We start from the raw sequence: 115,343 nt of genomic DNA on the forward strand, positions 1-115,343 counted from the left end.
GGCAGGAATATGCGGTCATGCGCTCGCTTGGCGTGCCCGCGGGAGGCTGTCTTGCTTCTTATCTGATAGAGCACGGCACGATCGAGCTAACCTGCGGCTTTGTGGGAAGTGCGGCGGCTATGTGGCTTGTCGGACTTGACTTTCGCTGGGCATTGGCCTGCTTTGCGGCATTTTTCCTATGCTTTTTTGCCGGGACCGTTGCAGCAGTCGTCATGTTCGGGAAAATGAGCGTTGTGGAAGTGCTGGCAAAATCAGAATAGGAGGGTGAGAAGATGGGTGTATTAGAGGCAGAGCATGTATGCTATTCCTATAAAACAAAGTATCAGAAGATAGAGGCAGTAAGGGACATTTCTTTTGTGTTTGAGGAGGGGAGGATGTACGCGGTCACCGGGGAGTCCGGCAGTGGAAAGAGCACTTTTTTGTCCTTGCTGGCGGGGCTGGACCTTCCAACTCAGGGGCGGATTTATGTGGATGGAAAGGACATGGCACAGCTTGACCGTGACAGATACCGTCGTGAGCAGGTGTCCGTGGTCTATCAGGCATTCCATCTGTTTCCGCTCCTTACTGCGCTGGAAAATGTCATGTTCCCGATGGAGCTTCGCGGCACGAAAAAGGAAGAGGCGAGGAAAACGGCGCAAATGCTGATTGGGAAGGTGGGGCTTGGAGAGAAAAGCTTCCGGCAATTCCCCCAGATGATGAGCGGTGGTGAGCAGCAGAGGGTGGCGATCGCAAGGGCGATGGCATCCGGGGGCAGAGTGATCCTGGCGGACGAACCGACGGGAAATCTGGACACGGAAAATGAGAAAAATATTGTGGAAATCCTTAAGGAACTGGCGCATGGCGGTGGATATACCGTGATCGTAATTACGCACAACCCGGAGGTGGCAAGAGATGCAGATGTGGTGCTGACCCTGCGCGATGGAAAGCTGGTATCCGCCATGGACCGGGCGGCCCTCAAAAACCGGACTAAGACCGGGGAGGTGGATTCTTCATGCTAAGAAACAGTGTAAAACAGATGTGCCGTACTCCTGTGAAAATGATCCTGTTCCTGCTGCTCATGATGATGGCAAGCCTTCTGGTCACTCTGGGCGTGAATCTCTTTTATATCAGCGAAAGGACGCAGGAGGAGGCCAAAGACGCATTTTGGACCGTCGGAAGGGTCCAGCAGAAGCCTTCCGCAGTGGCGCGGGAGAAATACTGGGATTATTTGATGCAGGATTATCAGTATGAGGACGTGAAAAGGTATGACAGCCGGATTCCGGAGACAGTGCTTGATTTGGAAGGGATTTCCTATATTCACAAGCCAAAGCAATACCCTTATTATATTGCGCATAGAGAGGAATATGTGGTGCGGAATACAAAAAATGAGGTGGATGAGGCCTGGATGGGAGCTGCGGGAAGCGAGGTCATTGCAGAGGTTTCCCCCTATGAGGACTGCGTGCCGGATCATCCGGTGAAACTCCATTTCAAAAAGGCACTGTTTGGAAAAGTGACAGAGCGTATGTTTCATTTTATCTGGTACTGGGATTATACGACTCCCACACCGGAACCCCTTTATGCGGATAAAACGTATGTAATTTCCTTATATAGGAATGACGGACTGCAATATCTGGGAGTGATAGACAAAGAAAAATACCCTGATGTATCGATGGTATGGACGCCGCTTGAGACGATCGAGGGGCTGCAGTACCGAAAGGACGGCAGCAGAATACCGGATGAAAAATATCCGAACTGCTACTTGAGTGAGATGACGGAAAATTTTTACGAGACAGAGGAAGGGAAACGCTGGCTGAACCTGATTGAGGGTATCAGGATCACCGATTACAGTATTCCGGTAATCCCGACGGATGCTACGAAGCTGCTTCCTTATTTTTACAAGGGGGATACCGGGATTACAGAAGGCCGGGATATTTCTGAAAAAGAATACGAGGAAGGAAAACGAGTCTGCCTGATTACAACGGAGTTTGCAGCGAACAACAAGCTGAAGGTGGGAGACCAGTTGCCTCTTTCACTGTACTGCTCTGATTATCAGTTGTCTGCAGGGCAATCTTATCCTGTCAGGTCTTATACACAAGGAAGAAAAATCATCAATGCCGACGGAGAACTGTATCAGCCATTTTTTGAGGAAGAGTACGAAGTTGTCGGAATTTACAAGATTAATCTTGCTTTGGATACCTATACCGGATTTGAGCCGGCGAACAACGGGGTGATCATTCCCGCGGCCTCCGTGACGGAAAGTGATGAAAATCATATTCTGCTCCACGGCCCAATGCGGGAGTATAACACGGTCTTCCAGCTTGAAAATGGGACGGCCGATGAGTTCTGGGAAATCTATAGCCGAAACAAGATCGAGGGACTGGATATCAGGATCGATGACGGAGGGTATACCCAGGTAGAGCAGAGTTTCCAAAATACGAGGAAAATGTCGGTGGTTCTGCTGGTGGCCGGGTGCATTACCGCCATTTTCATTCTGCTGTTCTTCTGCCATATGTTCGTGACCAAACAGAAGCAGCGAACGGCGATGGAACGTTCCCTTGGAATGACGAAGGGGCAGTGTCGCATTTCCCTTATGGGAGCACTGTTTGCCATTATTTTGCTGGGGTGTATCCTGGGCTGCGCTGCGGGAGGAAAAGCTACGGAAATCATCGCCGGGAGGCTGGAAAAGAAAGCAGTATTTTCCACCTTATTCAGCAGCAATCAGTCTGTAGCGCGGGAACTGCCCTCCTCGGCAGAGTATTTGAAGGAGGGACATAGGAACTTTATCTTGCCGGTTTTGTCAGGTACGGTTATACTGATAGCGGCAGGAGTGATTTCCGGCGTTATGGTGGAGAAGAATTTAAAAGAAGAGCCGCTGGGGCTGCTTACAAGTATGAAGCAGGAAAAATAGTAAAGCAGTAAGAGTTACATGAAAAACAAGGAGTGACAGGTAACGGCCGAAAGCTTGTTATTTGCAGAAGACAGCATAGGAAGGAGGGAGAAGGGATTGCGAATCACAAAGGATAATTTCTTAAGTCAGCTCAGAAAACGAAATGAAAAAGCGCTGGAGTTCGTATTGGAAGAGTATGGCGGACTTTTGATGTCGATTATCCGGAAGCATCTTTTCTGCCTGCCTGGTCTGCAGGAGGAATGCATGAACGATGTGCTTTTGAAGATATGGAAGCATATCAGTCAGTTCGATGAGTCAAAAAGCAGTTTTCGAAACTGGGCGGCGGGGGTTGCCAGATATCAGGCGATAGATTACCTCCGCAAATATATCAAAGAGATGGAAAGGTGCAGTTTGGAAGAGGTGGAGGAGGGCCGGGAAGATGTGGCCCTTATGAATCTCCTGGAGCAGGAGATCTCGGAGGAGGTCGAACAGATGCTCTCCTGCCTGTGCGAGGAGGATCAGAAGCTGTTCCTGAAGCTGTTCTACGAGGAAAAGAATGTTGAGGAGATCAGCAGGGAGACGGGCCTTAGAAGGGAAACAATCTACAACCGAATCTCCCGGGGAAAGCGAAAAATCAGAAATTATCAGGAAAGCAGGGAGGGACATTGATATGAAGAAAAATATCTATATGCTATTAAATGACGTATCAACGGATACTTCCGGTTATTCTGATACGGAGCTTGACGAGGCGCAGCTTAGAAAATACAGGGGCAATTTAAGAAAACAGCTGGGAAGGAAGAAAAGAAAGCGTATTTATGCGGCGCTTATGGCCGCGGCGTGTGTGATGCTGGTAGCCGGGCTCATGGTATTGCGTCCTCTGAAGCAGAGAATGCGGGCTTCTGCTGCGAGAGGAAAATTTTCAATCAGTTCTCTGGTGGGGACTTCCGCCAGGCTGAATCAGATGGCGCTGCACATTGACAAGACCTTAAGGATTGAGGATGGTTATGTTACCTTGAATGCGGCTGCGATTGATGACGGGCATATTTTGATTTATTCCACTTATGTTTTTGACGACGCTGAGGCGGTACCGCGTCTTTCGAACGGTGACTGGGGAAGAGATTATGATTCTCCGTTTAGGTGTATGTCGGGAATCCTCAGTGTACCGGTTACAGATTCTATGAATATGAACCCTTACCATTTGGATTGGGACTATAAAGATGAGCCGGTCTATGTGCAGAGAATGTTCATTAATGGGGAGGAGATTTGCTGTGACATTACGGCGGAGACCTATGCGGATGAAAAGGGGGTAGTGCAGGACTGCGCCCAGTATAATTTTCATACGGATACGCTGGACTATCCTGCGCAGGTCAGAATCGAGGTGTATCGCTATTCGCAGCAGTTGTTCACGAGTGATGCAAAGAAGGCGGAGACGCTGGCAGAGATAGAACCATCGGCCGCGTTTGAATTTACATTTACTAAGGACATGATCGTGGAAAATGAAAAAGATATTCCGCTGAATGAAACGATTATTCTGCCGGACGGACAGGAGCTTTATATTACCCGTTTTGTATATAATGCGATGGGAATGCGGCTGTATGGAAGATTCCCGAAAAAATTTGACGAGGAGCATCTGTCGGGAAGAATCTGCCTTGAAAGTGTCGAGCAGATGGCAAAGAGTGATATTTTTTATATGATTCAAATCTCGGATACAGAAGTCTTCTTCACTCCGGTAGCGTCAAACTTCATGTATTCGGTGGTTCCGAAACTAAAACAGTGGGAATTCAAGGTTGTCGTGTATCAGTGGAATGGTGACAGGACTGAGCGGGACAGGATCGTATTGCCTGATCGGTTTACGATCCCGCTTAAGTAGTCGTGGTTTGCCAGGCGGGAAAGAATTGCTGATACATTCTTTCCTGCCTGGCGCTTTGCTGCTAAGATATTTGTAAGGTGAACGCATATTCCAAAGGTAAATATTTTTCAATGTTCAGCCTAATATCAAAAAATTTTCATATAACAAATATCAATATTTTACATTTTTATTATTGACAAAACACTGCTTTTTGTGATATTATCTAGAAGTCGCGATGAGCGGTTACACTATGTAGGGGATTGGTCAAATGGTATGACAAGGGTCTCCAAAACCTTTAGCGGGAGTTCGATTCTCTCATCCCCTGTTTTAAAATATGTGCTAGAAGCTTTGTGTTTACTGAGCTTCTGGCATTTTTATATTTTGGTGCAATGGAAAATGCAGCCCCTAAAGATTCGACGTTTGGGGCCTTTTTGGGTGCCGAACATACCTAATTGAAAGTCCGGTGGATTTTCATCTCGGCTGCCAAGCATATCTGAAGGGATATGCGGATAGAAAGTGAGTTGATAAATGGGATGAAGCATGAGAAATTTATGAAAAATATCATAGATCAGATCAAGGAATCGCAGATCAAGCTGGGATATGCAAGGGAGACGGTGCGTTTATATTATCCCTACGCCTCGATTCGGGCGATTTTGGGAAGTACCGTTTCTGATGAGACGGAGCTTTTAGAGCTGCTTGGATCGGAACCGGAATTTCAAAATGGCGTACTTGGCCATTTGTCCTTCCGTTCCCACAAGGGGAGAGTAGAAGTCAGGATTCCGCCGGAAGGGGCGGAATATGTCTGGAAGGAGGTCCCGACACCGCAGTTTCTCGTGGATCTGATCGAATTATTTGGGAAACACCATCATTGTTCTTTGGAGGAAGTCCGTGCAATATTCGCCAAATATAGCGGGGATTATGTGTGTGAACAGATGCCGGAAGATGCGGATTTTGATTACGTGCTGTATTTCCGGGATCCGGGGATTGATGCATATTATTATTGTGTGAAAGAAGAGATGGGTCATATGATTTACCATCGGTTTTCTAAGGAAGATTACCGGGAATTGTTTCATTCAGAAAATTAGGAGAATGTTTATACCGGTTGAAAGGTACGAGAAGAAAGGTACGGGAAGGAAGCGGTGTGATGATCAGACGGGCGTTATTTGCAGATTTGCCACAGCTACTTAAGATTTATAATTATGAGGTGCTTCATGGTACGGCGACCTTCGATGAGGAGGCGAGGACCCAGGAGCAGCAGGAGGAGTGGTTCTCACATTATACGGGAAAGTATCCGCTTTTGGTGGAAGAGCATTTTGGGAAAATAGCAGGCTATGCGGGGGCGTGTCGTTTGTTTCCGAAGCCGGCGTATGATATTTCGGCGGAGGTGAGCGTATATGTCGCTTGGGATATGCGCGGACAGGGGATTGGAGAGAGGCTTCTTATTGCTTTGCTTGAAGAGACAAAAAAGGAGCCGGAACTAGAGTCCTTGTTTTCTCTGATTACGGCGACGAATGAGGCAAGTATCCATTTGCATGAAAAGCTGGGGTTTCTTTATGAGGGCATACTTAGAAATTCAGGAAAAAAGTTTGGGGAAAACCTGGACGTAATGATATACAGATATGATTTAAGAAGGGAGAGGTTCTAATGATTTTATTTAACAGTGACTATACGGAGGGAGCGCATCCGCGGATTCTGGAGAAACTGATGGAGACTAATCTGGAGCAGACGGTCGGTTACGGTGAAGATGCGTATTGTGAAATGGCGAGGGAGGCAATCCGAAAGGTCTGCGAGGCTCCTGAGGCAGATGTGCATTTTCTGGTGGGAGGCACGCAGGCGAATTTTACAGTTATTTCCTCTATACTGCGTCCTTATCAGGGGGTACTGTGCGCTGAGAGCGGACATATCAATGTCCATGAGACAGGTGCAGTGGAGGCGTGCGGCCATAAGGTGCTGGGGCTTCCCGCCTGCGAGGGGAAGATAACGGCAGAGCAGATCGAAAGGGAGTATGAGCTGCATTGGAGTGATGAATCTCATGAGCATATCGTACAGCCGAAGATGGTCTATATCTCCCACCCTACCGAGCTGGGAACCTTATATACCAAGTCAGAGCTTGAGGCGATTCATGCGGTTTGCCGAAAATGCGGTATGTTCCTCTTCCTTGACGGAGCGAGAATGGGGTATGGTCTTGCTGCTCCGGGAACGGATGTGACACTGCCGGATCTGGCAAAGCTTTGTGATGTGTTCTATATCGGTGGCACGAAGGTCGGCGCACTCTTTGGCGAGGCGGTTGTGATCACGAATCCGGCGCTCGGGGAGGATTTCCGCTATTGCATCAAGCAGAAGGGTGGAATGCTCGCAAAGGGAAGACTTCTGGGAGTGCAGTTCCTGGAGCTTTTCAAGGATGGCCTGTATTTTGAAATATCAAAGCATGCGATCGATATGGCGATGCTCCTCAAGGAAGGACTGATGGCGAAGGGATATGAATTCTTCATGGATAGTGTGACGAATCAGCAATTCGTGATCGTGTCAGATGAAAAGTTAGCGCAGATTCGGGAAAAATACGGAGTCACCTATCAGCAGCGGTATGACAAGAAGCACATCGTGATCCGGCTGTGCACAAGCTGGGCTACAAAAGAGGAAAATGTCAGGGCATTCCTGGCAGATATGTAGGTCCTGGGGGGAGTGTGAAATTTAACGTGAGATGGTGGTTCGTAGGGTGGACCATCGAACCGCATTGTGTGTGGAGAACGTAATATAGCGTAAGCGTAGTTGAATTATAAGAAGTAGAAGTGAAAAGCAGTCGTAAGCAGAAAATAATTTTTGCGTGCGACTGTTTTTGTGTTGCCAAGCATACCGGAGTGAATGTTCAGTGGACGTAATACCAACTAATTATGATTAGATATCTAACTAAAATTTTGGTTAAATTTCTTATAAAAGTATAAAATATATGTGCATAGAATTGACATTCATCGGTAATAATTATAGAATAGCCGTTAGACATCTAACTATTGGAGGTGATCATATGATGAAGAGGTTTGACCCGGAGAGCATACCCAAGGGCATCCCGTATGGCCATTCGGCTGTTTCACAAGGGATAAGTCCGGAGCAATTGCCGATTCAGATGTTGTTTCATCAGGTCATGCATTTGCAAATGCAGTATACTTGTAAAAATATGGAGCAGTTCAAGATTTCGCCGGGGCAGGCGGGGATTCTTTTTTTCTTAAATCTGAACGGTCCTCTTTCTCAACGGGAATTGGCGGATTGGATGCACTTAAAGCCCCCCTCAGTAACGGTGGCACTTAAGAAGATGGAAAATGGCGGTCTGATTACGAGGCAGCCGGACGAAAAGGACCAGCGTATTACACGAATCCGGATTACGGATAGCGGTCGGGATCTTGTTCGGTCTATGTTTGAGCAGCAACAGAACATTGAGGGAAGACTATTCCGCAATATGAGCGCGGAGGAGAAGATGCTGCTGCGCCGCCTGGTGTTACAGATGCGGGAAAATATTCTGTCAGACATGAAGGATATGAAAATGACAGCAGATTCCTGTTTTGGGAAAAAGATGATGGAAGAGCAGCTATTTTAAAAGAGGATAGAGAATCAATTATTTTATAAGATATATGGAAGAATAGCTACTTTATATGATAATGGAAAAGCATTTACTTGAAATAACAGACAGGAAAGGAAATCGGTGTTTCTATGAGAAAACTTTTAAAGTATTTAAGGCCCTATGCAGCTACGGTCGTGGTGATCATCGGAATTTTGATCGTGCAGGCGTATTGCGATCTTTCTCTGCCGTCCTACACATCGGATATTGTGAATGTGGGAATTCAACAGGGAGGAATCGATGACAAGGTACCAAAGGCCATTGCTGCCGGGGAGATGGAAAAATTACTGCTGTTTGCTGAAGAGGGAGACGCAGAGCAGATCAAAGAAGCCTATACACTGAAAGAAACTGATACCGGATATACGTATGAGGGCAGTGTGTATGTGCTGAAAGATGAGATTTTACATGATGAGGAGAGGCTTGCCTCTCTGGCTGAGATGATGGGAAAACCGATGTTTTTGACATTAGGGTTAGAGTCGGGAAATGATATGACAAAGCAGATGGAAGAGTCCATGAAAGAGGGTATGAAAATCGATGACGCGGATTTATTTGAGTTACTCCGGATGATGCCGGAGCAGCAGCGCAGTGAAGTCGTCTCAAAGATGGCGGAGCAGCTTAAGAAAATGCCGGAAAGTATCGTGGAGCAGGCGGCCACCTCCTATATCCGCAGTGTTTATGAAGAATTGGGCATGGACGCTGAGAAGATGCAGAACGGCTATATTCTGAGGACGGGCGGAAAGATGCTGGCCCTGGCTTTTCTGGGAATGCTGTCAAGCGTACTCGTCGGTCTTCTGGCGTCCCGCGTGGCGGCGAGAACAGGGCGGGACCTGCGCGGTAAGGTATTCAAAAAGGTGGTGGGATTTTCCAACGCGGAATTTGATAAATTCTCCACGGCGTCTCTGATTACCAGAAGCACCAATGACATTCAGCATATTCAGATGCTTGTGGTCATGCTCCTTAGAATGGTCATGTACGCACCGATCATGGCAGTAGGCGGAATTGTGAAAGTATTTCATACAAATGTGGATATGTCCTGGATCATCGCGCTGGGAGTGGTGCTGATCTTCCTGATTGTCATGGTGCTTTTTACGGTCGCTATGCCGAAATTTAAGGTACTTCAGAATCTGGTGGACCGCCTGAACCTGGTGACGCGGGAGATTCTGACCGGACTTTCGGTGATTCGTGCGTTCAGTACGGAAAAATATGAGGAACAAAGATTTGATAAGGCAAACCGGAATCTGACGAAGACGAATCTGTTCGTCAACCGGGCCATGACCTTCATGATGCCGACGATGATGCTGGTTATGAATGGAATAACGGTTCTGATCGTGTGGGTGGGGGCCTACGGAGTGAACGACGGGAAAATGCAGGTCGGAGATATGATGGCGTTCATTCAGTATACCATGCAGATCATCATGGCATTTCTGATGATTTGTATGATATCGATCATGCTTCCCCGTGCCGCGGTGGCTGCCGGACGAGTGGACGAGGTGCTTACCAGCGAGACGGTGATAAATGATCCCGAAAAGCCGGAAGGAACAGGCGCCGCAGGTAGAGGAGAGGTCGTATTTGACCATGTTTCATTCTGGTATCCGGGCGCCGAGGAGCCTGTCCTTCGGGATATCAGTTTTACCGCCAGACCGGGGCAGACTACGGCGATCATCGGAAGTACGGGAAGTGGAAAATCAACGCTATTAAATCTGATTCCGCGTTTTTACGATGTGACGGAGGGGCGGATTCTGCTGGACGGCCAGGATATTCGAAGTATCACGCAGCATGATCTGCGGGAACGCCTGGGGTATGTGCCGCAGAAAGGGGTACTGTTCTCCGGAACCATAGAAAGTAACATTTTATATGGAAATCCAAATGGAAGTGAGGAGGAGATGAAGGAAGCCGCAGCGATCGCCCAGGCGGAAGAATTTATTGCCGAGAAGCGAAAGGGTTATCAAAGCCCGATCGCCCAGGGAGGGGTCAATGTGTCAGGAGGCCAGAAACAGCGGCTTTCCATTGCCCGGGCCATCGCAAAAAGGCCTAATGTCTTTCTGTTTGACGACAGCTTTTCCGCTCTGGATTTTAAGACAGATGTGGCGCTGCGCAGTGCCCTCAGAAAGAAAACGAAGGACAGCACGGTGATCATTGTGGCGCAGAGGATCAGTACCATTTTAAATGCAGAACAGATCCTGGTGTTGGACGAGGGAAGAATTGCGGGTATGGGAACGCATAAGGAATTACTGAAGACTTGTGACGCATACTATCAGATCGCGGCCTCTCAGCTTGCGGAAGCGGAGCTGGCGCGCGATATGGAAGAGGCAGGAAGGGAGGCGGCAGATCATGAGTGAGAATCAGACGGCAGGACGCAGGAGAGGCCACATGGGAAGAGGTCCTATGGGAGCAGGAGAAAAAGCGAAAGATTTTAAGGGAACCATGAAAAAGCTGCTTAGCTATGTAAGTGTGTATAAGGTCAGCATTATTCTGGTCATGGTATTTGCGGTGGGAAGTACCGTATTTACCATCGTTGGACCGAAGATTCTGGGTAAAGCGACCACGGAGATCTTTAATGGCCTGGTAGGGAAGGTCTCCGGCGGGGACGGAATTGATTTCGCAAGGCTTGGCACGATTTTGGCCCTCCTTCTGGGACTGTATGCGGCCAGCGCATTATTTTCCTTTATTCAGGGCTATATTATGACCGGGGTCTCGCAGAAACTGACGTATCAGATGCGTAAGGAGATTTCTGAGAAGATCAACCGCATGCCGATGAATTATTTTGATACGACGACGCATGGGGAAGTTCTCTCAAGAGTGACCAACGACGTGGACACCTTAAGCCAGAGTCTGAACCAGAGTGCGACCCAGCTTATCACGTCGGTGACGACTCTGATCGGCGTGCTGGTCATGATGCTGAGCATCAGCCCGCTCATGACGTTGATCGCACTGCTCATTCTGCCGATCTCCATGATCCTGATTTCGATGATCGTGAAGCGGTCGCAGAGGTTCTTCAAGAGTCAGCAGGAATATCTGGGACATATCAATGGGCAGGTAGAAGAAGTGTATGGGGGTCAGGTGATCGTGAAAGCATTTAATAAGGAAGAAGATGTGATCAGGACCTTCGATGAGACCAATGAAATCTTGTACCAGTCGGCGTGGAAATCCCAGTTCCTGTCGGGCATGATGATGCCGATCATGCAGTTTGTCGGAAATCTGGGATATGTGGGAGTCTCCATTTTAGGAGGTTATCTCGCCATTCGTGGTACGATCGAGGTGGGGGATATCCAGTCCTTTATCCAGTATGTGCGCAGCTTCACCCAGCCGATCCAGCAGGTAGCCCAGGTGGCGAATATGCTGCAGTCTACGGCAGCGGCATCGGAGAGAGTTTTTGAATTCCTGCAGGAAGCGGAGGAGGATCAGACGGTACCAAACCCGGTTTCTGTGGACTCTCTGGAAGGAAATGTGGAGTTCGATCATGTGCATTTCGGATATCATGCGGATCACATTATCATCAATGATTTCTCCGCAAAGGTCAGACAGGGACAGAAAATCGCCATCGTAGGTCCGACGGGAGCCGGAAAGACGACGATGATCAAGCTGCTGATGCGTTTTTATGATGTAAATGACGGAGCCATTCTGGTAGACGGCCACAATATCAAGGATTTTAACCGCAGCGAACTGCGCCAGATGTTCGGTATGGTGCTGCAGGATACCTGGCTGTTTAATGGAACGATCGAGGAGAATATCCGATATGGGAAACTGGACGCTTCTCACGAGGAAGTGGTGGAAGCGGCGAAGGCGGCGCATGTGCACCGGTTCGTGCAGACTCTTCCGGGCGGCTATGACATGGTGCTGAATGAGGAAGCCAGCAACGTATCTCAGGGGCAGAAGCAGCTTCTGACGATCGCCAGGGCGATCCTTGCCGATCCGAAGATCCTGATTCTGGACGAGGCCACCAGCTCCGTGGATACCAGGACGGAGGTGCGGATTCAGAAGGCGATGGATAATCTGATGAAGGGCAGGACCAGCTTCGTGATCGCGCATCGTTTGTCGACCATACGGGACGCCGATCTGATCCTCGTTATGAAGGACGGGGATATCATTGAGCAGGGACGGCATGAGGAGCTTTTGGAGCAAGGCGGATTCTATGCGGAGCTTTATAATTCCCAGTGGGCGCAGACGGAAAGCTGCGCGTAGAAGATACCAGAGGACGCTCTTTTTCAGCTTGCCGTTTTTGGGAAAATCGAGTATGATGAGTGTGGTATTTTTTCAAATATCTAAAAATTGGGTATATGAGGTCAGGATATGGAAATCAGAAATGCAACAATGGAAGATTTAGAGAGTATTACGGCAGTGGAGGCAGAATGCTTCCCTGCCTTGGAGGCAGCGAAGGAAGAGGATTTCAGAGGCCGTCTGGAGGTCTATCCGGATCATTTCTGGCTTTTGCTGGACGGAGAAAAGCTGGTGGGATTTGTGAATGGAATGGTGACGGATCTGCCGGATCTTACCGACGAGATGTATGAGAATGCAGCGATGCATGACGAGAACGGGAAATGGCAGATGATTTTTGGGGTGGATACCATACCGGAATATCGGAACCAGGGGTGCGCAAGGCGCCTTCTTTCGCGGGCGATTGAAGACGCCAGAGTTCAGGGGCGGGAAGGGCTGGTCCTGACCTGCAAGGAGAAACTGATTCATTATTATGCAAAATTTGGATTTGTAAACGAGGGGATTTCTGAATCGGTTCACGGGAATGTGACCTGGTATCAGATGAGATTGAAGTTTTAAAACAGGAGAGAGCTGCAAACAATTACTTGACAGTAACAAAACGGGAACAGGTGTTTTGCATGCTTGCCTGTCGCGTGGATTCATGGTAAGATAATATAAGATAAATGATCTCTCATGGTAGTGCATTTATTTAAGTTGAAAGAGAGAGTAAATATATTTTGATTCATTAGATATCATATATTATATTGAAGGGAAATATGAGTTGGAATCGCGGAAAGGAGCAAGGACAATGACGAAGTTAAGACAGGATGCATTATCACTTTTAGAGGAAATTCCAGAAGATAAATTAGTATTTATCATACAGATTATGGAAGGCGTTACTGGTTTATATGGACAGCAGGAGGATAAGCGGGAAAAAGCTTTCCATACATTGGAACGACTTAGAAAATCAGTTCCGGTTTCATTGGATTATGAGAAGGAATTAGCATCTTATCGTGAGGAGAAATATGGGAATGCGAGTGTTGATTGATACGAATATCATACTGGATTACATTTTAAACCGTGAGCCGTATGGAGAACAGGCAAGAAGAGTCGTGAAAGCATGTGAGGAAAGTAAATTATCCGGATGCATTGCGGCACATACTGTTTCAAATATGTTTTATATTTTGCGTAAAGAGTATACAGTAGAAGAACGGCGGGAATTATTGCTTGCCATATGTGAGCTATTTGACATTGAAGGTGTTGATGCAAACAAAATTCAGAATGCGCTGAAAAATGACAAATTCAGTGATTTTGAGGATTGTCTGCAGATGGAGTGCGCGAAAACATATCATGCAGATTACATTATTACCAGAAACGCTGCGGATTTTGCTGCGAGTGCTATCCCTTGTATAGAGCCTGGTCAAATGTGTATATTATTGGAAAATAATGTTTAGTTTTAGGAGTTACAATGCTGTGGGAATGGCGTAGTAGCCAAGGCAATATAAATATTAGGAAAAACGCAAATATTAAAAGGAATGTCTTACCTATAAAATAACAGGTATGTACTGTTGCGTTACCTGATAAAAGAATGGAGGAGAAATTTATAAGTTGCGCCAAATTCGGTATAATTTTTATAGTATTTTATTTTAATGGTCATAATTTAGTATGCCATGAACTGCGGACTCTTCGGAGTCCGTTTTCTGTTTTGGCACAGAGAAGGAGCCATTGCTCCATAGAGCATATCACTCTTTGCAACGACTCCTTTTTCTATATTTTCGGAAAAATAAAAATATAAGATAAAAAATACAAAATTAAGGGCATATAAATCGAAAATAGTGGAGTTTTTTTGAGAATATGATATAATATTTCTAACAATATGCAAAAAAGGGGGGCGAATTGAGTTGAAGAAGAATCTTTATATAAAGTCTTCGTTGCGTAGTTATGTTATGTCGCTATTCTTTTTAGTTGTTATGTCCCTTGCGTCGTTTCTATTTACGCTTCATAGTGCGGAGTACCTGTTAACCCGTCGTCAGATCAACGAAGTCAGCAATTATTACCGGCCAATAGGATCACTTGTGCCGATGACATCAGGTAGCAAAGATGTCGCTTTGGGGGCAGAACTTGTTAAGGAATATCCCAAGGTATTTTTGCATGATGAGCGGCGCAAATTCCCGGCAGTGTTGGACGGGGTTTATAATGCAGATCTTGATGGGGTACTTTCCTGCCCGGTGATGGAACCAGGCATGAACAATGTCCATACAAATGATGTGCTATTTTACGGGACATTGGTGGATATTACTGAGGAAAACAGGCAGGGGTTCATTGATGGCTATACGAATGAAAATAATTACAGAAGCAGCAGTCGGAAACTGAGATCTTACCATATGGTATTCGCTGTAGATGCCGTTGAGGCCGGCTATCCTGATTATATTGTAGCCGGCGAGCAGGCAAATGTTTATTTGTATCGGCGGCAGGAGGGGGCGGACAGTTTTTTACCGGAGCAGCTTCAAGCAGGGACCCGCTATCTTATCAAGGCATGTTATGATATAAATCTTGCAGAAATAGATGCTCCTTATCGAGATAATCTGACTCTTAAAATGATTGATGACAGTGGAAACTGGTATTTGCCGGTTGCGAAGGGAGAAGAGCCGGATTTTGGCCTGCCGGAATTTGCAGGATTAAAACAGGAGTTAGAGGCACAGGAAGAAAACAGGCATACGCTGTTTCTTACGGCCACTAAGGATATGACCTATCTTCCGGGATTCCAGGAAGTGAATCAAATGTATTATTTAGATGCCGGGCGGTTACTTGACAGGAAGGATCATGAAAAGAGGAATCCGGTGTGTGTGGTGCGGAAAGAGTTTGCAAAATTGCGAGGACTTTCTTTGGGGGATACGCTTTCCCTGACCATCCGGGATCTGGGGGGACAAGACTTATATGGATATATTAATGACAATACTGGAAGCTGGGCAGATGCACCTGTGTTCACAGCCGATTTTGAAATCGTCGGTACATGCGGCGGCTATCCGGGCGAGTTTGGATTAGACAGTTTTAGTGCGTATTTCAATGATATTTATATTCCGTCCTCCTGTGTACCGGAAGAATTCGGAGGAAGCAGAAGTGAAGTCCTGGACATGGAGGATTTTAGTTTTGTACTGAATACTCCTGAAGATCAGAAAGAATTTATCTCACAGATGGGGGATCAACTTTCGAAGTACGGACTGGAGGCTTCTTTTGTGGAAAAGGATACGGTAAAGTCCCAGGAAGCAATCAACTCGATTAAGCAATCAACATTAATCAAGTTGTGCCTGTTTGGCGGGCTCTATCTTCTAATGATGGCAGTGCTGATTTTCCTTTATTTGAAGAACAATCTCGTGAATTTTGCTATCCAGAGAGTTCTCGGAATCCCTGCGCGAACTGCGGCGCGACAGCTTATGCTTCCTGTGGAGCTGACAGCGCTGGTGGCTTTGGCGGCAGGTGGATTGTTGGGATGGCGTCATGCAATGAATCAGACAGATCAGCTCATGCAGCCGATTCTGGAAACCGCGAAAGTGACAGTGGCAGATGCATTGCCTGGTTATTGTTTTTTGGCTTTATACGGAGTGATGCTGTTTGTGGTTTCAGCGCTTTTGTTAGGAGGTGTCAAAGTGGTATGTCAAAGAAGGATCCTGGAGTTATTCCAAAAGATATCAAACCGAAGAAAGCAGCGGTAAATACAGAAGGAAGTAGGAAGTACATATATTTTCATATGGTGCGTCATGTGTTTCTGAGGATTTGGCGGCAAAAATTGAAAACACTGCTCACGATAGCAGTCACACTTGCTTTTATAATGACACTGTCCTATATGGAAGGGAGCATTGAGGAAAATCTGCATTTAGTTGATAATCTGTACCGGACTACTACAGTAGAGGCAAGAATCGTCAAAAAGAATCCAACAATTGACAGGGAAGAGGGAAACATCATTTCACCAGATATAGTAAGTGCGTTTCGGAACAATGAATTTGTAAAGGAAATCCGCCGGGAGTCTGCAGGCTGTCAGATGTCCGCATTCTTTCCCTCAAATGATGAGAGAAAGTTGGAGGAATATTTGCGTATAAATACAGATGAAAAAGGGTTTGGCTTCTATGGAATTGACGATCCAGAATGGTTTCTAAAGCGTACAGGAGATGGAAGTCAGATCACATATGGGGAGGGGTGGACCGCCAAATTGTTTGCTGAAGAATGGAAGGGCAATTTGGCTGTTGAGGAGACCTCTGTAGATCTGAATTCCAGCCCGGCTTTTGAAAATTCCGATCAAAAGACAAAAAGGAATGTGAAGCTCATTAAGCAGCCTGTTTCGGTCATCATAAGCGATACACTGGCGGAGCATCAGTCACTTTTAATAAATGATAAATTTTATACTTTAGATACCAGAGGAAGCGGTCTGATGACAGAATGTGTCGTGGCAGGTTATTACAAAGGAATTTCGGTAGAAGATATTTCTGAACCTATCCTGATACCTGTATCTGCATTGGAAGAGATGAACCAGTTACTTGGGTATGGCACTTCATATTCATCAGTCAAATTTGCAATTGATCCCTCGAAAAACCGGGAGATAGAGCAGTTTGAAGAAGAAGCCTCACGCATTCTCTTAAGAGCTGAGGCAGGAAGTGTGGATTTGACTATTTTTGTCTATGACGAAGAACTGAGAAAAGTAGTCCAGCCTCTGGATGAAAGTATTCGGTTAATGGAGAGACTTATTCCACTGACGTTTGTCATATCCCTGGTGACAGCAGCCGGACTTAGCATAGTATTCCTGCTCCAGAATAAAAAGGAAGCGGCGATCATGAGGTGCTTTGCGATGAACAAAAGAAAGACGATATTCTTTTTTGGCGCAGAACAGATGTTTACTGTTTTGTTAGGACTTGCTATCGGTAGTGTTCTGCTGGCTGTCCGGATGGGGGATGTTTTATCCGCATCAAAGGGGCTGGTCTTTGCTGCAGCATATTTTGTAAGTTCGATTGCCGGGGCAGTTTTAGGCGGAATGATATGTACCAGTTATGATATAGGAAATCTGCTTCGGACAGTAGATTAAAGGGAGGTAGCCATGTGCAAATTGAGGTTGGAAAATATTAGTTATTCTTATAAAAAAACAAACGCTTTTGTTTTGGAGCATGTTTCGTATTCCTTCGAGGAGGGAAAACTGTATGCACTGATTGGTCCTTCCGGCTGTGGGAAGACGACATTACTTTCCATAATCGCAGGATTAGAGCGGCCCTCCGGCGGAGAGGTGTATCTGGATGGTGTGCCGATTTCCAGTCTTGATCTGGACGAATATCGTCGGAAGAAAGTAACGATGATTTTTCAGATGTTTCACCTTTTCCCGCTTTTGACGGCACTGGAAAATGTCTCTTATCCAATGGAAATGAGTGGTATTCCGCTTAAGGAGGCGTACAGGCGGGCGAAAGAGCTGCTGCGCACAGTCAATCTGTCTGATGATAAAGAGAATCGGTTTCCGGGACAGCTTTCAGGAGGAGAACAGCAGAGAGTTGCTATTGCACGCGCACTGTCAACGTCAGCAACAGTGCTGCTTGCGGATGAACCCACCGGAAATTTAGATGGAGATAACAGTGCGATGATTATAGATCTTCTTTCCAGACTTGCACATGAGCAAGGCTATTGCGTTATCGTTGTTACCCATGATCCCGTAATTGCAAAGAAAGCAGACGAAGTATTTGAAATAGAAAAATTGTAATATAAATATGTTAGGAAAGGTGATAATTATTTTTATAAATAAAGGTAAAAATGCAATAGATTTTTTAAAAAATATATGCTGGTGTTTAAAACTCCTTTGGGATACCTCAAAATGGTATTTTCTTATTATAGTTGGTAGCAATATAAGTCTTCCTGTACTCTCGATATTGGCGGTTTATATTGGAATGTGCAAGGATTATATTAAAATATGCTCCTGAAGCTCAGTTTTGTAGTTTGCGTATTTTTGAGGATACTACTCTTAAAGCGAATTGTATTCAATTAGTTTCAGCATTAGAATGGTGTTTGGTTAACAATATTCCAATAGTGAATATGAGTTTAGGAAGCCATAAAATGTGTGATTATAGCAAAATACAGAGGATAATTGCAAAAATGATTGCTAGACGTCAAATAATTGTTGCTGCCCATAATATAAGAGCTTTCTATTCGGTTCCTGCATGTGTGGGGGGAGTTTTGGGCGTATATGCGGATGAGAGAATGCAGGATTGTCAATATAAATATTGTGGCTGTTTACCAGAATTTCATTATATTGCGGCTTCAGCAAAACATTCCTTTTTACCTCAATATCCAGAAATTTTTACTCCGATTACAAATAGCTATGCTGCACCAACAATTACGGCAATTGTACATAATTTTCTAAAAAAATATAACTTATTTCAGGTGCCTGTTTTTGAAATTCATAATTATTTATTGCAAAAAGGGAATTCGATTCCGTTACAAAAGCCAGATTTTTTAGCATCTGCAAATATACTTAATCTTAGTAAATACTCCATATTAGCCGAGGTGCGATAACGAAGGAAATATGTAAGGTGGCGGTGCAGCCGAAAGGCTGTGCCGCCGCTTTGCGTCTTTAGGCTGATTTCTTTTTTGTGTTCTGCATACCAAGTCTGCCGTCAAGGGCAACGCAGTCCTCGTCAGCAATATTGATAATACCCGCAGCCTTGTAGTAAATCTCAATCTTTTGTTTTCTGTGTCCGCTACTCTTATCGGGAGCGTGTACCACGATTTTGTCAACCAAATCATTCAGGATTTCAGCGGTTAGTTCTTCGGGATCGGTGTACTTGCGTACATTCTTTAAAAATTGCTGAAGGTCGTGCTGTTCCTGTTCGCCGCTTTCAATCAGTTCCTGCAAATCAAGAATTGCCGCTTTGACATTTTTCTGCTCTGTTTCGTACTCAGAAGAAAGCTTGTCAAACCGTTCCGCCGAGAGTCTGCCCGACACCATATCCTCGTAGATTCGCTTGAAAAGCGTATCCAAGTCCTCGTCTCTGCGTTTGAGCGTTACGATGTCCACCTTTGCTTTTTCCACCGACATTAGGCGTTCAGCGTTGGCTTTTTCCATTTCCTTTTTGACAAAGACTGCTTCAAACTGCTGAATATAGGACAGCACGCCCTGAATGTGCCGAAACACAAGCCGATTTAGAGTAACTGCCCGAATATAATGCCCTGTACAGGTTCCCGTATTACTGCGGTAATGGAACAAACGAAAAAGTCCTGATTTTCCTTGAAAGCATTTGCCGTACAGTAATGCAGTTTCGCCCCGCAGTCTGCACAGAACACCTTGCCTGAAAAGATACTAATTTTCCCCGTTGCAGTCGGTCGGCGTTTATGTTTGCGGATTTCCTGTACCGTTTCAAAGATATGCTTGTCTACGATAGCAGGGTGAGTATCTTCAAATACTCGGCGGTTTTTCTTGTCATTCCATACACGCTTTTTGCTTCGGTAATTTTTAGAGGTAGTCTTGAAGTTTTCGGTATGACCGATATACTCCAGCTTCTCTAAAATTCCCGCAACGGTTTTCTGCGCCCATTTATACGGCTCGGCGGGAAGTAATTTTCCCTCTTTCTGCGCCTTGTACGCCGTGGGAGTCAGCACCTTTTCCGCTTTCAGCCTCTTTGCAATCTGCGTAGGTCCAAACCCGTCATAGCACAGTTTGAAGATATACCGCACCGTTTCTGCCGCGTCTTTGTCTATCAGCCACTTGTCTTTATCTTCGCTATCCTTGACAAACCCGAAAGGGGGATTAGTGGCAAGATGTTTTCCGCTTTCGCCTTTCATTCTGAAAGTGGACTTGATTTTCTTGGCGGTATCTCTGGCATAGAGTTCGTTGCAGAAATTGCGGATCGGCATCATATCAAATTCCGTCTGCACAGCGGAATCCACATTGTCGTTGACAGCGATAAACCGCACATCATTTTCAGGGAATACAATATCGGTATACATTCCCACTTGCAGATAATTTCGCCCTAACCGAGACATATCCTTGACGATAACCGTACCAACTCCGCCGCTTTCAATCAACTGTTCCATTTCACGGAAAGACGGACGGTCAAAACTTGTTCCTGAATATCCGTCATCCACAAAGAATTGCAGATGTTTGAAGCCGTGCTTTCTTGCATATTCTTTTAATAGTGCCTTTTGGTTGACGATTGAATTGCTTTCGCCCTCACGCCCGTCATCTTGGCTTAACCGGCAGTAAAGGGCTGTAATTTTGTTCTGTTCTGATTGTCTGTTGTTCAAAGTAACTCCTTTCCGACAATCGGATACAGTATATTACGTACCCGTATTATACCATATCCGAAGTCTTGATTCAACGCTTTAAAGTGATAACTTTTAATCCTGCCCGTAATTGTATCCGAGCTTTCGGATAATCGTATTTAACAGAAATTCGTCTGTGCGAGAGCAGAAATGCCCTGTAACTTCATATTTCGTGTTCCCGTCCTTTACCGTAAAATCTGCGTCGGCTGGGATACGGCATAAGGCTTTCGGTTTCCTGCCCGTATCAATAATGGCGGGGCGGTTTAAGATACGGTCTATTTCAGGGCGGTCTTTCTCTAACTTCGCAAGAATTTCCGCCAAGTCCTTTTCTTTTTCTGTCATCGTTCCAAATCCTCCTTCTTTTTTGGTTTTTGTGTTCGTTTGGGAATTGTCAAATCCCACGGGGACGGCTTCATTTCTTTTTCGGGCGGTTTATGGAAAATGCTCTTTTCTTGTTCGGGTGCGGTTTTGCGGAGAGATTTCAGAATACCGTCAATAAATGCTTTGACCTTCTGCGGTGCTGCCTTTAACGCCTCCAGATATGGTCTGCATTTTTCTTTTAAGGCTGTCAGCTCCGCTTGCAGACGCTTGACTTTATCCGATAACGCTCGGTTGCTGCTTTCGTAGATTTGCACCGTCCGCCTGTTTACAAGACATTCCTTCGCCAAGTTTGAAAGATAGCCGTAATCCTCGGCGGACATCTGAATTTTGCCCGTCAGAGTTTTCTTTCCCATACTGTCAATAATTTCTGTGCTTGCCTGTACGGGCAGTACAGAGGACAGTTTTTCATCAGCCGCCGCAATCTTTTCCTCAATTCCCGCAAGGCGTTCCTTGTCTTTCTCAATTTGGTATTGCAGACTGCTTTTGTATTCGGCGGTACTGCCACGCTCTCCACGGAGAAAATCGTTAAAGCCTGCATTCTGCATATGCTCATAAAATTCATCCTGTAAAATACTGTACGAGGGAACAAGCACAGGCTTGCCGTTTTTATCGAATACAGGCTGATCGTTCTCATCCACCGCCTGCGGAGATTTCCATTTCTTTGAATGGCTGACCTGTTGAACAACCTCCTTGACCGTTCCTACCAGCGATTTAGCTTTGCACCTTTTTGACCACAGCACTTGCTTTTCCACTATGGGAAGCGCTACAATGTGCATATGGTAGTGATAGACGGGTTTTCCGTAATCGTCGGATAAAGCAAGGTTGATTTCATCGGCGTGCAGTACGGCGGACAGAATATTGTATTCGCCATATAGCCTGACTGCAAAGCGGTATGCTTCTTCATAAAACCGCTTTGCGTACTCATAACCGCCGTGTGTTTCAAAGTAATCGGTGTTGACATCGAAAATAACTTCATCGTACACTTTTGCGTCCTGCTTTAAGCCTCGGAGAGATACCTTCCCGTCAGCGACCAGCTTATCAAGGGTTTCGTTGTAGGTTAGACTGCCGCAGTCCTTGAAATGCACATTCAAGGGTGTGCGGGACAGGTCTACATTCATATTGCCGTAGTGTTCGTTTTTTCGTTCGTTATGGCGTTCATATTTGCCGATGGTACTTTTCGTGTGCGTGACCACTCTTGCCACGCTGAAATTCTGTCTTGACATTTTTCTCACTTCCTTTCTTTTTCGGATTGTATTTCATCTCCCAAAGGGGAGGATATGTTAAAATCGGAGCGACCTTTGTTACGCACCTTTTCAAAGTGCGTAACCCACTATGACACTTTCAGCCTTATGGCTGCAAAGTGCCGTGGGCTCTGCGAGGCGGTAGGGGCGCTGCCCCGACAACTCGGTTGTCTCCCCAGCAGGGCAGTCCTTTGAAAAGGACTCCCTGCACCTCGTCTAAACTTTACGATTGTAAATACGGGCGTTCTGTTTCCTTGTAAACTTGCTTGCTGTTGTTCGCCGTTTTACCCGAATGTCGTTCCTGCCCCCATTTTTTCAGCGGCGTTGTTTTGCTCCTATCATCGCAAAATCATATCCCATTCAGACGGTCATTCAGTTGTCAATCGGCAAAACAAAAAGCCGATACACAGAGACATCAAAAATCAGCGGGAGCGTTGCTCTCGCTTCAAAATGATGTTCTATGTATCGGCTTTGAAATTCAAAGACGGGACTGTTTGTTCATCCGTTCACTCGCTGACAGTACCAAAAAGCATAGAGTGCAGACGGCGGTATTTTCGTATAGCTACCGCAGGTGTTAGGTGTTTTTTACTTTTCTATCAAAACATCTTGTATTCAGTTGTAGTCCTCATTGAAGAAGAATTATATTATATCAAAAAACCCGCCGGAAATCAAGATTTTTTCGGCGGGTTTTAAATATTCCTTTCAATTTTCCAACCCCTTTGGTAAAAGAAACTTCCACCCAAATGTCCAAGGGTGGAAGTTAATCCTGCAAAGTGGAAGTTACTTTTTCAATTCACCGTTTTAAATATTTTTCTGAAACAGGGGAATACTATTCTGTTATCCTGTATGTACCTCAAAGCAATAACCTATATCCCGAATACTCTCAACTTGATAGGCGGGTTCTTGATCGGTATCAAAAAGTTTTTTACGGAGATTGCGGACATGGAAACCGATTGTTTCTCGTTCGCCGCCCGAAGAAAAGTCACCCCATACCTTTTCATAGATTTGATCGTATGTCAGCACACGGTTTCTATTTGCCACCAGCAAACAGAAAATATCGTATTCCTTTGCTGTCAATGAAATCTCCCGTCCGTCGCTTGTGATTTTTCTACGAGCAAGGTTTATTTCAAGTCCGGGGAACGATAACACCGTTTCATCATTTAAGCGAAGATGTTCCATATTCGGAGATCGTTTCAATGCCGCCATAATTTCTGCAAACACATCGACATCCTGATCCTTAAGTTCTATTACTAATATTCGTCCGATATTATCACCCCCATTCTTGAACTTGGCAGTTGTTTTTATGTGTAATCGCTATTATGCAAATTGGCTGTTATACAGAGCGGCGTATTTTCCGTTCTTATCCATCAATTCGTCGTGATTTCCGACTTCCTTTATATCTCCGTCCTCCATATACAAAATTATATCAGCGTCACGGATAGTAGAAAGGCGGTGAGCAATCACAAAGCTGGTGCGGCCTTTCATAAGTTGCGCCATAGCACGCTGAATTAAAACCTCCGTATGGGTATCTACATTACTCGTTGCTTCATCCAAAATCATAATTTCTGGATCAGAAGCGATGGCACGGGCAATAGTGAGAAGCTGACGCTCGCCCTGTGAAATATTCTCCGCCCCTTTTGAAAGCTCCATATCATATCCGCCGGGCAGTGTTTTGATAAAATTATGGGCGCAGGCGGACTTTGCCGAAGAAATGATTTTGTTTCTATCCATATTTTCTTCTGCATATCCCAAGTTATCAGCAATCGTTCCCTCGAAAAGCCATGTGTCCTGTAAGACCATACCAAAGCGATCCCTCAGTTCTTCTCTCGGCATATCACATATATTTACGCCGTCAACCGTAATAGCCCCACTGTTGATCTCATAGAAACGCATTAACAGGTTGATAAGAGTAGTCTTGCCTGCGCCAGTAGGGCCGACGACAGCAACCTTTTGACCGGGCTTTACTGTTAAATTCACACCGTTCATCAGCATACGCTCAGGCGTATATCCGAACTGAACATTTTGAAAAGTTACGCTGCCGGAACGGTCTTGCGGAATGATACCGTGTTCTGCGTCCGGCAATTCTTCCTCTGCATCCAGCAGGGCAAAAATCCGATCTCCTGCGGCTTTTGCTGCGCCAAAGCTTCCTGCCATACCGGCCAAAGAAGAAAATGGCTCATCAAACCGACGAGTATACTCCAACATAGCCTGCACATTTCCCACGGTAATAAAGCCGCCTATGGCACGCAGGCAACCGATTGCTGCACAAACCACATACCCCATATCATTTACGAAAGTAGTAATCGGGCTGACTGCCCCTGCGGTTGTTTCCGCCTTATAGGAACTATTCTTCAACTCCTCATTCAGTGCAGAAAAGCGCTGTTTTGCCCTGTCCTGATAACTAAAAGACTGCACTACTTGTTGACCGTTATACATTTCTTCAATATATCCATTAAGTTGTCCCAAAAGCTCCTGCTGTTTCCCGTAATGCTTACTGCCGGACTTCATAACACCTGCTGCGCTTAGGAGTGACAATGGCACCATAATAATCGGAATCAGCGTCAGTTTCGGGCTGATTGCCAACATCATAATAAGAATTCCGATTGCGGTAATCACCTGTGTGACAATGGAGGTAAGATTTTGGCTGACTGTATTATTGATTGTATCTACATCATTGGTAATCACGCTGAGAATATCGCCGTGGGTATGCGTATCATAGTAATTCAGCTTCAACCGGTGCATTTTTTCATCTATGTCGCTGCGGATTTCACGCATTGCGTTTGCCGTAATTTTTGCCATATGAAAGCCTTGCAAAAAGGAAAAGAACTGCGATACCAGATACAGACACACCAGTGCCGCAAGCAGCCAAAGAATGGTTTCCCAATAAAACACGCCGTCCCTGATACTGTCAAAGAGGGTCGTTGTGACTTTACCGATCACAAACGGAGCCATAACGGTAAAAATCGTGCTGACAGAAGCAAATAACAAAACGAAGAACAGACGCAGACGATGAGCTTTCAAATATCCAAAAAGCCGTTTGAAGGTATGATTTTTCATGTCAGACAGCCTCCTTTCCCAACTGTATTTCTGCAATCTCACGATAGAGAGGGCAGGTATGGAGCAGTTCTTTATGTGTTCCCTGACCAACAATCATTCCATCATCAACCACTAAAATACGGTCAGCGTCTAAAATCGTGCTGACTCTTTGAGCTACCATAATAATTGTTGCGTTTCCCATTGTCGCCTTCAAGTTTTTGCGGAGGGTTTGGTCGGTTTTCATATCCAAAGCCGAAAAGCTGTCGTCAAAAACATAGATTTCCGGCTTTTTCATAATCGCTCTTGCAATCGCCATGCGTTGACGCTGACCGCCGGAAAGATTCGTTCCGCCTTGTGCGATTCTGTCATGATACCCGTTTTCCTTTTTCATAATAAATTCCTCGGCACACGCAATTTCGGCTGCCGCCTGCCAATCTCGTTCGGTTCCATCATTTTTTCCAAAGTTTAGATTAGAAGCAATATCGCCCGAAAACAAAACATTTTTCTGCGGGACATAGCCAATCAGGGCACGAAGATCGTCTACTGCATATTCCTTAGCATTTACGCCGTCAATCAAAACTTCTCCGAATAAAGGATCATACAAGCGTGGAATCAGCTTCAATATGCTGGATTTACCTCGTCCCGTTCCGCCGATAATGGCAGTAATTTCTCCGGGGTGCGTTTCAAAACTAATATCTTTCAAAATCGGTTCAGGCGCTCCGGGGTACGCAAAAGTCACATGACGAAATTCTACCGTAGAACGCAAGGGACGCTCCTGAAAAGAGAATGAGCCATCCTGAATGCTGGTTTCGGTTTCCAACACCTCTGCAATACGCCCTGCACAGGCATATGCCGTAGGGAACATCATAATAACAAGGGCAAGCATCATAACCGACATCAGTACCATACTGATATACTGGCTGTTCGCCACCAACGATCCGACCTCCATAGCGCCATTTTCTACATAATGTGCGCCAAGCCCTAAAACCGCTGCTGTAGTTACGCCGAAGATTACATTGATGACTGGCAACAAAAGGCTTGTAATTCGCCCCGATGTCATTGATGTTGCAGCATAATCGGTATTTGCTTCGTCAAAGCGGCGGCTCTCGGCTTTTTGTTTATTGAAAGCACGAATGACACGAACACCTTCCAGAGATTCTAAAAACAACTGATTGATCCGATCAAGCTTCTGTCTGAGCTTTATCGAATAGCGGGACGCAAACAGGATAACAATGCCACACCCAACTAATAACACCGGGATTGCAACGGTGAGAACGGAACAGACCTGCCCGCCAGTAGCAGCGGAAAAAATCAAGCCTGCTATCGCCATCATAGGTGCAAGAATGCCAATACGCAAAAGCATAGTAAGGAAATTCTGAACATTTGTAATATCTGAGGTGCTTCGTGTAACTAAGCTGGCTGTACCAAACTTATCAAGTTCGGCAGCAGAAAAGCTCTGTACTTTTTCAAAAACCTGTCCTCGAAGTGTTGCCGAAAAATCCGTGGAAATCCGGGAAGCAATTCGTACAGACAAGAAGTTGACAATACAGGCAAGCGCTGTAACGCCCGCCATCACAGCGGCGAGTATGAAAATTGTACTTTGTGAGGAATCAGTTACCCCGCTGTTAATCATTTGGGCAAGTAGCGATGGCAACATCATTTCTGCAACCGCTGCAAACAAAACCAGTACGGAAAGCAGCATAACCTGTCGTCCTTTCAATTTAACCTTTGAAAAAATAGTTTTCATTTTTATATCCATTCCTTTCGCGCTGCTCAAGGCACAAAACGTGATGAAAAAACGTTGGACTCTCGCAGCTTTCTTTTTATAATAGTTTCCATAGGGATACTCAGTACACTACAAATCACGGGGAGGTGAGTGGGCTGTCCGAACTATTGGGTGACCGTATTTTTATATGTGTAGAATGCTTTTTCAAGTACAAATAAGTGTGCCTCGAGCACGTAACCTTATCTTTGTTAAAACAACTCTCGTTTTAATCCTAAGCATTCAGTCAATGCTGTTTACTCCCTATAATTCTATCGAACCTATGGTTCTGAAAGGTGGCCCTATGGCTTTAAAAATTGTGTATCAAATTTGTTGTGGTATCGATGTTCACAAGACTTTTGTTGTTGCCTGTATCGCTTCCACTAACAAACAAGGTGTTACCACCTACAAGCGCCATCGTTTCTCAACCTTCACACAAGGGTTGAAGGAATTGTTACAGTGGCTGCTTGACAATCATTGTAAGGATGTCTGCATGGAATCTACTGGCAAATACTGGATTCCAGTTTACAATGTGCTCGAAAAAAGCTGTACAATTGTACTTGCTCATCCCAAATATGTTAAGGCTATCCGTGGTAAAAAAACTGACAAGAAAGACGCAAAATGGATTGCTGACCTCTTCAAGCATGATCTTGTTGCCGGTAGCTTCATTCCCTCTGTTGATATCAGACAACTTCGTGACCTGATGCGCTATCGTTTCAAACTGACCTGCTTTATGTCCAGTGAGAAGAACCGTTTTCAAAACTGTCTCACGGTCTCCAACATTCAGTTGGCTTCCGTTGTCTCGGACACTTTTGGTAAAAGTTCACAACGAATTCTGGATAAGATTCTTGAAAATCCTGAAGATACTTCTTTTGATATTGGACCTTTAATTCATGGCTCCATGAAGAAAAAGCTTCCTGAACTGGAGCTCGCCATTGATGGTTTTATCACACCGGAACAGGCTGGTAAATTAAAGATCATCAAAAAGCATTTTGAAGATTTGGAATCCCGGAAAGCAGAGCTAGAAGAACTGATTCTTGCGCTCGCCAGTCCCTATCAGCAAGAACTCGACCTAATCCTAACCGCTCCATCATTCAAAAATAAATTTACCGCTATCGGAATCATTTCTGAAATCGGCGTGAATATGGAGGCTTTTCCTTCGGCGAAACACTTATGCTCATGGGCTGGACTTACGCCGACCAACAATGAAAGTGCAGGGAAGAAAAAATCTGTCCGGGTTTCCAAAGCCGGATGCTATATCAAACCACTTTTGGTTCAATGTGCCAACTCTGTGGTTAAAAGTGAAAAGCACCCTGAAATCCGCAACCGCTATCTTCGTTTAAGAAAGCGCCGCGGCCACAAGAAAGCAATCATTGCAATAGCAAGAATGCTTCTAACAGCATTATACAACATGCTGAAAAATAAGGAACCCTATAATGCACAACTTTACCGAAAAAGTGATGTTCTTCCTGTCAATCGTGAAATTACAATTGAACAGGCAATTTTAATGGCTCAGTTTCATGGTTATAAAATCAAGTCAGTTGCTGAATAAACCTTAACTTTGCTACATATTCAATTTTTAAATAACCACCGCAAGATGGTCTGTTTGTGATGCCTAAAAAAATGGATATCCTCTACTATTCTTTTTCAACCTTATGCCTCCTATTGTTAATCCAAAAATCTCCATTCACAAAATCGTTCTGCCATAAAATTATCATCATAATTCTGATCAAGAAATTCTTCCAGCCGATTTTGCGGCAATACATTATAATGACGGTCTTTCCATCGCCAAACAGCGGCAGCAGTTACAACCAAATTTACAAGCATAAATATTGTAATTATGTAGGAAAGAATTTTTAAACCGTCGCTATTAAGTTTATTAAGGGCTTTATCAATGTATGGGGTAATTTGCGAAAAAGCAATGCCGACAATGCCCCATACAATAGTCATCTTCAAACTAACATGTCCCCGTATATTCATAAAATGTGACGAGTAATCCCATGCCCGCATATGTAATCCAAATTCCAAAAGGCAGCCACATATCAACTCAATGCCAAATCCGATAGTACAATAAATAAGGAATTGTATCCACCACTTTTTGTAATGCAATCGAGCATGACATAGATAGAAACCAACTGCACCAAATCCGTACAGAATGCAAAATGGACCCCATACAGACACAACATGTGTTTCCCAACGCCCATAGCGAATCCAGCAAAAAATGCCTTCTAAAACAACACCCAATATGCTTCCAAATATAAAAAGCCAAAACATTTTTGCATAGGAGATATTAAATTGTGTTTCTTTCGATATGTTTCTGTTCATAATTTCTCCATCATTGTGTGTCTAAATGGATTCCAGACATGTGAAACATCAGTTTTCCCAAAGCGTACCTCTGTAAATCCATATATTCCTGTGGAGATACTGTACCGCCAAATTTAAGAATTTCCATATTGCCGCTATACCCGGTGATAAAAATATCCGAGGATGTGAAACCGTTTTTGTGATAAAATTTTCGTCGTGCAATCCGCTGTTCTTTGTTTTCGGCGTTATCGTCGAGTTTTTCGATCAAAAGAACAATTCTTTTATCGGAAAAACATTTGCATACCTCTTGCATAATTTTACTGCCGGTTCCGTGGCTTCGGATTTTTCCGGAAACTGCCAGATAATCCACCATAACCATATCTCTGTATGGAATCACCATAACGAAGCCTTGTAAAATTCCGTTATCTATAGCCGTCAGCAACTGCGCTTTACCCTTTTTTACAGAACGCCGAACCGTGAAAAAGGGTTTTCGTTCGGACTTGGGGAAAGCTTCTAAGTAAATCTCTTTGATTTCTTTCCACGGTTTTTGATTCGTATTCAAAATATCCATATTTCTGCTCCCATCTGCTTGCAATTTTCTTCGTCATGTGGTATTATAAACTGTACAGTAACTGTAAAGTCAAGAGGTTTTACAATGAAAAATAAAAAATTTTTATATACCACGGGACAATTTGCAAAACTCAATGGAATTAACAAGCGTACTTTGCACTATTATGATGAAATCGGATTGTTTTCTCCCGAATTCAAAGAAGAAAACGGATACCGCTATTATACTTGCTTTCAAACGGTACAGTTGGAATTGATTATAACGCTGCGAAAAATCGGATTGTCCATTGAAGAAATTATCCACTACCAGAAAAGCCCTTCGAATGTTTCCTTTTCCAGTCTGATTTCCGAAAAGAAAGCAATCATAGATAAATCAATTCAGGAACTCTTAAATACAAAAACATTTTTAGAACAAAAATCAAACAAACTATCCTTGAGCCTTACAGCAAAAGATGGGGAGATGAAAATAATCACGCTCCCAGAACAGCGTATTTTACTTAGCAATCCGATTACGGGTGCTTATGATGATGACGACTTTGCAGTTGCAGGAGATTTTTCGTTACGGCTGAAATCTATATTCGGTCTTTATGATAATTTCGGGAGCCGAATTACGGCAAATCAAATCATAAACGGAAACTACCATGACTATGACTGCTTTTTTGCTTATGGCAGAGAGGATATTGAAGTTTACGATACCGTGCGTCCTGCCGGAACTTATCTGCGTGCCTTTTGTATAGGCGGCTGGGACAAACTTGAAACGATTTACCGAAATATCATCAAGTTCGCAGATAAAAATCAAATGGATTTATTTGGATATGCCTATGAAGAAGGCTTAAACGAAATGTCCTTACAAGACCGTGACGACTACATTACAATGATCACGGTCGGCTGTAAAACGAAAAAATAGATATATATGTATCAAGCCGATTGCATTTCTGCAAGCGGCTTGTGTGTTTTAATAGGCAGGTGCGCCATATCCAAGTATCTCGTAATAACCAATAGAATACTCATTGACTCGGCAGCTATCGCCGGAATTGCCCTCAACGGTGTAAACGATACCGTTTTCGACTTTATAAAAAATAACTACATACAACAAAATCGGCAGGGTGATAAAATATCATCCCTGCCAATTTTAACCTATCTGTAAATCAAGTCAACATTCACAATTTCTGTTGCTCTGTTCCGAATATTATTCATAGCACCTACCCACGCCATCATATCCGCCGCTTTCAGGCTCTCCGTGATCCCTTCCTTCGCCGCCCTCTGCTTAATTAACCGAGAAAATATTTCCTCTGCCTGCTTGTCAATGTCGGCAAGGTAAGTGTTCAATTTTCCGCTTGTGAGCAAGGTAGTGTATGTTGCTCTTTTATGCTCTTGAAAATAGCGTTTGTGCCGTTGTCCCCATACGCCGATAGGGTTTGTTTCTTCTTCGGGCAGTTTTAAATCAGGAAGAAAGTAATCTCCAACCTGTGTATAAGTGCCGCCCATTTCTTCAAATAATGATTTCATTGCAATTCCCTCTAAATATGAGTTTTAGATTTTTTGCAATATACCGTACCGATTGTCTTTACCACTTGTTTTCAAAACCTTCGTTACGGCACCTCATCATTAAAGTCCTACCTTTTTTTTCAATGTATTGAAGAATATACGGATATAGATGTTTTCAAAAAAAAGCTAATAATGAGTATGATTTAGTAATACTTCCACCGAGAAAAGTTTGTGAAAACGAAGATTTTATTACAATGGCAATTAATTATTGTAAGAATGGATTAGTATATGCAGGTCAGTATAATAAAAATGTTAAAAGTACAAAATTTTTTTGGTGCGAGAATAACAAGTACAAGTATGTTGCAAAAACAAAGTTTGAAGGGATAATAAATTGCCCGTTAATTGTTATTTTGAGTGATCAATATGAGGCGATAGCGATACAATGTAAACTAAATAAATTGTTTATAGAAGAAGGGTATCAGAGTATAGGAATATCAGATTATCCTTTCGCGTATCTTTATGGTTTAGAATATATTGATACACAAGATGTATCAGTATCTATTTTAGCACATTTGTATGAAATATATTGTCCTGATATAATGATTTTGAATTTGCAAAAAGGTAGTCTGCAACATATGGCGAATGAAAGCGATTTTTTTATCTTTTTACAAAAGAGTAGGGAAATGAAGTCAAAAACTAGTATGCCTATAAATAATTTAAATTATGTTGAATTAATTGGTAATGTAGAAGAAATGGATATCCACTTTTTATATGATAAAATTATTCATTATTTTGGTGTGCAATAAATATATGGAAGTCATAATGGCATGAATATATGCAATCGATAAGCGGAATGCTTTTGGTAAGGTTCTTTTAGTGAGAGGCTTCCGGTAATTGGTATAATTTTGCGATTAATGATGAATATTCCGGTCTTCGTTTCCCTACAGTTTAGTCAATAGGAAAACGATAAGAGGTAAGCTTGGACGTTTTCTATATAAGAAATTTCATCATTGTAAAGCCTACTAACGCAACAGGAACTGTAATTTGACTGTTGGCAGAGAGTTTTGTTAAGTTCATAAAATCAGTTCTTTTTATTCTTGAAATTTAAAGAAAACTTGAGGTCGCTTTTATTATATCTAAATCAGGAGGAAAAGTAAACCGAACACAGAAAAATCAGTAGAAAAATTGTAAAAAAGGACTATTCTTTTTTGAAAAAAAGTGTATACTTTTAAAGTATTTTTAAAAATAATATAGCAGAACCCTGTTTGAAGATTAGGACAGGATTCGATTCGGACGAGGAAGCCCCAGAAGTCAGAGGCCGTCTGGAGGCCTACCCGGATCATTTCCGGCTTTTGCTGGACGGAGAAAAGCTGGTGGGATTTGTGAATGGAATGGTGACGGATCTGCCGGATCTTACCGACGAGATGTATGAGAATGCAGCGATGCATGACGAGAACGGGAAATGGCAGATGATTTTTGGGGTGGATACCATACCGGAATATCGGAACCAGGGGTGCGCGGGACGCCTTCTGGCGCGGGCAATCGAGGACGCCAGAGGGCAGAACCGGGAGGGATTGGTTCTTACCTGCAAGGAGAAGCTGCTCCATTATTATGCAAAATTTGGATTTGTAAATGAAGGGATTTCTGAATCGGTTCACGGGAATGTGACCTGGTATCAGATGAGACTGAAGTTTTAAAGCAGGGAACGGAAGTGTTGCTTGCTTACCTGGTGTGTGGATTCACAGCTCTCATTTTTGTCCTGCAGGAGTATGCTGCTCTATTCTACGACACCCTCACTTTCAAAGAACTGTGCGACTGTCATGCATTTTGGGTGTTCCATATCAAGGCAGAGAAAATCTTTGTCCCCTGTCAGGATAATGTCAACATCCGATACAATTGCCGCATTTAAGATGGGCTGGTCTTTCGCGTCCCTTATCAGCTTTTCCGCATGGTCTACCGCCGGAATCAGCTCATAGGACATTTCAGCAAGCAGGACTTCCGCATCCGGCAGATACTTCGGTGCTTTCCGTCTCAAAATATCGCGCAATTCTGCGATGTTCCGGTCACATAAGACAATTTCGTGATGATCTGCAACATACAAAAGAGCCTGCGCTGGTTTCGACCGTGGAAATGCCAATGCAGAAAATAGGATATTTGTATCAATCAGGATCCGCATTTTACCTGTCCTTTCCGTACCGTACTTCGTCTACAAGTGCCTGAATGTCATCCTCGCTGGTAATTCCCATAGTTTCAGCAGCGCCGGAAAAAGCCGCCTGCGCTTTGCGGATGGCCTGTGTGGATGCGTTACTCATAACAATTTCTCCGTCCTGTTTTTGGAAAAATAAGATTTTATCGCCGGACTTTAAGCCAAGCAGACGGCGAATTTCAACAGGAACTGTAATTTGACCGTTGGCAGAGAGTTTTGCTAAGTTCATAAAATCAGTCCTTTCTATTCTTGAGATTTAAAGAAAACTTGAGGTCACTTTTATTATATCCAAATCAGAAGGAAAAGTAAACCGAACACAGAAAAAACAGTATAAAAATTGTAAAAAAGGACTATTCTTTTTTAAAAAAAAGGTGTATACTTTTAAAGTATTTTTAAATATAATATAGCAGAATCCTGTTTGAAGATTAGGATAGGATTCGATTCGGACGAGGAAGCCCCAGAAGCATTTCTGGAGGCTTTTTCTGCTTTTTTATCCCGTAAGAAAGTGTGGAGGGTATGGTAAAAAGTGAGTAGTATCTAAGTGGAGGAGGCAGCAGTATGGCAGTAAAATATGTGTTTGTGACAGGCGGCGTGGTATCCGGGCTCGGCAAGGGAATCACGGCGGCCTCGCTGGGGAGGCTCTTAAAAGCCAGAGGTTACACGGTAACGATGCAGAAGTTCGATCCCTACATCAATATTGATCCGGGCACCATGAATCCGGTGCAGCACGGGGAAGTGTTCGTGACCGATGACGGGGCGGAGACAGACCTGGATCTGGGACACTATGAACGTTTTATTGATGAAAGTCTGACGAAAAATTCTAATGTGACGACTGGGAAGATCTACTGGTCCGTCCTGCAGAAAGAGCGCCGGGGGGACTTCGGCGGGGGAACGGTGCAGGTGATCCCGCATATTACGAACGAGATCAAGAGCCGTTTTTACAGGAATCCGTCTGCCAAAGATACGGAGATCGCGATCATTGAAGTGGGCGGAACTGTGGGCGATATCGAAAGCCAGCCCTTCCTGGAATCCATCCGTCAGTTTCAGCATGATATCGGGCATGAGAATGCGATCCTGATCCACGTCACGCTGATTCCTTACCTGCGCGCATCGCAGGAAATGAAGACGAAGCCCACCCAGGCAAGCGTAAAGGAATTGCAGGGAATGGGAATCTGGCCGGACGTGATCGTCTGCCGGTCGGAACATGCGCTTGACGACCAGATCAAGGACAAGATTGCGCTGTTCTGCAACGTTCCTGCCAGCCATGTGCTGCAGAATCTGGACGTGGAATACCTGTATGAAGCGCCGCTTGCCATGGAGAAGGAGCATCTGGCGTCGGTCGTATGTGAATGTCTGCATCTTAACTGTCCCGAGCCGGACCTCAAGGACTGGACGGAGATGGTGGACTGTCTGCGCAATCCGACGCAGGAGGTGACCGTTGCCCTGGTGGGAAAATACATCCAGCTCCATGACGCCTACATCAGCGTGGTGGAGGCGCTGAAGCACGGCGGAATCTACAGTCATACCACCGTGAATATCAAATGGGTGGACTCGGAGAAGGTGACCTCGGAAAATGCAGAGGAGTTTCTCGGCGACGTGTGCGGCATTCTGGTGCCCGGCGGCTTTGGGGACCGGGGAATCGAAGGAAAAATCGAAGCAATCCGGTATGCGAGAACACATGGCGTTCCATTTCTGGGGCTCTGCCTTGGAATGCAGCTTGCCATCGTGGAATTTGCGCGGAATGTCGTTGGGTATCACGACGCACATAGTGTGGAGCTAAGGCCTGATACCACACATCCGGTCATCCATATTATGCCGGATCAGGTCGGTATCGAAGACATAGGAGGAACCCTGCGCCTGGGAGCGTATCCCTGTGTGCTCAGTGAGGAATCAAAGGCCTATGCCCTGTATGGGGAGAAGGAGATCAGGGAGAGGCACCGGCACCGCTATGAGGTCAATAATGACTACCGCGAAGTGCTCGTAAAGCACGGCATGAGGCTTTCCGGCCTCTCGCCGGACGGAAGGATCGTGGAGATGATCGAGATACCGGAGCACCCATGGTTCATCGGAACACAGGCGCATCCGGAACTGAAATCAAGGCCGAATAAACCCCATCCGTTGTTCCGGGGATTCGTGGAAGCATCAATGCAGTTCCGAAATGAAAGAGAAGGATAAGAGAACCTGAAAGAGTGCGTGTGACAAGAAGTGCAGGCACTCTTTTTCTGACAATTTTTATGTGCAGCTGTTATTCCGGAAGAGTTGGTTGTCAAAACTTTTGAAAAACAGCTAAATATGCAAAATTAACGTAATTTAAAACAAAATTAACCTGTCTGGGCAGAGGAAAAAGTGTTATAATATAGTAAGCTATGTATATTAGGGGAAATCCTGCCTTTGGGATATATGGGAATTCATGGGAGGAAGCGGTCAAACGCTCCATTTTTGCAGGAATTGAGGGGATTTTTCGGAAACCTCATTTCGGAAAAATATTTTGTGAAAATACATAAATATGCTATACTAAAATTAAGTGGGATAATAGGATATGTATATATATATTTAATAAATGAGGGTAAGTAAACAGATGAAAATCAGGAATCATAAAAAGGGATTTACGTTACCGGAACTGGTCGTGACACTCATCGTTCTGGCGGTTATTTTGGCGATCGGAATTCCGACAGCCATTTATTTTATTAAACGCGCCGAATTCCGGAAAAATGAAGAGAATGCAAAAACAATTTATATGGCGGCAGAGTCTGCCCTTACATGGTATCGTTCCTCCGGACAGTGGGAGGAGTTCCGGGAGGAGGTTCTCGCCAAGGGGATAAAGAACACCTCCTTTACCGATGAGAAGAGGAAGGACCGGATTTATGCAATCACGCTGGCTCCGGGCGCTTATGATACGGACGAAGGGAAGCAGAGCCCTGTGACAGAGCTCATGGATGATTTGACTTATTCGAAGGATTTGCTCTCCTCCGGTGCAGTTGCTATTGAGATCGATGTGGAATCCGGGCATGTGTATTCAGCATTCTATGGTACCAGATGCAAGGGACTTGGCTATGGCACCAACGATGAGGGTAAGATTCTGGATATGGATGACAGAGGGTATGACAGCCGGAGGGAGAGGCTTCTCGGCTATTATTCTGCGGATGATACCACCGATGTGGTCGATCTGGATCCAGTAAGGCTTAAGGTGACTAGTATCAGTCTGGTGAACAGTGAGACCCTGTACCTGAACTGGTCAAGTAATTCCCGACATGACAATCTGGACCTGGAGTTCTATGTTGTATTTTATGAGAAGAACAGCCGCAAGGAGTTGTTCCGGCTTACTGTGAACAGGGCGAAGGCCAGAGGGAATGGCTGGAGCGAGTCTGCCTCGGACGCGGCATCCATTACACAGCTCCAAATGGTTGTAAATAACAAAGAGATAGAAGGCTGGAATTTCCCGCTCACCTACAAGGACGGGGCGTTCTCCCTTGTGCTTGACGGTATGATGTCGGCAGACGTGCTTGCCGCGCTTAAGCAGACGGGGATTTCTGAAGATACAATGACTGGCCTACATAAGAGCTCGGATATGAGCATCACCCGCCTTGCCCGAATCGGCGGGATTAAGACGACAAGTGGGGTTGATCTGAGCAATCCGCAGAATATCTATGCGACTGTACAGGCAGTATCTACCTACCAGAACACAGAAGGGGATACCAGCGAGTACCGGCAGAGTGCGGTGGTCACCTCCAATACGGCGAATACCATGTATGCAGATGACACGAAGAGGGAGAGCGGCACACTTAAGGCGGGAATCGCAGCGTTCCGCCATCTTTCCAATATCCGGTATTGCAGTGCGGATCAAGCGGCAGAATTTACGTTGGAAGGCGAGGAGATGGACTGGAATTCGGAAGGAACCGGTCTGTATGGCTATACGGTAAGCAATAGTGGGGCGCAAAAGCTCCAGTGGAAGGCGAATGACGGTCAGATGGGCTTTCCTGCGATTCCGGAGCTTGCTGCAAACCACTCGTTAGATGGCGGCCTCGACAGCAGCAAGATTAGTAATCTGCGCCTGGGAACCGACTCCGTAGCAGATGATGCTGCGACCACGAAGTTTGGTATTGATAAGACAAAGTACAGTGGATTATTCTGCAAGGCGGAAGGCAGCATCTCGAATATCACATTTAGGAATCCTTCTGTTGTGATGGCAGATATATCTGGAGACTCCCTGGCGGAGACGTCAGATTTTCGGTATATACATGGTGTCGGGATTGTAGCAGGTCTGAGTACAGGAGACCTTACAAATATAAAGATTACGACAGATTCACCGGATAAAGCGGTGATGAATGTCCTGTTACCCGATGACAGGGCTGGTTTGAACCCGACTACAAGAACCGCCGGTGTCGGTGGAATCGCCGGAATCATTCAGGGTAAAAAGGATGCGAAGATTAGCGGGCTGTCGGTATCCGGCGTGATTACGGCAAAACTTCCGGATCCGGGAACTGCCACGGCCGGACATACAGAAGAAATGGCGAAGAATTACCAGTATGGTGTCGGCGGACTCTTCGGCTATGCGGATTTGAAGACAGGCGCCAGAATCACGCGGTGTGAGAATCATGCAGATGTCTCAGCCAACCTTTTTGCGGGCGGAATCGCAGGGCACGTCGACGGTTCCTTTAAGGCTGACGAATATAACTACAATGACCCAGGGGCGATGTCGAATCTCACAGAGTGTGAAAATGATGGGCTCATTCTGTGTACTACAGGACATGAGGACAGAGAATACAAGATAGAGGGAAGGTATTTTGGAGGCGTTGTTGGGTATGCGCATCAGGTGCTGGTTTATGATGCCTCCAGTGCGTCCGGACGCGCATCCGGATTTACCTACTCAAAAGAGAAGCAGGAATTGTTAAAAGGACAGTATGTAGGCGGAATTATGGGCTTCGGGACGGACTGCCTGCTGCTTAAATGCAATACGGAGAATAAGGGGTACATTCTCGGCTCTGACTATGTGGGCGGTATTGTCGGTGGACTGACACAGCACAGTAACAGCTTTAGCAGAATCGGCGGCGGTATCGGCGTGACAACCAATGCCGGTTATGTTATCGGCAGGAATTATGTGGGCGGTATTATCGGGAAAAATGACGGCCAGAACAAGATAGAGGACTGCGTTAATAACGGTGTGGCGGCAGGCTATAACGCGTATATCGGAGGCATCGTGGGGTATAATGGCGAGAAGGCAATCATAAGTAACTGTGCAAGCTATATCTCCGACCACAGCGGCGTGATCTTCAACCAGATCGTTAACACGTGGCAGGCAACCGGAAGCTATGCAGGTGGTATCGCCGGATATAATAATGGAACGATTAATTTTAAAAATGGTGCTAATGGTAAAATAACAGTCAAGTCCGTGGCTGGCATCGTAGTTGGTCAGGATTATGTGGGCGGCGTGGTTGGTTTTAATGATACGAAAGCGAATCTGGATGTGGATTATGTCCTGATCGGCGGCCGCATCTATGCCTATGGAGACTGTGCGGGCGGATATATCGGACTGAATGCGTCGACGCAGATTCTGGATGACGACATAGAGATCAGACCTACCAGTGTGCGCGGCACCTACTGTGTGGGCGGTTGTATCGGTGCAAATGTGGTGGATTTGGAAAGTGATACCACAATGGACGGTTTTCGCACAAATAATACGCTGGGCAGTCTTACGGCAAAAGCATTTGCCGGAGGAGTGATCGGTTATCAGAGAACTTATACGGCGAGCCAGTTAGGCCTGTCCCGGGGAGAGAGTATTCTCTCCTATGTACAGCAGAATAAGGGAAGCCTCCTCCCGCAGCTTGATGGGGAGAATCTTCCGACGGAGGTGGCCAGGTCAGGGAATATGCGTCAACTGATTCTGACGGATAAGAGAAATTCGAATACGACCTCTTTAAGTGCTGCCATTAATAATCTGCCTGTTCGCGCGCAAATGTATGTGGGCGGTGTGCTGGGCTACTGTGAGGACGAAAGTAGACTGGTGATAAAGAACTGTAAGAATGCAGGACATATCTCAAGACCTGCTCATTCAGAGTTTGCGACCAGCGCAGACGGCGTCAGTGTGGTCCGGTATCTGGCACACAGCGGCGTTGCATCAGCGAACGTCGACCCGGATATCAAGGCGGATATGGCGGGCGGCGTGATAGGAGCGAACCTTACGAATCAGGTGATCGATCACTGTGCAAATACAGGAAACATTACCGGATTCACCTGTCTGGGCGGCGTGGTCGGCTTCAATGGCGGAGGAATCTTCAACTGTGAGCTGGCCGGAAACTTCGGGAATGCCAGTCAGGATTATGTGGGCGGAATCGCGGGACTTAACATTAAGACTTCAGAAAATCCGCTTACCTATAAAGATTACAGGAATGATGAGAAGAGTTATATCCCCGGCATCATAGCGGCCTGCAGGGTCAATGGCCGTGTGACGGTCACCGGACGGGACACGGTGGGCGGAATCGCAGCATATAATCTTCCGGGTGGTGTGATACAGGATAGTGTATGTGTCGGTAACATCACGGCATATGCAAATTGCGCCGGAGGTATTAGCGGACGTAATGGAGGAACGGTGCTGGCAGCGGAGGATCAGGAATCAGGGAAACGTACCATTTCCGGACGGAATGGTCAGAGAATCGGCGGCCTTGTTGGATATAATGAAGCAACCGGCAGTATCCAGATATCCGGCAGCACTCAGGTATCCGGGAATAAAGAAGTAACAGCAGTAGGTAAAGGGGTTACTGTGATCGGCGGGCAGAATGTCGGCGGCCTGATCGGTGAGAATCAGGGTACCTTTGGAACAGATCAAGGCGTACTGGTGTGCGAAGCGGCAAATGTGCGTGCGCTTAGAGGCTATGCAGGCGGCATTGCGGGCATTTCGTCAAGTAACATCAAAAATGCAAAGAATGCTTCTGCACAAGTGACGGCGGATACCGGCCTGGCCGGAGGAATCGTATCCCATAATCTTGCAGGGGGTGAGATTGCTTCCTGTACGAATGTGGGAAATGTAAATAGTAACTATGGCTATGCCGGTGGTATTGTGGCGGAGAACTATGGAACAATCAGCGACTGTAGTGTGTTAAAGGTGGACGGAGGAATCACTATCCGAAGCCGTCATGCAGCGCAGACTGGTGCGATATGTGCCGTGAATTACGCCGGTGCAGTGATAGAAGAAAGCGCGCCGGGTACGGGCGTGATGCTGGATGGCGATGGAGCAGTCTATGGAGCTGTGACCGGACTCAACCAGGGAACAGTGAAAAATGCGGAACTTAAGGAAATGCCGGACATCCGAAGCAGTGCGATCGGATTGTCTGTGGGCGGAGCGGCAGGAGTCAACCAGGCTCGGATTGAGAGTATTACGGCTAAGGAGAACTTCGAGAATTTCAGCAATTATCGTTATCTTGGCGGTATTGCAGGTGAGAACACGGCCAAAGCCGTGGTCACTGGAAGCAGCTACGCAGGGAAGATGACGGAAAACGGTGGAAGTACCGTGGGCAATTGCTACGGCGGAATCGTGGGAGTCAACTCCGGTAATGTTACGGAATGTAAGGTAGAAGCGCTTATTATGAACATCAAGGGAGCGTACACTGCCACAGGAACGAGCACTGCCCAGCAGAAGGAAGCGATGGCGTCCCACACGGGCGGTATCGTGGGTAAGAATGAAGAGGCCGGAGTAATCAGCGACAGTTATCTGGATGCGGCAAAAGGAAGAATAGCTGTGGACAGCGGCATGGCAGGAGGCGTAGCCGGTTACAATAAGGGCATGATCAGCCGCTGCGGCGATCAGTCTACCGTTGGGAAGATGAGTGGCTATACAGGAAGCGAGAGTATCGACAAGCTGTGTGCGAACATGAAAATAACAGCAAATACCAGCTATGTGAATTGGGAAGCAAATCAGTCGGTAGAAAACCTTACATATAATAATTCCGGTTCTGTTTCAGACGGTAAGACACAGATGATTCTTTCAACGAAGGGCAGTCTGGGAGGTATAACGGCCTACAATTCTCCGACCGGAGCGCTGGAGTATTGCGCGACCGGCGACTGGTTCCTGAATAACAAATCGGAGGATATCAGTGTAGGTACCGGTGGCGTCATTGGTATGAATGAGTCCGAGAAGGATATGAAGTATCTGGTCAATCGGGCGTTTGTGGGAAGGCAGCTTCGCACGGGCACCACAAACCGTTTTGCCGGTGGCATTATCGGAAATCAGAGCAATTCCACTACGGAAGGCTGGACATTGTCTCATTGTGTGAATTACGGAACTATTTACGGCTATAACTCCCACTATTCCGGTGGAATCATCGGACAGTGGACCGGAAGTGGCGGCAATATCGAGGAATGTCGGAATTATGGTAGCCTGCAGACTACCTATAAAGCAGACTGGGTTGGTGCATCTGCAGGAATTGTAGCACAGCTTTATCACGCTTATGAGGGAAACACCTATAATATTATTAGCTGTGGAAACTTTGGAAGCATTTACGGGCAGGCAGGAAAATCTACGGATGTTGCGGCAAATGATAGTGCGGGAATTCTGGGAAATGTTACAACCTATCTGAAGAGTGCCTCACAGGCGCAGAACTTTACGATTCAGGTATTAGACTGTGTCAACGGGCCGGGAGTAGAGATTTATTCCGGTTCTATGGCGTCGGGAATCGTGGGATTCTTTTCTTCGGATGCACCGAACGGTCCCAATGTAAGGAATTCTACTGGAAATATTAAGATTCGTATCGAACGTTGCCGGAACTTTGCGGCTGGTTTGTATGGCGTACAGTATATGGCAGGCATATTCGGTGACCGCTATGGAGAAACAGGTGCAAAGAATACCATATTACAGGATTGTTATTCTGTGAATATTAATAGTGGAGGAAGACAGGATTTCCCTGTTGTATCGTTTACGGCAAATATAAATAATGAAAAGTATAGTAAGCCGGAATTTATTCAAGGAGATCATAATTATTTCTTTGATCACCTGAATAACGCAAGTAGTTACCAGACGGGATTGTCATTGGCAGAAGGAAAGGAGAATGCAGGAAAAAGTAACGGCACGATTGTCAAGAGTGCATACGCAATCGGGGATAGTCTGAGGCGTGCAAATAGCGACCGTGTATATATCATGCATAATCTGACAAAGAACAAGGATTTTGTAGCGTATTTGACAGATGAGGCGAAAAAACGTAATAGTATACTCGGAGCAAACTGTTATATCGATTCTTCCGATGGATGCGTTTACGATCATGAAGATAAGAAAATTGCCAAAATCTTATTTGAAATCCCGAATGAGATTCCGGCTAAAGATTATAGCAACACCGGTCGGGTTACTTCTTCTGACAGCGACTTCTACATATGTGTCCGCGAAGGATGGCGTGTGCAGGAAGGCGTGATGCCTGGAACAAAGAAGCTGAAAGCACCCAGTGGGGTCACAGCGAACCTGAGTAACGGCAAGATACAGCTTACGGTCACCCCGGCAGATAATCCCGACCCTTGGGCTGAAAAGGGAAGCAAATGCGACCCGTTCAAATATGAGGTGGTAATATCAGTAGGAGGAACGGTTGTTGCCACGGAATATATTTATTCAGAAAGCGGAAGCGTTTCCATACCGGCAAGTGCGGGGGGAGCGATAGAAGTTAAGGTTCGGGCAGTCAGCATGTATGATGACGTAGAGCCTTCAGATTATAAGGCCGCAGATGATATCACTGGAAAGACTTTATTACCGGCGCCCGATCTACGTGCGGAAGTGGTGTGGAATGGCAGTTGGTATCGTTATGAGATATCGCTTAATAACCTGGAAGACTATAAGGCATTAGCAGGAAATAGCTGGAAGGTAGAAGCAGAAGTATTGGGTGGAAATATTACTCTGACTCCAGATGCTCCGACAGCGCAGGTGGAGGGTAATGAGAATACGCAACAGATTCTCGTACAGGCAAAACCAAATGGGAATTCAGACTATATTGAGTCCGCGGAAGTTTCCGTACCAGCATTCATGCCGAAATCATATCGTCCGGATACCCCGCTGGTGAGTTGGAATCCATCAGACTCAACAGAGCCGAAGGCTACTCCCGAGATTGCGGTGAGCGGTACTACCCTTGAAAACTTAAATATCACTGTATCTCTGACTCACTCAGGAAGGGAACTAAAGACGCCTCCAATCTATCGGGTAGATTTGATTGGAACCTGGAAAGAGGGAACACCTGAGGCGAAGGAGAATGTTGTCTTTGCCAGCAAGGACATCCTGATAGCGGCGCAGAGTACGGCATCAGCAAGCTTTACGGATCTGCCGGAATATTTAAGCCATGCGTCTGATTTGCGTGTACGTATCTGGCCCGCCGAGATGGGTCTGGGTCCGGTTTATACTTATCATGAACTGGATACAGAAGAGGGTGCAAATTATGTGCAGATGACAGGAATCGGTGATGATGGAAAGCCGGTTTATAAATATTTGTACGCTGACTGTCTGGTGAAAAGAAAAGGCGGGGATGCACAGGATCATGGCGACTACTACTACAGATACCGCTACCTCTCCGAGAATCCTGTTTTCACCTGGCTTTCGGCGCCCATACTTGTCGGCGTGACGGATGGGGACGGCGGAGAGCTTACTCCGCAGTTTGACAGTGACGGAAATCTGCAGTACACCTTCTACTGGGATGCGGATGAAGTATTTGATGAGAATAACAAATATGAGATCAGCCTCATGGGAATTGATGAAAATGATAATTCCGTGCTGATCGATACCACAGATCATGAACCGGAAGTGGGAACATATGAGGATAAGGCTGTCTGGATGCTCACCGTTCCGGCGGAGGATTGGAACTTCAAGAATGTGAAGCTCAGTGTCACCCGAATCGGAAATGAGGAAAACCATGAGATTGGTCTCACTTCCGAAGCCTCCTACAAGGTGCGTCAGCGCCTGCCAAGACCGGAACAGCCGAGTATCAGCATCGACAGCGTGGACGAATTATACTATACGGTAACGTGGCCGGCAATCGCGTCGGAGGCGGGCTGTGCCGCTTACCAGTTATACGCACAGGTCTATGACGAAGGGTCGGGCGACTATGGAATTCCATTTGCGTTCGGAAATGCGGTAAATGCAGAGGGCAAAGAAGAATACAGCCAGACAATCAATCTGGAGGATTACGCGGGAGAGCAGATGCGTTTCTACCTGGTGGCTCAGGCAGATGCGGATTCGACGGATTATATCGACAGCGCGGCAGGTATCACCTACGACCTTACCGTGCCGGAGCGTATCGCTGCGCCGAAGGTTACCTGGGGTTCATCTTGGACTTATGACCGCACGAAGCCTTTGAGCATAGAGGGCTTCGAGACCGGAAACGCCAAGGACACCCTTACAGTAGATTTGAAGGCGGAGAATGATAGTATCCCGCCTGGCGGAAGTGCATATCTGATGCGGGCATATGTCTATGAGACGAAGGACGCGGCACAGGCGGCGATCCAAAGTGCAAGTGCAGCAGCAGGCAGCAGTGCAGGACTTACCGATTACCTTACCGGATATCTGGCAGTAGAAGAGGGAATCAGGCCGGTGGAGATGGAGAAATTCGGTTCGGATACACAGTACCGGCATACGGTGAGGGGGCTGGCGGCGGCCTATGCGGGCAAATGGATCGTATTCCAGGCAAGGATTTCCTCCGGAAGCGGAAGCGTCAGCTCACGCTGGGTAACTGCAGGGGCGCCTACACAGCTTCCGTATGTGAAGCTGGATCGGCCCAGTGTACAGTCTGAGCGAATCTGGAACCAGCTTATGGCGGAGGTCAGTGAGAACCCAGATCTTCCGGCAGAACATGTAAAGTGGAGTGCAGAGCAGACGAGTTTTCACTGGGATAGCGGCAAATACGCTGATGTATGCTATGTAGATATAATAGAAAAGGCGGCAGACGGTACGAAGATTCCTCATCAATACCGGATACATGAGGAGACCCTGGCAGGCGGCAGCCGTGCCGTGACGGTAGCTGAGTGGGGATTGGACGGAAACGGAACTGCTAAATGGAATAAAGTGTCAAGGTTTATTCCTGAGCAGGGAACGATGACGAATGCCGAATATGAAGCGCTGAAAAAGCAACAGTTCACATACCCGCTTACCGGATATAAGCGGCAGATCAAGCAGGACGAAAAGACAATAACGGAGATTGCCGGAGGCTATCAGAAACGGGTGGAAGGAAGCTACACCAAAAATGACGTTAACACGTATTATGCATTTTCCACCGAGGCGTGTCTTATGGCAGAGCTTCAGGCTGACGGAACCTTCCGCTATACGCTGTTCCTGCCGGATACTACAGCCGTGAAGGATGCGGATGGATATACGCTTCCGGACAGCAAACAGAAGTACAGCAGCCAGATCACCTTCCGGATGGATGTGATTGCAAATGAAGATGCGGCAAATAAGAGTCCTTCCTATGTGGGCTCAGAGGAGAACAAAGTAGAATTAAACTAAGCGAAGGGAAAAGAAAGGAGGAGAGCCATTGCCGGGACAGGGATTAGAAGCATTAAAGAAGAATAAGCGGCAGGGAGGCTCCCTCCCTTTCGTGACATGTGCCTGCGCATTTCTGGTGGCATTTGCCCTGGCGATTGTCTATACGTCGGGCGTAATGCTGGCGAACGCCAACAACAAGCTGGAGGAGGAACGCTGCTACCAGCTTGCGAAGAGCTTCGCGGGAGTCGTGGGAAAAGAATTACAGAAGACGGAGGCGGAAAGCAGCTTCCGGAGGTTTGCAGATAAATTTTTGGATGATCCGGCGTACAATGCGTACAATCCGGATCACCCGGAGACCGTTTATCACTATATTCTGAAGACGGGTGAAGATGAAAAATACGGCAAGGTCACGCTCCGTCTCCGCAAGGAATTCAATGAGGATGACCTGGGAGGAATGGAAGGAACCATTAAACCACCGATAGCGAGTGACACCAACTACACCGAGCAGATCAGAAATCTGCAGGAAAAGCAATTCCAGCGTCATCTGCTTACCGTGGAAGTGGTTGTAAAGAAAGGAAATTTAACGTATAATTATCCTACAGAATATTATAGGGAGGATCGGTATCCGGTGAGGTTCCAATATGACGGCAAGGATATCGTATGGTTCGATGACGGTACGGTAAAGGAATGGAGATATGGTACTACAGCGGGTGCAAAATGTGAATTTAACGACGGTTCAGATCAACAGATCACATATACATATGATACGGAAAAACCGATAGATTCCAGATTTGTTCCGGTGCATGAGGAAGGGGGTGCTTCCTGATGAAGATGCACAAGTTACGGGGACGCGCGGGTGAGTCGATCGTGGAGGTCATGGTCAGTATCGTAATTTTTTTGCTGCTCGTGGCGGTTCTGAACGGGGCAATCATGTTCAGTAATTCTGCGCAGAGGAAGAGCCAGCAGATTCGTAAGGATACGGTTAAAATATGTGAAGGACTTCAGTCGGCTTCGGCTGAGGGAGATGGCACGGCAGATTATGCATTTTATGCGTCATCAGCGGACGGAACCGTCGTCGGGAATCAGGTATTTACCATCTTCGCGCCGAAGCAGAAAAAGAAGGTCGTTTATGTGGGAGCTGGCGGGGATGAGTCAACGGTGACCTTCTACCTGTTTGGTACAGACGGGGGGAGTACGCCATGAGAAGAGGAAGACGCAGAAGAGAAGGCATGACGCTGGTGGAGCTGATTGTAGCCATGGCTCTTATGAGTATCCTGACGGTGATGGTCGTGGGCATATTGAGCCCGGCGGCTAAGACCTTTGTACGATTGCAGCGTGTGCAGTTCGCACAGATGATCGTAGATAATGTGGAGGATGAGATCCGGTCGCAGCTTCTTGATGCAGTGGACAGCATCAAGATCTATGATATATCTGACGGTGGGGATTTATCCGATGCAGGAGGAAGCGCAAGCGGGCCGGTGCTTGAATATCTGAACACGGACAGCTATGTGACGCTGATGTCCGCGGATGGCTGTGCGGAGACGACGCTCGTGAGGAGTGAGCAGGAAACAGGGACTGAATCTGCAAAGTCAGGACGCCTGTTGATGCGGTATTACTGGCAGAAGAAGGTGGCTACCGAAACCAGTGCTTATCAGTACAATTATAAAGATGAAAATAATAAGTATGTTGCCCGGGCAGTGCAGCAGGTCTTTGCCGACAAATACTATATGGGAGGGTACCTGAAGCTTAGGTTTTCCTTTCCTGACGGTGTGGGCGTTGGGGACGCTGTAAACTGTATCAGGGTACATGTGGAGCTATACCGGGACGAGGCGTGCACAGACCTCCTGGTAGAGGAGGATTTTATCGCGGAACTGAGATATCAGGCAAAGCGAGTGGATGAGGCGACGGCTTCGTCGGGAATATAGTAGGTGCTTAAGGCGCCCGAAAAGGGGAATATAGATGTGGTAACGCACTGCCGCATTTATAGATATATATTTTAATCCAAAGAAGGAAGGAGAAGAAGATATGTTAAAGAAATTGAGAGACAAAAGAAAAGACAAGAAAGGATTTACGCTTGTAGAGCTGATCGTTGTGCTGATCATTCTGGCAATTCTGGCAGCGCTTTTGATTCCGGCATTGACGGGGTATATTGATAAGGCGAAAAATAAGCAGGTTGTGGCAGAAACACGTCAGGCAGTTATGGCAACACAGACGTTGGCAGATGAGGATTATGCGGTGGATGTAACGCCCCAATTTGGTAAAGGAAGAGTAATAAGTAAAAACATTAAAAGCTTGGCCGAAGTTGATGGAAAAATTAGTGGAGTCACATTTGATTCGTCACATGCAGTAGCAACTCTCACATATGAAAGTAAAAGCGGAAAAACTTGTACGTATACCGCAGGGGGTACGAAGGGAACAGATGGCGCATATGATGTTAAATAATTATTTTTAATAATGCATTAAAAGGAGAGCAAACAAATGCCAGACATCCAGCCCGACCGGGCTATACATAAGAAAACTAAATACAGTATCATCGGCCGCGCGCTGGAGGTTCTGGCCATTGTGCTGCTCGCCGTAATCGCAGTCATACCTGGAGTGCTACACATTATGTACCGAGCAGATGCTCAGGTCGCTCTGGGAAATGCGAAGCTGGTGCGTACAGCGCTCGAGATGACTGCGTTAGAAGCCTATGCGGATAACAGGCCGCTTCATGACCCCACTTCTGAGAGTGGGGTCACTAAGGAGGCTTACCGGAACATACTCATGGCGGGTAAGATTCCGGGAGATTTCCAGGTGGTGCAGGTGGATGAGAGCGGATATAAAGTACGCTGCTTCTACTACCGGGAGGGCGATTACATCGTCATTTGCCGGACGGACCCGATTTCCTATGAGGTCCTGCACGCCGAGAGGTTTATCGATACACAGTCAGATGAGGAATAGCAAATGATCGTATGTCTGGAAATAGTTTTAGGGGTGTTCCGTTTCCTGATGGGCGCCTGTATCTTTAGTTTTGTAAATGTAGTAATCTGCCGTCTGCCCCGCGGCGAGAGTGTAGCAACGGGGCGCAGCCACTGTATGGAATGTGGGCATGAGTTGGCTGCAAGGGAACTCATCCCACTAGTCAGTTATCTTGTTTTACGGGGAAAATGCAGCCAGTGCGGGGTGCAGATTCCGATTCGTGATTTTATGGTAGAATGTACAGGAGGCGCGGCGTTTGCGCTTAGCGCTTCCTTTTATGGAATAGGTAAGACGGGAGTGATCTCGCTAAGAGGGCTTCTGGTCTTTGCATTTTTGGCGGTTCTGATGATCGTGGCGGCGATCGATTGGGATACCCGGATCATCTATGACCGATTTCATATTATAATAGGAATTCTTGGGCTGGCGGCTGTATGGCTGTTTCCGGAAATCACACTAAAGAGCAGGCTGATCGGCCTTCTGGTGATTTCTGTGCCGATGCTTCTGCTGGCTCTTCTGATTCCCGACGCGTTTGGCGGCGGGGATATCAAGCTGATGGCTGCATGCGGGTGGTATCTAGGCTGGAAGGCTAATGTATTTGCCATGTTCGTGGGGCTTCTGACAGCAGGGATTTATTGCGGCGTCATGCTGGCGGCGGGAAAGCTTGGGCGGAAGGAGCATTTTGCCTTCGGTCCGTTTCTGGCGGCAGGGCTGGCGGTCGCGGCATTTTGTGGAGAATGGGCAGGGAACTGGTATTTATCTCTGCTGTAGGGAAGGAGTGTGGACAAAAGATGGCGCGGTTTCGATATACTGCGAAGAATATGGAGGGCAAGATGCGCCGGGGCGTGCTGGAGGCCGTAAGTGAGAAGGTCCTGCAGCAGCAGCTTAAGGAGCAGGGGTTCTATCTGATCTCTGCGAAGAAGGCGGGGCATCTGGGAGTGAAGCGCAAATTCACCTCCAGGCAGCTGGCGGAGTTCAACCGTGAGATGTCCAGCCTTCTGACGGCAGGCGTCAGTCTGGTGCGCGCGCTGGATATCATTTCCAGGGAGGAAGGAATCTCGCCCTTTGCGCAGGAGGTCTATTTGGGGCTGCTTACGGATCTTAAGAAAGGCATCAGTCTCTCGGATGCGATGGAAAACCAGAACTGTTTTCCGGCGCTGATGAAGGGCATGATCCGCTCCGGTGAGGGCAGCGGGAATCTGGATGAGGTCACGGCGCGGCTTGCCGTTCATTATGAAAAGGAAGCGACCCTGAACCAGCAGGTGAAATCGGCGATGACGTATCCGCTGATTCTGTTGGTGATGTGTGTGGTGATCGTGCTGATCATCGTGACCTTCGTGCTTCCACAGTTTGACGAGTTATTTTCTCAGATGGAGAGTCTTCCGGTCCCCACAGAAATCGTGATGGCGCTTTCTGATCTGCTGGTGCAGCGGTGGTACGCGGTGCTCGTGGCGGTGCTTCTGATTATTGCGGTGAGCCGGATTATCCTGGGATTTCCGAGGATGAGAAGGGGAATGGATTATCTGAAGGTCCATGCCCCGGTGTTCGGGAAGCTGAACAAGGTAATCTATACGGCCCGGTTTGCCAGAACGCTCAGCAGTTTGTATTCCAGCGGTATGTCAGTGGTGAATTCGCTGAAGCTGGCGGCGGAGACGATCGGAAACCGTTATGTGGAGGAGCAGTTCGAGCAGGTGTCCGTCAAGGTGAGAAGCGGCGTGGCGCTTTCGGAGGCGCTTAAGGATGTGGATGGTCTTCTCGGAAAACTGTCTTCGACGATCCTTGTGGGTGAGGAAAGCGGACGGCTTGACACCATGCTGGATTCCATCGCCCAGTCCATGGAGATGGAGGCACAGGAGGCGACGAAGAGGATGGTCACCCTTCTGGAGCCGATTATGATCTGTGTGATGGCGGTCCTGGTAGGTTTCGTGATGGTGGCGGTCATGCTGCCGATCTACCAGTCCTACAGCGCGATCGAGAATGCCAGATAGGGAGAAAAATCCAATGCCGGTAAAGAGAGATAGAGATAGAAATAGAGAAAGCAGGAGAAAGGAGGATGGGGTCCTATGAGCCAGACAGTAATCGTATTTCAGGATGAGGCGATCCTGGCGGCAGGCGGCAGGGAAGGCGTAAAGCCCCAGATCCAGGAGATATATAAGATAGAGCTTAGCGGGTACGGGGATCCATTTGCAAGGTGGAGAAGCGGACTTGCGCTGCTAAGGGAAAGAGCCGGGGAATTAAATAAGGTTCGGCTGGTGCTTCCGTCCAGTATGTGCCAGGTGAAGTCTGTGCAGCTTCCCTTTGCGAAGGGGAAGGAACTGGATGCCATGGCAAAGCGGGAGCTGCAGGAGAGTCTGAAAAGTGAGATCATGGATTATGCGGTGATTCAAAGCGATCCCAAAAAGGGTGTGTCGCTGGTCGGCGCGAGCGTGGAAAGGGATATCCTAAAGCAGTTCCTTACGATGTGCCGGGAGCTGGAAATCGAAGTGAGCGGCGTGACGTCGCCGATGGAGGGAATCCAGCGCGTGATCGGGGAGCAGAAGGAAAGCCGGGGACGCACCGCGATTTTCCTGTTTTTTGAGGAGGAAGGGTTGACCAGTATCCTGATGGAAAACGGCCAGTATAAATATTCCGGCAGAAATCGGCTTTTTGCGGAGCCGGGGACGCTTGATTTTGGTACGGAGATTTTGCGGAATGTGTCGGGAATCCTCCAGTTCCAGACGGCGTCAAAGAGTGATGCGGTGATCACGGATCTGTATTATGCCGGGTGCAAGAGTGAGGATTTTGAAGTCAGCCTGGAGGAATTGGGCGCTCTGAACCTGTCGGTGCATTACTTCGGGGAGCTGCCGGACGTGCGTATGCCGCAGGGGGAGAGGACCTCAGACTGGCTTTTGTGCATCGGAGCTATGATGTGCGGTATCCGCGGCAGGCGGAGTATGAATCTGGCGGCATTTTATGCGGGAGAAGAGAGCGAAGCGGCGGATAGCAGGAAAGGAATCATAAAGCAGATTCTTCCGGTAGCAGGGGTATTTGCTGTGTGTGCGGTAATACTTGCCATTGTGATGATCAGGCATCTGTCACTGGAGCAGAAGATACATAAGAAAGAAGAGTGGATCAGGGAGACGGCAGACTCCGGGCAGTATCAGGAGGCGGTGACCGCCGAACAGAAGGCGCAGGAGATCGAGCAGACGATCCGGGAGATTGAGCAGCTCAAGAAGAATCTGGCGACCTATCCGGAATTTAATAATGAGACGCTTGCCGATATCGAGAGAGCCGGGGGAGGAATCTCCCTTAAGATCCGGAGCTATGATGCGGACAGCGGGGTGCTGACCTTTGACGCCAGCAGCCGGGACGTCATCGACATTCCGGGATATATTATGAATCTGGAAGGAACGAAGCTTTTTCATAAGGTAGAATACACGGGCTATACTTATCAGGACGGTGTTTATACGCTGTCACTTGTCTGTATCATGGACGGTCCGCAGACGGGAGGCGCAGAATGAAATTTGAGATAAGACCAAAAGACAGAATATTGCTTGTTGTCGCATGCTCTGCCCTGATCGTGGTACTTATGTTTCGTTTAGGCATCCTGCCGACGATTGAGGCCTGTAAGGCAGGGAAAATCGAGTATGAGGAGAAGTGCGCCCAGGCGGAAAGGATGCAGGAGCTTCTTGACGATGCGCCTGTAAATGAGGCGCGGATTACAGAGGGTCTGGCTGCGCTTGACAAAATGTCTGATTCCTGCTATGAGCTCATGGAGAACCGGCAGGTGGATGAGCTGGTGACGGGCGTGGCGCTTGCACATGGCCTGTTTCCTTCCCATCTGGAGATTTCAGAGCGGACTGCAGCAGTGCCCGGCGCTTATCTTTACAGCGGGGACAAGGCAGCCGGGGACTCTGGAATGGAGGAGGATGTAGAGGCGATGGCGCCTGGTACGGCAGATAATCTGGGCGAGGACAATGATGCGTCAGAGGTTCAGGAAGAGAGAGGTGCGATCCGCAAGGTGGAGGCATCCATTGCCATGAACGGAAGCGAGAGCAACATGAAGGCGTTTTTGAATGATATAGAGGAGAATTATCCGGCGGTTCATGTGAAGTCGTTTGAAATGTCAGAGAACCTGTATATGAGTACAGAACTGCAGCCGATGACAGAGACACAGATGCGTGTGGTGCTGGAGATTTATATGTACAACAGACCGGAGGAACAATAGGGGGCAGAGGGATTGAAGAAGAATCTGAGAATCGGAGAAATATTAACGGAGCTGGGTTATGTAACCGGGGAACAGATGGAACAGGCGCTACTTTATCAGAAGGAGCACAGAGACAGGCGTCTCGGACAGATTCTGGTCGAGCTTGGATTTGTCTCGGAGCCCCAGGTGCTGGAGGCGCTGGCTTCCAGGCTGGAGCTGGAGATTGTGGATGTGTCGGCGCTGGAGGTCGATTTAAGTGCGGTCGCCATGATAGACAAGGATTTGGCAGAGAAGAATCTGCTTCTTCCGATCCAGGTGAAGAGCGGTGTCATGCAGCTTGTGACCAACGATCCTATCAATTATTTTGCGCTTGAAGAAGTGCGTCAGCAGACGGGATGCTATTTGAAGATCATGCTGAGTGAGGAGAAGCCTCTTCGGCAGGCGGTCTCCTATTATTTTGCAGAGGCGGGCGCTAAGGAGGCGGCAAAGCAGGCCAATGCGGGATTTGGCGCAGAGGAGCTGGAGGATCTGGATCTTACGGAGCTGGGAGACGGGGACGAGGAGGTGCCGATTATTCACCTTCTGAACAGTCTGGTGGAGCGCGCAATCAAGAGTAACGCCAGTGACGTCCACATCGAGCCCTTTGAGAGGGAGACGAAGGTTCGCATGAGGATAGACGGGGTGATCCTGGAATATGTGACCTTACAGCGAAATGTGCATCAGTCGCTGATTGCCCGGATCAAGATCATGGCGAACCTGGATATCGCAGAGAAGAGAATTCCACAGGACGGACATTTCCGCGTGCGGACGGAGGATGGATATGTGAATATCCGTGTATCCCTGATGCCCACGGTGTACGGGGAGAAGGCGGTGCTGCGTGTGCTGGCGTCCTCTGTGCAGCTCGATCATGCAGGCCAGTTCGGAATGGATGACTATAGCTACCAGCAGTTCCTTCCGGCGCTGAGAAGCTCAAACGGGATTATTTATATCACAGGCCCGACGGGAAGCGGCAAATCTACGACACTCTACATGATTCTGGAGTATTTGTCTTCCCGGCAGGTCAATATATCGACCATAGAAGATCCGGTGGAGAAGAATATGGCTGGCGTGAATCAGACGCAGGTAAATAACGTGGCGGGGCTTACCTTTGATGTGGGGCTTCGTGCACTGCTCCGTCAGGATCCGGATATCATCATGGTAGGAGAGACCAGGGACGGTGAGACGGCCGGTACCTCTGTGCGTGCGGCCATCACCGGCCACATGGTGTTATCTACCCTTCATACGAATGATGCGGTGTCCAGTATCGTGCGTCTGGCGGATATGGGCGTGGAAACGTATCTGATCGCCAATTCGCTGGCTGCCCTGGTGGCGCAGCGTCTGGTGCGCAAGGTCTGCCCGAATTGTGCAAGGGAGATGGAGACAACGGCGGAGGAACGCAGATTCTTAGGTGAGGATGTCCGGACGGTATGGCGGGGCATGGGATGCCATCAGTGTAATCATACTGGATATAAGGGCAGGATCGCGGTTCATGAAGTCCTTACAATCGATACAAATATCCGGCGGATGATCAGCAATCATGCAACGGTGGAGGAAATCACCAGGTATGCGGTGGAGCAGCAGGGGATGCGGACACTGCGGCTGAGTACGCTGGAGCTGGTGAAGAAGGGCGTGACGACGCCGGAGGAGATGCTTAAGATTGCCTATGAGTGGTAGAAAAAGGAGATAATAGAGTATGCATACAATAGAAGAGATTATATTTCTTGCCAGAAAAATGCAGGCTTCGGACATTCATATGTCGGAAGGAATGCCGCTTTTGTTCCGGATTCACGGTGTGCTTACCCCGGCGGCGATTCAGCCGGAGGCGAGGGAGACGGCAGAACTCCTTTATGGTCTGTTAAACGAGGAACAGAAATGCTCGCTTCTTGCGGGATGTGATAAGGATTTTGCCCTTCAGACTTCGGACGGGGGACGCCAGAGGGTGAATCTCTTCCGTCAGCAGGGCAAGGTGGCGGGGACGATTCGGCTTCTGAACGAGAGAATCCCTACCCTGGAGGAACTGAAACTCCCGGATAAGCTGTATGATCTGGCGGCACAGCCGAGAGGACTGGTCCTGGTGACGGGACCGACGGGAAGCGGAAAATCTACGACGCTTGCTGCCATGGTAGAGTATATTAACCGGACGCGCAGCGCCCATATCATCACCATCGAGGATCCAATCGAGTATGTGTACGAAGGAAAGAAGGCGCTGATCCACCAGCGCGAGACGGGACGCGATGTGACGAGCTTTGCGGCGGCCCTGCGAAGTGCGCTGAGAGAGGACCCGGATATTATTCTGGTGGGGGAGATGCGGGATTATGAGACCATTTCTGCGGCGCTTACGGCAGCTGAGACGGGGCATCTGGTCCTGTCGACGCTTCACACGACCGGAGCGGCCCAGACCATAGACCGTATCATCGACGCCTGTCCGGCAGAGGTGCAAAGTCAGGTACGAATCCAGCTTGCAGGTGTATTGAAAGGGATTGTGACCCAGTGCCTCCTCCCGCGCGCAGACGGCTGTTCGCGTATTGTAGCTACAGAACTTCTTTTGGGGACGGACGCGGCGCTTAATCTGATGCGGGAAGGAAAAACACACCAGCTCGGCAATGTGATGCATAGCGGCGGTGTGATGCATACGCTCAATATGGATTTGTCACGGCTGATACAGCAGGGATATATTACGAGGCAGAGTGCAGAGGAATATACGAATGATAAGAGGGAGCTTATGCAGTATTAGAAAAGAATATTGTGGTCTTTGCTATAAGATTTTCAAGGGAAAAAGCAAATGGCCGCCATTACTGCAATAATGACGGCCTAGTATAAAAATTCTAAATTCCATTTCTAATAAATCGGTTTCTTCTCATACTTCGGTTCAGAGGTTGCCTGGATCGACAGTTTTTTGAACAGGCGCACATCCACATTTGCCAGCATGACGGAGGTATGCACCTGACATCCTTTCAGCTTCGGAATCTGGTTTAGTGCGAGTTGGGCTGCCGGATCGGAAGCGGCGCTGATGGAAAGTGCGATCAGGACTTCATCGGTGTGAAGCCGCGGGTTCTTGCTTCCCAGATAGGAAATCTTCAGCTTCTGGATTGGTTCAATGGCTTGAGGCGAAATCAGGTGTGCTTCATGATCGATTCCTGCCAGTTCCTTTAACGCATTCAGGATCAGGGCAGCGGAAGCGCCCAGAAGATTGGAAGTCTTACCGGTTATGATCTTGCCGTCTGGAAGTTCCATGGCTGCGGCTGGTCCACCGGTCTCCTCCTCACGTTTTAAAGCGGCGTCTACGACTTTGCGGTCATGAACGGTCACGCCGACCTGATTCATGAGAAGTTCCAGTTTGTAGGCCTCATCCTTAGGGCAGAGCCCGGAAAGAAAACGATCCATGGTGTAATAGTAGCGGCGGATGATCTCCTGTCTGGATGCTTCACGGCAGACTTCGTCGTCGCAGATGCAGTTTCCTGCCATATTTACGCCCATATCTGTCGGGGATTTGTAAGGGCTGTCCCCGTAAATGCGCTGGAACATGGCGGAGAGGACAGGGAAGATCTCCACGTCACGGTTATAATTGACTGTGGTCACCCCATAAGCCTCCAGATGGAAGGGATCGATCATATTTACATCGTTCAAATCTGCGGTAGCCGCCTCATAGGCCAGGTTGACCGGATGCTTGAGCGGAATATTCCAGATTGGGAAGGTCTCGAACTTGGCATATCCGGCGCGGACTCCGCGCTTATGTTCATGGTAGAGCTGGGAAAGGCATGTCGCCATCTTCCCGCTTCCCGGTCCCGGAGCCGTGATGACTACCAGCGGGCGGGAGGTCTCGATATAATCATTCTTACCGTAGCCCTCGTCGCTGACGATCAGCGGAACGTTGGACGGATAGCCCTCAATCACATAATGCATATATACTTTGATGCCGAGCTTTTCCAGTCTGCCCTTAAAAAGAAGGGCGCTGTTCTGGCCGGAATACTGCGTAATAACTACGCTTCCCACGAAAAGTCCGGCGGATTCGAACTCATCTTTCAGACGAAGCACATCGGAATCATAGGTGATACCGAGATCGCCGCGCACCTTGTTCGCCTCAATATCGGCGGCGCTGATGACGATCACGATCTCTGCTTCCTCAGAGAGCTCCTTAAGCAGCTTTAGCTTGCTGTCCGGACAAAATCCCGGAAGAACGCGGGAAGCGTGGTAATCGTCGAATAATTTTCCCCCAAATTCGAGATAGAGTTTGTTGTCAAATCTGTCAATTCGTTCCCGGATATGAGAAGACTGCATTTTTAAGTATTTTTCGTTGTCAAATCCAATTTTCATAAATCCTATTCCTCTCTTATCGTAATTTTATCCTAGCCCGCATATTTCCCATACGGTTTTCGGAACTATCCTGGCAGATAATGCCCGGATAGGAACAGTCCAGATTTAGTATACTATAAAATAGTAGTTTTTTACAATCTTTTCATAATCTTTTTATTGATTTATGTTTTTCGCCTACTTATAATAGAAGAGATGAAACCTAGGAGGATACGTATGGATAACCAGAATAACAGAAATAATAGAAATAATAACAATAATCCAAACAATAAGCAAGGCTGGGGAATGTTTATTTTCGCGGCAGTGCTGGTGTTGGTTATGATGTTTGCTTATTCTCAGCTCAGGCAGGACAGCGACGCCGAGGAGATCAGTTATGATGAATTCCTGGATATGGTGGATGCGGGAAAGGTGAAGGAGGTTAAGATTGAATCTGACCGTATTGTCATCATCCCGAAGACGGAGGCGGAACTGGAGAAGGAAAAGGGCGGAGATTCCGAGAGCGACGTAGTAGAAAGTACGGTAAAGGATGGGGAGAATTCCAATAAGCCTGCCACCGAAGAGAAAGGCACGGAGGGAACACAGCAGAATTCCCTGTTTTCTCTGTTTGGCGAGCAGATCAGTCCGAAAAAGCAGTATTATACCGGACTTGTGGAGGACCCCACAAGGTCGGAGAGACTTTATAAGGCGGGCGTAAAATACACACAGGATATTCCGGATTCCACATCTTATATCATTTGGAATCTTCTGAGTTTTCTTCCGATCATTCTCCTTGCCGGCATGGGCATCTTCATGATGGTGCGTATGTCAAAAGGCGGCGGAGTGATGGGCATCGGCAAGAGCAACGCCAAGATGTACGTGGAGAAGAAGACAGGAGTCACTTTCAAGGACGTGGCGGGACAGGATGAAGCCAAGGAGTCCCTGCAGGAGGTCGTGGATTTCCTGCACAATCCGGGCAAATACACCGGAATCGGAGCGAAGCTTCCAAAGGGAGCGCTTCTTGTAGGGCCTCCCGGAACCGGTAAGACGCTTCTTGCCAAGGCTGTGGCAGGAGAGGCGAATGTGCCGTTCTTCTCCCTGTCAGGTTCCGCATTCGTGGAGATGTATGTCGGCGTGGGAGCTTCCCGTGTGCGTGACCTGTTCAAGCAGGCACAGCAGATGGCGCCCTGTATTATATTTATCGATGAGATCGATGCGATTGGTAAGAGCCGTGACACGCAGCTCGGGGGCAACGATGAGCGTGAGCAGACGCTCAATCAGCTTCTGGCGGAGATGGACGGTTTTGATACGAACAAGGGATTACTTCTTCTGGCGGCTACTAACCGGCCGGAGATCCTTGATCCGGCACTCCTTCGGCCGGGACGTTTTGACAGACGGATCATCGTGGATAAGCCGGATCTGAAGGGCCGTATCGATGTGCTGAAGGTGCATTCCAAGGATGTGCGCATGGACGAGACGGTGAATCTGGAAGAGATCGCACTTGCGACCTCCGGAGCGGTGGGATCGGACCTTGCCAATATGATCAACGAGGCGGCCATCAATGCCGTGAAGAATGGCAGGGAGGTAGTCTCTCAGTCCGACCTGTTTGAAGCCGTTGAGGTGGTTCTTGTAGGAAAAGAGAAGAAAGACCGGATCATGAATCAGAAGGAGCGGGAGATCGTATCTTATCATGAGGTGGGCCATGCCCTGGTCAGCGCGCTCCAGAAGGATGCGGAGCCGGTGCAGAAGATCACGATCGTTCCCAGAACGATGGGAGCTTTGGGATATGTCATGCAGACGCCGGAGGAGGAGAAATTCCTCAATACGAAGGCGGAGCTTGAGGCGATGCTGGTCGGAATGCTGGCAGGTCGTGCGGCGGAGGAGATCGTATTTGACACCGTGACGACCGGAGCTTCCAACGATATTGAGAAGGCGACCCGAATCGCAAGAGCCATGGTGACGCAGTATGGTATGTCGGAGCGTTTTGGACTTATGGGACTGGAATCCATCCAGAATCGTTATCTGGACGGCAGACCGGTACAGAACTGCGGCGAGGCAACTGCGGCAGAGATTGACCAGGAAGTCATGGATATGCTGAAGAAGGCGTATGCCGAGGCGAAGCGCCTGCTGTCCGAGCACCGCGCGACGATGGACCAGATCGCAAAATTCCTGATTGAGAAAGAGACAATCACCGGAAAAGAGTTCATGAAGATCTTCCGCAAGTGCGAAGGACTTCCGGAGCCGGAAGAGGAGAAGGCAAAGATCGGGGAGAAGAAGGGGGCTGCACTTTCCAAGGAGGAGAGTGAGCAGAAAGAGTCCGAACAGAAAGAGACAGAAGATTCCCCGGGACAAGAAGGGGAAGATAAGCAAGGGACCTTAGCGCTGCAGGTCGATGCTGACGGCTATATTCTTCCGCAGGACAGACCGTAAGTCAGATACCTTACAGTTTGCTGTAGGAGTATTTAATCATCGTGGAAACCGTCAGATATCTATGCAGGCATGGCTGTTTGGCTCGTTGTCCGCAAAGATAAATAAAAGACATTTAAAGGAACGCCATAATTTCCAGACTGGGCACAGAGACATCTTTATTTTGATGTTCGTGTGCCGAGAAGGAGATTATGGCGGTTTTTATATTTTGACGATTCGGGTATTTTCCCATTCCCAAAAACATGCTATACTATCCCTATGGAAAATCAGACATTTATTATCGAGGACGAATTGAAAAAGTTGCCGGGAAAACCCGGCGTTTATCTCATGCATGATGAGAAGGATGAGATCATTTATGTGGGGAAGGCCATCAGCCTGAAGAACAGGGTGCGGCAGTATTTTCAGAGCAGTAGGAATAAAGGGGTCAAGATTGAACAGATGGTAACGCATATCCGGCGTTTTGAGTATATTGTGACGGATTCCGAGCTGGAGGCGCTGGTTCTGGAATGCAATCTGATCAAGGAGCACCGGCCAAAATACAATACCATGCTGATGGACGACAAGAGTTACCCATTTATTAAGGTCACGGTGGGGGAAGCGTATCCGCGGATTCTGCTCGCGCGTCAGATGAAGAAGGACAAGTCCAAATATTTCGGCCCCTACACCAGCGTGACCGCGGTGAAGGACACGATCGAGATGATCCGGAAGCTATATCATATCCGAAGCTGTCAGCGGACGCTGCCGCGGGATACAGGGAAGGAGCGGCCTTGCCTGTATTATCACATCAAGCAGTGCGATGCGCCCTGCCAGGGTTATGTTTCGCAGGAGGCGTACCGGGCGAAGGTGGAGGAGGTTTTACGGTTCCTGAACGGGAATTATGATATTTTATTAAAGGATCTGGAGAAAAAGATGCAGGAGGCGTCTGAGAATCTGGAATTTGAGAAGGCCATCGAGTACCGTGAGCTGATCAGCAGCGTGAGGCAGATTGCGCAGAAGCAGAAGATCACGCATACCGGAGGAGAGGACCGGGATATTCTTGCCATCGCAAAGGAGAGGGAGGACGCGGTGGTACAGGTGTTCTTTATCCGGGGAGGGCGCCTGATCGGGCGGGATCATTTTTATCTGAGGGTGGCCGAAGGCGATGAGGAGAGTGAGATACTGACCAGCTTTATCAAGCAGTTCTACGCCGGAACGCCCTACATTCCGGCAGAACTCATGCTGCCGGTGGAATTGGAAGAGCAGGAGATTCTTTCCCAGTGGCTGGGAAGTAAGAGAGGGCATAAGGTCCATCTGCGGATTCCCAAAAAAGGGGAGAAGGAGAAGCTGGTGGAGCTGGCGGCGAAGAACGCCCGCATGGTACTGGAAAAGGACAAGGAACGCCTGAAGCGGGAAGAAGGCAGGACCATCGGTGCGGTAAAAGAGATTGAGTCCCTTTTGGGGCTTTGCGGCATCGTCCGCATGGAGGCCTACGATATCTCCAATACCAGCGGTTTTGCGTCGGTGGGGTCCATGATTGTATATGAGCGGGGCAAACCGAAGAAAAATGATTACCGGAAGTTTCGGATCAAGAGTGTGCAGGGGCCGGACGACTACGCGAGTATGCGGGAAGTTCTGACCCGCCGTTTCCGTCATGGCATGGAAGAACAAAAGGCGGGAAAGGAACTGGGAGGTTTTCAGGTGTTTCCGGACCTGATCATGATGGACGGCGGAAAAGGCCAGGTCAATATCGCGCAGGAGGTTTTAGACGAACTGGGGCTTGCGATTCCGGTATGCGGTATGGTGAAAGACGACCATCACCGGACAAGAGGGCTCTATTTTAGAAATGAGGAGCTTCCGATCGACCGGAATTCAGAGGGATTCCGTTTGATCACGCGTATTCAGGACGAGGCGCACCGGTTTGCCATCGAATTTCACAGGAAGCTGAGGAGTCAGGGGCAGGTGCATTCTATTTTGGATGATATCCCGGGAATCGGGCCCGCGCGCAGAAAGGCGCTCATGCGGAATTTTGCCGGCATTGACGAGATAAGAGCTGCGACGGTGGAAGAATTAAAAAAAATACCTTCAATGGATGAAAAATCGGCAAGAAACGTGTATAATTTCTTTAGAGGAGACAGCCCGCAGGACGAGGCGAACATTTCTCCTAAAGAAGATACTATATAGAAAAAGGAGAACGAGACCATGGGTGTAGCACTAAAAAAAGTAATAGACAAGATGAAGCTTAAGAATCTGACTCCGGATGTGGATCTGACCAAACGGGAGATCAAGGTCCCGGACATTAATCGTCCGGCGCTTCAGCTTACCGGATTTTTTGATCATTTTGCGTCGGAACGGGTGCAGATTATCGGTTATGTAGAATATACGTATTTGGAGACTGTGCAGGAAGAGTATAAGAGGAAAATATTTGACACGCTGCTGTCCTATGATATCCCCTGTTTTATATTTTGCAGGAACCTGATGCCGACGGAGTGGTTCTTAAAAAAGGCGGAGGAGAGAGGAATACCGGTGTTCAGTACGGAGCAGCCGACCTCCTCGTTTTCCGCGGAGATCATACGCTGGCTGAAGGTGGAGCTGGCGCCGTGTATTTCGATTCATGGGGTGCTGGTGGATTGTTACGGCGTTGGAGTGCTGATCATGGGAGAGAGCGGCATCGGAAAAAGTGAGGCAGCTCTGGAACTGATCAAAAGAGGCCATCGTCTGGTCACCGATGATGTGGTGGAGATTCATAAGGTCAGCGACGATACTCTGGTGGGAATGGCACCAGATATCACCCGGCATTTCATCGAGCTGAGGGGAATCGGGATCGTTGATGTGAAGACCCTGTTCGGGGTGCAGAGCGTAAAGGATACGCAGAATATTGATATGGTCATCACTTTGGAGGAGTGGAACAAAGACAAGGAATACGACCGCATGGGGCTTACCGAGGAATACACGGAATTTTTGGGAAATAAGCTGGTCTGCCACAGCATTCCGATTCGGCCGGGCAGGAATCTTGCGATTATCGTTGAGGCAGCTGCCGTTAACCACAGGCAGAAGAGAATGGGATATAACGCGGCTCAGGAGCTCTATCGTCGCGTGCAGGAGAATTTAAGGAAGAGATAGGAGGAGACGAGATGGAGTATTGTTTTGGCGTAGATGTTGGAGGAACAACTGTAAAACTGGGGTTATTTCAGGCAGATGGCACGTTACTCGATAAATGGGAGGTTAAGACCCGGACGGAGAATGACGGAGAGGCGATTCTGCCGGATATCGCGGAGACAATCCAAAACAAGATGAGGGAGAAGAGTCTGGAAAGAGAGCAGATTCTCGGAATAGGTATGGGAATTCCGGCGCCGGTGACAGACGAGGGAATCGTCAGGAATACTGCGAATCTTGGCTGGGGGTATAAAGAAGTCAAGCGGGAACTGGAAGAATTGACCGGGATGCGTGTAGCTCCGGGAAACGATGCCAATGTAGCGGCATTGGGAGAGATGTGGATGGGTGGCGGCAGGGGCTGTCGTGATATGATCATGGTCACACTGGGAACCGGAGTCGGAGGAGGAGTGATCGTAGATGGAAAATGTGTGGTGGGAAGCCACGGCGCCGGAGGAGAGATCGGCCATATTCGTGTAAATTACGAGGAGACAGAATGCTGTGGCTGCGGCAATAAAGGGTGTCTGGAGCAGTATGCGTCCGCAACAGGAATCGCACGTCTTGCAAGGCGCAGACTTGTAAAGGATGACCAACCGAGTATCCTCCGTGAAGAGAGTCTGGAAGCAATCACTGCAAAATCTGTATTTGATGCAGTGAAAGAAGGAGATCAGGTGGCAATCCAGATCGCGGAAGAGTTTGGCAATTATCTGGGCAATGCGTTAGTGAACCTTGCGGCCATATGCGATCCAGACGTGGTCGTGATCGGCGGCGGCGTTTCAAAGGCTGGGGAGGTCCTGCTTGGATATATCGAAAAACCGTTCAGAGAGAAAGCCTTTTTTGCAAACAAGGATATGAGGTTCGTGCTTGCAGAACTGGCAAATGATGCAGGAATCTATGGGGCAGTGAAGCTGTTGCTGGCGTAGAAAGAAGTAACCGGATTCGATACGGTATTTTGTAGAACGGAAAAGATACAGGGATTTCGAATTAGCGTTTTAAGAAAATAAAAAACCAGGAACGTTTCTTGTGAGGAAATGTTCCTGGTTTTTTATTTTTTTAAGCATGCCGAAGTAAAAATACAGTATCCCTTTTGGGGCATTATAAAAGAGTGTCTGGCATTTCAATCAAATTACGGAGAAGGTAAAGTGTCTTATGAAAGAAATCATCTACTCTGTACTTTGAGTGCTTGGCGTCGGATCAGGAGTCGGCGCTGGGTCCGGAGTCGGTTCCGGATCAGGAGTTGGAGTCGGTTCCGGATCAGGAGTCGGAGTCGGTTCCGGGGTCGGTTCAGGAGTCGGAGTCGGCGTTGGCGTCGGAGTCGGTTTTGGGTCCGTAGTAGTCTTGTTATCGTCGTCTTTCTTATCGTCGTCATCGTCATCCTTGTCAGCAGGTTCCCCGTGACCGGAACAGCTGGTGGTGGGGGCGGTATCGCCGGCAAACCACTCTGTAATGGAAGGACACGAGCCTGCGATGGCAAGTTTTCCGGACCTTGTACATACCGTTTTCTTGACAAGTGAACCCGGCATTGTGAAATTCTTGTATTCCAGTCCTTCGTGAATCCGTTCCATGATACGGGACCACATCTTTAAATGGAAGTTCCATTCACCAGTCATATGCTTGTTATCATCATAGCCTGTCCATACGGAGCAGGTATAATAGGGTGTGTAACCGCAGAACCAGAGGTCTACATCGTTGGAAGTGGTACCTGTCTTTCCGGCAACAGGCATATTGTCGAGAGCGGCGTCGGTACCGGTACCTTTTTTGACAACATCCTGCATGGCACTGGTCAGAAGTGCGGCAGTGGTATCTTTTAATACAGTCTTGGAATTCCCGGTATTGTCGATCAAAACATTGCCGTCATGATCCAGGACCTTCGTATAAAGGATCGGTTTGTTGTAAACACCGCCATTTGCGATGGTCGCATATGCGGCAGTCATCTCATAGTTATAAACACCGTCGGTGATACCGCCAAGTGCCAAAGGCTGGCCGATATCGGTGACCTTACCGTAGCCTTCGATATCCCGGCTCTTCACCAGGGTCGTAAGTCCCAGCTTCTGGCAGTAGTCAAAGCCAAGCTGCGGGGTGATCTCGGTAATCATCTTTACGGCACAGACGTTCATGGAATCCTGAATAGCGGTACGCATCGTTACATCTCCGCGATAAGAGTTCCCCCACCAGTTGCGGACCTGTTTGCCGTTTGCATATTTGTAAGGCTCATCCCGAATGATGGTAGCAAGGCTCTTTCCTGCGCTGTCAAGGGCAGGTGCATAAACGGCAAGGATCTTAAAGCAGGAACCGGGCTGCCGCTTAGAGCCGGTATAGGCACGGTTCAGGCTGCGACTGGTCACTTTAGGACCGCGCCCACCGACCATGGCCTTGATCTCACCAGTCTTCTGATCCATGATGGTGACAGAAGCCTGTGGCTGTGGGGAAAGGTTCAGAACCTCGTAGTAGGTATCCCCTTCTTTGGCAATACTCTGCTTAAAGGCCTCGATCCGGTTCTGTGCCGCTTCCTTCGAAGAGAACAAAAGTCCCTGATCATCATTGTATTTCTCACGTCCGAAGATTTTTACATGTCCGGAGCTATAATTCTCCTGCGTGCCGTCGGCGCGCGTTACGGTCAGTGCGTAATCAATGCCCCACTCCACTTTGGAAGGGTAGTTGTTATCATTATTCAACTCTTCATCACAGATGGCCTGCATCCGCAGATCCTGTGTGGAGTAAATGCTGAGACCACCACTGTAAATGTAGTTGTATGCCTGTGTCTCAGAAAAACCAAGACCATCCTCGGAAGTCATGTCATCCATAAGCTGTTCTGCCAGAGCATCGTTAAAATAACTGTAAACAGTGACATCATCCTGAAGCTCAGTATTCACATTTGCAATACGGGTGAAGACATCATCTGCCATGGCCTCATCATAGGCGTCCTGTTCGATAAATCCCTGTTCCAGCATATCGTCCAGAACCTTCTTCCGTCTCTTGGCACTGTCCTCAGGATTGGTGATCGGATTATAACGCCCCGGATTTTTCGTGATTCCGGCAATGGTTGCACATTCGGATAAGGTCAGCTCTGAGACATCTTTATTAAAATAACGCTTGGATGCTGCCTGCACGCCAAGGGTATTCTGGCCTAAGTTGATCGTATTCATATAACTTTCCAGAATATCGTCCTTGCTGAGCTGTTTTTCAATCTGGAGCGCCAGATATTGTTCCTGAAATTTACGTTCCAGCTTATCCATAAAGGTCTCTTCGTTCACGAAATCCGGAAACACATTGTTCTTTATGAGCTGCTGGGTGATGGTACTGGCACCCTCAGTGAACTCTCCGCCCTTTATGACATTGACAAGTCCCACAGTGAAAGCCCGGAGGATACCCTGGGGATCGATACCATTGTGGGTATAGAAACGGGAGTCCTCGATTGCCACGAATGCGTGCTGGAGATCTACCGGAATCTCATCGATCGTCTTATAGACACGGTTGGAGCCGGCTGCCTTGAAATGTTCGGTCTCGGTCACATTGTCATTCGCGTATACCGTAGAAGTGTAGCCCTGAGGCTTGATGCTCTCCGGGGTGATCTCCGGCGCATTATCGATGATCCTTTTTACGAAAATGCCACCGCCTGCTACACCCAGAAGACACAGTGCTACGATACAAAGCAAGAATCCCTTGAACAGACGAACTCCAATTTTTTTCTTTCGCATATTCGATTTTGAAGTGATTTCTTTCTGCTTTTTAGAAGCCTTTCTTTTTCCATAATTCATGAATTACTGCCTCCTTCATATTGAATTATTATAACAAACTTGTCCGGGAGAATAAAGCATAATTTGCAATCTTCACGAATCCGTGAGAGAAAATTAAGAAAAACTTCAGTTATTTTGTCGACGGTAAGAAGCCTGTAATAATTTTGTAATTTTCTTGCAACAGGACGGCGGGCTTTGTATACTAAATATAATGGCAAAGAGTCAAAAAAGAAGGAAAAGCTTTTGACAGGATAGAGGGAAAGGCGGAGTTTTAAATGAAGAATTATAAGACTATTTATAGAGAAGGACAAGATGAGGTAGTGGAGAAGAAATCGCGTTTTATCGCAGTGGTTCGCCCGGTCCACAGTGAAGAGGAAGCGGCGGCATTTTTGGAGGAAATGCGCAAGACCTACTGGAATGCCAGACATCATTGTTATGCATATGTGTTTGGGGATCACTCGCAAATGCAGCGGTGCAGCGATGATGGCGAACCCCAGGGAACCGCGGGCAAACCGATGCTGGACGTATTGAATGCAGAGGGGCTTCATGATACGATGGTGGTGGTGACCAGGTATTTTGGAGGCACCCTTCTTGGAACCGGCGGACTGGTGCGGGCCTATCAGAAGGCGGCGAAAGCGGGAATTGCAGCCAGCACCGTGATCGAGAAATGCCGGGGGAAGAAGCTGACGATCCGCACCGATTATACGGGGCTTGGAAAGATCCAGTATATTTTGGGACAGAGGGGAATCCATGTATTGGACACCATATATACCGATGCCGTGGAGATTCAGATCATGGCAAGTGTAGAGGAAGAACAGGAATTGACAGTGGAGATCACGGAGGGAACGAACGGACAGGCACACATAGAAGCGGGTGAACTGTGTTATTTTGCCGTGGCAGAGGGGGAAGTATTATTGTTTGACGAATAGCGTATTCGGAGATGAAACCGAGATGAACGTCCACTGGACGTTCACTTAGGTATGCTTGGCAACAAAAAGAGCCGCCGTAACAGGTAGTTATATGCCAGAAACTACTTGTTACGGCGGCCGTTATTCGGCTTTACTGGAATTCCGGCTCGATCAGGCCATAGGTTCCATTTTTCCGTTTATATACCACATTGACTTCCTCGGTCTCTGCGTTACTGAATACATAGAAGTTATGTCCCAGAAGTTCCATCTGAATGCAGGCATCCTCTGGGAACATCGGCTTGATCCCGAAACGTTTGGTGCGGACGATCTGAATCTCATCGGCATCCAGAGAAGCATCTTCCTCGTCGATGAATTCCTGACGGAGATCATGTCCGCCCTGATGTTTGGCAATGAGTTTTGTTTTATACTTTCTAAGCTGACGCTCGATCACTTCTTCTACAAGGTCGATGGATACGTACATATCGGTGCTTTCCTGCTCAGAGCGGATAATATTGCCCTTGACAGGAATGGTGACCTCGATTTTCTGGCGTCCCTTTTCTACGCTAAGCGTTACGATAATCTCTGTTTCAGGAGTAAAATACCTTTCCAGCTTTCCAAGTTTCTGCTCCACGGTCTGTTTCAGACTGGGGGTTATGTCGATGTTCTTTCCGCTAATGATAAAATTCATACAGCTCAACTCCTTTTTCATGTATTTCTCAGGAACAGCCGTACCTGAGAGAAAAGTCAGGGGAAAAATAGATAGATTTTCCATATCCTGATCCTGTTCATATTATACTCTATTTGCATAGGTACATGCAATGAAAAAATGGAAAAAATTATAAAAAATAAATAAAAAGACTGACATATTTTTAAAATGTCAAAATATGTCAGTCTTTATCCTGTCGTATAAGAAACTAAATGAGTACGCCCGCCTGTCCATTTGGCGAATGCCGGAAGGGGCAGATATGCGTTGCCAAGCATACCTAAGTGAACGTCCGGTGGACGTTCATCTCGGTTGCCAAGCATACCTAAGTGAACGTCCAGTGGACGTTCATCTCGGTTGCCAAGCATACCTAAGTGAACGTCCAGTGGACGTTCATCTCGGTCAGCGAATGGAGCGTATCACTTCAATCCTTGTAATATCGCCATTGTGCATTTTGGCCACTCGCAGCCCAAAGGTGTCAAAGTAAGTGCAGGCACCGACCCCGATTTCGGTTTTCTCCTGCTCAAACCTTTGCTTGATGATGTCTTTGAGCGTCTGTTCATCCGCATACGGAATATGTATGTGAATGAATTGATTTACATGCTTGACCTTTGTTGTGGCCCGGAAAATGATCTTCTCAGATTCGTCAAATTCGCAGAACAGGAATTTCCTGGTGGCGAACAGGATGGCGATGGATACCACGCCGATTAGAGAGGCTACCGGGTTGGAATGGTCGATGATGATCTGTCTTGCGATCGCAAATAACAGAACCTCGAATACCGTGGAAGGACTGTGCTGATAAAGCATGCGGATCAGCTCCACGCCGATGATCAGATTGAAACAGTTCTCAAGAAGATCATCGTAGTTGGGATATATCTCCAGGTTCGGAATATTCTGGAGCGACAGCGCCAGCTTAAGAGCCAGCAGAGCCACGCTGATGGCCAGCATCAGAGAGATGAATAGTTCCAGAAAGACGGTAATCTTGTGCAGGAACGCAGTTACGTACTTTTTCATAAATTTCCCCTTTCATCCGATATAGATTCATTGTATAGGATAAAAGGGGGAGTTGTAAAGATTATTTTATGATTTATAGCTGTAACCGTGTAAAACAATAAGGATACAAAAATATGATCCAGAAGATGATCAGCATATGCTGGATCGTCTGCCCTGCCAGATTCGTTCCCACCAGTGCTTTCATGCCGAATTGCAGAAGGGCCGTGAGGGTTATACCGATCACAAAACGCAGGAGCTTTGGCCGGGCGGAAGAGACCGGTCCCAAAGGGCCGTCCGCCACATTTTCCGTATCATGTCTGCCGGCGGTGGAAAAATTCAGGTAACGCGTTTCCAGGTACCAGCCCAGTCCAAAGCCGAACGCCGCACCGGAAGCCTTGAAGCAGTCGGAGACGTAGCGCGCCTCGATCACGCCGCCGGAATACAGCAGATAGGAATAGACGCACACGGCTACCGCACCAAGCGCCGATAAAAGGGAGATCCTTCTTACGTAGAGAGGATTCTCAAGTGCCTCGCGAAATCTCCAGATCAGCAGGGCAAACAGAAGCGAAAGCGCCATGGCGGTCAGGACATCTTTGGGCGTGTGGCAGCCCAGATACATTCGTGAAAAACCGATCAGAAGGAACAGGGCCGTGTAAAAGCATTTGCCATACCATTTCTTTGAGGCCAAAGCCAGAGGGGCAAAGAGGCTGGTCCCTCCCTGGGTGTGACCGCTGGGGAAGGAGTAGCCCGTCGCTGCCGGGACGGCACTTTCCACCGCCTGGAACTTCGGGTCAAGGACCCAGGGGCGGGGAATGCGGAATGTGATTTTCAGGCTCTGTACGCAAAGTCCGGCGCAGACGTAGGTAAGTCCGATCTGAGTCGCTAATTTCTTGTCCAGGCACCAATAGAGAGCGCACAGTACGCTGATCAGGACGAGCTCCTGTCCCAGATAAGTGATCCACTGGAAAATCTGGTCAAATAAAGGAGTACGGATTTCTGATAATGCCCACAGGAACTCCATTAGCTGATCCCTCGTTTACGCATCTTGGGATCCAGGATCTTTTTGCGGATCCGCAGAGACTTGGGCGTTACTTCCAGTAATTCGTCGGTATCGATAAAGTCGAGGGCTTCCTCAAGACTGAGCACCTTCGGAGGAGTCAGCTTGAGCGCTTCGTCGGCGCTGGAAGACCGGGTGTTGGTCAAATGCTTGGTCTTACATACATTCAGTTCGATGTCGTCGGTCTTGGCATTCTGTCCAACAACCATACCGCCATAGACCTTCTCGCCGGGTCCGATGAACAGCGTGCCACGGTCCTGGGCATTAAACAGGCCATAGGCAACGGCTTCTCCGGTTTCGAAGGCGATGAGAGAGCCCTGGTTGCGATACTGGATATCGCCCTTATAGGGAGCATAGCCGTCGAAGGAGGTATTCATGATTCCGTTTCCCTTGGTGTCGGTCAGGAATTCGCCGCGGTAGCCGATAAGGCCCCGGGCCGGCATGGAGAATTCCAGACGGGTGTAACCACCGTTGGACATGCCCATGTTCTGAAGCTCGCCCTTTCTCTGGCTCAGCTTGTCGATGACCGTTCCGGTAAATTCGTCGGGAACGTCGATATATACCAGCTCCATAGGTTCCAGTTTCTTGCCGTTTGCATCTGTTTTGTAGAGGACCTCTGCCTTGCTGACCGCGAATTCGTAGCCCTCGCGGCGCATATTTTCGATGAGAACGGACAGATGAAGCTCTCCACGCCCGGAGACCTTGAAGCTGTCTGTATTTTCGGTTTCCTCCACCCGGAGGCTGACGTCGGTATTCAGTTCCCGGAACAGCCGGTCGCGGATATGGCGGGAGGTCACGTATTTGCCCTCCAGTCCGGCGAAGGGGCTGTCATTTACCACGAACTGCATCGCGATGGTCGGCTCGGAGATCTTCTGGAACTCGATCGGCTCCGGACTTTCAGGCGAGCAGATGGTATCTCCGATGGAGATGTCCGCAATTCCGGAAATGGCGACGATGGAGCCGACAGTGGCTGATTTGACCTCCACTTTATTCAGACCGTCAAACTCATAGAGCTTGCTGATTTTTACTTTTTTCTGTTTGTCCGGATCGTGGTGGTTGACGACCACAACGTCCTGATTTACGGAAATGGTGCCGTTATCTACTTTGCCCACGCCGATACGTCCTACATACTCGTTGTAGTCGATGGTGCTGATAAGGACCTGTGTTCCGGCCTCGGGGTCGCCCTCCGGCGCCGGGATATAGTCGAGGATCGTCTCGAACAGAGGCGTCATATCTTTGGGCTCATCGTCCTCGTTGTAGGTGGCGTAGCCGTCCCTGGCAGATGCGTAAATGAAGGGGCAGTCAAGCTGGTCGTCGGAGGCTCCCAGGTCGATGAGAAGCTCCAGGACCTCGTCGATCACGCCGTCCGGTCTCGCCTCGGGACGGTCGATCTTGTTGATGCAGACGATGACGGGGAGCTTTAAGGCCAGCGCCTTTTTCAGAACGAATTTGGTCTGTGGCATGGCGCCCTCGAAGGCGTCTACCACAAGGATCACGCCGTTGACCATCTTGAGGACACGTTCTACCTCTCCGCCGAAATCGGCGTGTCCCGGGGTGTCGATGATGTTGATCTTGGTGTCTTTATAAAAAACGGCTGTGTTCTTGGAGAGGATCGTGATGCCACGTTCCCGCTCGATATCGTTGGAATCCATGACGCGCTCAGCAACCGCCTGGTTTTCGCGGAATACACCGCTCTGTTTTAATAGTTCATCTACCAATGTTGTCTTGCCATGGTCAACATGGGCGATGATCGCGATATTTCGTATGTCTTCACACTTTGTTTTCATATGCTCATACCCTTCTTTGACCGCCGCTTATTTTGCGGCCAGTTATTTTATTTACCTATTAAATGTTGTAACCCGTATAGTTTATCATATTTTTAGAAATTTACAAGTGGTATGAAAAATTTTTGAATTTTAGTTCTAAATGGGGCGTGGCGCTCATAGATTAGATAGTGACCCAAAATACATGGACGAAAAGGAAGGAGAATTACATAACATGTCAGATAAGATTATTGAAAACAACCAGGTAACTATTATGGGACAGGTGGACGGAACGTTTACGTTCAGCCATGAGGTGTTCGGCGAAGGCTTCTATATGGTAGATGTGCTGGTGAGGCGCTTAAGCGGATCAGACGACAGGATACCGCTGATGATCTCGGAGAGGCTGATCGATGTGACGGAGGATTATACCGGGGAATATATTGTGGTCCACGGGCAGTTCCGTTCCTACAACCGGCATGAGGAACAGAAGAATCGACTGGTGCTGTCTGTTTTCGTAAGGGAGGTCTCTTTTGTGGAGGAGGAGCCGGACGGATCAAAAACGAACAGTATCCTGCTGGACGGCTATATCTGCAAGGAACCGATCTACCGAAAAACGCCGCTGGGAAGGGAAATCGCCGATCTATTGCTTGCGGTGAACCGGCCATACGGCAAATCCGATTATATCCCTTGCATCTGCTGGGGGAGAAATGCAAGGTATGCGTCCGGTTTTGAAGTCGGAGAGCACGTGCAGGTGCTGGGAAGGATTCAGAGCCGGGAGTATGTGAAGAAGCTGTCAGAGACGGAGACGCAGAGAAGGACGGCCTATGAGGTATCCGTGAGCAAATTGGAATGTTTGGAGGAGTCAGGGTTGTTTCATGAAGAATAATTCAAATGATTAAGCATACTGTTTTTACGGGGGTTATGGAAATTATACATTTTTTTCATAACCCTCGACTTTTTTCTCTTGTAGAGGTATAATGTCTATATAGTATAGGTATGCTCTACCTATACAGAAAGGAGGATATTATGCCAGTAACAGAGAAAAAATATCCTGACTGGGTGCAGGAGAAACGGACCAGGGGAACCACCGTCAAAAAGAAAGGTGATACTTATTATCTCTATAAACGCACTTCCAGGCGTGTTCCCGGGAAAAAATACCCACAGCCGGTAGATACTTATATCGGCATCATAACTCCGGAAGGAGTCATAAAAAGTGAAAAGAAAAAAATATCCCTGGGAGGGATAGAAGTGAGGGAGTATGGATTCTCCAGGGCAGTATGGCAGCTGTGCCCGGAGGGATGGAAGAAACCTCTGGGGAATGACTGGGAGGATGTCCTTTCGGTTATTCTGAAAAAATGGTCACCAGAGACCTACCTTGCGAAAGAAAGAGAGATAAAAACGGAGCAGGAATTTCACTATCAGTTTAATGCCCAGGCAGCATCCCTGAGCAGACGGATTTATAAAGAGCACGGAGTAGAACTTCAAAAACTGCAGATATTGAAAAGTATTTATCTGCTGTATTTTGAAAAAGAAAGGGTGATATCAAAGATTAGTACAGAACAGGAGGAACTGTTAGAAAAAACAGGGGTGGAACTTTCCGTGTGCTGAGAATGGCTTTCGGACAAAAATGCTTCTGGAATATATGAGGATGGTGCCGGATCCACGATGCGGCCGGGAGACAAAGCATGACTCTGCGGAAGTGCTGGTATGTCTGGTGACCGGTTTTCTGGCAGGAAAGACAACTATACGCAGGAGCCTTAGATGGTGTAACAAACATCTGGAAGAGCTGCGGGAATATCTTCTATTAAAGAAGGGTATCGCATCCCCGGCAACAGCATGCCGGATCCTATGGGGGATTGACGTGGAACTGTTTGCGCTGGCATTCATGGAATGGATCGGGGAGATTGTAAGCACGAAAGGAATCCATATATCAATTGACGGAAAGGCACTGCGGGCAGCAATGGAGAAAGTGAAGGATTTCAGGGCCCCGATGATCCTGAATGCGATAGATGCGGTAACGGGACTGGTGATCGCGCAGATGCCCATTCAGAATAAAGACTGTGAGATTAAGGCGATACCGGAGCTGTTGAAACTGCTTGATATCCAGGGAAGTACAGTCACAACAGATGCAATTGGGACACAGACGCAGATCATGGAGCAGATCCTTTCCCAGGGGGGACATTTTGTGCTGATGGTAAAAAAGAACCAGCCACAGTCCTATGATGAGATCGTGAAATATTTCGGAGAGATGGCAGAAGACCACAAAAAGATGAAAAAAGACAGTAACTACAGGGCAAGGTATCCGGAAATGCAGGAAAAATATGAGGAAGTGTGCCAGCAGGAAAGGAACCGTGACAGGCAGGAATACCGATGGTACAGCGTTTGTGGGGAATGCAGCCTCCTGACAAAGACACAGAAAGAATGGCCTTTTGTAAAAACAGTGGGATTAGCCCGTCAGATACGGATACCGGTTGAACGGGATCCTAAGGGAAATGATATCACACCAGATGTGAGGACATTTCTGGAAAAGGGTTCAAGAAGAAGGCCCAGACCAGTCCAGGATGAGGAAAGGCCAAAGGATATACAGAAAACAGGAATGATCTCGGATATGGAACTGACAGCGGAAGAAATGGGACGTATAAAAAGGGAGCACTGGTCGGTCGAAAACCGACTTCACCATGTGTTAGACGATACGTTCCGTGAAGACAGGTCCCCGGCGAAAAAATCAAAGATCAATCTGGCCCTGATCAGGAAGTTTGCCTATAACATCCTGCGGATAGCTATGCTGGCCGGGGACTGTTCGGAGATCATGACAGAAGCTATGGACGAGTTCAGTGATGATCCATTCTTAAGAAAGAAATATGTCTTCAACGGGATAGCCAGTTTCTATTGATATAAAATAAGTATAAGTTATTTTGAAAAAAGTGTAAATAAGATATAGGGATATTTTGCGCCTTTTTAGAGGGCAAACATCTTGGATGCGGGTAAGGAATTGCAAAGGATGCGTTTAGAAAGATTCTGATCTGAATAATAGAGGGGTTATAACAAATGAAGCTGTTTGGGAAGATTCATGAAACAACCCTGTTGGAGGAGTGAAATCGCATTGACATGGTTTCTATTTAATGATAAACTGAATCTACAAATGTAAGTCAGGAGGAATACTATGTCTATTTTTACCGGGTCAGGTGTGGCGATTGTGACACCATTTCATGAGGACGAGAGCATTAATTATGATAAATTAGATGAATTACTGGAGTACCATATCAGTCATGGCACGGACAGTATCATCATCTGCGGCACGACGGGAGAATCTTCTACGCTGTCGGAGGAAGAGCACATGGACGCGATCAAGTTCACGATCGAGCGTGTGAAGGGAAGGATTCCGGTGATCGCGGGAACCGGCTCCAACAGTACATATACGACGATTCAGATGTCGAAAGAGGCAGTGGAGGACGGAGCAGACGGTCTGCTTCTCGTGACGCCGTATTATAACAAGTGTACCCAGGCAGGTCTTGTGGCGCATTATACGGCAGTGGCGAAGGAAGCGAAGGCGCCGATCATACTCTACAGTGTGGCGAGCAGGACGGGAGTGAATATCGCACCGGAGACGGTAGCGGAGATTTTTGAGACGGTGGATAATGTGGTGGCGGTAAAGGAGGCTTCCGGCAACATTTCCCAGATTTCTAAGATCATGCAGCTTACCGATGGCAGGATCGATCTGTACTCCGGCAATGATGACCAGATCGTACCGCTTCTTTCCCTGGGAGGAAAAGGCGTGATCTCCGTTCTGGCCAACATCGCACCGCAGTACACACATGATATCTGCGCGAAGTTCTTCGCAGGAGATGTGAAGGGAAGCTGTAAGATGCAGCTTGATGCACTTCCGCTGATCGAGAAGCTGTTCTGTGAGGTGAATCCGATTCCGGTAAAGAAGGCGCTGAACCTGATGGGAATGGAAGTTGGACCGCTTAGAATGCCGCTTACAGAGATGACGGAGGCGAATGCCGCGAAGCTTTCGCAGGCCATGCGGGAGTTTGGAATTGAATTAAGGTAAATGATCAGAGGGGCTGCGAGGAGCAGGCCCTCTTATTGTCAAAAATGTGACGAAACCAGGGAGGAAGAGGAAAAATGGTGAGAGCGATTATGTTTGGGTGCAATGGAAAGATGGGACAGGTCATCACCGGACTGACAAAGGAAGATGAGGGAATCGAGATCGTAGCAGGCGTAGATGCATGGCAGGGAAGGGAGAACCCCTACCCGGTGTTTTCTTCTCTCGCAGAGTGCGATGTGCCGGCCGACGTTGTGATTGATTTCTCCAATGCGGCGGCGGTGGACGCGCTTCTTGAGGATTGCGTTGCTAAGAAGCTGCCTCTGGTGCTATGCACAACGGGACTTTCGGAGAAGCAGCTTGGCGATGCGCAGGAGGCAAGCAAGGAGATTGCGGTTCTTCGGTCCGCGAACATGTCTCTGGGAGTGAATCTTTTGATGAAATTATTGAAAGATGCGGCTAAGGTGCTGTCCCCGGCCGGATTTGATATTGAGATCGTGGAAAAGCATCACAACCAGAAGGTGGACGCGCCCAGTGGAACGGCGGTGGCGCTTGCGGATTCCATCAATGAGGCGATGGACAATAAATTTACCTATCAGTACGACAGAAGCCAGGTGCGCCAGAAGAGAGAGAAGGACGAAATCGGAATCGTTGCGGTGCGGGGAGGCACGATTGTAGGGCAGCATGATGTGATCTTTGCGGGGGCAGATGAAGTGATCGAGTTCCAGCATACGGCGTACTCCAAGGCAGTGTTTGGAAAGGGTGCGGTGGAAGCAGCGAAGTTCCTGGCAGGGAAGCCGGCGGGCCGATATGATATGAGCGATGTGATTCGGTTCTAACTGCGGGGCATACTTGAGTTGCCAAGCATACCTGAAATAAGGTCCAGTGGACCTTATTTTGGTGAAGGTCCGGCGAATCTTTCTGCCGGCTGTCAGACATATGAGAAAGAAGCGTTCGGCCTTTCATAATGATCGAACGTTATATATAAAGAGGATACTGCCGTTTTGCTCTTGGGGGTAAGCGAAAACGGCATAAAATATGAGGAGGAAATGAAAAAGATGAGTGTAATGAAAGAACGGTATCTCGAGAGGTTGTCGGAACTATTCCCGACCATAGCGGCGGCCTCCACGGAGATCATTAATCTGCAGGCGATCCTGAACCTGCCCAAGGGGACGGAGCATTTTCTGTCGGATGTCCATGGAGAGTATGAGGCGTTCGCGCACGTACTCAAGAATGGTTCCGGTTCGGTAAAGCGGAAGATCGATGAAGTGTTTGCCAATACCATGAGCGCCAGGGACAAGCAGTCTCTTGCGACCCTGATCTATTATCCGAGGGAGAAGATGGATCAGATCAAGCTGGTAGAGACTAATATGGAGGATTGGTATAAGATCACGCTATACCGCCTGATTGAGATCAGCAACAAGACGGCGGGAAAATATACGCGCTCCAAGGTGCGCAAAGCGCTTCCGAAGGATTTTGCGTATGTGATCGAAGAGCTTTTGACGGAGAAGTCGGATCTTCTGGATAAGGAATCCTACTATGCGTCTATTATCAGCACGATTATCAGCATCGGCAGGGCGGAGGAATTCATCGTTGCGCTCTGTGAACTGATTCAGCGTCTGGTGGTGGATCACCTTCATATAGTTGGAGATATCTATGACAGAGGACCAGGTCCGCATCTGATCATGGATAAACTAATGGAGTACCATTCTGTGGATATTCAGTGGGGCAATCATGATGTCCTGTGGATGGGAGCGGCAGCAGGGCAGAAATGCTGTATCGCCAATGTGATCCGCATCTGTGCTCGTTACGGCAACCTGGATATTCTGGAGGATGGTTATGGTATCAACCTCCTGCCCCTTGCTACGTTCGCATGGAAAAAATATGCGAAGGATCCCTGCGAGTGTTTCCGGCTGCGAGGAGACGCCGAGACAGAGGCCCCGCAGGAGAGAGAACTGAACATGAAGATGCACAAGGCGATCTCCATTATACAGTTCAAGATTGAAGGGCAGATTTCCAGACTGCATCCGGATTTCGAGTTTGAATCCAGGAATTTCCTGCACCTGATCAATTTTGACAAAGGTACGGTCATGATCGACGGGAAAGAATATCAGATGCTGGACGATTATTTTCCGACGATCGATCCTGCAGCGCCATATGAGCTGTCAGCGGAGGAAGCGGACATCATGGACCGTCTGGTGAAGGCGTTCCAGAATTGCGAGAAGCTGCAGCGCCATATGAGATTCCTCCTGAACAAGGGCGGACTCTATAAGATTTATAATTCCAACCTGCTGTATCATGGCTGTGTGCCTCTTGACGAGGAGGGCAACATGAAGCAGGTTCAGATTTACGGAAAGACCTACAAGGGCAAATCCTTGTATGACATCCTGGACTCCTACGTGCGAAAAGCATTTTTTGCGGTGGATAAGGTGGAGCGGGAAAAGGGCAAGGACCTGATGTGGTATATCTGGCAGGGCAAGAATTCGCCGCTGTTCGGCAAGGATAAGATGGCGACCTTTGAACGGTATTTTGTCAGCGAAACGGAACTGCATAAGGAACATAAGAATCCTTATTATACATTCTATGAGAATGAAGAAGTCATGAACCGGATTCTGGAAGAGTGCGGACTGGATACGAAGAACTCGCGTATTATTAACGGCCATGTTCCGGTCAAAGCGACAAAAGGGGAAAGTCCGGTCAAGTGCGGCGGTAAGGTCCTGATCATCGATGGAGGCTTCTCCCGGGCATACCAGAAGGAGACAGGAATCGCAGGATATACTCTGATCTATAATTCATACGGACTGATCCTGGCGTGCCACGAGCCATTTGAATCGGCGGAGGCAGCCATCGAAAAGGAGATGGATATCCATTCCAAGAATACGATGATCGTTCAGATGCCGACCAGAAGGAGAGTGGGCGATACGGATGTGGGAAAAGTGCTCACGGAGCGGATTGCCGACCTGACGGAGCTTCTGGAGGCCTACCGGAGTGGTAAGATCACTGAGAAGGCTTAGACTTGGATTGTAAAAAATTGGAAGTACCATTTTATACATATTATTTCCCTTTCTGTAAATGATAGCTTTATGAAAACGATATATTTACAGAAAGGGAGATTTCATTATGAAACATTTTAAGAAAATTTTACTGGTGATGACCTGCGTACTTGCTATGGGAGCAATGACTGCCTGCGGCAGTGACAATACGGAAGATGACATGTTAAATGGAACGACGAATAACGGAACGACAAATGGGGATACCACGGGCAATGGCACTGGTACAGGCAATGTCAATGATGCGACGGGAGGAACTACGGCGGGAGACGCCCTTGATGATGCGGCGGACGACGTGCGTGACGGAATTGATGACGTGGAGGACGATCTCACAGGCGATAATGCGGATGACCGGACCGAGAACCAGAAGAATGCAGAAAATCGTTAGTTATCTGGCAGGCCTGAAGGAAGGATCATAGGAACTTCAAGGTTTGCAACATGAGCTAATGTCAGGAGGAGACGGAAGAAGATAGTTCCGTCTCTTTTTGTTGCCAAGCATACCTAAGCGAACGTTCAGTGGACCTTCATCTTGGTTTCATAGGAATGTGTGGGAGCACATTCCTATTTTCTGGGTATTGTCAAAGAAATTACATTTTTATATAATAGAGAAATGAATATTTTTGGAGGAGATCAGGATGAAATTTCGACCATGCATCGACATACATAACGGTAAGGTGAAACAGATTGTGGGAGGGAGCCTAAAGGATCAGGGCGACCAGGCGGATACGAATTATGAATCCAGGCAGGGTGCAGCGTATTATGCGAAGCTGTATCGGAGGGATCATTTGACTGGGGGGCACATTATTCTGCTGAACCCGGCCTCTTCGCCGTATTATGAGGAGACGAGGGCGCAGGCGCTTGCGGCCCTTAGCGCGTATCCCGGGGGCCTGCAGATCGGCGGCGGGATTACGGCGGAGAAAGCCGGAGAGTATTTGGCTGCGGGGGCGTCCCATGTGATCGTGACTTCCTATGTGTTTCAGAATGGGAACATAAACTGGGAGCATTTAAAACGGCTCACGGATGCGGTGGGCCGGGAGCATGTTGTGCTGGATCTCAGCTGCCGCAGGAAGCCGGACGGAGAATACTATATCGTGACGGACCGCTGGCAGAAGTTTACCGATGTGAGAGTAAGTGAGGAAGTGATGGAGACTCTGGCGGAATATTGTGATGAATTTCTGATACACGGGGTAGATGTGGAAGGCAGATCGGCAGGGGCGCCGGAGGAATTGGTCAGGCTCCTTGCCGCGCATAGAATCAGGAAGATTACGTATGCCGGAGGAATCGGAAGCATGGAAGATCTTAAGCGATTTGAGGAATGCTCCGGGGGCAGACTGGATTTTACGATCGGAAGTGCACTGGATATTTTCGGAGGAACGATCTCTTATGCAGCGCTCGTACAGAGGGAGTCGGAGTGTGAACAGGATAAGAAGAGTTTGTGAATAGTTAATAAACTCATTGAAGAAACGGGTAAATAGTGTTAAAATGTGGAATGAATCTATTTTTGTGTGGAGTTTTTCTGCGCATATATAAGATATCAAGCATACCTGAGTGAACGTCCGGTGGACATTCATCTCGGTTGCCAAGCATGCCTGAGTGAATGTCCGGTGGACATTCATCTCGGTAGAATGGGAACCGGTGCAGATATCTGACCGGTATAGTTTTTGAGTAAGGAGTTAGGACATGGGCTTTTTCGAAAAAATATTTGGAACACATAGTGAAAATGAGTTGAAGAGGATTTATCCGATCGTTGATCACATTGAGGCGCTGGAACCAGAGATCAAGAAGCTCTCCGATGCAGAACTTGCGGGGAAGACCCGGGAATTTAAGGAACGTCTGGCTAAGGGCGAGACACTGGATGACATTCTTCCGGAGGCATTTGCGGTAGTTCGTGAGGCGTCAGTTCGTACGATCGGGCTTCGGCATTTCCGGGTGCAGCTGATCGGCGGCGTGATCCTTCATCAGGGAAGAATCGCGGAGATGAAGACCGGTGAAGGTAAGACACTGGTATCCACTCTGCCGGCATATTTGAATGCGCTGACCGGAGATGGCGTGTGCATCGTAACGGTGAATGACTACCTGGCAAAGCGTGATGCCGAGTGGATGGGACAGATTCATGAATTTCTGGGGCTGACGGTAGGCGTGGTCCTGAACTCCATGAACAATGACGAGAGACGCGCGGCCTATAATTGTGATATCACGTATGTTACCAACAATGAGCTTGGTTTTGACTATCTTCGTGATAACATGGTCATCTATAAGGAACAGCTTGTGCAGCGCGGCATGAAGTATGCGATCATCGACGAGGTGGACTCCGTACTGATCGACGAGGCAAGGACGCCTCTGATCATTTCCGGTCAGAGCGGAAAGTCGACCCGGCTTTATGAGGCGTGCGATATTTTGGCGAGACAGCTTCAGAAAGGTGAGGCAAGCGGCGAATTTTCCAAGATGAACGCCATCATGGGCGAGGAGATCGAAGAGACAGGTGATTTTATCGTAAATGAGAAGGAACGTAACGTGAACCTGACGGAAGACGGCGTCAAGAAGGTAGAGCGTTTCTTCCATATTGAGAACCTGGCAGATCCGGAGAATCTGGAGATTCAGCACAATATTATTCTGGCGCTGCGCGCACATTATTTGATGTTCCGGGATCAGGACTATGTGGTGAAGGACGACGAAGTATTGATCGTAGATGAGTTTACCGGACGTATCATGCCCGGACGCCGTTATTCGGATGGTCTGCATCAGGCAATCGAGGCGAAAGAGCATGTGAAGGTAAAAAGAGAGAGCAAGACGCTTGCTACGATCACCTTCCAGAATTTATTCAATAAATTTGAAAAGAAGAGTGGTATGACCGGTACGGCGCTGACCGAGGAGAATGAGTTCCGCGATATTTATGGAATGGACGTCATCGAGATTCCGACGAATGTGCCGGTACAGAGGCAGGATTTAAATGATGTCGTATACAAGACAAAGAAAGAGAAATTCCAGGCAGTTATCGATGAGATCTGTGCTGCTCATGAAAAAGGACAGCCGGTCCTGGTAGGTACGATCACCATTGAGACCTCCGAACTTCTCAGCAAGATGCTGACCAGAAGAGGGGTGAAGCACAATGTCTTGAACGCCAAGTTCCATGAGATGGAGGCGGAGATTGTTGCGCAGGCAGGACAGCACGGAGCGGTGACGATTGCGACCAACATGGCAGGGCGTGGTACGGATATCAAGCTGGACGACAGTGCGCGTGCGGCCGGGGGCTTAAAGATCATCGGTACGGAGCGTCATGAGTCCAGACGAATTGATAATCAGCTTCGTGGCCGTGCCGGACGTCAGGGCGATCCGGGAGAATCCAGATTCTACATTTCTCTGGAAGATGACCTGATGCGTCTGTTCGGTTCAGAGCGTCTGATGAATGTATTTACGACACTGGGCGTAGAAGAAGGGGAGCAGATCGAACACAAGATGCTTTCCAGCGCGATCGAGAAAGCGCAGAAGAAGATCGAGAATAATAACTTTGGAATTCGTAAGAATCTGTTGGAATATGACCAGGTAATGAATGAGCAGAGAGAGATCATTTACGAGGAGAGAAGGAGGGTTCTGGACGGCGAGAATATGCGGGATTCTATTTTCCATATGATCACCGAATTTGTGGAGAACGCGGTGGACTCCAATATTTCTGCGGAAGTGGATTATGAAGATTGGGATCTGGGAGCGCTGAACCGTGATCTTGCGGCTGTCATTCCGTCCCTGCCGCCGGTAAGAACGGAGGATGTGAAGGATAAAGAGGTCAAGCAGCTCAAGCATCTTTTGAAGGAGCGGGCTGCCAAGGCATATGAGGATAAGGAAGCCGAGTTCCCGGAGGCAGAGCATCTGCGTGAGGTGGAGCGGGTATTCCTGCTTCGGGTGATTGATGCAAGATGGATGAATCACATCGACGATATGGATCAGCTTCGCCAGGGAATCGGACTGCAGGCTTATGGACAGAGAGATCCGCTGGTAGAGTATAAGATGCTGGGCTATGATATGTTCGGAGAGATGACCCGGGCGATCACGATGGATACGGTACGCCTTCTGTTCCATGTGAAGGTAGAGCAGAAAGTGGAGAGAGAGCAGGTTGCCAAGGTGACCGGAACGAATAAAGATGAGAGCGCAGTGAGGGCGCCGAAGACGCGGAGTGAGAAGAAGATTTATCCGAACGATCCGTGTCCGTGCGGAAGCGGCAAGAAGTATAAACAGTGCTGCGGACGGAAATAGAAGGCCGGAAAGCAGAAGACTGGGAAACAAAAGGCCGGAATATAGACTGGTAATATAGAAGATTTGAGGTGAGAATGTGGTCGAATTAGAAGGATACAGGTCGGCACTGCTGGCCTATGAAGAGCCATTAAAGGAAATGAGGGATTCACTTTGACCTGCCTGCAAAGCAGCAAAGGGTAGAGGAACTGGAGCGTAAGACCCAGGAACAGGGATTTTGGGATCAGGCGGACGAATCGCAGAAGGTGATGAAGGAACTGAAAAGCCTTCAGGATTTTTTGAAGGAAATGGAAGAACTCTCCGGGGCCTATGAGGATCTGGGACTTTTGATCGAACTTGCGGATGAGGAAGAGGATACGGAAGTGATTCCGGAGATCCGCCGGGATTTGAGCCGGTTTGAAAAAGAATTTGAAGGAATGCGGATCCGCACGTTGTTGTCGCGGCAGTATGATAATTGCAGTGCGATCGTGACGCTTCACGCAGGTGCCGGTGGAACGGAGAGCTGTGATTGGGCAAATATGCTTTACCGGATGTATACCCGATATGCGGCGGACAAAGGATTTGCGATCACGGTTCTGGATTATCAGGACGGAGATATCACGGGGCTTAAGGCGATCACCTTCGAGGTGGCGGGAGAGAATGCCTATGGGTATTTTCAGTCGGAGAAGGGGGTGCACCGTCTGGTCAGAATCTCCCCGTTCAATTCGGCCGGGAAACGACAGACTTCGTTTGCGTCCTGTGATGTGATTCCGGATATTGAAGATGAAATCGATATCGAGATCAGCGAGGACGATCTGAAGATTGACACATATCGTTCCAGCGGCGCAGGCGGACAGCATATCAATAAGACTTCGTCGGCGGTGCGGATTACGCATCTCCCTACGGGAATCGTGGTACAGTGTCAGAATGAGCGTTCTCAGCTCTTCAATAAGGATAAGGCGATGCAGATGCTCAAATCCAAGCTGTACATCCTGAAGAAGCAGGAGCAGGAGGAGAAGATGGCCGGCATCCGCGGAGAAGTGCGGGATATTAATTTCGGAAATCAGATCCGATCTTATATCATGCATCCGTATACTTTGGTGAAGGATCATAGGACGGGTGAGGAGAATGGAAATGTGAGCGCCGTGCTGGACGGTGATCTGGACCGGTTCATCAACGCGTTCCTAAGGCAGCGCAGTAAATAATAGTTTGAAAAGCGGGAGAGAGTAGAATGAAGATAGCAGTATTAGGTTATGGAACAGTGGGTTCCGGTGTGGTGGAGGTCTTAAACGTCAACCAGGAATTGATCCGGGAGAGAGCAGGACGCGCGATCGAGGTGAAATATGTTCTGGATTTGAGGGATTTCCCGGGGGATCCGATACAGGAAAAAGTGGTTCATGATTATGGCGTGATCGCGGAGGATCCGGAGATCGAATTGGTAGTCGAAGTGATGGGCGGCGTGGAGCCTGCCAATACCTTTGTGGAGCGGGCGCTTAACGCTGGCAAGAGTGTTGTGACCTCTAACAAGGCGTTGGTCGCAAAACATGGCGCCAGACTTCTTCGGATCGCCAGAGAGCACGGCGTGAATTTCCTGTTCGAGGCCAGTGTGGGCGGAGGCATTCCAATCCTCAGAGCGCTGGGCTCTTCCCTGACTGCGGACAGAATCGATGAGATCGCAGGTATCTTGAATGGAACGACGAATTATATGATGACGAAGATGTTCTATGAGGGAGCCGGATATCAGGAGGTGCTGAAGGAAGCTCAGGCCAACGGATTTGCGGAGGCAGATCCGACTGCTGATGTGGAGGGCCATGACGCGTGCAGAAAGATCGCGATTCTTTCTTCTATCATTTCCGGCAGACGAGTGGAATTTGAGGAGATCTATACGGAAGGAATCAGCGGAATCAGCCCGCAGGATATGCATTACGCAAGAGCGCTCGGCATGACGATCAAGCTCCTTGCCGAGTGCAAGCAGGAGAACGGACGTCTGTCGGCGTGGGTCGCACCGTGCCTGATCGGCGCACAGCATCCGCTTTACAGTGTAAATGGAGTATTTAACGCTGTATTTGTGAAGGGAAATATGCTGGGGGATGCCATGTTCTACGGAAGTGGTGCGGGAAAACTGCCCACAGCCAGCGCGGTGGTGGCGGATGTGATCGCCGCGGCGCAAAACAGCGATAAGGATATTATGAACTTTTGGACTGAGGAGAAACTGGAGCCTGCGGATGTGAAGGATACGAAGCGCAGATTTTTGGTGCGTATGTCCGGGGAGTGTGCGGATTATCAGACGCGGATTCAGGAAGAATTCGGCAGTGTGGAATTTGTACTTCCACAGGAAGTCAGTGGAGAATTCGGTTTCGTGACTCCGGTCATGACAGAAGGAGAGTATTTGAAGAAGGCAGAGGCATATGAGAATGTCCTGCATATGATAAGGATAGAAGATTAGACTAAGCTGAAACATACCGTGTGAAACGGCCGAATGGCCATACGGGGTGCCCTTGGGTATACCGTGTGAAACGGCCGAATGGCCATACGGGATGCCCTTGGGTATACCTTTTGAAACGGTCGAATGGCCATACGGGATGCCCTTGGGTATAAAAAACGAACTGAGATACGTGTGCGAGGTGGAGACTTATGAAATATGTGGTGATACTTGGAGATGGCATGGCGGGAGAGCCCTTGGAGGCGTTAGACGGAAAGACCACATTGGAAGCTGCGAGAACTCCGGTGATGGATGAACTGGCGAAGAAATCCGAGCAGGGGTTAGCGCGTATGGTGCCGGAAGGAATGTCGCCGGGAAGCGATACGGCGAATTTGTCCGCGCTTGGCTATGATCCCCGGAAATATTATACGGGACGTTCGCCGCTGGAGGCACTGAGTATCGGGGTGGATATGGCGCCTGATGATGTGGCGCTGAGGTGTAATCTGGTCACACTTTCCGAGGAGGAAGGCGATTATGATAAGAGAACGATTCTGGATCACAGCTCTGATGAGATTTCCACCGGGGATGCGGCGGTTCTTTTAGAAGCATTGAGAGAAGGGCTGGCAAGAGAAGGATATGAATTCTATGTGGGAACCAGTTACCGGCATCTGCTGATCTGGCATCACGGGGAAGTGGTGCAGCTTAAGCCGCCTCATGACATTTTGACCAGGAAGATTGGCGAATATTTACCGGAAGATAAGGTCCTTCGGGAGATGATGGAGAAGAGTTTTGAGATCCTAAGGCATCACCCGCTCAACGAGAAGAGAAGACAGCAAGGCTTAAATCCGGCGAATTCCGCATGGTTCTGGGGCGCGGGAACAAAACCGGCGCTTGCTTCATTTGAGGAGAAGACCGGAAAGAAGGGCGTGATGATCTCTGCGGTGGATCTGCTCAAAGGAATTGCCGTGGGAGCCCATATGGGAGTTGTACGGGTGGAAGGCGCAAACGGTGGTCTTCACACCAATTACGAGGGCAAGGCAAGGGCGGCGGTGTCTGCGCTTGTGGAGGAAGGATATGATTTCGCTTATATCCATGTGGAAGCGCCTGACGAGATGGGACACCAGGGCCGCGTGGAGGATAAGATCCAGTCGATCGAATGGCTGGACGAGAAAGTGATCAAGGTGACGCTGGAGGAACTGAAGAGGGCAGGGTGTGATTACCGGGTTCTGGTACTGCCGGACCATCCGACACCGATCTGTAAGCGCACGCATACCGGCGACATGGTACCGTATTTGCTTTATGACAGTACGAGGACATATGCGGGTCAGGATACATATAATGAGAAGAAAGCGAAGCAGTCAGGAATCGTATGGGAAGAAGGATATCGTCTCATGGAGCACCTGCTTGGCGACTAGGAGGGCAATATGCTGGTAGTTAAGAAATTCGGAGGCAGTTCTGTTGCGGATAAGGAACGGATTTACAATGTTGCAAGGCGCTGCGCAGAAGAATATCAAATGGGAAATGATGTGATCGTGGTTCTTTCTGCTATGGGGGACACCACGGATGAATTGTTGGCAAAGGCAGCCGATATCAATCCCTATCCGAAGAAAAGAGAACTGGATATGCTGCTTACGACCGGAGAACAGGTGTCAGTGGCGCTTATGGCGATGGCTTTGGATTTCCTGCATGTTCCGGCAATCTCACTGAACGCATTTCAGGTGCAGATGCATACGACATCAAGAAATGGAAATGCAAGATTTAAGAGGATCGATACGGAAAGGATCAGGCATGAGCTGGAAAACAGACGAATCGTGATCGTCACGGGATTCCAGGGCGTCAACAAATACGACGATTACACTACGCTCGGAAGAGGGGGCTCGGACACCACGGCAGTTGCTTTGGCAGCGGCGCTTCATGCGGATAAGTGTGAGATTTATACGGATGTGGAAGGCGTGTATACGGCGGATCCCCGGGTGGTGCCCAATGCCAGAAAAATCGAGGAGATTACCTACGATGAGATGCTGGAGCTTGCTACCTCGGGAGCGAAGGTACTCCATAACCGTTCGGTGGAGATGGCGAAAAAATATGGAGTGGAGCTGGTTGTCCGCTCGAGCTTAAATACGGAAGAAGGAACCGTGGTAAAGGAGGTAGTAAAAGTGGAAAAGATGTTAATTACCGGCGTTGCGGCGGATAAGAATACAGCAAGAATTTCGGTGATCGGGATTGAGGATAAGCCGGGAATCGCTTTCCGCATTTTCAATCTGCTGGCAAGACATAATATTAATGTGGATATTATCCTGCAGTCAGTGGGGCGTGAGGGAACGAAGGATATTTCCTTTACCGTGTCTCAGGACGATCTGCAGGAAGCACTTGAGGTACTTGAGGCCCGCAAGGAAGGACTTACGATCAAAGAGATCACCTACAACGAGAAGGTGTCCAAGATTTCCATCGTGGGCGCCGGAATGCTGAGCAATCCGGGTGTGGCGGCGACGATGTTTGAGTCCCTGTTCAATTCTAACATTAATATTAATATGATTTCAACTTCCGAAATTCGGATCACCGTTCTGATTGATGAGAAGGATACGGATAAGGCGCTGATTGCAGTGCACGACGGATTTGGGTTGGAAGACTAGATAGTAGATTGGTTTTGAATTAGGATGAAGGTATACCGGACTTATATTTAAGTATATCTGGCAGCAAAAAGCAGCAGTGACGACTGAATGAATCAGCCGAATCCTGCTGCTTTTCTTTAATTTACCTGAGATTCGAGAAAACCCATTACAATTTTTCTGCTGTCAGCGGGAAGGTCGCGATATTTCATGATTAGCTGTGTCTCATCATCTGTCAGATACAGGTTATGCCTGGTAGTCATATTTACAGCAGGCAGGTATGGGACATTTCCATCGTCTTCGGCGGTGATATCTGCAATATTGCGATTTACCAGCTGATCCAGAGAAATGCGGTAAATCTGAGTCAGTTTGATCAGGGAGTCCAGGTCGGGTGTGCGCTTATTATTCTCATAATTTGAGTACGCTTGTCTGGAGATACTGAGTGCAGAACTCAGATGAGTTTGCGTTAAATGGTGCATTTTCCGAAGCGTGCGCAGATTTTTCGATAATTGCATATTGGGCATCTATGTACCTCCGTTCCCAACATAGTTTCCTTCATTTCATGGAAAATGCCATATGCTTTTCCATGAAACGAATGCATTTTGTACAGCGATGCATAGCCAGTGCTTGTGAGGAAAAAATATTGCTTTACTAATCGCTCGCGCGCGGAGAATCCTAAGGACAGGATTCCTCATACTCTGCCTAAGTATAGCATTTTTTTGTCAAAAAGTGTCGATGAGCAACAAAACGAAACAGAAATGAAATATGCAACAAAATCGTTACGAAATTAACTTGCTTAAATTGCTGTTATGGTAGCGGGTGGAAAATGTGACATCTTCTCCGAACCAGGAAGGCGGTACGAAGCTGTTTGCGGCCTCCTCACTTGGAAATTCGACTTCCGCCAGGACAAGAGGCGCCAAATCACCGGAGAAAACGTCGAGTTCAATGGTGAGACCGTCTTCGTAGGGGATACAATAGCGTGTTTTGGTGATCAATCGTCCGTCAATCTTCGACAACAGATGTTGAAAAGATTCGGCGTTTAGCGGCAGATTATATTCTTCGCGTACCATAAGGCCTTTGGATTTATAAGTCAGCACATAATCGTCCCCATCCTTGCGTATCCGCACAACGGGATTCGTATTCAGATAGCCCTGCTCAATGGCGCGGCAAGGGAACTGCTCCAGATGCTCGGGGAGCGTGTCAACGAGATATTTGCGTTCGATTTCCATATTTTATAAATCTCCTTTCGATAAATGTCCTGAAAATGACCGGACGAAGCTGAGATTGTGTCTCACATATTTTACAAAATGGCCTGTCTTAACAGGAAGGAGACACTGTAGCTAGTAAAGAGTATAAGAGAAGAATCTCAGATTTACAAGCCCTTAAGCATTGCAATTTGGAAATTGGTTTGCTACAATCATATTGCATAAGCGGTATGGGAAACCGTAGGATTGCGGGAAAGTGTCAGGTATCAGGCAGGCCTGAATGAGGGCCTGTTGGACGTTCACCCGGTGAATAATATGTAAAAAAAGAAAGGATTTGAAACGATGAGTGAAGTATGTGTTTTTTTGGCTGATGGATTTGAAGAAATTGAAGGACTCACTACGGTAGACTTATTGAGACGTGCAGGAATTCAGGTAGAGACGGTTTCCATTATGGAGAAGAAAAAAGTGACCGGTTCCCACCAGATTGTGGTGAAGGCGGATAAGAAATTTGAGAAAGCAGATTTTTCAGATACGGAGATGCTCGTTCTTCCGGGAGGCCTTAGAGGGACTCAGAATCTGAAAAGGCACCAGGAACTTAGAAAATTAATATTGGATTTTTATGGCAAGGGAAAATATGTGGCAGCGATCTGTGCGGCGCCGACAATCTTGGGAGACCTTGGTCTGTTAAAAGGAAAAAAGGCGACAGTCTACCCTTCCATGGAAGACGGACTTATCGGGGCAGAAGTGGTAAAAGAGCCGGCGGTAGCGGACGGCACGATCATCACCGGGCGCGGTATGGGGGTATCGATTCCATTTGCGCTGAAGCTGATCGAAGCGTTGCGTGACCTTGAGACTGCCCAGCAGATTGCCCAGCAGATCGTTTACCGGAGTGAAGTATAATGAAGAAACGAACAGTGGTGATCGCCGTAGTCATTGGGCTTTTGGTGATTCTGGCGGCAGTGATCGGGATTCGGAGCTGTGCGGGCAGCCGGAAGGTCGATGGCGCAGGATATGTACAGGCGAATCTGGACCTCATTTTCCAGGGGGAGACTCAGGAAGCTAAGCGCTTCATAAACGCGTCTACTTCTGATCTAAAGCAGATTTATGAAAATGGGATCAATGCATTTGTAAGTAACTATTTGACGGGTGGCATCGACAGCGGGGAGGCATTTTCGGATAGTTATGGAAACTTGGTGAAGCAGATTTTCCTCACGATGAAATACCGGGTCGGCGAGGTGAAAAAGATGCAGGACGGTACCTATGAGGTGCCAGTGACCTACCGCCCGGCCAATGTGTTTTCCGTATTTATTCCGCAGCTTAAAGAGGAGTCTGACCGAATTGCGAAGAAAGCGGAAGACGGGGAGTATACGGGAAGCGACGAAGAGATTCAGTCCGCTATGCTCCAGGATTATATGAGGCAGGCCTATTCGCTTTTGGAGAGCGCATATCTTGATATGGAATACGGAGAGGAGGAGGAATTTGTCTTTACGGTCAGTGTAGTGAAAAATAATGCCCCGTCCCTGGATGAAACCGAGATAAATACCTTTATTGAGCGGATTTTAGAACTTGATAAACTATAAAAACTGTGATATAATCGTCAAATGAGTGTAATGTAGATAAGTCTGTCCGACTTTTCACATATATATATTTAGGAGGAAATGGTAATGAGTTTACAGGTTGAGAATTTAGAACACAATATGGCGAAACTTACGATCGAGGTTTCTGCCGAAGAGTTAGAAGGAGCACTCCAGAAGGCATACCAGAAACAAAAAGGCAAAATTGCCGTTCCGGGCTTCAGAAAGGGAAAAGTACCGCGTCAGTTGATCGAGAAGATGTATGGACCGGAGATTTTTTATGATGATGCAGCCAATGCATTGATCCCGGATGCATACTCCAAAGCATATGATGAGAGCGGACTTGACATCGTTTCCCAGCCGAAGATTGAGGTTACACAGATCGAGAAGGGCAAACCGTTTATTTTCACAGCAGAGGTTGCTGTAAAGCCGGAAGTGACTCTCGGCGAGTATAAGGGAATCGAAGTTGACAAGATCTCTGACGAAGTTGAAGATGCTGAAGTAGAGGCAAAGCTGGAGGAAGAGCGCGAGAAGAATGCAAGAACCATCGAAGTGACAGATCGTCCAGTAGCAGATAAAGACGAGATCGTTCTCGACTTTGAAGGTTTTGTTGACGGCGTAGCATTTGAAGGCGGAAAGGGTGAGAATTACCCGCTGACCATCGGCTCCGGATCTTTCATTCCGGGATTTGAGGATCAGCTGATCGGCGCTGAGACAGAGAAGGAAGTAGAAGTAAAGGTTACGTTCCCGGAAGACTACCATGCAGAGGAACTGAAGGGCAAAGATGCTGTATTTAAATGTATCGTACATGAGATCAAGACGAAAGAACTTCCGGAGCTTGATGATGAATTTGCATCCGAAGTTTCTGAGTTTGATACTTTAGAGGAATACAAGGCAGACGTTAAAGCCAAATTAAAAGAGAGCAAGGCAGCAGAGGGCAAGAGAAAACAGGAAGACCAGGCTGTTGAGGCTCTGATCGAGGCATCCCAGATGGATATTCCGGAGGCGATGATCGAGACACAGAGCAGACAGATGGTAGATGATTTCGCTCAGAGACTGATGCAGCAGGGACTTAATATGGAGCAGTACATGCAGTTTACCGGTATGACAGCAGAGAAGATGTTGGCTGAGATGCGCCCGCAGGCAGAGAAGAGAATCAAGACGAGACTCGTTCTGGAAGCGGTAGCAAAGGCAGAGAACATCGAGATTTCTGATGAGAAGCTGGATGCGGAGATCGCTAAGATGGCAGAGGCTTACCAGATGGAAGCTGACAAGCTGAAAGAGTACATGGGCGACAGAGAGAAAGAACAGATGAAAGAAGATATGGCAGTTCAGGAAGCAGTGACCTTCCTGGTAGAGAATGCCGTAGAGAAATAGTTGCGCAGTACAAAGTATTACGTGACGAGAACAGGTATTTGACACAGAGATTCAGGAGGCGAGTACATGAGTTTAATTCCTTATGTTGTGGAACAGACGAGCCGGGGGGAACGGTCTTACGACATTTATTCAAGACTTTTAAAAGAGAGAATTATATTTTTGGACACTGAGGTGAATGATGCATCGGCGAGTGTGATCGTTGCACAGCTTTTGTTCCTGGAGGCAGAGGACCCGGAGAAGGATATCCAGTTTTATATCAACAGCCCGGGAGGTTCCATTTCCGCAGGAATGGCAATTTATGATACCATGAATTATATTAAGTGCGACGTGTCTACCATGTGTATGGGTATGGCTGCAAGTATGGGAGCATTCCTTCTTGCAGGAGGAACCAAGGGCAAGAGACTTGCACTGCCGAATGCTGAGATCATGATCCATCAGCCGGCAGGTGGTGCACAGGGGCAGGCGACGGAGATCGAGATCACAGCAAAGCACATTTTGCAGATCCGGGAGAGAATGAACCGGATCATGGCAGCAAATACCGGTCAGCCCTATGAAGTGATTGCCGCAGATACGGAGAGAGATAACTGGAAAACGGCAGAGGAAGCGCTGGCTTACGGTCTGATTGACAAGGTTGTATCCAGCCGATAGAAAAAGGAGGGGAGTGTCCGGGATACGGGCATTCCCTTTACGAGTATATGAGGTGAGAGTATGGCAGGTAGATATGAAGAAATCGTGAGATGTTCTTTCTGCAATAAGACGCAGGGACAGGTACGCAAGATGATCGCGGGCCCGGAAGGAGTTTATATTTGCGACGAGTGTGTCGGGCTTTGCGAGGAGATTATCGATGAAGAGCTTGGATACGAAGATGAGAGCGGATTTGACGACATTAATCTGTTAAAGCCGGAAGAAATCAAGGCATTTCTTGATGAGTATGTGATTGGACAGGAGAATGCAAAGAAGGTGCTTTCGGTCGCTGTCTACAATCATTACAAGCGGATTTTGGCAGGGCGTGATCTGGGAGTGGAGCTGCAGAAGAGTAACATTCTCATGGTAGGTCCCACCGGCTGCGGAAAGACCTTTCTGGCACAGTCACTGGCGAAGATCCTGAACGTACCTTTTGCGATCGCCGATGCGACAGCTCTGACGGAGGCCGGATATGTGGGGGAGGATGTGGAGAATATCCTTCTTAAGATCATTCAGGCGGCTGACGGTGATATCGAGAGAGCCGAGCACGGTATCATTTATATTGATGAGATAGATAAGATCACAAGAAAATCAGAGAATCCTTCTATTACAAGAGATGTATCCGGAGAAGGCGTGCAGCAGGCGTTGCTCAAGATTCTGGAGGGAACCGTGGCAAATGTTCCGCCACAGGGCGGAAGAAAGCACCCTCACCAGGAACTGATCCCGATTGATACCACCAACATTCTCTTTATCTGCGGCGGTGCATTTGAGGGAATTGATAAGATTATTGAAAAGCGGATCGACAAGAAGTCGATTGGATTTGAAGCTGAGATCGCGGGCAAGCATGAGTACGATATTGACCGCCTACTGGGACAGATTCTTCCGCAGGATTTGGTGAAATTCGGACTGATTCCGGAGCTGGTAGGGCGTGTACCGATGGTTGTTTCCCTGGAATCACTGGATAAGGAAGCATTGATCCGGATTCTGACAGAGCCGAAGAATGCGATCGTGAAGCAGTATCAGAAGCTCCTTGAGCTTGACGATGTGGATCTGGAATTTGACAAGGATGCATTGGAAGCAATCGCAGAGACTTCGCTTAAGAGACGGACCGGGGCAAGAGGACTTCGGGCAATCATGGAGAATGTCATGATGGATATCATGTATCGGGCGCCGTCAGATGAAAGTTTGAAATACTGCCGTGTCACGAAGGAGGCAGTGCTTGGTAAGCAGCAGCCGGAGACGGGACAGTATGAGGTCAGGTCTGAGAGTGCTTAAAAATCTTGTCAGGGGTGCGGCTTGAGAAAGCGGGTGCGCCCCTGTTTTTATTCTTGTAAAGGCATACAATACACATACAAGGGAGAAAAGGATATGAACAGAGTGGAAAGTTTACCCATGGCAGCCCTCAGAGGAATGACGATCCTGCCAGAGATGGTTGTCCATTTTGATATTAGCAGAAAACGTTCTATAGAGGCGGTGCAGGAAGCGATGGCCGGCAATCAGCGGATCATGCTGCTTACACAGCGCGATATGGAGGTGGAGGACCCGGGCGAGGACGACCTGTATCGCGTGGGAACCATCGCTTCGATCAAGCAGATTATTAAGCTGCCCAAACAGATTCTGCGGGTCCTGGTATCCGGGGAGGAGCGGGCCAGACTGAATTTCCTGGAATTTACGGACCCTTATATGCGGGCAAATGTGACGGTCGTGGAGGAAATGGATCCGATGGCTGTTATGGGAGAATTGAACCGCGAGGCCATGGTCCGCGGACTGAAAGAGATCTATTTGGAATATGCGGCCAGAAATCCGAAGGTGACCAAGGATATGGTGAACCAGATCAGGGATATCTCCGAATTGGAGAAGCTGGTGGATCAGGTGGCTGCCAACATGCCCTTAAATTACCGGGAATTGCAGGAGATTCTGGAAGAGACGGATTTTATGAAGCGTTATGATATGCTTTCACTGAAACTGGTGAACGAAGTGCAGATCATGAATATCCGTGATGAGATTCAGATGAAAGTAAAAGAGCGGGTGGACGAGCACCAGAGGGAATATATTTTAAGAGAGCAGCTAAAGCTAATTCGGGAGGAACTGGGGGACGATACCACACTCACCGATGCAGAGGAATTTTTAGCTGCGGCGAAGGAACTGAACGCTCCTGAGGAAGTGAAGGAGAAGCTGCACAAGGAGATCGGCAGATTTAAGAATTCTATGCAGAGCCCGGCGGAATCCGGAGTCCTCAGGACGTATATTGAAACGATGTTGGAGATGCCCTGGGATAAACGGGCAGAGGACTTTACAGATTTGAAATATGCAAAGGATTTGCTGGAAGCGGAGCACTATGGGCTGGAAGAAGTAAAGGAACGGGTTCTGGAATTCCTGGCAGTCCGTGCATTGACCAAAAAGGGAGACAGCCCGATCCTGTGTCTGGTCGGCCCTCCGGGAACCGGCAAGACTTCCATTGCAAAGTCGCTGGCAAAGGCGCTGAAAAAACCATATGTACGCATTTCCTTGGGAGGAGTCCGAGATGAGGCAGAAATCCGGGGACACCGCAAGACCTATGTCGGAGCGATGCCCGGCAGAATCGCAGGTGGAATCAGGAGTGCGGGCGTTAAGAATCCTCTGATGCTGCTTGATGAGATCGATAAAGTCAGCACAGATTACAAAGGAGATACATTTTCGGCACTTTTGGAGGTGCTGGACAGCGAGCAGAACAGCAGATTCCGCGATCACTATCTGGAGGTGCCGCTCGATCTGTCGGAGGTGACGTTCGTGACGACCGCCAATACCCTGCAGACGATACCAAGACCGCTTCTGGACAGAATGGAAGTGATCGAGGTGAGCAGTTATACGGAAAACGAGAAGCTGCATATTGCCACACGGCATCTGATTCCCAAGCAGCTTGAGAGGCATGGCCTGACCAAAGAAAGGCTCAGCATCAGCAAGGGAGTCGTGTGGAAGATTGCCCGCAATTATACGAAAGAAGCGGGAGTCCGCCAGATGGAGAGAGAGATTGGAAATATCTGCCGTAAGGCGGCACGTGAAATATATGAACACGATAAGAAACGGATTCAGGTAACGGAGCGGAACCTGGAGAAATATCTGGGAAAAGAGAAGTTCACCTACCAGATGGTCAACGAAAGCGATGAGGTAGGCATCGTGCGCGGACTGGCCTGGACGAGTGTCGGCGGCGATACGCTTCAGATCGAGGTGAATGTGATGCCCGGAAAAGGAGAGATCATGCTCACCGGTCAGATGGGAGATGTGATGAAGGAATCCGCTCAGACCGGAATCAGCTATATCCGCTCGATCAGCCGCGAATATCAGGTAGAGGATACATTCTTTGAAGAACATGACCTGCATATCCACATTCCGGAAGGCGCAGTTCCGAAGGACGGTCCATCTGCGGGAATCACCATGGCGACCGCCATGCTTTCCGCAATCATCGGAAGAAAGGTGCGTGCGGACCTGGCGATGACGGGAGAAATCACACTAAGAGGAAGAGTCCTTCCTATCGGAGGCCTGAAAGAAAAACTCCTGGCGGCCAAAAATGCCGGAATCCGAACAGTTCTGGTGCCGAAAGAAAATGAGAAAGATGTAGAAGAACTGTCTGTAGAGATCACGAAAGGACTGGAAATTATTCCTGTGAGCCAGATGCAGGAAGTTCTAAAGCAGGCTCTCGTGGAGGAAAACAAATGATATTCATGCGATGACCACGATGGTCAGATACAGTAAAAACAGCAAAACTGTAAGAGCCACGTGAGAAGCTAAAAGTGAAATTTGTCAGCCGGAAAGGGAAGAAAATGGTAATCAAGAATGTAAATTTAGAGACGGTATGTGGAATCACCAGCAAATTACCGGATAACGCGCTCCCGGAGATTGCATTTGCCGGGAAATCCAATGTAGGGAAATCTTCTCTGATCAACGCGCTCATGAACCGGAAATCCTACGCGAGGATTTCCGCAACCCCGGGAAAAACCCAGACAATCAACTTCTACAATATCAACGACGCCATGTACTTAGTCGATCTCCCGGGATACGGCTACGCCAAAGTATCCGAAAAAGAAAAAGCCCAATGGGGCAAACTGATCGAACGATACCTCCATGGCTCCAAACAGCTAAAAGCAGTCTTTTTGCTGATTGATATACGGCACGACCCCTCAGCAAACGACAAAATGATGTATGACTGGGTCATAAACCAGGGCTACGAACCCATTATCATTGCAACAAAGCTGGACAAGATCAAACGAAGCCAGGTGCAAAAACACATAAAAATGGTCAAAGAAGGTCTGAACCTGATCCCCGGAACCAAAGTAATCCCCTTCTCCGCCGAGACAAAACAAGGCCGGGAAGAAATATGGGAGCTGGTAGATGAATTGATTGGGTATGACATATAATTAAATCAGAGCGAGAACAATGGGGCGCAAAAACAAAAATGGACCAGGGCACAAGTTGGTATATCCGTTATGGTTCAGCAAAAGTGCCAAGGTAGAAATTGAAAAATTGCGTTGATTGTAAAGAGACGCTTTGTGTGATATGATAGGGGTAACAGAAAAGCTTTTTTTGTTATCTGGGATTAGAAAAAAGAAGGCTGGTGAGGGTATAGAATATGGCAGAATTGGATTTTGAAAGAAAACACGCAGAAGATTTGCAGAGACTGCGGGGATTCCGCCTTCTGGATGATGATTTTATGAGTAAAGTCTTTGAGGATAAAGCGTGTTCACAGTTTTTATTGCAGGTTATTTTGGACGAAAAGGATTTAAGTGTCCAAAAAGTGCACGTACAACATGATGTGAAGAATTTGCAGGGACGATCCCTCCGTCTGGATATTATAGCAATTGATGGAAACGGACGGGTGTATAATATTGAAATCCAAAGAAGTGATAAGGGGGCCAGTATTAAGAGGGCCAGATATAACAGCAGTTTGCTAGATGCAAATGTAACGGAGCCGGGTGCTGATTATGAGAACCTCGCAGAGACGTATGTTATTTTTATTACAGAGAATGATGTACTGAAAGCGGGCTTGCCCATTTATCACATTGACCGGACAATTAAAGAAACTGGCGTAATGTTTGAGGATGAAGCACATATCATATATGTAAATTCCCAGATAAAAGGTGAAACAGAACTTGGTAAATTGATGCATGATTTCTCCTGCACGGATGCGAAAGATATGCATTATAAAATTTTAGCTGATCGTGTACGTTATTTTAAAGAAGATGCGAAAGGAGTGGAAGCTATGTGTAGAGCTATGGAGGAAATGAGAAAAGAAACCGCTGCTGAACAAAATATCCTTACATTATTAGGGGCTATTAAGAATTTAATGAAGAATCTTGGATTGTCAGCAGAACAGGCAATGACTGCTCTGGGAGTATCAGATGCTGAGAGAGGTATTCTTTCTAAAAGAATCTAACAAATAATAAACAATAGAAGAAGGCTAGTTCAAAGAGTAAAAATTTTTAAAAGATTCGTAAATAAGTTATATAGCCGGGAACGTTGCTGCCGTCTCTGACATCCCGCTCCCGGCGGTCTCTAACCTATCAAAATCTCACTACATAATCTCCCTAAACAACCCCTTCAGATCTTCCACAGAAGCATCCTTCGGATTCCCCGGTGCACAAGCGTCAGCATAAGCAGAATCAGCGAGGAACTGCAGATCCTCTTCCTTAATCGCTTCCAACTTAGCCGGAATTCCCACATCCTCAGAAAGCTGGCGCACTGCCGCTATTGCAGCTTTTCTGTACTCTTCCTGCGTCATATCGTCTACACCTTTTACGCCCATTGCTCTTGCGATTTCACGATATTTTTCACCGGTACATTCCTGGTTGTATTCCATAACGATCGGGAGCATCATTGCACAGGCAACACCGTGCGGCGTGTCATATACAGCGCCCAGAGTGTGAGCCATGGAGTGAGCGATTCCCAGACCTACGTTGGAGAATCCCATTCCCGCGATGTACTGTCCCAGAGCCATTCCTTCGCGCCCCTCCGGAGTACCAGCCACTGCGTCACGAAGAGATCTGGAGATAATCTCGATTGCCTTTAAGTGGAACATATCAGTCATTTCCCATGCAGCTTTCGTGGTATAACCCTCGATCGCGTGGGTCAAAGCGTCCATACCGGTCGCGGCGGTAAGCCCTTTGGGCATAGAAGACATCATATCCGGGTCAACTACTGCGATGATCGGCATATCATGCGGGTCAACACATACAAATTTCCGTTTTCTTTCCACGTCCGTGATGACATAGTTGATGGTAACCTCAGCAGCGGTTCCGGCGGTGGTGGGAACTGCGATGATCGGTACACACGGTTTTTTGGTAGGAGCAACGCCCTCAAGACTTCTCACATCTTCAAATTCCGGATTCGCTATGATGATGCCAATTGCTTTAGCAGTGTCCATGGAAGAGCCTCCGCCAATCGCTACGATATAGTCCGCACCGGAATCTTTGAAAGCCTGTACGCCATGCTGTACATTTTCAATGGTAGGATTTGCCTTGATGTCAGAATAAATCTGGTAAGCAAGCCCTTCTTTGTCAAGAATATCGGTTACTTTAGAAGTAACGTGGAACTTGATCAGATCCGGGTCGGAGCATACGAATGCTTTCTGAAATCCGTGCGCTTTCGCCTCATTTGCAATCTCAGCGATTGCGCCTGCGCCATGATAAGAAGTTTCGTTGAGCATAATTCTGTTTGCCATTGTTTTAATCTCCTTTTCTATCATTATTTTGATATGATGCCGGAATTCCAAAGGCATGTCTGTATGGTGAAGATGGTTTGGAATTCATAAAACATAAGAAATAGTCCCATCGGAGTGGGAGGCTTAAGTTTCTGGCAAGATACTAATATTATATTAGCAAAAATATACAAAAAATAAAAGAGATATGGATAAAAAATAGAAAAATATTCCAAATACCATAGTGAGATAAACGTCTGGGAAAGTAAAATATGCTGGTTAATATAGCACGCAGGAGTCAGTTATACGACAAACAGACTCCTGGTCATGAAACGTAGCAAATAAATATTCGCGGCTATTTTAATAACTGTCTCTTTCTATACAGATAATACGGTGCCAGCAACAAAAGAGAAGCGCACCAGGTCATAGGATAACTGAGCAAAATCGTAGAAATCTCATGCCGCAACGGTGTGACAATCAGAATCCACGGAAGGCGCACGAAGCAAATCCCACTTAAGATAATCAAAGTCGGAATCAGCACATCTCCCATACCCCGTAGGGCACCCGACAAAATTTCCAAAAATACGTATACAATATAACTGGGCAGAATATAGACCAGCATATAAACTCCGATTTCTATGACATTTGCATCGGTAGTAAAAATGTGGTATAAAGGGCGGCAGAAAATGACAAGAAAAGTCAATAAAATGCCGCAAATACCAAAGGCCATCCCCAGACAGATTCGAACACTGCGGTACACCCTCTTGTAGAGTCTGGCACCGTAATTCTGCCCGGAAAATGTGGTGATCGCGATGCCGAAGGCCCCGCAGATGGTCCAGAACAGCGCGTCCAATTTTCCAAAAGCTGCCCACGCGGCGGCCGTGTCGGTTCCGAACTGATTGACTGCCGTCTGGATAATAATGTTCGAAATACTGTACATACATGACTGAAGCCCGCCGGGAAGTCCGATGCGGAATTCCGCCTTCAATTTCACAAAGTCTATGCGGATGCAGCGCAGTTTTAATTTCAGAATATCATAGTTCTTCGTCAGGGCAAGGGTGACCAGGACAGCGCTGACTGTCTGGGCAATCACGGTAGCGATCGCAGCCCCGGCAATGCCCATGTGGAAGAAAAGCACGGTGACGATATCAAGGACAATATTTAAAAAGCAGCATATGATCAGGTAGATCAGCGGCCGGCGGGAATCTCCGACTGCCCGCATGATACTGGAGCCGATGTTATAGATCAGCATGGCGGGCATTCCCAGAAAATAGATTCTGAGATAAATGACTGAATCAGCCAGTACATCGGCCGGAGTATTGGTGATCCGCAAAAGCCAGGGAGTCAAAAGCCAGCCTGCCGCCGCAAAAATGATACTTAAAATGATGGAAAATGCATAAGCCGTGTGAAGGCTGCTATGTAAATTCCTCTCGTCCTTTGCTCCGAAATACTGGGAAATGATAACGGTCGCACCGGAAGAAAGTCCTGTAAAAAAGCCGATCACCAGTCCGGCAAGTACCGCCGCCGAGCCGCCCACGCTGGCCAGGGCCTGTTTCCCCACAAAACGCCCCACAATAATGGCGTCTACCGTATTATAAAGCTGCTGAAATAAAGTTCCGACCACAATCGGGAAAAAGAACACCAAAAGCTGCCGCCAGATGATGCCCTCTGTGATTTGATTTTTGGTTTCGTTTTTCATGACATACACACTCCTCGGGAAAACTATATCACAAGCGGGGAAAAAAGGAAACCGGGATTAAGAGAAATCGTTGTCGAGAGTAATTCCGTTTAGGGTTTCATATTTTGGGGAAATTCTTTATTCATATCATATTTTTGCATGTTTTCTTTGTTTTTTCCATATTTTCTTTGCTTTTACCATATCGATATTCGCATATATTTACTTGCTTATGGCATTTGTTTAGAGGCTGCTTCGCACTATAATATAATTATTCTATGGTAGCGCTCCGAGAATGATTTTCACAATATTTCCACAAAGGGAGGAAAAATAATGAGAACGAGAAAAAGAATACTTGCAGTGTTACTGGTTATGGTAATGACTGCAGCTATGGCTGTGACCGGCTGTGGGTCTGGCGATTCTGGCGATGGCAGCGCATCTGACAAAACCATTACTGTTGCATTTTGGGACAATAATCAATTGGCAGGACTTAAGGAAATTGCCGATGAATGGTCCAAGACCAGTGGTTATAAGGTTGAGTTTACAGCGCCTGACTGGGGCAGCTATTGGACTATGCTGGAAGCAGGTGTATCTGGAGGCGAAATGCCGGACGTATTTTGGATGCATTCTAATAACGCTGATAAGTACATGGCGGCGGACGTACTGCTGGATCTGAACGACTATATCGAGGAAGATGATGCGATTGATATGGACAACTATTTTAAGGGTATTGCAGATCTGTACAATATGGACGGTGTGCAATATGCCATTCCCAAGGACCATGATACTATCGCCGTTATCTACAATAAGAAAATCTTTGATAAGTACGGCGTAGGCTATCCTTCCGAGGACTGGACCTGGGAAGATTTTGCAGCAGCGGCTCAGGAGATTTCTGACAAGGGTAAGGCAGACGGCGTTTATGGCACCTACTGCAACGTATCCAGCAACCAGGATGGCTGGTATAATATCATCTATTCTTACGGCGGAGAGGTTATTACTCCGGACCGGAAAGCCTCCGGACTTGATGAACCGGCTACGATTGAGGCGATGAAGTTTGTAGCAGAAAAAATTCTTCCGGCCTGCCCGCCACCGGATTCTATGGCTTCCACGGGCGGCGACACTATGTTCCTCTCTGGGTTAGTAGGAATGATTTGCCAGGGATCATGGGCAGTCAACAACTTTTATACAGCGGATAATGCCAGTGATTATGCCTGGGCGCTGTTGCCTTATGCGGATGTGAACGGCAATGGTCAGTGTGAACCCAGTGAGCGCTGCTCTATCTACAACGGTCTGGGATGGAGTATTTCCGCACAATCGGAGAAAGCGGATGCGGCATGGTCTCTGATCTCTGCTTTTACCAGCGAGGAAGGACAGAAGAAACAGTCAGAGCTTGGTATCACTATGGCGGCCTACGAGGGCTGTTCGGATGCTTTTGCTGAAGCTTTTGACGGAATGGATATCTCACCTTTCGTAGATATTGAAGAAAAGGGAACGCTGGTTTTCCGTCCCTATTCCAAAAGCATGGCTCTTTGGGACCAGGATATATCAGACGCACTGGTCGATGTATGGTCCAATCCGGAGACGATGGAAGATACGCTGAAGCAGCTCGCTGTGCAGATGAATAAGAGAATTGCGGAGGAATAATGCGGATATAAATATGAAAAATGGCGGGAGCGTTACAACTTCCGCCATTTCAGGAAGGAGAGATTTTTTTGAAGAAAAAAATGACAAAGAAAGCCAGGATAGAGGCTGTTTGGGGGTTGTGCATGATAGCGCCGACGATCATTGGTCTGCTGGTACTGAATTATTATCCGATCTGTGAAACCGTATACCAGTCGTTTTGCAAGACAGGTGATTTCGGAAAGGGCAACGAGTTTATCGGGGTAACGAATTTTGTCAATTTGTTTCAGGATGCGGAAGTATTCAGTACATTGTTTAACGCTGCAAAATATACGGTATTTAGTCTTCCGGCAACTGTTTTCCTGTCACTGGTGCTTGCAGTGCTGATGAATCGCAAGATGATTGGCAGAAGCGCGTACCGCACGATCTTTTTCCTGCCGATGGTCTGTGCTCCTGCGGCTGTCGCTATGGTATGGAAATGGATGTTCAACCAGGATTACGGCCTGCTCAACCATATGATTGGCGCAAAGATCAACTGGGTCACAGACCCGAAGGTTGCGATGATCGCGATCGTAATCGTAGGCGTTTGGGGGGCGCTTGGCAACAATATGATTCTGCTCCTGGGCGGTCTTCAGGATATTCCGAAGGATTACTACGAAGCAGCTGCCGTTGATGGCTCTACCGGTGTACATAGCTTTTTCCATATTACCATTCCTCTGCTCAGTCCTATGCTGTTTTTCATAATCCAGACGGGTGTTATGGGTTCTCTGAACCTGTTTGACCTGCCCTTTATGATCATGGACAAGACCAGCCGGGCATGGCCGTCTGTCAAGACCATCAGCTATCTGTTTTACGAGTATGCCTTTGAGCAGTCTAACAGAGGTTACGGCGCGGCAATCGTTATGTTCCTGATCGCCATTATCGGTGTGCTCACTGTTGTTCTTCAGAAGACTGAAAAAATGTGGGTTCACTACGATTAAATAAAAAGGAGGTTCAATAACATGAATTGGAAAGCAAAGAAAAATCTGACTTCCGGTGTGATTCATATATTCCTGATTCTTGGTTCTTTGTGTATGCTGATACCGTTTGTATGGATGATTCTGACGGCGTTTAAGACCAAGACTGAATCCATTTCCGTCAATCCGTTCTATATTTTCCCGGCGCATGGCTGGCATGTTGAGAATTTCGTTGAGGTATGGAATTCTTATAATTTTGCTCTGCTGTATAAGAATACGCTGATTATGATTGCTCTGCGTGTTCTCTGTGCCTGCCTGACTGCGACAATGGCCGGGTATGCCTTTGCCAGACTGAAATTTCCATTTAAGAGGGTGTTTTTTGCTCTGATACTGATTCAGATGATGGTGCCCGGGCAGATTTATATTATTCCCCAGTATCTCATCATCTCCAAACTCCATATGATGAATACACAGTTTGCATTGGTATTTCCGGGTATAGTTACCGCTTATGGCACTTACCTGTGCAAACAGGGATATCAAAGTCTTCCTATTTCACTGGAGGAAGCAGCGGAACTGGATGGCTGCAGCATTGGACGGCGCTTCTTGTCGATCATGCTGCCGCTTACCCGATCCTCCCTGGTGTCGCTTGGAATCTTTACCGCTCTGTTTGCGTATAAGGATCTGATGTGGCCGATGATCGTATGTCCCAGGACTGAGAGCACAACGCTGACAGCGGCGCTGGCGAAACTCCAGGGACAGTTTGTAAGTAATTACCCGCAGATTATGGCCGGTGCTGTACTGGCAGTCATTCCGATGCTGATTCTTTATCTGATTTTCCAGAAACAGTTTGTGGAAGGAATTGCAACGTCGGGCGGAAAACTCTAAGAGGTGTGTTATGAATTTGTACGGAAGGTTTTTAGGAAATGATAGCACTTTTGGAAGAGTCATGACAAAATGGGGGATGGTCATTGCGATCAATATTCTCTTTGTCATAAGCTGTATTCCGTTTTTCACCATCGGTGCGGCGGCAGTGGCTATGTACTACGCTGTATTTGAGATTTTGAATTCAGAAACGCCGGTTAATCCTTTTCGGGCGTACTTTAAGGGGCTGCGAAAGCAGTTCCTTCCGGCGACGGTATCCTGGCTGGCCTTTGTGGGGGTCATCGCACTGGGCACTGTCAATCTGCAAATCTGTGAACAGGCAGGCGGTTGGATTCAATATTTGTCCACCGGCGTAATCGCAGTGTTGGTGGCATCAGTGATTGTGATGGTATATTTGCTCCCGGTTTTTGCAGTGTTTTCCGGGAAAATGACCGAGAAAATCAAGCTGTCGGTCTGTATCGCTATGTCACATCCATTGAAGATGCTCCTGATTCTGCTTTTACATGCAGTACCGCTCGTGATTGTATATGTTGATAAAGTCAACAGACCAACCTATGCGTTTATAAGTGCGTTTTTTGGATTTGGATTGCTTGCATATGTGATTGGAAAAATGCTTGTGCCGTTATTTAAGCCGTATTTCAATATAATGGAAGCCGACTGATACATCAAAAAACACATAAGCCATTAGGCTCATTACATTTATATGATAACAATTAGGAGGAAAGACAATGAGTATTCATTATGACAGTGAGCGGGGAGGTTTCATTCTGACTACCCGCAATACTACCTATCAAATGCAGATCAGCAGCCTGGGTCATCTTCTCCACCTTTACTATGGACGAAGGATGGAAGGGAGCATGGAACATCTTTACATTCCCCAGGACTGTGGATTTTCTCCCAATCCCTATGAACTCCGTTTGGAGAAGAGCTGGTCGCTGGATTTACTGCCCCAGGAATATAGCGGGGCCAGTGCGGGGGATTATCGTCTCAGTTCCCTCAATCTGGTTACTGAGGAGGGTGTCTGGGGGACAGACCTTCGCTATCTTAAGTCTGAGATACTGCCCGGAAAATACAGGGTGTCCGGTATGCCCTCGGCTTTTGACTGCGGCGATGAGGCGGAGACGCTTTCCATCACTCTGAAAGATTCTGTCAGCAGCCTGGAAGTTGAATTGCTTTATGGCGTGTACGAACAGCAGGATGTTATCACCAGGGCCGTTCGGCTGACCAACACCGGCACAACGCCTGTCCGATTGGAAAAGGCAGCTTCGGTTTGTCTGGATATCCCTTTTGGTGAGTGGGATATGATCCATTTTATCGGCAGACATACGATGGAGCGTCAGATGAAACGGATACCGCTGACAGGCGGCATCCAGACTGTAGCCTCCCGTCGCGGTACTTCAAGCCATCAGCACAATCCGTTTGTTATCATTTGTGATCCGTCCGCGACAGAGGATTTTGGAGACTGCTATGGTTTGATGCTGGTTTACTCCGGCAGTCACCGGACGGATATCGAGGTGGATCAGCGTGGCTTGTTGCGGGCAGTCTCCGGTATTCACGATGAACAGTTCTGCTGGAAACTGGAGCCGGGAGAGCATTTTGACACGCCGGAGGTACTGCTGACCTTCACCCATCAGGGACTTACCCACCTGTCGCAGACGTATCATCGATTTATAAGAAGAAACATTTGTCAGAGTAAATTTACCTATGCCCGCCGTCCGGTTCTGATCAACAACTGGGAGGCTACCTATTTTGATTTTGACGCCGGAAAAATCCTGGATATTGCGCGTCAGGCCGAAGAACTGGGGGTAGAGATGCTGGTATTGGATGATGGCTGGTTTGGTAAGCGAAATGACGATAACGCCGGACTGGGGGACTGGTTTGTCAACACATCGAAACTTCCTGACGGCCTGGAGCCGCTGATCACGCAGGTTAACGCTATGGGTCTGAAGTTTGGCCTGTGGGTAGAGCCGGAGATGGTCAATGAAGATTCCGACCTCTATCGGGCGCACCCGGACTGGGCGCTTAAGGTTCCGGGGCGCGGGCCGGCTATGAGCCGCAATCAACTGGTATTGGACTTGTCCAGAGAGGATGTGGTGGACTGGCTGTATAAAACGCTTTCCGGCTTGCTGCGCCAGTATCATATTGAGTATATCAAATGGGATATGAACCGCAGTATAGCAGACGTCTATAGCCGTCTGCTGCCTCCTGACCGGCAGGGGGAAGTCCTTCACCGGTACGTGCTGGGCCTCTATCGTCTGCTGGACCGGCTGACTACAGAATTTCCCGACGTGTTGTTTGAAGGATGCTCCGGCGGCGGAGGCCGGTTTGATGCGGCTATGCTGGCTTACTCCCCGCAAATATGGTGCAGTGATAATACGGATGCAATTGAGCGATTGTCGATTCAGTATGGCACATCCTTCGGATATCCGGTTGCCTCTATGGGGTCCCATGTCTCTGCTTGTCCCAACCATCAGACGGGGCGGAATACGCCGCTGGGGACACGGGCGGTTGTGGCAATGTCCGGCACCTTTGGGTATGAGATGGACTTGAATACACTGACGGAAGAGGAGAAGCAGCAAGTCAGAGAGCAAATTAAGCGGTTTGATGAATATTATGATTTGATTCAGAACGGCGACTATTATCGCTTGGATCACGGAAAGGAAAACCATTATTTTACTGCATGGCAGTTTGTTTCTTCTGACCGGAATGAGAGCCTGGTTAATGTTGTGATAACCTGGCCCCGCAACAATATGAATCCAATATGTCTCCGGGTGAAAGGCCTGGATCCTAAAGCTGCTTATGTAGTGGAAAGGCAGGAGGCTTTTGGCTGTGAGACAAGAACTTATCAGACCTTATCGGGAAAAAGAAAACAGCAATACTCCGGTGCTGCACTTATGTATGGCGGATATATGCTGCCTCCTATGTTCGGAGAGTATCCCAGTGTGCAGATTTATCTGAAAAAGGTGTCAGAAAGAAGGGACAGCAATGATTTTTAAACGGTTGCGCCGATGGTGGACAGCAGAAAGTCAGAAAATGGAATCTCTTTCCGTGGAACAACGGATATCCTACATATGGGATTATTATAGTTTATGGATTGTTGGTATTTTATCGGGAGTTCTGCTGTTGTCGTGGGGAATCTGGCACTATGTCACGACGAATCCTGAAAACTGGTTCTTTGCCTGCTTTGCCAATACCCATGCAGATTTAGGCGATGGCTCTGAATTTTGGGAGGACTTCGCCGATTATGCGGGATATGATCTGAACGAGAAAAATTTGGTTTTCAACGACCAGTGCTATTGCGATCCGGCCGGGAAAACTTCCGGCAACGAATACTATCAGATGCTGACCGCCTATATGGTCAGCGGCGATCTGGATGTGTTGGTTATGGAGAAAGACCGGCTGCAAGTGATCGGAGCTTCCGGGCGGCTCATGGATTTAGATGACGAACGGGTAAAGAAAATTTCCGAACAGTATAAAGAGCGCTTAATTTACTGTGAACCTTCAGATCAGGATTATGGGAAAGAGTCTGTCCCGATAGGGATCGATCTTTCCGGCAGTATCCTGACAGAAGAAAACCAGGCATATGCCGATGGGGCTGCGCTTGGGATTAACGCGATGGCATCTCACATAGATCAGATAGAGGTTTTTCTGGCATATTTATTTGAGAAGCCATAGGATAAAAGGTATGTATTGTCAACCACTATATATGTGTCGAATAGAGTGTTTATAAATGCCTTATTTGCCATATATAGTGGTTATATTTTTGGCTTCAGATGAAATATTTTACTTTACGATTCTGCCATCAGGGTCTGCCCTCTCTTATTTCCAGTTCATCTGTGTGAGTTCGGTAACTTTTTGGACTCAATCCAAATTTTTTCTTAAATGCTTTGGAAAACACAAGCTGATCCTTGTAACCTACATGATTTGAAATCTCTTTGATGGACATAGTAGTGCTGACAAGGAGATTAGCTGCCTTATGCATACGAAAATCAATAAGGAATTTTTGAACAGAAATATTGAGTTCTTTTTGAAACGCATAGTTTAGATGAGAACGGGTAATTCCGATCTTATCTGCAATATCAGATACACTGATATCCTGCATATACATTTCATTGATATAATCTATTGCAAAATTCACATATACGTTATTGCTATAATCCGTTTTTTCCTGTTTATTTTCCAGAGCAAGATGTTTGTGATGGTCAGAAAGAATGGCGAATAATTTAAGAAGAATGGATTCACGGTAAAGACCATCAGTAAAGCTTAAGGTAATATGTTCAAAAAAATCATCAAAACAGCACATATACTTTTCAAGGTCAGGTGCCGTATGAACTAAATGGCTTTTGGAAAAACCGCAATTTCTTAATATGGTGTCAGCTCCGAGTCCTCTGAAACCGACCCACACATAAGTCCAGGGGTTATTTTTGTCTGCACAGTAAACAACAGGTTCATCAGGATAAATCAAAAACATCTGTCCGGCACTGAGCGGCCATGTATTGCCATTAGCCGAATAGAATCCCCTTCCCGACAAAATGAAATGAATAATATATTCATCGCGGGTACCGGAGAAGGCATGATAGGCTTTGCAGTCTTCTTTTCCCATATGCACCGGGGTAATCTCCCTGGAGGGTTCATTTAAATCTTCCAAACATTTAAAATCAATACTGTTTGTATATTTGACGGTACGCATACTATTATCTCCTTTATATTAAAACATCATGACATGATATCAGGGTCAAAAAGTTATGTACGGCATGATTATAGCATATATTCTGCGATTTTGACATATCCATATTTTCATATATCCATTTTTTTAGGTTATGTATTTCTGGGTTATGAAAACGTATAATAGAATTGCATTACATGGAGTAAGGAGGAAGTGGCTGTGGTTGAAGGAAAGAATTTAAGGTGTCAGATTTATTGTCAAAAAGGAAGGAAAATAGATGCTGAGTTTCCGGTAAATACAGGAATATATGAAGAAGAAGGTCTTCATCTCGAATTGACTGAAAAGGTAGTAGATGGATGCCAATTTGGGGAAATCCGGCTGAATATAAAAAATGAGGCGTGTACGGAAAATGATAATCTGAGAGTGGAGAAACCAATCAGGGTGTATCTTCCTATAAAAGAACAGCCGGAAAAAATTACCGCAATGTATCTCTACAATGAATGGTGGACAAGACCTGCTTTTGTTACAAAATTTCAGGATATTCCTGAGTATACACAGGTGGCGTTTTTCAAATATAAAGATAGATTTTCATGTCTGGTGCCGATGGTTGGCAGGAAATTTAAGACATATCTGGTAAATGGAACCGAGACGGAGATCTGTCTGGAAATGACTGCCTGGCTGGGCGGGCTAAAAGATGTTGAGGAACCGCTGTATATAATGGCGGAGGCCTCCGTATTGGCGGAAGCTATATATAAGGCTTTTTCCTGGCTGGCAGAATATAAGGGGATTAGAATGAGAGAAGGCCGGAGGATTCCGGAGATGTTCCGGTATCTGGGATGGTGCAGCTGGGATGCATTTTACAGAGACATTACAGAGGACAAGGTCCGTCAGAAGGCAAACGAATTGCTTGAGAAAAAGGTTCCGGTGAAATGGATGCTGATCGATGACGGATGGCTTTCGGTACAGGATGAATTGCTTTGTGATTTTGCTCCGGATAAAGAAAAGTTTCCGGCCGGTTTCAAAAAGATGATAAAAGAAATAAAGGAAAAAGGAGAGATCAGATGGTTTGGCGTCTGGCATGCTTTGGGAGGATATTGGGGCGGCGTTGCACCGGGGAGTGAATTGGAGTTTAAAGAGAACGCTTACCTTTATAAAACCGTGAATGGAAAACTGATTCCGAGTCCCCAGACAGGAGAACAGTTTTACAGAAACTGGTATCAGAACTTAAGGCGTGAAGAGATTGATTTTGTAAAAGTGGATGGTCAGAGTGCAGTGCCTTACTATTTTGAAAACAGCCTGCCGGTAAGTGAAGCTGCAAGAGGGATAAATCAGGCTTTGGAGGGCGGCGCGTCTAATATGGACGGGGCAATTATAAACTGCATGGGAATGGCCATGGAAAATATTCTGGCAAGGCCTACTTCTGCAATTTCAAGAAACAGTGATGATTTTGTACCTGATAAAGAGGGCGGATTTGCAGAACACCTGCTGCAGAATGCATATAATGCGCTGTATCATAATGAGTTATACTGCTGCGACTGGGATATGTTCTGGACTATGCATGAAGATTGTGTGAAGCATAGTCTTCTGCGTGCAATCAGTGGAGGACCAATATATGTCAGCGATAAGATAGGGGCTACCAATCCTGATGTGTTAAAGCCATTAGTCTATGGAGATGGCAGGATTTTGATGATGGACCGTTCAGCAAAACCGACGGTGGACTGCGTTTTTTCTGATCCGATGGCAGATGGAGTGTTAAAGCTTCATAATGTAGCATCGTGGGGGAACTGCGGAAAAGGTGGAGGAATCGCCGTATATAATTTGACAGACCGGAAGCAGTCATTTACCTTCAGACCGACAGATATCCCGGATCTGGAAGTGGCTGACAGGTATTGGGTGTATGATTATTTTGAAAAGAAAGCCTTTTCTCTGGACAGGAATGAAAAATATGAGGGTAGTGTCGCGCGGGATGGTTTTGGATGGTTTGTTCTGCTCCCGCAGGGAAAAAATTGTTCTTGTCTGGGCCTTATGAATAAGTATGTAGGATTTATGGCCGTTGAAAGTATTCATGAAAATGATAAGGCAGACATCATGGTAATCAGGGAGTCAGGACCAGTAGGCTGGCTTTCTGAAAAAGAACCTCAAAAAGTAATGGTTAATGCTGTGGAAGTTACGGAAAATGTGAAAAAGGAAGATAAACTATATACGATATCATTTGCTGAGTCATCTGACAAAATGATACTTTCTATTGTCTGGTGAGATGAAAAGGTTTAGTATCAATAAAAAAAGCCCTGCCGGAAAGCGAATAAAAGCGCTTCTTACGGCAGGGCTTAATCTTGCATTGTGAACATTTTGCCTAATTACTAAAGGCGGTTTTTATCTCCCCATTCACACATGCCATCTAATATGGGAATCAGAGATTTCCCTCTTTCCGTAAGGCTGTATTCCACCTTTGGGGGAATCTGGGGATATTCTTTTCTATGTACTAATTGATCTGATTCCAATTCTTTTAAGGTGGAACTGAGCGTTTTATATGATATTCCGCCGATATATTTTTTCATTTCATTAAAGCGGACGATACCAAACTCCATAAGGGTATAAAGAATTGTCATTTTATATTTCCCGTTGATGAGGGATAATGTATAGCTGAAACCTGTCGTTTTTAAACATTCCTGTGATATGCAGCGTTCACTCATTTTACACTCTCCTTTGAGTAAGTATATAACTTTGATGTGAGTATCGCACTTAAATGTGCGTACTTGTTTCCTGTTTCATTCTCGTTATAATTATAATATCAGTAGCAGGAAAAGTCAATTCTGCATGTATTAGGAGGAATAAATCATGAGTAAAAAAATTGTAGTAATCACCGGAAGTCCCCGTAAAAATGGAAACAGCTTTGCCATGACGGACTCATTTATCAAGGCTGCCGAGGAGAAGGGACATACGGTTACCCGTTTTGATGCGGCGCTGAAAAAAGTAGGAGGATGCCATGCATGTGAAACCTGTTTTTCTACTGGGAAAGCCTGCACATTTGATGACGACTTCAATACGATCGCACCGGCTATTCTGGAAGCGGATGCTATTGTGTTCACCATGCCGGTCTACTGGTATTCAATTCCGGCACAGATCAAGGGCGTTATCGACCGTATTTTCTCTTTGGTTGTCGGCGGCAAAGATATCGCTGGCAAGGAATGTGCGCTGATCACCTGCTGTGAGGAAGAGGATATGTCGGTTATGGACGGCGTCCGTATTCCGATGGAGCGTATGTGTGCTCTGAACAAATGGAAGATGGTTGGCGAAGTTCTGATCCCTGGCGTGCTGAATGCGGGCGATATTGACAAGACAGATGGCTGCGAAAGGCAGCAGCTTTGGCCGATGTAATTTAAGGAGAAGAATATGGATAAGAAAATAGTGATCCTGAATGGAAGTCCCCGTAAAAACGGGAATACGGCAGCTTTGGCTGCTGAGTTTACCAGGGGCGCCAAAGAGGCAGGAAATACGGTGACGGAATTTTTCCTTGACGGTATGAATATCCATGGCTGCAAAGGGTGTTTTGGAGGCCACAGCAGCCGGGAATGTCCCTGTGTTCAAAGAGATGATATGGACAAAATATATCCGGTGGTAAAAGAATGTGATGTGATCGTGCTTGCGTCGCCGCTGTATTACTGGAATATGAGCGGTCAGCTTCGGACGGCTGTCGACCGGTTGTTTGCATTGGAGGAAGGGGATGGGAATCTCCTTAGAGGGCATGACAGGGCTTCTGCGCTTTTGATGGCGGCAGAGGGGCATGGGTTTGAAGATGTTGTTCTTTACTATGACCACCTTATGGAGCATTTGAAGTGGAAAAATCTTGGGCATGTTCTGGCCGGGGGAAATGGCAGTGTCGGTGATATTGCAGGAAAGCCTGAACTTAAGGAAGCCTATGAGCTTGGAAAATCAATCTGATAATACATAGGAAGGAAACGATTATTCTGAATAAGATTAATTGGTTAGTAGTAAGCTATGACAGTAAGAGAAGCACTAAATAACAGATTTTCCTGTCGTAAATTTTCAAGTCAGCCTGTTACGAAGGATATGCTGGAAGATATTTTTAAAGATGCATTCCGAACCCCGTCCTGTGAGAATTCCCAGCCATGGGAGGTATATGTGGCGGGTACGGAGGCGATGGAAAGACTTCGTGCAGAGTACGAGAAGTCTCGGAAGGCTAAGATACCGGCAGATTTGAGCAACCGGTTCAACGGAAGATGGACGGAGGAGATGGCCCCCCGCATTGATGAATATTTTGACGGGATTGTGGAACATGAAGCAAAGGGGAACTTTGATTATACGATGCAGAAGAGGAACCTTTTCTATGCACCGGTAATGATATTTTTGTGCATTGATAAGGAACTGCCGGACTGGTCACTTTTTGACACGGGAATGTTTGCACAGAGCCTGATGCTGTCTGCTTCGGAACACGGACTGGCAACAATGGCTTCGGCAGTATCTGTATCTTATCCGGAGGCGGTACGGAGCGTACTTAACATACCTGAGAATAAGTCGATCGTGATTGGAGTCGGAATCGGCTATCCGGATAAAGAGGCTCCGATTAACGATTTTAGGACTACAAGAAAAGAAACCGGCGAGATACATTATATTTTGTAGGGAAAATAAAGGCTTACATAATAGAAGGAGAGTGGACGTAAATGACAGTTAAGGAAGCACTGAATAACAGGTTTTCCTGCCGTGTATTTCAGGATACACCGGTAGAGAAGCAGGTGTTGGATGAGATATTCGAAGATGCATTCCGGACCCCGTCCTGGGCAAACTCCCAGCCGTGGGACGTTTATGTGGCAGGAAAAGCGCAGATGGAGGCAATCGTACAGGGGATGAACGATTGCAGAAAACAGAGAGTTCATACTTCTTTAGACTTGCCTTTCAGGGGTGTATGGTCAGAGGAAGCTAAAAAACATATGGATCAGTTCTTTGAGGATGTCTATGCGTGTGAAGAGAGACGTAATCTGGATTTTACGATGCAGAACCGCAATCTGTTCTATGCCCCCTGCACCGTGTTTATCTGTATGGAGAAGGGACTTTCCGCATGGTCCTACTACGATATCGGAGCCTTTTCACAGAGCCTGATGTTGTCTGCGACGGAACATGGATTGGCTACAATACCGGCGGCTGTGTTTGTTGGGTATCCGGAAGTGATTCGTAAGGTCCTGCATATACCGGATAAAAAAGATGTGATCATCGGAATTGGAATTGGTTATGCAGATATGAATGTAAAGG

The 115,343-nt window shown here is 47.4% G+C and carries 98 protein-coding genes, 1 tRNA gene and 1 pseudogene (2 of these 100 only partly in view); 74 read left to right on the forward strand and 26 right to left on the reverse strand.

All coding sequences use genetic code 11. The annotated features are described in order from the left end of the window. The 19 genes from ABXS75_08095 to ABXS75_08185 all read left to right on the forward strand — a co-directional run. A protein-coding gene (locus ABXS75_08095) for a hypothetical protein (GenBank protein ID XCP86739.1) crosses the window boundary here: on the forward strand, positions 1–260 show its 3' portion. It extends 970 nt beyond the left edge of the window; the window shows 260 of its 1,230 coding nt (coding positions 971–1,230); the start codon falls outside the window, past its left edge; the stop codon is at positions 258–260. A 12-nt stretch (positions 261–272) separates the two neighbouring features. Next, positions 273–998 (forward strand): ABC transporter ATP-binding protein, encoded by a 726-nt coding sequence (locus tag ABXS75_08100; GenBank protein XCP86740.1) that lies wholly within the window; start codon positions 273–275, stop codon positions 996–998. Further along, entirely contained in the window at positions 992–2,887 is a 1,896-nt protein-coding gene (locus tag ABXS75_08105) for an FtsX-like permease family protein (GenBank protein ID XCP86741.1), read from the forward strand. Before ABXS75_08100 ends, ABXS75_08105 begins: the two co-directional genes overlap by 7 nt. A gap of 96 nt (positions 2,888–2,983) precedes the next feature. Further along, a complete protein-coding gene (locus ABXS75_08110; GenBank protein ID XCP86742.1) occupies positions 2,984–3,535 on the forward strand; it encodes a sigma-70 family RNA polymerase sigma factor in 552 nt (183 codons plus the stop codon). Position 3,536: 1 nt separating this feature from the next. After that, the gene (locus ABXS75_08115; protein ID XCP86743.1) at positions 3,537–4,736 is read left to right on the forward strand and encodes a DUF4179 domain-containing protein; all 1,200 of its coding nucleotides are present in this window, start codon (positions 3,537–3,539) and stop codon (positions 4,734–4,736) included. Between the two features lie 233 nt (positions 4,737–4,969). Next, positions 4,970–5,040 (forward strand) — tRNA-Trp (locus ABXS75_08120). Between the two features lie 226 nt (positions 5,041–5,266). Beyond that, positions 5,267–5,800, forward strand: coding sequence for a DUF3877 family protein (locus ABXS75_08125; protein XCP86744.1), 534 nt, complete (start codon positions 5,267–5,269; stop codon positions 5,798–5,800). A 17-nt stretch (positions 5,801–5,817) separates the two neighbouring features. Continuing rightward, positions 5,818–6,360, forward strand: a complete 543-nt coding sequence (locus tag ABXS75_08130) for an N-acetyltransferase family protein (GenBank protein ID XCP86745.1) — start codon at positions 5,818–5,820, stop codon at positions 6,358–6,360. Then, entirely contained in the window at positions 6,360–7,385 is a 1,026-nt protein-coding gene (locus ABXS75_08135) for an aminotransferase class V-fold PLP-dependent enzyme (protein XCP86746.1), read from the forward strand. The genes ABXS75_08130 and ABXS75_08135 overlap by 1 nt, the downstream gene beginning before the upstream one ends. A gap of 352 nt (positions 7,386–7,737) precedes the next feature. Further along, the gene (locus ABXS75_08140) at positions 7,738–8,304 is read left to right on the forward strand and encodes a MarR family transcriptional regulator (protein XCP86747.1); all 567 of its coding nucleotides are present in this window, start codon (positions 7,738–7,740) and stop codon (positions 8,302–8,304) included. Positions 8,305–8,417: 113 nt separating this feature from the next. Then, entirely contained in the window at positions 8,418–10,664 is a 2,247-nt protein-coding gene (locus ABXS75_08145; protein XCP86748.1) for an ABC transporter ATP-binding protein, read from the forward strand. Next, positions 10,657–12,507 carry an ABC transporter ATP-binding protein gene (locus ABXS75_08150; GenBank protein ID XCP86749.1) on the forward strand — a complete coding sequence of 617 codons (1,851 nt, stop codon included), beginning with the start codon at positions 10,657–10,659 and terminating at the stop codon, positions 12,505–12,507. Before ABXS75_08145 ends, ABXS75_08150 begins: the two co-directional genes overlap by 8 nt. Positions 12,508–12,615: 108 nt before the next feature. Then, positions 12,616–13,098 carry a GNAT family N-acetyltransferase gene (locus tag ABXS75_08155; protein XCP86750.1) on the forward strand — a complete coding sequence of 161 codons (483 nt, stop codon included), beginning with the start codon at positions 12,616–12,618 and terminating at the stop codon, positions 13,096–13,098. Positions 13,099–13,327: 229 nt separating this feature from the next. Continuing rightward, complete coding sequence (locus ABXS75_08160; protein ID XCP86751.1) at positions 13,328–13,567, forward strand: UDP-N-acetylenolpyruvoylglucosamine reductase; 240 nt, start codon at positions 13,328–13,330, stop codon at positions 13,565–13,567. Beyond that, the gene (locus tag ABXS75_08165) at positions 13,551–13,973 is read left to right on the forward strand and encodes a PIN domain-containing protein (GenBank protein XCP86752.1); all 423 of its coding nucleotides are present in this window, start codon (positions 13,551–13,553) and stop codon (positions 13,971–13,973) included. The genes ABXS75_08160 and ABXS75_08165 overlap by 17 nt, the downstream gene beginning before the upstream one ends. A gap of 447 nt (positions 13,974–14,420) precedes the next feature. Then, positions 14,421–16,232: a hypothetical protein gene (locus ABXS75_08170; GenBank protein XCP86753.1), complete on the forward strand. Its 1,812-nt coding sequence runs from the start codon at positions 14,421–14,423 to the stop codon at positions 16,230–16,232. Further along, entirely contained in the window at positions 16,172–17,593 is a 1,422-nt protein-coding gene (locus tag ABXS75_08175; protein ID XCP86754.1) for a hypothetical protein, read from the forward strand. The genes ABXS75_08170 and ABXS75_08175 overlap by 61 nt, the downstream gene beginning before the upstream one ends. 12 nt (positions 17,594–17,605) lie before the next feature. Next, positions 17,606–18,253 carry an ABC transporter ATP-binding protein gene (locus ABXS75_08180; GenBank protein XCP86755.1) on the forward strand — a complete coding sequence of 216 codons (648 nt, stop codon included), beginning with the start codon at positions 17,606–17,608 and terminating at the stop codon, positions 18,251–18,253. Between the two features lie 179 nt (positions 18,254–18,432). Next, positions 18,433–19,062, forward strand: a complete 630-nt coding sequence (locus ABXS75_08185; GenBank protein XCP86756.1) for a hypothetical protein — start codon at positions 18,433–18,435, stop codon at positions 19,060–19,062. A 58-nt stretch (positions 19,063–19,120) separates the two neighbouring features. On the opposite strand, the gene ABXS75_08190 is transcribed toward ABXS75_08185, so the two are convergent. The 7 genes from ABXS75_08190 to ABXS75_08220 all read right to left on the reverse strand — a co-directional run bounded on the left by ABXS75_08190 (position 19,121) and on the right by ABXS75_08220 (position 27,225). Continuing rightward, entirely contained in the window at positions 19,121–19,753 is a 633-nt protein-coding gene (locus ABXS75_08190) for a DUF4368 domain-containing protein (protein ID XCP86757.1), read from the reverse strand. Further along, on the reverse strand, positions 19,690–20,790 hold the full coding sequence (locus ABXS75_08195) for a recombinase family protein (protein XCP86758.1): 1,101 nt from the start codon (positions 20,788–20,790) through the stop codon (positions 19,690–19,692). The genes ABXS75_08190 and ABXS75_08195 overlap by 64 nt, the downstream gene beginning before the upstream one ends. Positions 20,791–20,883: 93 nt before the next feature. After that, on the reverse strand, positions 20,884–21,150 hold the full coding sequence (locus tag ABXS75_08200) for a hypothetical protein (GenBank protein ID XCP86759.1): 267 nt from the start codon (positions 21,148–21,150) through the stop codon (positions 20,884–20,886). Next, on the reverse strand, positions 21,147–22,412 hold the full coding sequence (locus ABXS75_08205; GenBank protein ID XCP86760.1) for a plasmid recombination protein: 1,266 nt from the start codon (positions 22,410–22,412) through the stop codon (positions 21,147–21,149). The genes ABXS75_08200 and ABXS75_08205 overlap by 4 nt, the downstream gene beginning before the upstream one ends. An 855-nt stretch (positions 22,413–23,267) precedes the next feature. Next, positions 23,268–23,651: a winged helix-turn-helix domain-containing protein gene (locus ABXS75_08210; GenBank protein XCP86761.1), complete on the reverse strand. Its 384-nt coding sequence runs from the start codon at positions 23,649–23,651 to the stop codon at positions 23,268–23,270. Between the two features lie 96 nt (positions 23,652–23,747). Continuing rightward, entirely contained in the window at positions 23,748–25,487 is a 1,740-nt protein-coding gene (locus tag ABXS75_08215; GenBank protein ID XCP86762.1) for an ABC transporter ATP-binding protein, read from the reverse strand. A 1-nt stretch (position 25,488) separates the two neighbouring features. Then, entirely contained in the window at positions 25,489–27,225 is a 1,737-nt protein-coding gene (locus ABXS75_08220; GenBank protein ID XCP86763.1) for an ABC transporter ATP-binding protein, read from the reverse strand. A 307-nt stretch (positions 27,226–27,532) separates the two neighbouring features. Between ABXS75_08220 and ABXS75_08225 the strand changes: the two genes are divergently transcribed. Next, entirely contained in the window at positions 27,533–28,780 is a 1,248-nt protein-coding gene (locus ABXS75_08225; GenBank protein ID XCP86764.1) for an IS110 family transposase, read from the forward strand. 116 nt (positions 28,781–28,896) lie between these two features. On the opposite strand, the gene ABXS75_08230 is transcribed toward ABXS75_08225, so the two are convergent. Both ABXS75_08230 and ABXS75_08235 read right to left on the reverse strand, forming a co-directional pair. Continuing rightward, complete coding sequence (locus ABXS75_08230) at positions 28,897–29,553, reverse strand: putative ABC transporter permease (GenBank protein ID XCP86765.1); 657 nt, start codon at positions 29,551–29,553, stop codon at positions 28,897–28,899. Positions 29,554–29,563: 10 nt separating this feature from the next. Continuing rightward, on the reverse strand, positions 29,564–30,103 hold the full coding sequence (locus tag ABXS75_08235) for a GNAT family N-acetyltransferase (protein XCP86766.1): 540 nt from the start codon (positions 30,101–30,103) through the stop codon (positions 29,564–29,566). Positions 30,104–30,187: 84 nt separating this feature from the next. On the opposite strand from ABXS75_08235, the gene ABXS75_08240 reads away from it, so the two are divergent. Then, a complete protein-coding gene (locus ABXS75_08240; GenBank protein ID XCP86767.1) occupies positions 30,188–31,006 on the forward strand; it encodes a MerR family transcriptional regulator in 819 nt (272 codons plus the stop codon). Between the two features lie 48 nt (positions 31,007–31,054). Here the strand turns inward: ABXS75_08240 and ABXS75_08245 are convergent. Next, a pseudogene (locus ABXS75_08245) lies at positions 31,055–31,171 on the reverse strand (chap domain protein). Positions 31,172–31,236: 65 nt separating this feature from the next. Beyond that, the gene (locus ABXS75_08250; protein ID XCP86768.1) at positions 31,237–31,608 is read right to left on the reverse strand and encodes a TnpV protein; all 372 of its coding nucleotides are present in this window, start codon (positions 31,606–31,608) and stop codon (positions 31,237–31,239) included. A gap of 233 nt (positions 31,609–31,841) precedes the next feature. On the opposite strand from ABXS75_08250, the gene ABXS75_08255 reads away from it, so the two are divergent. Further along, positions 31,842–32,393, forward strand: coding sequence for a hypothetical protein (locus tag ABXS75_08255; protein XCP86769.1), 552 nt, complete (start codon positions 31,842–31,844; stop codon positions 32,391–32,393). A 459-nt stretch (positions 32,394–32,852) separates the two neighbouring features. Continuing rightward, positions 32,853–33,284 carry a GNAT family N-acetyltransferase gene (locus ABXS75_08260; protein ID XCP86770.1) on the forward strand — a complete coding sequence of 144 codons (432 nt, stop codon included), beginning with the start codon at positions 32,853–32,855 and terminating at the stop codon, positions 33,282–33,284. A gap of 80 nt (positions 33,285–33,364) precedes the next feature. Here ABXS75_08260 and ABXS75_08265 read toward each other — a convergent pair whose 3' ends face one another. After that, a complete protein-coding gene (locus ABXS75_08265; GenBank protein XCP86771.1) occupies positions 33,365–33,763 on the reverse strand; it encodes a putative toxin-antitoxin system toxin component, PIN family in 399 nt (132 codons plus the stop codon). A 1-nt stretch (position 33,764) separates the two neighbouring features. Next, positions 33,765–34,022, reverse strand: coding sequence for an AbrB/MazE/SpoVT family DNA-binding domain-containing protein (locus tag ABXS75_08270; protein XCP86772.1), 258 nt, complete (start codon positions 34,020–34,022; stop codon positions 33,765–33,767). 329 nt (positions 34,023–34,351) lie between these two features. Here ABXS75_08270 and ABXS75_08275 point away from each other — a divergent pair, with 329 nt between their 5' ends. From ABXS75_08275 to ABXS75_08340, 14 genes are all read left to right on the forward strand, one after another. After that, on the forward strand, positions 34,352–35,968 hold the full coding sequence (locus ABXS75_08275; protein ID XCP86773.1) for a CTP synthase: 1,617 nt from the start codon (positions 34,352–34,354) through the stop codon (positions 35,966–35,968). A 216-nt stretch (positions 35,969–36,184) separates the two neighbouring features. Next, on the forward strand, positions 36,185–36,367 hold the full coding sequence (locus ABXS75_08280; GenBank protein ID XCP86774.1) for a hypothetical protein: 183 nt from the start codon (positions 36,185–36,187) through the stop codon (positions 36,365–36,367). A gap of 4 nt (positions 36,368–36,371) precedes the next feature. Then, positions 36,372–46,250, forward strand: a complete 9,879-nt coding sequence (locus ABXS75_08285) for a type II secretion system protein (GenBank protein XCP86775.1) — start codon at positions 36,372–36,374, stop codon at positions 46,248–46,250. 28 nt (positions 46,251–46,278) lie between these two features. Next, positions 46,279–47,055, forward strand: a complete 777-nt coding sequence (locus ABXS75_08290; GenBank protein XCP86776.1) for a hypothetical protein — start codon at positions 46,279–46,281, stop codon at positions 47,053–47,055. Continuing rightward, positions 47,055–47,432 carry a hypothetical protein gene (locus ABXS75_08295; GenBank protein XCP86777.1) on the forward strand — a complete coding sequence of 126 codons (378 nt, stop codon included), beginning with the start codon at positions 47,055–47,057 and terminating at the stop codon, positions 47,430–47,432. Before ABXS75_08290 ends, ABXS75_08295 begins: the two co-directional genes overlap by 1 nt. Next, positions 47,429–48,154 carry a type II secretion system protein gene (locus tag ABXS75_08300; GenBank protein XCP86778.1) on the forward strand — a complete coding sequence of 242 codons (726 nt, stop codon included), beginning with the start codon at positions 47,429–47,431 and terminating at the stop codon, positions 48,152–48,154. The genes ABXS75_08295 and ABXS75_08300 overlap by 4 nt, the downstream gene beginning before the upstream one ends. Before the next feature lie 100 nt (positions 48,155–48,254). After that, entirely contained in the window at positions 48,255–48,671 is a 417-nt protein-coding gene (locus tag ABXS75_08305; protein ID XCP86779.1) for a prepilin-type N-terminal cleavage/methylation domain-containing protein, read from the forward strand. Positions 48,672–48,707: 36 nt separating this feature from the next. Continuing rightward, the gene (locus ABXS75_08310) at positions 48,708–49,169 is read left to right on the forward strand and encodes a hypothetical protein (protein XCP86780.1); all 462 of its coding nucleotides are present in this window, start codon (positions 48,708–48,710) and stop codon (positions 49,167–49,169) included. Between the two features lie 3 nt (positions 49,170–49,172). Then, entirely contained in the window at positions 49,173–49,955 is a 783-nt protein-coding gene (locus ABXS75_08315; protein XCP86781.1) for a prepilin peptidase, read from the forward strand. 20 nt (positions 49,956–49,975) lie between these two features. Then, positions 49,976–51,172 (forward strand): type II secretion system F family protein, encoded by a 1,197-nt coding sequence (locus ABXS75_08320; protein XCP86782.1) that lies wholly within the window; start codon positions 49,976–49,978, stop codon positions 51,170–51,172. 75 nt (positions 51,173–51,247) lie between these two features. Continuing rightward, on the forward strand, positions 51,248–52,684 hold the full coding sequence (locus ABXS75_08325; GenBank protein ID XCP86783.1) for a hypothetical protein: 1,437 nt from the start codon (positions 51,248–51,250) through the stop codon (positions 52,682–52,684). Further along, on the forward strand, positions 52,681–53,391 hold the full coding sequence (locus ABXS75_08330) for a hypothetical protein (GenBank protein XCP86784.1): 711 nt from the start codon (positions 52,681–52,683) through the stop codon (positions 53,389–53,391). Before ABXS75_08325 ends, ABXS75_08330 begins: the two co-directional genes overlap by 4 nt. A gap of 12 nt (positions 53,392–53,403) precedes the next feature. Beyond that, positions 53,404–55,083, forward strand: coding sequence for an ATPase, T2SS/T4P/T4SS family (locus ABXS75_08335; GenBank protein XCP86785.1), 1,680 nt, complete (start codon positions 53,404–53,406; stop codon positions 55,081–55,083). A gap of 19 nt (positions 55,084–55,102) precedes the next feature. Further along, positions 55,103–56,143, forward strand: a complete 1,041-nt coding sequence (locus ABXS75_08340; protein XCP86786.1) for a type IV pilus twitching motility protein PilT — start codon at positions 55,103–55,105, stop codon at positions 56,141–56,143. Positions 56,144–56,247: 104 nt separating this feature from the next. On the opposite strand, the gene ABXS75_08345 is transcribed toward ABXS75_08340, so the two are convergent. Continuing rightward, positions 56,248–57,723 carry a DUF1846 domain-containing protein gene (locus ABXS75_08345; GenBank protein XCP86787.1) on the reverse strand — a complete coding sequence of 492 codons (1,476 nt, stop codon included), beginning with the start codon at positions 57,721–57,723 and terminating at the stop codon, positions 56,248–56,250. A 213-nt stretch (positions 57,724–57,936) separates the two neighbouring features. Here ABXS75_08345 and ftsH point away from each other — a divergent pair, with 213 nt between their 5' ends. The 4 genes from ftsH to ABXS75_08365 all read left to right on the forward strand — a co-directional run bounded on the left by ftsH (position 57,937) and on the right by ABXS75_08365 (position 64,175). Beyond that, positions 57,937–60,126 (forward strand): ATP-dependent zinc metalloprotease FtsH, encoded by a 2,190-nt coding sequence (gene ftsH / locus ABXS75_08350; protein ID XCP86788.1) that lies wholly within the window; start codon positions 57,937–57,939, stop codon positions 60,124–60,126. A 255-nt stretch (positions 60,127–60,381) separates the two neighbouring features. Next, positions 60,382–62,283, forward strand: a complete 1,902-nt coding sequence (gene uvrC, locus ABXS75_08355) for an excinuclease ABC subunit UvrC (GenBank protein XCP86789.1) — start codon at positions 60,382–60,384, stop codon at positions 62,281–62,283. 18 nt (positions 62,284–62,301) lie between these two features. After that, complete coding sequence (gene hprK / locus ABXS75_08360; protein XCP86790.1) at positions 62,302–63,222, forward strand: HPr(Ser) kinase/phosphatase; 921 nt, start codon at positions 62,302–62,304, stop codon at positions 63,220–63,222. An 11-nt stretch (positions 63,223–63,233) separates the two neighbouring features. After that, the gene (locus ABXS75_08365) at positions 63,234–64,175 is read left to right on the forward strand and encodes an ROK family glucokinase (protein XCP86791.1); all 942 of its coding nucleotides are present in this window, start codon (positions 63,234–63,236) and stop codon (positions 64,173–64,175) included. A gap of 240 nt (positions 64,176–64,415) precedes the next feature. Here ABXS75_08365 and ABXS75_08370 read toward each other — a convergent pair whose 3' ends face one another. Then, positions 64,416–67,010: a PBP1A family penicillin-binding protein gene (locus tag ABXS75_08370; GenBank protein ID XCP86792.1), complete on the reverse strand. Its 2,595-nt coding sequence runs from the start codon at positions 67,008–67,010 to the stop codon at positions 64,416–64,418. A gap of 254 nt (positions 67,011–67,264) precedes the next feature. Between ABXS75_08370 and ABXS75_08375 the strand changes: the two genes are divergently transcribed. Beyond that, positions 67,265–67,918, forward strand: a complete 654-nt coding sequence (locus tag ABXS75_08375) for a YigZ family protein (GenBank protein XCP86793.1) — start codon at positions 67,265–67,267, stop codon at positions 67,916–67,918. A gap of 130 nt (positions 67,919–68,048) precedes the next feature. Here ABXS75_08375 and raiA read toward each other — a convergent pair whose 3' ends face one another. The 5 genes from raiA to typA form a co-directional block, all read right to left on the reverse strand. Then, positions 68,049–68,585, reverse strand: a complete 537-nt coding sequence (gene raiA, locus ABXS75_08380) for a ribosome-associated translation inhibitor RaiA (GenBank protein ID XCP86794.1) — start codon at positions 68,583–68,585, stop codon at positions 68,049–68,051. Between the two features lie 206 nt (positions 68,586–68,791). Beyond that, positions 68,792–68,968 carry a hypothetical protein gene (locus tag ABXS75_08385; protein XCP86795.1) on the reverse strand — a complete coding sequence of 59 codons (177 nt, stop codon included), beginning with the start codon at positions 68,966–68,968 and terminating at the stop codon, positions 68,792–68,794. 34 nt (positions 68,969–69,002) lie between these two features. After that, positions 69,003–69,614 carry a transporter gene (locus tag ABXS75_08390; GenBank protein XCP86796.1) on the reverse strand — a complete coding sequence of 204 codons (612 nt, stop codon included), beginning with the start codon at positions 69,612–69,614 and terminating at the stop codon, positions 69,003–69,005. A 73-nt stretch (positions 69,615–69,687) separates the two neighbouring features. Then, positions 69,688–70,614, reverse strand: coding sequence for a phosphatase PAP2 family protein (locus ABXS75_08395; GenBank protein XCP86797.1), 927 nt, complete (start codon positions 70,612–70,614; stop codon positions 69,688–69,690). Then, positions 70,614–72,437, reverse strand: a complete 1,824-nt coding sequence (gene typA, locus ABXS75_08400) for a translational GTPase TypA (GenBank protein ID XCP86798.1) — start codon at positions 72,435–72,437, stop codon at positions 70,614–70,616. The genes ABXS75_08395 and typA overlap by 1 nt, the downstream gene beginning before the upstream one ends. Before the next feature lie 211 nt (positions 72,438–72,648). On the opposite strand from typA, the gene ABXS75_08405 reads away from it, so the two are divergent. The 13 genes from ABXS75_08405 to ABXS75_08465 all read left to right on the forward strand — a co-directional run bounded on the left by ABXS75_08405 (position 72,649) and on the right by ABXS75_08465 (position 88,790). Next, complete coding sequence (locus tag ABXS75_08405) at positions 72,649–73,299, forward strand: single-stranded DNA-binding protein (GenBank protein ID XCP86799.1); 651 nt, start codon at positions 72,649–72,651, stop codon at positions 73,297–73,299. A 140-nt stretch (positions 73,300–73,439) separates the two neighbouring features. After that, on the forward strand, positions 73,440–74,021 hold the full coding sequence (locus ABXS75_08410; protein XCP86800.1) for a hypothetical protein: 582 nt from the start codon (positions 73,440–73,442) through the stop codon (positions 74,019–74,021). A 40-nt stretch (positions 74,022–74,061) separates the two neighbouring features. After that, positions 74,062–75,306, forward strand: coding sequence for an ISAs1 family transposase (locus tag ABXS75_08415; protein XCP86801.1), 1,245 nt, complete (start codon positions 74,062–74,064; stop codon positions 75,304–75,306). Positions 75,307–75,576: 270 nt separating this feature from the next. Further along, on the forward strand, positions 75,577–76,467 hold the full coding sequence (dapA, locus tag ABXS75_08420; GenBank protein ID XCP86802.1) for a 4-hydroxy-tetrahydrodipicolinate synthase: 891 nt from the start codon (positions 75,577–75,579) through the stop codon (positions 76,465–76,467). A gap of 74 nt (positions 76,468–76,541) precedes the next feature. Beyond that, positions 76,542–77,300 carry a 4-hydroxy-tetrahydrodipicolinate reductase gene (dapB, locus tag ABXS75_08425; protein ID XCP86803.1) on the forward strand — a complete coding sequence of 253 codons (759 nt, stop codon included), beginning with the start codon at positions 76,542–76,544 and terminating at the stop codon, positions 77,298–77,300. Positions 77,301–77,519: 219 nt separating this feature from the next. Further along, a complete protein-coding gene (locus tag ABXS75_08430; GenBank protein XCP86804.1) occupies positions 77,520–79,475 on the forward strand; it encodes a fructose-1,6-bisphosphatase in 1,956 nt (651 codons plus the stop codon). Between the two features lie 106 nt (positions 79,476–79,581). Next, on the forward strand, positions 79,582–79,899 hold the full coding sequence (locus ABXS75_08435; GenBank protein XCP86805.1) for a hypothetical protein: 318 nt from the start codon (positions 79,582–79,584) through the stop codon (positions 79,897–79,899). 247 nt (positions 79,900–80,146) lie between these two features. After that, positions 80,147–80,950, forward strand: coding sequence for a phosphoribosylformimino-5-aminoimidazole carboxamide ribotide isomerase (gene hisA, locus ABXS75_08440; protein XCP86806.1), 804 nt, complete (start codon positions 80,147–80,149; stop codon positions 80,948–80,950). Positions 80,951–81,191: 241 nt separating this feature from the next. Continuing rightward, positions 81,192–83,759 carry a preprotein translocase subunit SecA gene (gene secA, locus ABXS75_08445; GenBank protein ID XCP86807.1) on the forward strand — a complete coding sequence of 856 codons (2,568 nt, stop codon included), beginning with the start codon at positions 81,192–81,194 and terminating at the stop codon, positions 83,757–83,759. Between the two features lie 76 nt (positions 83,760–83,835). Continuing rightward, a protein-coding gene (prfB, locus tag ABXS75_08450; protein ID XCP86808.1) for a peptide chain release factor 2 occupies positions 83,836–84,940 on the forward strand; the annotation gives its coding sequence in 2 pieces (ribosomal slippage) (positions 83,836–83,910 and positions 83,912–84,940; 1,104 coding nt in all). A 26-nt stretch (positions 84,941–84,966) separates the two neighbouring features. Continuing rightward, positions 84,967–86,181, forward strand: coding sequence for a homoserine dehydrogenase (locus ABXS75_08455; protein ID XCP86809.1), 1,215 nt, complete (start codon positions 84,967–84,969; stop codon positions 86,179–86,181). 188 nt (positions 86,182–86,369) lie between these two features. Then, entirely contained in the window at positions 86,370–87,572 is a 1,203-nt protein-coding gene (locus tag ABXS75_08460; GenBank protein ID XCP86810.1) for a cofactor-independent phosphoglycerate mutase, read from the forward strand. 9 nt (positions 87,573–87,581) lie between these two features. Continuing rightward, positions 87,582–88,790 carry an aspartate kinase gene (locus tag ABXS75_08465; GenBank protein XCP86811.1) on the forward strand — a complete coding sequence of 403 codons (1,209 nt, stop codon included), beginning with the start codon at positions 87,582–87,584 and terminating at the stop codon, positions 88,788–88,790. A gap of 116 nt (positions 88,791–88,906) precedes the next feature. Here the strand turns inward: ABXS75_08465 and ABXS75_08470 are convergent, their stop codons facing one another. Continuing rightward, entirely contained in the window at positions 88,907–89,290 is a 384-nt protein-coding gene (locus tag ABXS75_08470; GenBank protein ID XCP86812.1) for a helix-turn-helix transcriptional regulator, read from the reverse strand. A gap of 255 nt (positions 89,291–89,545) precedes the next feature. After that, positions 89,546–89,995, reverse strand: a complete 450-nt coding sequence (locus tag ABXS75_08475) for a CYTH domain-containing protein (GenBank protein ID XCP86813.1) — start codon at positions 89,993–89,995, stop codon at positions 89,546–89,548. A 318-nt stretch (positions 89,996–90,313) separates the two neighbouring features. On the opposite strand from ABXS75_08475, the gene ABXS75_08480 reads away from it, so the two are divergent. The 8 genes from ABXS75_08480 (at position 90,314) to ABXS75_08515 (ending at position 99,016) form a co-directional block, all read left to right on the forward strand. Next, positions 90,314–90,871, forward strand: a complete 558-nt coding sequence (locus tag ABXS75_08480; protein XCP86814.1) for a DJ-1 family glyoxalase III — start codon at positions 90,314–90,316, stop codon at positions 90,869–90,871. Continuing rightward, a complete protein-coding gene (locus ABXS75_08485; protein ID XCP86815.1) occupies positions 90,871–91,551 on the forward strand; it encodes a hypothetical protein in 681 nt (226 codons plus the stop codon). The genes ABXS75_08480 and ABXS75_08485 overlap by 1 nt, the downstream gene beginning before the upstream one ends. A gap of 84 nt (positions 91,552–91,635) precedes the next feature. Further along, entirely contained in the window at positions 91,636–92,922 is a 1,287-nt protein-coding gene (gene tig, locus ABXS75_08490) for a trigger factor (GenBank protein ID XCP86816.1), read from the forward strand. A 66-nt stretch (positions 92,923–92,988) separates the two neighbouring features. Next, positions 92,989–93,570 (forward strand): ATP-dependent Clp endopeptidase proteolytic subunit ClpP, encoded by a 582-nt coding sequence (gene clpP / locus ABXS75_08495; GenBank protein ID XCP86817.1) that lies wholly within the window; start codon positions 92,989–92,991, stop codon positions 93,568–93,570. Between the two features lie 60 nt (positions 93,571–93,630). Next, positions 93,631–94,881: an ATP-dependent Clp protease ATP-binding subunit ClpX gene (gene clpX, locus ABXS75_08500; GenBank protein ID XCP86818.1), complete on the forward strand. Its 1,251-nt coding sequence runs from the start codon at positions 93,631–93,633 to the stop codon at positions 94,879–94,881. A 93-nt stretch (positions 94,882–94,974) separates the two neighbouring features. Continuing rightward, positions 94,975–97,302, forward strand: coding sequence for an endopeptidase La (gene lon / locus ABXS75_08505; protein XCP86819.1), 2,328 nt, complete (start codon positions 94,975–94,977; stop codon positions 97,300–97,302). Positions 97,303–97,406: 104 nt separating this feature from the next. Further along, entirely contained in the window at positions 97,407–98,000 is a 594-nt protein-coding gene (gene yihA / locus ABXS75_08510) for a ribosome biogenesis GTP-binding protein YihA/YsxC (protein XCP87112.1), read from the forward strand. 212 nt (positions 98,001–98,212) lie between these two features. After that, positions 98,213–99,016 carry a PD-(D/E)XK nuclease family transposase gene (locus ABXS75_08515; GenBank protein ID XCP86820.1) on the forward strand — a complete coding sequence of 268 codons (804 nt, stop codon included), beginning with the start codon at positions 98,213–98,215 and terminating at the stop codon, positions 99,014–99,016. A 138-nt stretch (positions 99,017–99,154) separates the two neighbouring features. Here the strand turns inward: ABXS75_08515 and fucO are convergent, their stop codons facing one another. Together fucO and ABXS75_08525 are read right to left on the reverse strand one after the other, a co-directional pair. Beyond that, positions 99,155–100,300 (reverse strand): lactaldehyde reductase, encoded by a 1,146-nt coding sequence (gene fucO / locus ABXS75_08520; protein XCP86821.1) that lies wholly within the window; start codon positions 100,298–100,300, stop codon positions 99,155–99,157. Positions 100,301–100,631: 331 nt separating this feature from the next. Continuing rightward, positions 100,632–101,975: an MATE family efflux transporter gene (locus ABXS75_08525; GenBank protein XCP86822.1), complete on the reverse strand. Its 1,344-nt coding sequence runs from the start codon at positions 101,973–101,975 to the stop codon at positions 100,632–100,634. Between the two features lie 309 nt (positions 101,976–102,284). Between ABXS75_08525 and ABXS75_08530 the strand changes: the two genes are divergently transcribed. The 6 genes from ABXS75_08530 (at position 102,285) to ABXS75_08555 (ending at position 109,084) form a co-directional block, all read left to right on the forward strand. Continuing rightward, on the forward strand, positions 102,285–103,595 hold the full coding sequence (locus tag ABXS75_08530) for a sugar ABC transporter substrate-binding protein (protein ID XCP86823.1): 1,311 nt from the start codon (positions 102,285–102,287) through the stop codon (positions 103,593–103,595). 68 nt (positions 103,596–103,663) lie between these two features. Next, the gene (locus ABXS75_08535; protein ID XCP86824.1) at positions 103,664–104,551 is read left to right on the forward strand and encodes a sugar ABC transporter permease; all 888 of its coding nucleotides are present in this window, start codon (positions 103,664–103,666) and stop codon (positions 104,549–104,551) included. Positions 104,552–104,572: 21 nt separating this feature from the next. Beyond that, a complete protein-coding gene (locus ABXS75_08540; GenBank protein ID XCP86825.1) occupies positions 104,573–105,412 on the forward strand; it encodes a carbohydrate ABC transporter permease in 840 nt (279 codons plus the stop codon). Between the two features lie 10 nt (positions 105,413–105,422). Then, a complete protein-coding gene (locus ABXS75_08545) occupies positions 105,423–106,070 on the forward strand; it encodes a DUF624 domain-containing protein (GenBank protein ID XCP86826.1) in 648 nt (215 codons plus the stop codon). Between the two features lie 67 nt (positions 106,071–106,137). Then, positions 106,138–108,405, forward strand: a complete 2,268-nt coding sequence (locus ABXS75_08550) for an alpha-galactosidase (protein ID XCP86827.1) — start codon at positions 106,138–106,140, stop codon at positions 108,403–108,405. Further along, the gene (locus ABXS75_08555) at positions 108,395–109,084 is read left to right on the forward strand and encodes a hypothetical protein (protein ID XCP86828.1); all 690 of its coding nucleotides are present in this window, start codon (positions 108,395–108,397) and stop codon (positions 109,082–109,084) included. Before ABXS75_08550 ends, ABXS75_08555 begins: the two co-directional genes overlap by 11 nt. Positions 109,085–109,211: 127 nt before the next feature. Here ABXS75_08555 and ABXS75_08560 read toward each other — a convergent pair whose 3' ends face one another. Continuing rightward, positions 109,212–110,099, reverse strand: coding sequence for an AraC family transcriptional regulator (locus ABXS75_08560; GenBank protein ID XCP86829.1), 888 nt, complete (start codon positions 110,097–110,099; stop codon positions 109,212–109,214). Between the two features lie 195 nt (positions 110,100–110,294). Here ABXS75_08560 and ABXS75_08565 point away from each other — a divergent pair, with 195 nt between their 5' ends. Then, entirely contained in the window at positions 110,295–112,331 is a 2,037-nt protein-coding gene (locus ABXS75_08565; protein XCP86830.1) for a Sip1-related alpha-galactosidase, read from the forward strand. Positions 112,332–112,435: 104 nt separating this feature from the next. Here ABXS75_08565 and ABXS75_08570 read toward each other — a convergent pair whose 3' ends face one another. After that, a complete protein-coding gene (locus tag ABXS75_08570) occupies positions 112,436–112,768 on the reverse strand; it encodes a helix-turn-helix domain-containing protein (GenBank protein XCP86831.1) in 333 nt (110 codons plus the stop codon). A 145-nt stretch (positions 112,769–112,913) separates the two neighbouring features. Between ABXS75_08570 and ABXS75_08575 the strand changes: the two genes are divergently transcribed. The 4 genes in view from ABXS75_08575 to ABXS75_08590 are tightly spaced (at most 57 nt apart) and all read left to right on the forward strand, a layout consistent with a single transcriptional unit that may run on beyond the window. Continuing rightward, positions 112,914–113,453 (forward strand): flavodoxin family protein, encoded by a 540-nt coding sequence (locus tag ABXS75_08575; GenBank protein XCP86832.1) that lies wholly within the window; start codon positions 112,914–112,916, stop codon positions 113,451–113,453. Positions 113,454–113,468: 15 nt separating this feature from the next. Continuing rightward, on the forward strand, positions 113,469–114,017 hold the full coding sequence (locus ABXS75_08580) for a flavodoxin family protein (GenBank protein XCP86833.1): 549 nt from the start codon (positions 113,469–113,471) through the stop codon (positions 114,015–114,017). 57 nt (positions 114,018–114,074) lie between these two features. Beyond that, positions 114,075–114,716 carry a nitroreductase gene (locus ABXS75_08585; GenBank protein XCP86834.1) on the forward strand — a complete coding sequence of 214 codons (642 nt, stop codon included), beginning with the start codon at positions 114,075–114,077 and terminating at the stop codon, positions 114,714–114,716. A gap of 41 nt (positions 114,717–114,757) precedes the next feature. Further along, on the forward strand, positions 114,758–115,343 hold the 5' portion of the coding sequence (locus ABXS75_08590; GenBank protein ID XCP86835.1) for a nitroreductase. Its footprint extends 62 nt past the window's final position; the window shows 586 of its 648 coding nt (coding positions 1–586); it begins with the start codon at positions 114,758–114,760; its stop codon lies off the right edge, out of view.

The organism is Roseburia hominis, assembly GCA_040702975.1.
Lineage (GTDB): Bacteria > Bacillota > Clostridia > Lachnospirales > Lachnospiraceae > Allocoprococcus > Allocoprococcus hominis_A.

What these genes read in the sequence shown, in the direction of transcription:
- ABXS75_08550 (XCP86827.1), top strand. Translation starts at nt 106,138, where the DNA reads ATGAGTATTCATTATGACAGTGAGCGGGGAGGTTTCATTCTGACTACC.
- ABXS75_08410 (XCP86800.1), top strand. Translation starts at nt 73,440, where the DNA reads ATGCCAGTAACAGAGAAAAAATATCCTGACTGGGTGCAGGAGAAACGG.
- ABXS75_08295 (XCP86777.1), top strand. Translation starts at nt 47,055, where the DNA reads ATGAAGATGCACAAGTTACGGGGACGCGCGGGTGAGTCGATCGTGGAG.
- uvrC (XCP86789.1), top strand. Translation starts at nt 60,382, where the DNA reads ATGGAAAATCAGACATTTATTATCGAGGACGAATTGAAAAAGTTGCCG.
- ABXS75_08275 (XCP86773.1), top strand. Translation starts at nt 34,352, where the DNA reads ATGGCAGTAAAATATGTGTTTGTGACAGGCGGCGTGGTATCCGGGCTC.
- ABXS75_08570 (XCP86831.1), bottom strand. Translation starts at nt 112,768, where the DNA reads ATGAGTGAACGCTGCATATCACAGGAATGTTTAAAAACGACAGGTTTC.
- ABXS75_08215 (XCP86762.1), bottom strand. Translation starts at nt 25,487, where the DNA reads ATGAAAAATCATACCTTCAAACGGCTTTTTGGATATTTGAAAGCTCAT.
- ABXS75_08140 (XCP86747.1), top strand. Translation starts at nt 7,738, where the DNA reads ATGATGAAGAGGTTTGACCCGGAGAGCATACCCAAGGGCATCCCGTAT.
- ABXS75_08455 (XCP86809.1), top strand. Translation starts at nt 84,967, where the DNA reads ATGAAGATAGCAGTATTAGGTTATGGAACAGTGGGTTCCGGTGTGGTG.
- ABXS75_08310 (XCP86780.1), top strand. Translation starts at nt 48,708, where the DNA reads ATGCCAGACATCCAGCCCGACCGGGCTATACATAAGAAAACTAAATAC.
- ABXS75_08340 (XCP86786.1), top strand. Translation starts at nt 55,103, where the DNA reads ATGCATACAATAGAAGAGATTATATTTCTTGCCAGAAAAATGCAGGCT.
- ABXS75_08390 (XCP86796.1), bottom strand. Translation starts at nt 69,614, where the DNA reads ATGAAAAAGTACGTAACTGCGTTCCTGCACAAGATTACCGTCTTTCTG.
- ABXS75_08385 (XCP86795.1), bottom strand. Translation starts at nt 68,968, where the DNA reads ATGCTTGGCAACCGAGATGAACGTCCACTGGACGTTCACTTAGGTATG.
- ABXS75_08255 (XCP86769.1), top strand. Translation starts at nt 31,842, where the DNA reads ATGGCAATTAATTATTGTAAGAATGGATTAGTATATGCAGGTCAGTAT.
- typA (XCP86798.1), bottom strand. Translation starts at nt 72,437, where the DNA reads ATGAAAACAAAGTGTGAAGACATACGAAATATCGCGATCATCGCCCAT.
- ABXS75_08240 (XCP86767.1), top strand. Translation starts at nt 30,188, where the DNA reads ATGAAAAATAAAAAATTTTTATATACCACGGGACAATTTGCAAAACTC.
- ABXS75_08395 (XCP86797.1), bottom strand. Translation starts at nt 70,614, where the DNA reads ATGGAGTTCCTGTGGGCATTATCAGAAATCCGTACTCCTTTATTTGAC.
- ABXS75_08470 (XCP86812.1), bottom strand. Translation starts at nt 89,290, where the DNA reads ATGCCCAATATGCAATTATCGAAAAATCTGCGCACGCTTCGGAAAATG.
- ABXS75_08460 (XCP86810.1), top strand. Translation starts at nt 86,370, where the DNA reads ATGAAATATGTGGTGATACTTGGAGATGGCATGGCGGGAGAGCCCTTG.
- dapB (XCP86803.1), top strand. Translation starts at nt 76,542, where the DNA reads ATGGTGAGAGCGATTATGTTTGGGTGCAATGGAAAGATGGGACAGGTC.
- ABXS75_08365 (XCP86791.1), top strand. Translation starts at nt 63,234, where the DNA reads ATGGAGTATTGTTTTGGCGTAGATGTTGGAGGAACAACTGTAAAACTG.
- hisA (XCP86806.1), top strand. Translation starts at nt 80,147, where the DNA reads ATGAAATTTCGACCATGCATCGACATACATAACGGTAAGGTGAAACAG.
- ABXS75_08180 (XCP86755.1), top strand. Translation starts at nt 17,606, where the DNA reads ATGTGCAAATTGAGGTTGGAAAATATTAGTTATTCTTATAAAAAAACA.
- ABXS75_08545 (XCP86826.1), top strand. Translation starts at nt 105,423, where the DNA reads ATGAATTTGTACGGAAGGTTTTTAGGAAATGATAGCACTTTTGGAAGA.
- ABXS75_08235 (XCP86766.1), bottom strand. Translation starts at nt 30,103, where the DNA reads ATGGATATTTTGAATACGAATCAAAAACCGTGGAAAGAAATCAAAGAG.
- ABXS75_08325 (XCP86783.1), top strand. Translation starts at nt 51,248, where the DNA reads ATGAGCCAGACAGTAATCGTATTTCAGGATGAGGCGATCCTGGCGGCA.
- ABXS75_08540 (XCP86825.1), top strand. Translation starts at nt 104,573, where the DNA reads ATGAATTGGAAAGCAAAGAAAAATCTGACTTCCGGTGTGATTCATATA.
- ABXS75_08405 (XCP86799.1), top strand. Translation starts at nt 72,649, where the DNA reads ATGTCAGATAAGATTATTGAAAACAACCAGGTAACTATTATGGGACAG.
- ABXS75_08555 (XCP86828.1), top strand. Translation starts at nt 108,395, where the DNA reads ATGATTTTTAAACGGTTGCGCCGATGGTGGACAGCAGAAAGTCAGAAA.
- ABXS75_08270 (XCP86772.1), bottom strand. Translation starts at nt 34,022, where the DNA reads ATGAACTTAGCAAAACTCTCTGCCAACGGTCAAATTACAGTTCCTGTT.
- ABXS75_08300 (XCP86778.1), top strand. Translation starts at nt 47,429, where the DNA reads ATGAGAAGAGGAAGACGCAGAAGAGAAGGCATGACGCTGGTGGAGCTG.
- ABXS75_08285 (XCP86775.1), top strand. Translation starts at nt 36,372, where the DNA reads ATGAAAATCAGGAATCATAAAAAGGGATTTACGTTACCGGAACTGGTC.
- ABXS75_08175 (XCP86754.1), top strand. Translation starts at nt 16,172, where the DNA reads ATGTCAAAGAAGGATCCTGGAGTTATTCCAAAAGATATCAAACCGAAG.
- ABXS75_08430 (XCP86804.1), top strand. Translation starts at nt 77,520, where the DNA reads ATGAGTGTAATGAAAGAACGGTATCTCGAGAGGTTGTCGGAACTATTC.
- ABXS75_08105 (XCP86741.1), top strand. Translation starts at nt 992, where the DNA reads ATGCTAAGAAACAGTGTAAAACAGATGTGCCGTACTCCTGTGAAAATG.
- ABXS75_08160 (XCP86751.1), top strand. Translation starts at nt 13,328, where the DNA reads ATGACGAAGTTAAGACAGGATGCATTATCACTTTTAGAGGAAATTCCA.
- ABXS75_08145 (XCP86748.1), top strand. Translation starts at nt 8,418, where the DNA reads ATGAGAAAACTTTTAAAGTATTTAAGGCCCTATGCAGCTACGGTCGTG.
- ABXS75_08150 (XCP86749.1), top strand. Translation starts at nt 10,657, where the DNA reads ATGAGTGAGAATCAGACGGCAGGACGCAGGAGAGGCCACATGGGAAGA.
- ABXS75_08305 (XCP86779.1), top strand. Translation starts at nt 48,255, where the DNA reads ATGTTAAAGAAATTGAGAGACAAAAGAAAAGACAAGAAAGGATTTACG.
- ABXS75_08560 (XCP86829.1), bottom strand. Translation starts at nt 110,099, where the DNA reads ATGCGTACCGTCAAATATACAAACAGTATTGATTTTAAATGTTTGGAA.
- ABXS75_08585 (XCP86834.1), top strand. Translation starts at nt 114,075, where the DNA reads ATGACAGTAAGAGAAGCACTAAATAACAGATTTTCCTGTCGTAAATTT.
- fucO (XCP86821.1), bottom strand. Translation starts at nt 100,300, where the DNA reads ATGGCAAACAGAATTATGCTCAACGAAACTTCTTATCATGGCGCAGGC.
- raiA (XCP86794.1), bottom strand. Translation starts at nt 68,585, where the DNA reads ATGAATTTTATCATTAGCGGAAAGAACATCGACATAACCCCCAGTCTG.
- ABXS75_08250 (XCP86768.1), bottom strand. Translation starts at nt 31,608, where the DNA reads ATGAAATCATTATTTGAAGAAATGGGCGGCACTTATACACAGGTTGGA.
- ABXS75_08230 (XCP86765.1), bottom strand. Translation starts at nt 29,553, where the DNA reads ATGAACAGAAACATATCGAAAGAAACACAATTTAATATCTCCTATGCA.
- ABXS75_08125 (XCP86744.1), top strand. Translation starts at nt 5,267, where the DNA reads ATGAAAAATATCATAGATCAGATCAAGGAATCGCAGATCAAGCTGGGA.
- ABXS75_08345 (XCP86787.1), bottom strand. Translation starts at nt 57,723, where the DNA reads ATGAAAATTGGATTTGACAACGAAAAATACTTAAAAATGCAGTCTTCT.
- clpP (XCP86817.1), top strand. Translation starts at nt 92,989, where the DNA reads ATGAGTTTAATTCCTTATGTTGTGGAACAGACGAGCCGGGGGGAACGG.
- ABXS75_08315 (XCP86781.1), top strand. Translation starts at nt 49,173, where the DNA reads ATGATCGTATGTCTGGAAATAGTTTTAGGGGTGTTCCGTTTCCTGATG.
- dapA (XCP86802.1), top strand. Translation starts at nt 75,577, where the DNA reads ATGTCTATTTTTACCGGGTCAGGTGTGGCGATTGTGACACCATTTCAT.
- lon (XCP86819.1), top strand. Translation starts at nt 94,975, where the DNA reads ATGAACAGAGTGGAAAGTTTACCCATGGCAGCCCTCAGAGGAATGACG.
- ABXS75_08370 (XCP86792.1), bottom strand. Translation starts at nt 67,010, where the DNA reads ATGAATTATGGAAAAAGAAAGGCTTCTAAAAAGCAGAAAGAAATCACT.
- ABXS75_08525 (XCP86822.1), bottom strand. Translation starts at nt 101,975, where the DNA reads ATGAAAAACGAAACCAAAAATCAAATCACAGAGGGCATCATCTGGCGG.
- ABXS75_08115 (XCP86743.1), top strand. Translation starts at nt 3,537, where the DNA reads ATGAAGAAAAATATCTATATGCTATTAAATGACGTATCAACGGATACT.
- ABXS75_08465 (XCP86811.1), top strand. Translation starts at nt 87,582, where the DNA reads ATGCTGGTAGTTAAGAAATTCGGAGGCAGTTCTGTTGCGGATAAGGAA.
- ABXS75_08220 (XCP86763.1), bottom strand. Translation starts at nt 27,225, where the DNA reads ATGGATATAAAAATGAAAACTATTTTTTCAAAGGTTAAATTGAAAGGA.
- ABXS75_08375 (XCP86793.1), top strand. Translation starts at nt 67,265, where the DNA reads ATGAAGAATTATAAGACTATTTATAGAGAAGGACAAGATGAGGTAGTG.
- ABXS75_08485 (XCP86815.1), top strand. Translation starts at nt 90,871, where the DNA reads ATGAAGAAACGAACAGTGGTGATCGCCGTAGTCATTGGGCTTTTGGTG.
- ABXS75_08320 (XCP86782.1), top strand. Translation starts at nt 49,976, where the DNA reads ATGGCGCGGTTTCGATATACTGCGAAGAATATGGAGGGCAAGATGCGC.
- yihA (XCP87112.1), top strand. Translation starts at nt 97,407, where the DNA reads ATGGTAATCAAGAATGTAAATTTAGAGACGGTATGTGGAATCACCAGC.
- tig (XCP86816.1), top strand. Translation starts at nt 91,636, where the DNA reads ATGAGTTTACAGGTTGAGAATTTAGAACACAATATGGCGAAACTTACG.
- ABXS75_08135 (XCP86746.1), top strand. Translation starts at nt 6,360, where the DNA reads ATGATTTTATTTAACAGTGACTATACGGAGGGAGCGCATCCGCGGATT.
- hprK (XCP86790.1), top strand. Translation starts at nt 62,302, where the DNA reads ATGGGTGTAGCACTAAAAAAAGTAATAGACAAGATGAAGCTTAAGAAT.
- ABXS75_08530 (XCP86823.1), top strand. Translation starts at nt 102,285, where the DNA reads ATGAGAACGAGAAAAAGAATACTTGCAGTGTTACTGGTTATGGTAATG.
- ABXS75_08225 (XCP86764.1), top strand. Translation starts at nt 27,533, where the DNA reads ATGGCTTTAAAAATTGTGTATCAAATTTGTTGTGGTATCGATGTTCAC.
- ABXS75_08265 (XCP86771.1), bottom strand. Translation starts at nt 33,763, where the DNA reads ATGCGGATCCTGATTGATACAAATATCCTATTTTCTGCATTGGCATTT.
- ABXS75_08515 (XCP86820.1), top strand. Translation starts at nt 98,213, where the DNA reads ATGGCAGAATTGGATTTTGAAAGAAAACACGCAGAAGATTTGCAGAGA.
- ABXS75_08165 (XCP86752.1), top strand. Translation starts at nt 13,551, where the DNA reads ATGCGAGTGTTGATTGATACGAATATCATACTGGATTACATTTTAAAC.
- clpX (XCP86818.1), top strand. Translation starts at nt 93,631, where the DNA reads ATGGCAGGTAGATATGAAGAAATCGTGAGATGTTCTTTCTGCAATAAG.
- ABXS75_08205 (XCP86760.1), bottom strand. Translation starts at nt 22,412, where the DNA reads ATGTCAAGACAGAATTTCAGCGTGGCAAGAGTGGTCACGCACACGAAA.
- ABXS75_08575 (XCP86832.1), top strand. Translation starts at nt 112,914, where the DNA reads ATGAGTAAAAAAATTGTAGTAATCACCGGAAGTCCCCGTAAAAATGGA.
- secA (XCP86807.1), top strand. Translation starts at nt 81,192, where the DNA reads ATGGGCTTTTTCGAAAAAATATTTGGAACACATAGTGAAAATGAGTTG.
- ABXS75_08200 (XCP86759.1), bottom strand. Translation starts at nt 21,150, where the DNA reads ATGACAGAAAAAGAAAAGGACTTGGCGGAAATTCTTGCGAAGTTAGAG.
- ABXS75_08330 (XCP86784.1), top strand. Translation starts at nt 52,681, where the DNA reads ATGAAATTTGAGATAAGACCAAAAGACAGAATATTGCTTGTTGTCGCA.
- ABXS75_08435 (XCP86805.1), top strand. Translation starts at nt 79,582, where the DNA reads ATGAAACATTTTAAGAAAATTTTACTGGTGATGACCTGCGTACTTGCT.
- ftsH (XCP86788.1), top strand. Translation starts at nt 57,937, where the DNA reads ATGGATAACCAGAATAACAGAAATAATAGAAATAATAACAATAATCCA.
- ABXS75_08480 (XCP86814.1), top strand. Translation starts at nt 90,314, where the DNA reads ATGAGTGAAGTATGTGTTTTTTTGGCTGATGGATTTGAAGAAATTGAA.
- ABXS75_08475 (XCP86813.1), bottom strand. Translation starts at nt 89,995, where the DNA reads ATGGAAATCGAACGCAAATATCTCGTTGACACGCTCCCCGAGCATCTG.
- ABXS75_08415 (XCP86801.1), top strand. Translation starts at nt 74,062, where the DNA reads ATGGTGCCGGATCCACGATGCGGCCGGGAGACAAAGCATGACTCTGCG.
- ABXS75_08100 (XCP86740.1), top strand. Translation starts at nt 273, where the DNA reads ATGGGTGTATTAGAGGCAGAGCATGTATGCTATTCCTATAAAACAAAG.
- ABXS75_08155 (XCP86750.1), top strand. Translation starts at nt 12,616, where the DNA reads ATGGAAATCAGAAATGCAACAATGGAAGATTTAGAGAGTATTACGGCA.
- ABXS75_08580 (XCP86833.1), top strand. Translation starts at nt 113,469, where the DNA reads ATGGATAAGAAAATAGTGATCCTGAATGGAAGTCCCCGTAAAAACGGG.